This is a genomic window from Rhizobium phaseoli, from assembly GCF_003985125.1.
GTDB classification, from domain to species: Bacteria; Pseudomonadota; Alphaproteobacteria; order Rhizobiales; family Rhizobiaceae; genus Rhizobium; species Rhizobium phaseoli.
In genome coordinates this window covers 56408-171750 of record NZ_ML133574.1, presented here as the reverse complement: position 1 = coordinate 171750, position 115343 = coordinate 56408, and the positions used below count along the sequence as shown (strand labels likewise).

General features: G+C 61.2%; 103 protein-coding genes, 7 tRNA genes, 2 pseudogenes and 1 riboswitch (2 of these 113 running past the window's edge). Of the genes and pseudogenes, 40 read left to right on the top strand and 72 right to left on the bottom strand.

The window, feature by feature from the left end; translation table 11 throughout:
* The 14 genes from rpoC to EFD56_RS18460 all read right to left on the bottom strand — a co-directional run.
* On the bottom strand, positions 1-1487 hold the start of the coding sequence (gene rpoC, locus EFD56_RS18520) for a DNA-directed RNA polymerase subunit beta' (protein WP_012483479.1). The gene continues 2722 nt to the left of window position 1, outside the view; only the first 1487 of its 4209 coding nucleotides appear in the window; it begins with the start codon at positions 1485-1487; its stop codon lies off the left edge, out of view.
* 188 nt (positions 1488-1675) lie between these two features.
* The gene (rpoB, locus tag EFD56_RS18515; protein ID WP_004669077.1) at positions 1676-5815 is read right to left on the bottom strand and encodes a DNA-directed RNA polymerase subunit beta; all 4140 of its coding nucleotides are present in this window, start codon (positions 5813-5815) and stop codon (positions 1676-1678) included.
* A 261-nt stretch (positions 5816-6076) separates the two neighbouring features.
* On the bottom strand, positions 6077-6460 hold the full coding sequence (gene rplL / locus EFD56_RS18510; protein WP_004669074.1) for a 50S ribosomal protein L7/L12: 384 nt from the start codon (positions 6458-6460) through the stop codon (positions 6077-6079).
* A 58-nt stretch (positions 6461-6518) separates the two neighbouring features.
* Positions 6519-7037, bottom strand: coding sequence for a 50S ribosomal protein L10 (gene rplJ, locus EFD56_RS18505; protein ID WP_037113092.1), 519 nt, complete (start codon positions 7035-7037; stop codon positions 6519-6521).
* 328 nt (positions 7038-7365) lie between these two features.
* On the bottom strand, positions 7366-8067 hold the full coding sequence (gene rplA / locus EFD56_RS18500) for a 50S ribosomal protein L1 (RefSeq protein WP_004669072.1): 702 nt from the start codon (positions 8065-8067) through the stop codon (positions 7366-7368).
* Positions 8068-8071: 4 nt separating this feature from the next.
* Positions 8072-8503, bottom strand: a complete 432-nt coding sequence (rplK, locus tag EFD56_RS18495) for a 50S ribosomal protein L11 (protein WP_004669070.1) — start codon at positions 8501-8503, stop codon at positions 8072-8074.
* A 177-nt stretch (positions 8504-8680) separates the two neighbouring features.
* Complete coding sequence (nusG, locus tag EFD56_RS18490) at positions 8681-9211, bottom strand: transcription termination/antitermination protein NusG (RefSeq protein WP_004669067.1); 531 nt, start codon at positions 9209-9211, stop codon at positions 8681-8683.
* A 17-nt stretch (positions 9212-9228) separates the two neighbouring features.
* Positions 9229-9429 (bottom strand): preprotein translocase subunit SecE, encoded by a 201-nt coding sequence (gene secE, locus EFD56_RS18485; protein ID WP_003573826.1) that lies wholly within the window; start codon positions 9427-9429, stop codon positions 9229-9231.
* 195 nt (positions 9430-9624) lie between these two features.
* A tRNA-Trp gene (locus tag EFD56_RS18480) sits at positions 9625-9700 on the bottom strand.
* Between the two features lie 168 nt (positions 9701-9868).
* The gene (locus tag EFD56_RS18475; RefSeq protein WP_085742260.1) at positions 9869-10762 is read right to left on the bottom strand and encodes an NAD-dependent epimerase/dehydratase family protein; all 894 of its coding nucleotides are present in this window, start codon (positions 10760-10762) and stop codon (positions 9869-9871) included.
* A gap of 167 nt (positions 10763-10929) precedes the next feature.
* Positions 10930-11064 carry a hypothetical protein gene (locus EFD56_RS33470; protein ID WP_004669062.1) on the bottom strand — a complete coding sequence of 45 codons (135 nt, stop codon included), beginning with the start codon at positions 11062-11064 and terminating at the stop codon, positions 10930-10932.
* 205 nt (positions 11065-11269) lie between these two features.
* A complete protein-coding gene (gene tuf / locus EFD56_RS18470) occupies positions 11270-12445 on the bottom strand; it encodes an elongation factor Tu (RefSeq protein ID WP_004669088.1) in 1176 nt (391 codons plus the stop codon).
* Between the two features lie 339 nt (positions 12446-12784).
* Positions 12785-12858, bottom strand: a tRNA-Gly gene (locus EFD56_RS18465).
* 24 nt (positions 12859-12882) lie between these two features.
* Positions 12883-12967 (bottom strand) — tRNA-Tyr (locus tag EFD56_RS18460).
* Between the two features lie 201 nt (positions 12968-13168).
* On the opposite strand from EFD56_RS18460, the gene rlmB reads away from it, so the two are divergent.
* The 4 genes from rlmB to EFD56_RS32670 all read left to right on the top strand — a co-directional run bounded on the left by rlmB (position 13169) and on the right by EFD56_RS32670 (position 15339).
* Positions 13169-14059 (top strand): 23S rRNA (guanosine(2251)-2'-O)-methyltransferase RlmB, encoded by an 891-nt coding sequence (gene rlmB / locus EFD56_RS18455; RefSeq protein WP_085742259.1) that lies wholly within the window; start codon positions 13169-13171, stop codon positions 14057-14059.
* Positions 14060-14106: 47 nt separating this feature from the next.
* The gene (locus EFD56_RS18450) at positions 14107-14808 is read left to right on the top strand and encodes an AprI/Inh family metalloprotease inhibitor (RefSeq protein ID WP_085742258.1); all 702 of its coding nucleotides are present in this window, start codon (positions 14107-14109) and stop codon (positions 14806-14808) included.
* Between the two features lie 171 nt (positions 14809-14979).
* Positions 14980-15138 carry a hypothetical protein gene (locus tag EFD56_RS32675; protein ID WP_004674903.1) on the top strand — a complete coding sequence of 53 codons (159 nt, stop codon included), beginning with the start codon at positions 14980-14982 and terminating at the stop codon, positions 15136-15138.
* Between the two features lie 63 nt (positions 15139-15201).
* A complete protein-coding gene (locus EFD56_RS32670; protein WP_004674901.1) occupies positions 15202-15339 on the top strand; it encodes a hypothetical protein in 138 nt (45 codons plus the stop codon).
* Between the two features lie 31 nt (positions 15340-15370).
* On the opposite strand, the gene EFD56_RS18445 is transcribed toward EFD56_RS32670, so the two are convergent.
* Positions 15371-15721, bottom strand: a complete 351-nt coding sequence (locus tag EFD56_RS18445) for a hypothetical protein (RefSeq protein WP_010005536.1) — start codon at positions 15719-15721, stop codon at positions 15371-15373.
* Positions 15722-15832: 111 nt separating this feature from the next.
* Positions 15833-15908 (bottom strand) — tRNA-Thr (locus tag EFD56_RS18440).
* 156 nt (positions 15909-16064) lie between these two features.
* On the opposite strand from EFD56_RS18440, the gene EFD56_RS18435 reads away from it, so the two are divergent.
* Genes EFD56_RS18435 through EFD56_RS18425 form a run of 3 tightly spaced genes read left to right on the top strand, consistent with a single transcriptional unit; the run spans position 16065 to position 18398 of the window.
* Entirely contained in the window at positions 16065-16838 is a 774-nt protein-coding gene (locus EFD56_RS18435; RefSeq protein ID WP_004674871.1) for an NAD kinase, read from the top strand.
* 4 nt (positions 16839-16842) lie between these two features.
* Positions 16843-17346 (top strand): hypothetical protein, encoded by a 504-nt coding sequence (locus tag EFD56_RS18430; protein ID WP_004674868.1) that lies wholly within the window; start codon positions 16843-16845, stop codon positions 17344-17346.
* A gap of 32 nt (positions 17347-17378) precedes the next feature.
* Complete coding sequence (locus tag EFD56_RS18425) at positions 17379-18398, top strand: alpha/beta hydrolase family protein (RefSeq protein ID WP_085742257.1); 1020 nt, start codon at positions 17379-17381, stop codon at positions 18396-18398.
* Positions 18399-18453: 55 nt separating this feature from the next.
* On the opposite strand, the gene prfB is transcribed toward EFD56_RS18425, so the two are convergent.
* From prfB to EFD56_RS18410, 3 genes are all read right to left on the bottom strand, one after another.
* A protein-coding gene (gene prfB, locus EFD56_RS18420; RefSeq protein ID WP_164736841.1) for a peptide chain release factor 2 occupies positions 18454-19585 on the bottom strand; the annotation gives its coding sequence in 2 pieces (ribosomal slippage) (positions 18454-19515 and positions 19517-19585; 1131 coding nt in all).
* Between the two features lie 100 nt (positions 19586-19685).
* The gene (locus tag EFD56_RS18415) at positions 19686-22145 is read right to left on the bottom strand and encodes a penicillin-binding protein 1A (protein WP_085742256.1); all 2460 of its coding nucleotides are present in this window, start codon (positions 22143-22145) and stop codon (positions 19686-19688) included.
* 402 nt (positions 22146-22547) lie between these two features.
* Positions 22548-23822 (bottom strand): N-acetylmuramoyl-L-alanine amidase, encoded by a 1275-nt coding sequence (locus EFD56_RS18410; RefSeq protein ID WP_085742255.1) that lies wholly within the window; start codon positions 23820-23822, stop codon positions 22548-22550.
* Positions 23823-24444: 622 nt separating this feature from the next.
* On the opposite strand from EFD56_RS18410, the pseudogene EFD56_RS18405 reads away from it, so the two are divergent.
* From EFD56_RS18405 to vapC, 3 genes and pseudogenes are all read left to right on the top strand, one after another.
* Positions 24445-27320: pseudogene (locus tag EFD56_RS18405) on the top strand (Rne/Rng family ribonuclease).
* Between the two features lie 102 nt (positions 27321-27422).
* A complete protein-coding gene (locus EFD56_RS18400) occupies positions 27423-27632 on the top strand; it encodes a type II toxin-antitoxin system VapB family antitoxin (protein ID WP_064817947.1) in 210 nt (69 codons plus the stop codon).
* Positions 27629-28018 (top strand): type II toxin-antitoxin system VapC family toxin, encoded by a 390-nt coding sequence (vapC, locus tag EFD56_RS18395; RefSeq protein ID WP_064817946.1) that lies wholly within the window; start codon positions 27629-27631, stop codon positions 28016-28018. The genes EFD56_RS18400 and vapC overlap by 4 nt, the downstream gene beginning before the upstream one ends.
* A gap of 30 nt (positions 28019-28048) precedes the next feature.
* Here the strand turns inward: vapC and EFD56_RS18390 are convergent, their stop codons facing one another.
* On the bottom strand, positions 28049-29707 hold the full coding sequence (locus EFD56_RS18390; RefSeq protein ID WP_126905950.1) for an acyl-CoA dehydrogenase family protein: 1659 nt from the start codon (positions 29705-29707) through the stop codon (positions 28049-28051).
* Positions 29708-29885: 178 nt separating this feature from the next.
* Between EFD56_RS18390 and EFD56_RS18385 the strand changes: the two genes are divergently transcribed.
* The 9 genes from EFD56_RS18385 to rpmG all read left to right on the top strand — a co-directional run bounded on the left by EFD56_RS18385 (position 29886) and on the right by rpmG (position 41424).
* The gene (locus tag EFD56_RS18385; protein ID WP_004676639.1) at positions 29886-30842 is read left to right on the top strand and encodes an aspartate carbamoyltransferase catalytic subunit; all 957 of its coding nucleotides are present in this window, start codon (positions 29886-29888) and stop codon (positions 30840-30842) included.
* A complete protein-coding gene (locus tag EFD56_RS18380; RefSeq protein ID WP_064827372.1) occupies positions 30839-32128 on the top strand; it encodes a dihydroorotase in 1290 nt (429 codons plus the stop codon). The genes EFD56_RS18385 and EFD56_RS18380 overlap by 4 nt, the downstream gene beginning before the upstream one ends.
* Before the next feature lie 45 nt (positions 32129-32173).
* Positions 32174-32794: a glycerol-3-phosphate 1-O-acyltransferase PlsY gene (gene plsY / locus EFD56_RS18375; protein WP_037117526.1), complete on the top strand. Its 621-nt coding sequence runs from the start codon at positions 32174-32176 to the stop codon at positions 32792-32794.
* The gene (gene dprA, locus EFD56_RS18370) at positions 32794-33936 is read left to right on the top strand and encodes a DNA-processing protein DprA (RefSeq protein ID WP_085742252.1); all 1143 of its coding nucleotides are present in this window, start codon (positions 32794-32796) and stop codon (positions 33934-33936) included. The genes plsY and dprA overlap by 1 nt, the downstream gene beginning before the upstream one ends.
* A 250-nt stretch (positions 33937-34186) precedes the next feature.
* Positions 34187-36841 (top strand): type I DNA topoisomerase, encoded by a 2655-nt coding sequence (gene topA, locus EFD56_RS18365; protein WP_126905949.1) that lies wholly within the window; start codon positions 34187-34189, stop codon positions 36839-36841.
* 1 nt (position 36842) lies between these two features.
* Positions 36843-39215, top strand: coding sequence for a ribonuclease R (gene rnr / locus EFD56_RS18360; RefSeq protein WP_085742250.1), 2373 nt, complete (start codon positions 36843-36845; stop codon positions 39213-39215).
* Between the two features lie 64 nt (positions 39216-39279).
* A complete protein-coding gene (locus EFD56_RS18355; protein ID WP_126905948.1) occupies positions 39280-39732 on the top strand; it encodes a DUF983 domain-containing protein in 453 nt (150 codons plus the stop codon).
* A 246-nt stretch (positions 39733-39978) separates the two neighbouring features.
* Positions 39979-41163 (top strand): MFS transporter, encoded by a 1185-nt coding sequence (locus tag EFD56_RS18350; protein WP_004668458.1) that lies wholly within the window; start codon positions 39979-39981, stop codon positions 41161-41163.
* Positions 41164-41256: 93 nt separating this feature from the next.
* Positions 41257-41424, top strand: a complete 168-nt coding sequence (gene rpmG, locus EFD56_RS18345; protein WP_003587245.1) for a 50S ribosomal protein L33 — start codon at positions 41257-41259, stop codon at positions 41422-41424.
* A 749-nt stretch (positions 41425-42173) separates the two neighbouring features.
* Here rpmG and EFD56_RS18340 read toward each other — a convergent pair.
* Positions 42174-43547, bottom strand: a complete 1374-nt coding sequence (locus EFD56_RS18340; RefSeq protein ID WP_085742248.1) for a PleD family two-component system response regulator — start codon at positions 43545-43547, stop codon at positions 42174-42176.
* An 18-nt stretch (positions 43548-43565) separates the two neighbouring features.
* Positions 43566-43937, bottom strand: a complete 372-nt coding sequence (locus tag EFD56_RS18335; RefSeq protein WP_003547430.1) for a response regulator — start codon at positions 43935-43937, stop codon at positions 43566-43568.
* A 133-nt stretch (positions 43938-44070) separates the two neighbouring features.
* On the opposite strand from EFD56_RS18335, the gene EFD56_RS18330 reads away from it, so the two are divergent.
* Positions 44071-44379 carry a DUF3572 domain-containing protein gene (locus EFD56_RS18330; RefSeq protein WP_126905947.1) on the top strand — a complete coding sequence of 103 codons (309 nt, stop codon included), beginning with the start codon at positions 44071-44073 and terminating at the stop codon, positions 44377-44379.
* On the top strand, positions 44376-45050 hold the full coding sequence (locus EFD56_RS18325; RefSeq protein WP_085742247.1) for a hypothetical protein: 675 nt from the start codon (positions 44376-44378) through the stop codon (positions 45048-45050). The genes EFD56_RS18330 and EFD56_RS18325 overlap by 4 nt, the downstream gene beginning before the upstream one ends.
* Here EFD56_RS18325 and EFD56_RS18320 read toward each other — a convergent pair.
* Positions 45025-45612 carry a GNAT family N-acetyltransferase gene (locus EFD56_RS18320; RefSeq protein WP_085742246.1) on the bottom strand — a complete coding sequence of 196 codons (588 nt, stop codon included), beginning with the start codon at positions 45610-45612 and terminating at the stop codon, positions 45025-45027. The genes EFD56_RS18325 and EFD56_RS18320 overlap by 26 nt on opposite strands.
* Positions 45613-45688: 76 nt before the next feature.
* Between EFD56_RS18320 and EFD56_RS18315 the strand changes: the two genes are divergently transcribed.
* Both EFD56_RS18315 and EFD56_RS18310 read left to right on the top strand, forming a co-directional pair.
* Positions 45689-46981: a DNA polymerase IV gene (locus EFD56_RS18315; protein ID WP_126905946.1), complete on the top strand. Its 1293-nt coding sequence runs from the start codon at positions 45689-45691 to the stop codon at positions 46979-46981.
* A 96-nt stretch (positions 46982-47077) separates the two neighbouring features.
* Complete coding sequence (locus EFD56_RS18310; RefSeq protein WP_085742244.1) at positions 47078-48334, top strand: L,D-transpeptidase family protein; 1257 nt, start codon at positions 47078-47080, stop codon at positions 48332-48334.
* Between the two features lie 129 nt (positions 48335-48463).
* Here the strand turns inward: EFD56_RS18310 and dnaE are convergent, their stop codons facing one another.
* Positions 48464-51961: a DNA polymerase III subunit alpha gene (gene dnaE / locus EFD56_RS18305; RefSeq protein WP_126905945.1), complete on the bottom strand. Its 3498-nt coding sequence runs from the start codon at positions 51959-51961 to the stop codon at positions 48464-48466.
* A gap of 486 nt (positions 51962-52447) precedes the next feature.
* Between dnaE and EFD56_RS18300 the strand changes: the two genes are divergently transcribed.
* Positions 52448-52912, top strand: coding sequence for a DUF5680 domain-containing protein (locus tag EFD56_RS18300; protein WP_085742242.1), 465 nt, complete (start codon positions 52448-52450; stop codon positions 52910-52912).
* Between the two features lie 94 nt (positions 52913-53006).
* On the opposite strand, the gene EFD56_RS18295 is transcribed toward EFD56_RS18300, so the two are convergent.
* The 25 genes from EFD56_RS18295 to EFD56_RS18175 all read right to left on the bottom strand — a co-directional run bounded on the left by EFD56_RS18295 (position 53007) and on the right by EFD56_RS18175 (position 76931).
* Positions 53007-53690 (bottom strand): ABC transporter ATP-binding protein, encoded by a 684-nt coding sequence (locus tag EFD56_RS18295; RefSeq protein ID WP_004668408.1) that lies wholly within the window; start codon positions 53688-53690, stop codon positions 53007-53009.
* Positions 53691-53704: 14 nt separating this feature from the next.
* Positions 53705-55009 carry a lipoprotein-releasing ABC transporter permease subunit gene (locus EFD56_RS18290; RefSeq protein ID WP_037138121.1) on the bottom strand — a complete coding sequence of 435 codons (1305 nt, stop codon included), beginning with the start codon at positions 55007-55009 and terminating at the stop codon, positions 53705-53707.
* 15 nt (positions 55010-55024) lie between these two features.
* The gene (gene proS / locus EFD56_RS18285) at positions 55025-56347 is read right to left on the bottom strand and encodes a proline--tRNA ligase (RefSeq protein WP_085742241.1); all 1323 of its coding nucleotides are present in this window, start codon (positions 56345-56347) and stop codon (positions 55025-55027) included.
* A 590-nt stretch (positions 56348-56937) separates the two neighbouring features.
* Complete coding sequence (locus tag EFD56_RS18280) at positions 56938-57213, bottom strand: DUF1467 family protein (RefSeq protein ID WP_029531512.1); 276 nt, start codon at positions 57211-57213, stop codon at positions 56938-56940.
* A 159-nt stretch (positions 57214-57372) separates the two neighbouring features.
* Positions 57373-57777, bottom strand: a complete 405-nt coding sequence (gene mce, locus EFD56_RS18275) for a methylmalonyl-CoA epimerase (RefSeq protein WP_085742240.1) — start codon at positions 57775-57777, stop codon at positions 57373-57375.
* Positions 57778-57779: 2 nt separating this feature from the next.
* Positions 57780-59450, bottom strand: coding sequence for a ribonuclease J (locus EFD56_RS18270; RefSeq protein WP_085742239.1), 1671 nt, complete (start codon positions 59448-59450; stop codon positions 57780-57782).
* Positions 59451-59467: 17 nt separating this feature from the next.
* Complete coding sequence (locus EFD56_RS18265; RefSeq protein ID WP_085742238.1) at positions 59468-60232, bottom strand: biotin--[acetyl-CoA-carboxylase] ligase; 765 nt, start codon at positions 60230-60232, stop codon at positions 59468-59470.
* On the bottom strand, positions 60232-61677 hold the full coding sequence (gene nuoN / locus EFD56_RS18260; RefSeq protein ID WP_085742237.1) for an NADH-quinone oxidoreductase subunit NuoN: 1446 nt from the start codon (positions 61675-61677) through the stop codon (positions 60232-60234). The genes EFD56_RS18265 and nuoN overlap by 1 nt, the downstream gene beginning before the upstream one ends.
* Before the next feature lie 18 nt (positions 61678-61695).
* Positions 61696-63207, bottom strand: a complete 1512-nt coding sequence (locus tag EFD56_RS18255; RefSeq protein WP_126905944.1) for an NADH-quinone oxidoreductase subunit M — start codon at positions 63205-63207, stop codon at positions 61696-61698.
* Positions 63207-65207, bottom strand: coding sequence for an NADH-quinone oxidoreductase subunit L (nuoL, locus tag EFD56_RS18250; protein ID WP_085742235.1), 2001 nt, complete (start codon positions 65205-65207; stop codon positions 63207-63209). The genes EFD56_RS18255 and nuoL overlap by 1 nt, the downstream gene beginning before the upstream one ends.
* Before the next feature lie 7 nt (positions 65208-65214).
* Entirely contained in the window at positions 65215-65523 is a 309-nt protein-coding gene (gene nuoK / locus EFD56_RS18245; protein WP_003587269.1) for an NADH-quinone oxidoreductase subunit NuoK, read from the bottom strand.
* Positions 65524-65546: 23 nt separating this feature from the next.
* The gene (locus EFD56_RS18240; RefSeq protein ID WP_037118533.1) at positions 65547-66161 is read right to left on the bottom strand and encodes an NADH-quinone oxidoreductase subunit J; all 615 of its coding nucleotides are present in this window, start codon (positions 66159-66161) and stop codon (positions 65547-65549) included.
* A gap of 141 nt (positions 66162-66302) precedes the next feature.
* Positions 66303-66794, bottom strand: coding sequence for an NADH-quinone oxidoreductase subunit NuoI (nuoI, locus tag EFD56_RS18235; RefSeq protein ID WP_004680064.1), 492 nt, complete (start codon positions 66792-66794; stop codon positions 66303-66305).
* A gap of 40 nt (positions 66795-66834) precedes the next feature.
* Complete coding sequence (nuoH, locus tag EFD56_RS18230) at positions 66835-67878, bottom strand: NADH-quinone oxidoreductase subunit NuoH (RefSeq protein ID WP_085742233.1); 1044 nt, start codon at positions 67876-67878, stop codon at positions 66835-66837.
* Positions 67879-67890: 12 nt separating this feature from the next.
* Positions 67891-69972, bottom strand: a complete 2082-nt coding sequence (gene nuoG / locus EFD56_RS18225; RefSeq protein ID WP_126905943.1) for an NADH-quinone oxidoreductase subunit NuoG — start codon at positions 69970-69972, stop codon at positions 67891-67893.
* 223 nt (positions 69973-70195) lie between these two features.
* Positions 70196-70897 carry an NADH-quinone oxidoreductase subunit E gene (locus EFD56_RS18220; RefSeq protein ID WP_085742231.1) on the bottom strand — a complete coding sequence of 234 codons (702 nt, stop codon included), beginning with the start codon at positions 70895-70897 and terminating at the stop codon, positions 70196-70198.
* Between the two features lie 2 nt (positions 70898-70899).
* The gene (gene nuoF / locus EFD56_RS18215; RefSeq protein ID WP_126905942.1) at positions 70900-72204 is read right to left on the bottom strand and encodes an NADH-quinone oxidoreductase subunit NuoF; all 1305 of its coding nucleotides are present in this window, start codon (positions 72202-72204) and stop codon (positions 70900-70902) included.
* Positions 72205-72214: 10 nt separating this feature from the next.
* The gene (locus EFD56_RS18210; protein ID WP_126905941.1) at positions 72215-73372 is read right to left on the bottom strand and encodes an NADH-quinone oxidoreductase subunit E; all 1158 of its coding nucleotides are present in this window, start codon (positions 73370-73372) and stop codon (positions 72215-72217) included.
* 16 nt (positions 73373-73388) lie between these two features.
* On the bottom strand, positions 73389-73661 hold the full coding sequence (locus EFD56_RS18205) for a hypothetical protein (RefSeq protein ID WP_004680054.1): 273 nt from the start codon (positions 73659-73661) through the stop codon (positions 73389-73391).
* Complete coding sequence (locus EFD56_RS18200; RefSeq protein WP_126905940.1) at positions 73661-74851, bottom strand: NADH-quinone oxidoreductase subunit D; 1191 nt, start codon at positions 74849-74851, stop codon at positions 73661-73663. Before EFD56_RS18200 ends, EFD56_RS18205 begins: the two co-directional genes overlap by 1 nt.
* 66 nt (positions 74852-74917) lie before the next feature.
* A complete protein-coding gene (locus EFD56_RS18195) occupies positions 74918-75520 on the bottom strand; it encodes an NADH-quinone oxidoreductase subunit C (protein ID WP_126905939.1) in 603 nt (200 codons plus the stop codon).
* An 18-nt stretch (positions 75521-75538) separates the two neighbouring features.
* Positions 75539-76123, bottom strand: coding sequence for a NuoB/complex I 20 kDa subunit family protein (locus EFD56_RS18190; RefSeq protein ID WP_126905938.1), 585 nt, complete (start codon positions 76121-76123; stop codon positions 75539-75541).
* On the bottom strand, positions 76114-76479 hold the full coding sequence (locus tag EFD56_RS18185) for an NADH-quinone oxidoreductase subunit A (protein WP_008521906.1): 366 nt from the start codon (positions 76477-76479) through the stop codon (positions 76114-76116). Before EFD56_RS18185 ends, EFD56_RS18190 begins: the two co-directional genes overlap by 10 nt.
* A gap of 247 nt (positions 76480-76726) precedes the next feature.
* Positions 76727-76803, bottom strand: a tRNA-Asp gene (locus EFD56_RS18180).
* A gap of 51 nt (positions 76804-76854) precedes the next feature.
* Positions 76855-76931 (bottom strand) — tRNA-Asp (locus EFD56_RS18175).
* Positions 76932-77345: 414 nt separating this feature from the next.
* On the opposite strand from EFD56_RS18175, the gene EFD56_RS18170 reads away from it, so the two are divergent.
* Both EFD56_RS18170 and EFD56_RS18165 read left to right on the top strand, forming a co-directional pair.
* A tRNA-Val gene (locus EFD56_RS18170) sits at positions 77346-77421 on the top strand.
* Between the two features lie 288 nt (positions 77422-77709).
* Complete coding sequence (locus EFD56_RS18165; RefSeq protein WP_080956129.1) at positions 77710-77922, top strand: hypothetical protein; 213 nt, start codon at positions 77710-77712, stop codon at positions 77920-77922.
* Between the two features lie 60 nt (positions 77923-77982).
* Here EFD56_RS18165 and EFD56_RS18160 read toward each other — a convergent pair whose 3' ends face one another.
* Entirely contained in the window at positions 77983-78531 is a 549-nt protein-coding gene (locus EFD56_RS18160) for a glutathione peroxidase (RefSeq protein WP_126905937.1), read from the bottom strand.
* Positions 78532-78661: 130 nt separating this feature from the next.
* Positions 78662-79021 carry a hypothetical protein gene (locus EFD56_RS18155; RefSeq protein ID WP_126905936.1) on the bottom strand — a complete coding sequence of 120 codons (360 nt, stop codon included), beginning with the start codon at positions 79019-79021 and terminating at the stop codon, positions 78662-78664.
* 165 nt (positions 79022-79186) lie between these two features.
* Here EFD56_RS18155 and EFD56_RS18150 point away from each other — a divergent pair, with 165 nt between their 5' ends.
* Positions 79187-79792 carry a class I SAM-dependent methyltransferase gene (locus EFD56_RS18150; RefSeq protein WP_126905935.1) on the top strand — a complete coding sequence of 202 codons (606 nt, stop codon included), beginning with the start codon at positions 79187-79189 and terminating at the stop codon, positions 79790-79792.
* Positions 79793-79812: 20 nt separating this feature from the next.
* On the opposite strand, the gene EFD56_RS18145 is transcribed toward EFD56_RS18150, so the two are convergent.
* Positions 79813-80235, bottom strand: coding sequence for a (R)-mandelonitrile lyase (locus EFD56_RS18145; protein WP_184331275.1), 423 nt, complete (start codon positions 80233-80235; stop codon positions 79813-79815).
* A 124-nt stretch (positions 80236-80359) separates the two neighbouring features.
* Here EFD56_RS18145 and EFD56_RS18140 point away from each other — a divergent pair, with 124 nt between their 5' ends.
* Positions 80360-81346, top strand: coding sequence for an aldo/keto reductase (locus EFD56_RS18140; RefSeq protein ID WP_126905933.1), 987 nt, complete (start codon positions 80360-80362; stop codon positions 81344-81346).
* A 437-nt stretch (positions 81347-81783) separates the two neighbouring features.
* Here the strand turns inward: EFD56_RS18140 and EFD56_RS18135 are convergent, their stop codons facing one another.
* The 6 genes and pseudogenes from EFD56_RS18135 to clpP form a co-directional block, all read right to left on the bottom strand.
* The gene (locus EFD56_RS18135; RefSeq protein WP_126905932.1) at positions 81784-83982 is read right to left on the bottom strand and encodes an esterase-like activity of phytase family protein; all 2199 of its coding nucleotides are present in this window, start codon (positions 83980-83982) and stop codon (positions 81784-81786) included.
* 98 nt (positions 83983-84080) lie between these two features.
* Positions 84081-84989, bottom strand: a pseudogene (locus tag EFD56_RS18130) (DMT family transporter).
* Positions 84990-85071: 82 nt separating this feature from the next.
* Positions 85072-85223, bottom strand: a riboswitch (FMN riboswitch).
* Positions 85224-85346: 123 nt separating this feature from the next.
* The gene (gene hupB / locus EFD56_RS18125; protein ID WP_003547346.1) at positions 85347-85622 is read right to left on the bottom strand and encodes a DNA-binding protein HupB; all 276 of its coding nucleotides are present in this window, start codon (positions 85620-85622) and stop codon (positions 85347-85349) included.
* 206 nt (positions 85623-85828) lie between these two features.
* Positions 85829-88246, bottom strand: coding sequence for an endopeptidase La (lon, locus tag EFD56_RS18120; RefSeq protein WP_126905931.1), 2418 nt, complete (start codon positions 88244-88246; stop codon positions 85829-85831).
* A gap of 398 nt (positions 88247-88644) precedes the next feature.
* A complete protein-coding gene (clpX, locus tag EFD56_RS18115; RefSeq protein WP_004680013.1) occupies positions 88645-89922 on the bottom strand; it encodes an ATP-dependent Clp protease ATP-binding subunit ClpX in 1278 nt (425 codons plus the stop codon).
* 300 nt (positions 89923-90222) lie between these two features.
* A complete protein-coding gene (gene clpP, locus EFD56_RS18110) occupies positions 90223-90852 on the bottom strand; it encodes an ATP-dependent Clp endopeptidase proteolytic subunit ClpP (RefSeq protein ID WP_003573944.1) in 630 nt (209 codons plus the stop codon).
* Positions 90853-91251: 399 nt separating this feature from the next.
* Between clpP and EFD56_RS18105 the strand changes: the two genes are divergently transcribed.
* Positions 91252-92505, top strand: a complete 1254-nt coding sequence (locus EFD56_RS18105; protein ID WP_126905930.1) for a sensor domain-containing diguanylate cyclase — start codon at positions 91252-91254, stop codon at positions 92503-92505.
* Between the two features lie 145 nt (positions 92506-92650).
* Positions 92651-93895, top strand: coding sequence for a cytochrome P450 (locus tag EFD56_RS18100; protein ID WP_126905929.1), 1245 nt, complete (start codon positions 92651-92653; stop codon positions 93893-93895).
* Positions 93896-94074: 179 nt separating this feature from the next.
* Here the strand turns inward: EFD56_RS18100 and EFD56_RS18095 are convergent, their stop codons facing one another.
* From EFD56_RS18095 to EFD56_RS32665, 5 genes are all read right to left on the bottom strand, one after another.
* Complete coding sequence (locus EFD56_RS18095) at positions 94075-96204, bottom strand: bifunctional diguanylate cyclase/phosphodiesterase (RefSeq protein WP_064842623.1); 2130 nt, start codon at positions 96202-96204, stop codon at positions 94075-94077.
* A 286-nt stretch (positions 96205-96490) separates the two neighbouring features.
* The gene (locus tag EFD56_RS18090) at positions 96491-96841 is read right to left on the bottom strand and encodes a cupin domain-containing protein (protein WP_004680003.1); all 351 of its coding nucleotides are present in this window, start codon (positions 96839-96841) and stop codon (positions 96491-96493) included.
* Positions 96842-97157: 316 nt separating this feature from the next.
* Positions 97158-98228, bottom strand: a complete 1071-nt coding sequence (locus EFD56_RS18085) for an acyltransferase family protein (RefSeq protein ID WP_064834530.1) — start codon at positions 98226-98228, stop codon at positions 97158-97160.
* 187 nt (positions 98229-98415) lie between these two features.
* Complete coding sequence (locus tag EFD56_RS18080; RefSeq protein ID WP_126905928.1) at positions 98416-100155, bottom strand: adenylate/guanylate cyclase domain-containing protein; 1740 nt, start codon at positions 100153-100155, stop codon at positions 98416-98418.
* Between the two features lie 97 nt (positions 100156-100252).
* Entirely contained in the window at positions 100253-100423 is a 171-nt protein-coding gene (locus EFD56_RS32665) for a hypothetical protein (protein WP_164736840.1), read from the bottom strand.
* A gap of 142 nt (positions 100424-100565) precedes the next feature.
* Between EFD56_RS32665 and EFD56_RS18075 the strand changes: the two genes are divergently transcribed.
* Positions 100566-101180, top strand: a complete 615-nt coding sequence (locus tag EFD56_RS18075) for a L,D-transpeptidase (protein ID WP_037138087.1) — start codon at positions 100566-100568, stop codon at positions 101178-101180.
* A gap of 1051 nt (positions 101181-102231) precedes the next feature.
* Positions 102232-102492 (top strand): BON domain-containing protein, encoded by a 261-nt coding sequence (locus tag EFD56_RS18065; protein WP_010007559.1) that lies wholly within the window; start codon positions 102232-102234, stop codon positions 102490-102492.
* 642 nt (positions 102493-103134) lie between these two features.
* On the opposite strand, the gene EFD56_RS18055 is transcribed toward EFD56_RS18065, so the two are convergent.
* The 4 genes from EFD56_RS18055 to EFD56_RS18040 all read right to left on the bottom strand — a co-directional run bounded on the left by EFD56_RS18055 (position 103135) and on the right by EFD56_RS18040 (position 105314).
* Positions 103135-103416 carry a DUF982 domain-containing protein gene (locus tag EFD56_RS18055; protein ID WP_126905927.1) on the bottom strand — a complete coding sequence of 94 codons (282 nt, stop codon included), beginning with the start codon at positions 103414-103416 and terminating at the stop codon, positions 103135-103137.
* A gap of 265 nt (positions 103417-103681) precedes the next feature.
* On the bottom strand, positions 103682-104509 hold the full coding sequence (locus tag EFD56_RS18050; protein WP_126905926.1) for a DUF1236 domain-containing protein: 828 nt from the start codon (positions 104507-104509) through the stop codon (positions 103682-103684).
* 99 nt (positions 104510-104608) lie between these two features.
* A complete protein-coding gene (locus EFD56_RS18045) occupies positions 104609-104908 on the bottom strand; it encodes a DUF1236 domain-containing protein (protein ID WP_010003415.1) in 300 nt (99 codons plus the stop codon).
* A 139-nt stretch (positions 104909-105047) separates the two neighbouring features.
* Positions 105048-105314, bottom strand: a complete 267-nt coding sequence (locus tag EFD56_RS18040) for a BON domain-containing protein (RefSeq protein WP_010023377.1) — start codon at positions 105312-105314, stop codon at positions 105048-105050.
* A gap of 362 nt (positions 105315-105676) precedes the next feature.
* Between EFD56_RS18040 and EFD56_RS18035 the strand changes: the two genes are divergently transcribed.
* Entirely contained in the window at positions 105677-105913 is a 237-nt protein-coding gene (locus tag EFD56_RS18035) for an SOS response-associated peptidase family protein (RefSeq protein ID WP_245440606.1), read from the top strand.
* Positions 105914-106253: 340 nt separating this feature from the next.
* Here the strand turns inward: EFD56_RS18035 and EFD56_RS18030 are convergent, their stop codons facing one another.
* Together EFD56_RS18030 and EFD56_RS18025 are read right to left on the bottom strand one after the other, a co-directional pair.
* The gene (locus tag EFD56_RS18030) at positions 106254-107537 is read right to left on the bottom strand and encodes an O-acetylhomoserine aminocarboxypropyltransferase (protein WP_064817917.1); all 1284 of its coding nucleotides are present in this window, start codon (positions 107535-107537) and stop codon (positions 106254-106256) included.
* Positions 107538-107685: 148 nt separating this feature from the next.
* Positions 107686-108114 carry a CoA-binding protein gene (locus EFD56_RS18025; protein WP_126905925.1) on the bottom strand — a complete coding sequence of 143 codons (429 nt, stop codon included), beginning with the start codon at positions 108112-108114 and terminating at the stop codon, positions 107686-107688.
* Between the two features lie 119 nt (positions 108115-108233).
* Between EFD56_RS18025 and EFD56_RS18020 the strand changes: the two genes are divergently transcribed.
* Together EFD56_RS18020 and EFD56_RS18015 are read left to right on the top strand one after the other, a co-directional pair.
* Complete coding sequence (locus EFD56_RS18020) at positions 108234-108557, top strand: hypothetical protein (RefSeq protein ID WP_029531516.1); 324 nt, start codon at positions 108234-108236, stop codon at positions 108555-108557.
* Positions 108558-109026: 469 nt separating this feature from the next.
* The gene (locus EFD56_RS18015) at positions 109027-109863 is read left to right on the top strand and encodes an EamA family transporter (protein WP_012483403.1); all 837 of its coding nucleotides are present in this window, start codon (positions 109027-109029) and stop codon (positions 109861-109863) included.
* On the opposite strand, the gene EFD56_RS18010 is transcribed toward EFD56_RS18015, so the two are convergent.
* Entirely contained in the window at positions 109864-110691 is an 828-nt protein-coding gene (locus EFD56_RS18010; RefSeq protein WP_126905924.1) for an enoyl-CoA hydratase, read from the bottom strand.
* Positions 110692-110785: 94 nt separating this feature from the next.
* Entirely contained in the window at positions 110786-111016 is a 231-nt protein-coding gene (locus EFD56_RS18005) for a DUF1127 domain-containing protein (protein ID WP_126905923.1), read from the bottom strand.
* 92 nt (positions 111017-111108) lie between these two features.
* On the opposite strand from EFD56_RS18005, the gene EFD56_RS18000 reads away from it, so the two are divergent.
* Positions 111109-111987, top strand: a complete 879-nt coding sequence (locus EFD56_RS18000; protein ID WP_097602609.1) for a LysR family transcriptional regulator — start codon at positions 111109-111111, stop codon at positions 111985-111987.
* A gap of 27 nt (positions 111988-112014) precedes the next feature.
* Here the strand turns inward: EFD56_RS18000 and EFD56_RS17995 are convergent, their stop codons facing one another.
* Positions 112015-112224, bottom strand: a complete 210-nt coding sequence (locus EFD56_RS17995) for a hypothetical protein (protein ID WP_126905922.1) — start codon at positions 112222-112224, stop codon at positions 112015-112017.
* A gap of 79 nt (positions 112225-112303) precedes the next feature.
* Here EFD56_RS17995 and rplM point away from each other — a divergent pair, with 79 nt between their 5' ends.
* The 4 genes from rplM to argC form a co-directional block, all read left to right on the top strand.
* Positions 112304-112768, top strand: a complete 465-nt coding sequence (gene rplM / locus EFD56_RS17990; RefSeq protein WP_008521951.1) for a 50S ribosomal protein L13 — start codon at positions 112304-112306, stop codon at positions 112766-112768.
* Positions 112769-112770: 2 nt separating this feature from the next.
* Positions 112771-113238, top strand: coding sequence for a 30S ribosomal protein S9 (rpsI, locus tag EFD56_RS17985; RefSeq protein ID WP_009998001.1), 468 nt, complete (start codon positions 112771-112773; stop codon positions 113236-113238).
* 200 nt (positions 113239-113438) lie between these two features.
* Positions 113439-114401, top strand: coding sequence for an agmatinase (gene speB, locus EFD56_RS17980; protein WP_126905921.1), 963 nt, complete (start codon positions 113439-113441; stop codon positions 114399-114401).
* 58 nt (positions 114402-114459) lie between these two features.
* Positions 114460-115343: the 5' portion of an N-acetyl-gamma-glutamyl-phosphate reductase gene (gene argC / locus EFD56_RS17975; protein WP_037118496.1), read on the top strand. The gene runs 49 nt beyond the window's last position; only the first 884 of its 933 coding nucleotides appear in the window; it begins with the start codon at positions 114460-114462; its stop codon lies off the right edge, out of view.

Sequence of the window (115343 nt, the reverse complement as noted above, 5' to 3'; positions counted from 1 at the left end):
GCCGGATGCAGGATGTTGTTGGTCGACATCATCAGCACGCGGGCTTCGAGCTGGGCTTCGAGCGACAGCGGCACGTGAACGGCCATCTGGTCACCGTCGAAGTCGGCATTGAAGGCCGTGCAGACGAGCGGGTGCAGCTGGATCGCCTTGCCTTCGACCAGGGTGGGTTCGAAGGCCTGGATGCCCAGGCGGTGCAGCGTCGGCGCACGGTTCAGGAGAACCGGATGCTCGCGGATGACCTCGTCGAGGATATCCCAGACTTCAGGCTTTTCCTTCTCGACCAGCTTCTTGGCCTGCTTGACGGTCGAGGAGTAACCCTTGGCGTCGAGACGGGCATAGATGAACGGCTTGAACAGTTCGAGCGCCATCTTCTTCGGCAGGCCGCACTGATGCAGCTTCAGTTCCGGACCAGTGACGATGACCGAACGGCCGGAATAGTCGACGCGCTTGCCGAGCAGGTTCTGGCGGAAGCGGCCCTGCTTGCCCTTCAGCATGTCGGAGAGCGACTTCAGCGGACGCTTGTTGGCGCCGGTGATGACGCGGCCGCGGCGGCCGTTGTCGAACAGCGCGTCAACCGATTCCTGCAGCATGCGCTTTTCGTTGCGGATGATGATGCCCGGGGCGCGAAGCTCGATCAGGCGCTTCAGACGGTTGTTACGGTTGATAACGCGACGATAGAGATCGTTCAGGTCCGAGGTCGCGAAACGACCACCATCCAGCGGAACGAGCGGACGCAGATCCGGCGGAATGACCGGGACGACCTTCATGATCATCCATTCCGGACGGTTGCCCGACTCCATGAAGTTCTCGACGATCTTCAGGCGCTTCATGAGCTTCTTCTGTTTGAGATCCGACGTGGTGTCGGCAAGCTCGGAGCGCAGGTCGCCAGCGATCTTTTCGAGGTTCATCGAGGCCAGCATCTCGTAGATCGCCTCGGCGCCGATCATCGCGGTGAACTGGTCTTCGCCGTATTCATCGACGGCGAGCATGTACTCTTCTTCCGAGAGAAGCTGGTGCTCCTTCAGAGCGGTCAGGCCCGGCTCGGTGACGATGTAGTTTTCGAAATAGAGGACGCGCTCGACATCCTTCAGCGTCATGTCGAGCAGCGTCGAAATGCGTGACGGAAGCGACTTCAGGAACCAGATATGGGCAACGGGAGCGGCGAGCTCGATATGGCCCATGCGCTCACGGCGAACGCGCGACAGCGTGACTTCGACGCCGCACTTTTCGCAGATGATGCCCTTGTACTTCATGCGCTTGTACTTGCCGCACAGGCATTCGTAGTCTTTGATCGGCCCGAAGATGCGCGCGCAGAACAGACCGTCGCGTTCCGGCTTGAACGTGCGGTAGTTGATGGTTTCCGGCTTCTTGATCTCACCGTACGACCAGGAGAGGATCTTCTCCGGAGACGCGATCGAAATCCGAATGGAATCGAAATTCTGTGCAGGCACCTGCGGATTGAAAAGATTCATGACCTCTTGGTTCATGCCTGTCTCCTTCATGGGCTAAAGCGCCCTCAAAATGCGATGGTCAGCGGCAATTTCCCGGGAGCCGCCTCCCTCGCTTAAACGAGAATAACCGCAAGATGCGGCGAAACTTCCCTTCCGGGCCGACATGGATGCGGCGTCCGGCGGGACCGGCGTGCGCCGCATGGCAGCGCACGCCCTATCAATGGTTACTCGGCCGCGTCGGGCAACTGGGTTGCCTGCGCCTCGTCAAGCTTGGTGTTCTCAAGCTCGACGCTGAGGCCCAGCGAGCGCATTTCCTTGACGAGAACGTTGAAGCTTTCCGGAATACCGGCTTCGAACGTATCATCTCCGCGGACAATGGCTTCGTAGACCTTGGTACGGCCGGCGACGTCGTCCGACTTCACCGTCAGCATTTCCTGCAGCGTGTAGGCCGCGCCGTAAGCTTCCAGCGCCCAGACTTCCATTTCGCCGAAGCGCTGACCGCCGAACTGCGCCTTGCCGCCCAGCGGCTGCTGGGTAACGAGCGAGTAAGGACCGATCGAACGGGCATGGATCTTGTCGTCGACCAGGTGGTTGAGCTTCAGCATGTAGATGTAGCCCACCGTGACCTGGCGGTCGAACTGCTCGCCGGTACGGCCGTCATAGAGCGTCGACTGGCCGGTGTCCTTGAGACCCGCCAGACGCAGCATGTCGTTGACGTCGCCTTCGTTGGCACCGTCGAAAACAGGCGTTGCAATCGAAACGCCGCGCTTCCACTGGTCGGCAAGACGCAGAACCGACTCATCGTCGAATTCGTGGACCTGCTCGGCCTTCGGACCGGCACCGACGACATCGCCGATGGTCTTGCGCAGCGGCTCGATATTGCCGTTCGCCTTGTAGGCTTCGATCAATTCGCCGATCTGGCGACCCATGCCGGCACAAGCCCAGCCCAGGTGCGTTTCGAGGATCTGGCCGACGTTCATGCGCGAAGGCACGCCGAGCGGGTTCAGAACGACGTCGACATGCGTGCCGTCTTCAAGGAACGGCATGTCCTCGACAGGCACAATGCGCGAGACCACGCCCTTGTTCCCGTGACGGCCGGCCATTTTGTCGCCCGGCTGGATCTTGCGCTTCACGGCGACGAAGACCTTGACCATTTTCATGACGCCCGGAGGCATTTCATCGCCGCGCTGGACCTTCTCGACCTTGTCCATGAAGCGCTGCTCAAGGCGCGACTTGGATTCGTCGTACTGGCCGCGGAGCGCTTCGAGTTCGCTCTGGACCTTCTCGTCCTCGACCGCGAACATCCACCACTGCGAGCGGGGATATTCGGAGACGACGGCGTTCGAAAGCTCGGTGCCCTTCTTGAAGCCCTTCGGGCCGGCAATCGAGACCTGGCCGCGCAGCATATCGATCAGACGGCCGTAGACGTTACGGTCGAGGATCGCCTGCTCGTCGTCGCGGTCCTTGGCAAGACGCTCGATCTCTTCGCGCTCGATCGCCATCGCACGCTCGTCCTTCTCGACGCCATGGCGATTGAAGACGCGAACTTCGACGATCGTGCCGTAGGTGCCGGGCGGCATGCGCATGGAGGTGTCGCGCACGTCGGAGGCCTTTTCGCCGAAGATGGCGCGCAGAAGCTTTTCTTCCGGCGTCATCGGGCTTTCGCCCTTCGGAGTGATCTTGCCGACGAGGATATCGCCCGGCTGAACTTCGGCGCCGATATAGACGATGCCGGCTTCGTCGAGGTTCTTCAGCGCTTCTTCCGAAACGTTCGGAATATCGCGGGTGATTTCCTCAGGACCGAGCTTGGTGTCGCGCGCCATCACTTCGAATTCTTCGATGTGGATGGAGGTGAACACGTCGTCGGCAACAATCCGCTCGGAGAGCAGGATCGAGTCTTCGTAGTTGTAGCCGTTCCAGGGCATGAACGCGACGAGCGCGTTGCGGCCGAGCGCCAGGTCGCCGAGATCGGTCGACGGGCCGTCGGCGAGAATGTCGCCGCGGTTGACGACGTCACCGACGGTGACCAGCGGGCGCTGGTTGACACAGGTGTTCTGGTTCGAACGCTGGAACTTCTGCAGGCGGTAGATATCGACGCCGGACTTGCCGGCTTCGAGGTCTTCCGTGGCGCGGATAACGATACGGGTCGCGTCGACCTGGTCGACCACGCCGCCGCGGCGGGCGCCGATGGCAGCACCCGAGTCACGGGCGACGACCGGCTCCATGCCGGTGCCGACGAACGGTGCTTCGGCGCGCAGCAGCGGCACGGCCTGACGCTGCATGTTCGAGCCCATGAGGGCGCGGTTGGCGTCGTCGTTTTCCAGGAACGGGATGAGCGCGGCTGCGACCGAAACGACCTGCTTCGGCGAAACGTCCATCAGGTTCATGCTGTCGCGGGGCGCCAGCATAACTTCGCCGGCATGACGGCAGACGACGAATTCGTCGACGAAGGAACCATCAGGGTTCATCTCGGCGTTGGCCTGAGCGACGTAATACTTCGCCTCTTCCATGGCGGAGAGGTAGAGCACGTCGTTCGTCACCTTGCCGTCGACGATGCGACGGTACGGGCTTTCGATGAAGCCATACTTGTTGACGCGGGCAAAGGTCGCAAGCGAGTTGATCAGACCGATGTTCGGGCCTTCCGGCGTTTCGATCGGGCAGATGCGGCCGTAATGGGTCGGATGCACGTCGCGGACTTCGAAGCCGGCGCGCTCGCGGGTCAGACCGCCCGGGCCAAGAGCCGAAAGGCGGCGCTTGTGGGTGATTTCCGAGAGCGGGTTGACCTGGTCCATGAACTGCGAGAGCTGCGAGGAACCGAAGAATTCGCGCACGGCTGCGGCAGCCGGCTTGGCGTTGATCAGATCCTGCGGCATGACCGTATCGATCTCGATCGAGGACATGCGTTCCTTGATCGCGCGCTCCATGCGCAGCAGGCCGAGACGGTACTGGTTCTCCATCAGCTCGCCGACCGAGCGGACGCGGCGGTTGCCGAGGTTGTCGATGTCGTCGATCTCGCCCTTGCCGTCGCGCAGTTCGACCAGCATCTTCACCACGGCAAGGATGTCGTCCTTGCGCAGGATGCGGACGGTGTCTTCGACGGTCAGGTCGAGACGCATGTTCATCTTGACGCGGCCGACGGCGGAGAGGTCGTAACGCTCCGCGTCGAAGAACAGCGAGTTGAACATGGCTTCGGCCGATTCCATGGTCGGCGGTTCACCCGGACGCATGACGCGGTAGATGTCGAACAGAGCGTCCTGACGGTTCTCGTTCTTGTCGGCCGACAGCGTGTTGCGGATATAGGCGCCGACATTGATGTGGTCGATGCCGAGAACCGGGATCTCGTCGAAACCGTTCGACAGAATGATGCCAAGCGTCTTCTCGTCGATTTCGTCGCCGGCTTCGAGGTAGATTTCACCGGTCGAGTAGTTGACAATATCTTCGGCAAGGTAGTTGCCGTAGAGATCGTCGTCGCCGGCCTTCAGGGCCTTCAGGCCCTTATCGGAAAGCTGACGCAGCAGACGCGGGGTCAGCTTCTTGCCGGCTTCCACGACGACTTCGCCGGTATCGGCGTCGACCATCTCGGTGATCGCCTTGGCACCCTTCAGCGTTTCCGGCTTGAAGGGAATGCGCCAGCCTTCGCCGTCGCGCTTGTAGAGCGACTTCGTGTAGAAGGTGTCGAGGATTTCCTCGCCGTCCATTCCGAGCGCCATCAGCAGGGACGTCACCGGAATCTTGCGGCGGCGGTCGATACGGGCATAGACGATGTCCTTGGCGTCGAATTCGATATCGAGCCAGGAGCCGCGATAGGGAATGACGCGGGCAGCAAAGAGCAGCTTGCCGGACGAATGGCTCTTGCCCTTGTCATGGTCGAAGAAGACGCCCGGCGAACGGTGCATCTGGGAGACGATGACGCGCTCGGTGCCGTTGACAATGAACGTGCCGTTGTTGGTCATGAGCGGCATGTCGCCCATGTAGACGGATTGTTCCTTGATGTCCTTGATCGACTTGGCGCCGGTATCCTCGTCGATATCGAACACGATGAGGCGCAGCGTCACCTTCAGCGGCGCGGCATAGGTCAGGTCGCGCTGGCGGCATTCGTCGACGTCGAACTTCGGCGGCTCGAACTCGTAGGACACGAATTCCAGCATCGAGGCGCCGGAGAAATCGGTGATGGGAAAAACCGACTTGAAGACGGCCTGAAGACCCTCGTCGGGCCGGCCGCCTTTCGGCTCTTCCACCATCAGAAACTGGTCGTAGGACGCCTTCTGGACCTCGATGAGGTTCGGCATTTCTGCGACTTCGGGGATCTTACCAAAAAACTTGCGTACGCGCCTGCGACCGTTGAACGAAAGGGTCTGAGCCATCGTCGCTCCTTCAAAATCTTGCACCCGGGCCTGCAACGGACGGGAACCGATGGCCAGTCGACCCCGTCAATCAATGGGTAGTTCAATCTCGTCCGACTCCCGAAAACGCCCAGCTCGGATTGCTGTGCTGCCCTCGGTGCGAGACTATCCTTTTGAAGAACCCATTACCCAAAAGCCGTTTTGACGCGGCTTTTGGGTAATTCGTTCAGAAAAACGGCAAATGGGAGGCAGCAAATGCCACCTCCCAAAAGCAGTTCAAGCTTACTTGACGTCGGCCTTGGCGCCAGCGTCTTCGAGCTTCTTCTTGATGTCAGCGGCTTCAGCCTTGGAAACGCCTTCCTTGACAGCCTTCGGAGCGCCTTCGACGAGGTCCTTGGCTTCCTTGAGGCCGAGGCCGGTGATGGCGCGGACTTCCTTGATGACGTTGATCTTGTTGGCGCCGGCATCCGTGAGGATGACGTCGAACTCGGTCTTTTCTTCCTCAGCCGGAGCAGCAGCGCCGCCAGCACCACCAGCAACGGCAGCAACAGCTACCGGAGCAGCAGCGGAAACGCCCCACTTTTCTTCGAGGAGCTTCGACAGTTCTGCAGCTTCCAGAACGGTCAGCGAGGAGAGGTCTTCAACGATCTTTGCGAGATCAGCCATTTTACTAGTTCCTTTTGTTCGGTTCGAACCGGTTGATTATAAACAGCGAAAAACCGCCTTAAGCGGCTTCGTCCTTCTTGGCGTAGGCCGCAAACACGCGAGCAAGCTGGCTTGCCGGTGCTGCAACAACCCCAGCGATGCGGGTAGCCGGCGTCTGGATCATGCCCAGCAGCTTCGCACGCAGCTCGTCGAGCGAAGGCAGGGTCGCAAGCGACTTGACTGCTTCGGCGTTGAGCGTGGTTGTTCCCATGGCGCCGCCGAGGACCACGATCTTGTCGTTGGTCTTGGCGAAATCCATGACGACCTTCGGAGCGGTGATCGGATCGTTGCTGTATGCAATCAGCGTCTGACCCTTGAAGAGATTCGACATCCCTTCCGCTTCCGTACCCTGAAGGGCAATTTTGGCCAGGCGGTTCTTCGCGACTTTGACGGTACCGCCAGCTGCACGCATCTTCGAACGAAAATCGTTCATCTGCGCGACTGTGGCACCAGCATAGTGGGCCACGACAACTGAGCCCGAAGCCTTGAAGACTTCGTTCAGTTCCGTGACGAATTCGCGTTTTTCCGCTCTTTCCACTGCCTATCTCCAGTTGGCGGGACCGAAACCGGGCCCGCCGGGTTGCCTTTTGCCTCCCGGGATCATGCGAGATCCCAAGCGACGCTTGAGGATCCTGTCCCCCCGCGCTTCCGCGCCAATAAAGGCTAAGAAGGCACAAGGCATCCAAGGCTCGAACCGAGTTTCTAGAAGCGAACTTCAGGAATTCGGGTCTTACCCGTCTCATGCAGGCAACGTGATTAAGGGAAAACCACCTGCAATCTCGGACAGGATTCCGGATTTCTCCGGAATATTCCGGCCCCTTGCGAGGCCGGAAATTCAGTGACCGGACCGAGGTCCGGCAATCAACTTATGCAGTCGGTGCTGCGGTGACCGAGCCGACTTCGATCTTGACGCCCGGGCCCATGGTCGAGGAAATCGCCACGCGCTTGACGTAGTTGCCCTTGGCGCCAGCCGGCTTCGCCTTGATGACGGCGTCGGCGAAGGCGCGGATGTTTTCTTCCAGAGCCTTGGCGTCGAAGGAGGCCTTGCCGATGCCGGCATGGACGATACCAGCCTTCTCGACGCGGAACTCGACAGCGCCGCCCTTGGAAGCCTTGACGGCTCCGGCGACGTCCATGGTGACGGTGCCGACCTTCGGGTTCGGCATCATGCCGCGCGGGCCGAGAACCTTACCGAGACGGCCGACGAGCGGCATCATGTCGGGGGTGGCGATGCAGCGATCGAATTCGATCTTGCCGCCCTGGACGATTTCAACGAGGTCTTCGGCGCCGACAACATCGGCACCGGCAGCCTTGGCTTCGTCAGCCTTGGCGCCACGAGCGAAGACTGCGACGCGAACCGTACGGCCCGTGCCGTTCGGCAGATTGACGACGCCGCGAACCATCTGGTCCGCATGACGCGGGTCAACACCGAGATTCATCGAGACTTCGATGGTTTCGTCGAACTTGGCGACAGCCCGTTCCTTGACCATGCCGATGGCCTGGGTCAGAGCGTAGAGCTTGGTCGGATCAACACCTTCGTTGATTTTGCGAGTGCGCTTGCCTGCCATGGTCTTAACCCACCACTTCCAGGCCCATGGCGCGGGCAGAGCCCTCGATCATCGCCATTGCACCTTCGATATCTGCTGCGTTCAGGTCCTTCATCTTGGCTTCGGCGATCGTCTTGATCTGAGCCTTGGTGAGGGTACCGGCCTTCGGACCCTTGCCCGGGGTCTTGGAACCGGACGTGATCTTTGCTTCCTTCTTCAGCCAGTAGCTGACCGGCGGCTGCTTCATCGCGAAGGTGAAGGACTTGTCCTGGTAATAGGTGATGACGACCGGAATCGGCATGCCCTTTTCCATTTCCTGCGTGGCGGCATTGAACGCCTTGCAGAATTCCATGATGTTAATGCCACGCTGACCAAGCGCCGGACCAATCGGCGGGGACGGGTTTGCCGATCCTGCCTTGACCTGAAGCTTGAGCTGGCCTGCAACTTTCTTAGCCATATCTCTCTGCCTTTCATGAACGACCAGTCGCCCGGTCCGTGATGCCGGATCGCTCCGGCGGCTGCGGTTGCGTGGTGCGGATCATTAGGGTCCGGCTAAGACCCCTCACCTTCCACGCGGATGCGGACAAGGTCCGCGGGAAACAGGCCACAAGAGCCAGCTTCCAATCTCTTGCAATCAGACCTTCTCGACCTGAGCGTATTCCAGTTCGACCGGCGTTGCGCGGCCGAAGATCGACACCTCAACCTTCAGGCGCGAACGTTCTTCGTCCACATCCTGAACCGTGCCGTTGAACGAAGCGAACGGACCGTCGGAAACGCGGACCTGTTCACCGATCTCGAAGGTGATCGACGCCTTCGGCCGCTCGACGCCTTCCTGGACCTGACCGAGAATACGCTCGGCTTCATAATCCGGAATCGGAACGGGCTTATTGTCGGAGCCGAGGAAGCCGGTGACCTTCGGCGTATTCTTGATCAGGTGGTAGGCCTCATCCGTCAGATTGGCGCGGACAAGGACATAACCCGGGAAGAACTTGCGCTCACTGTCGACCTTGCGGCCGCGACGCACTTCCACCACCTTTTCGGTCGGCACGAGGATCTTTTCGAACAGGTGCTCAAGCCCCTTCTGGCGAGCCTTGTTCTCGATGTCCTCAGCCACCTTCTTTTCAAAATTGGAATACGCGTGGACGATGTACCAACGTGCCGCCATTTTCATCTCCACCCGTATCAGTTGCCGGTATTGAGCACGAAGCTCAGAACCCAGCCGATCAGCTGGTCAGCAGCAAAGAAAAACAGCGCGGCGAAAACCACCATCACCAGCACCATAACCGTCGAGATCATCGTCTCGCGGCGCGACGGCCATGTAACTTTAGACGTCTCGGAGCGAACCTGCTGCAGAAACGCAAACGGATTGGATTTGGATGCCATCGATTGCCCACGCAATTACGGCGCGTAAAGCTGAAACTATCAGCCCCACGCACCGCGTGTCTGTTGAACCCTAAATAAACACCGATTTCCGAATACACAAGAGGGAAACCGAAGTTTAACGAAATAAGTTACCACCGATCAATCCCCCGACCGGAATGCCGCGAGCATGGCCGCGCTGTCCGTTTTTAGGGAAGATGGCAGGGGCAGAGGGGCTCGAACCCCCGACCTGCGGTTTTGGAGACCGCCGCTCTACCAACTGAGCTATACCCCTTCATGCCTCTCCTTCAGCGCGTGGGCCAAGGCCCGCAAATCGCTGCCGAAATGCATGGCGCTCCCTTTAAGACGGCAGCGGCGGATTGGCAAGCACGATTTTCGATTTTCAAAGCAGTTCTGCTCATTTGCGGGCAACGGGGCTTTCCATCGTACAGCCTGCAAACGTTCAGACCTTCACATATTTCCGCCAGTCGTGCTCTTCCTTGAAGCCCAGCACTTCGCGAATCTTTCGGTTGGAAAGCAGCCCCTCATATTCGCCGATTTCGCGGGTGAAGGGCACGTTCGGGTAGAATCGCTTCGCCAACTCCTTCGACGGCGTATTGGCCGAAACCGTGTCGTTGGCAGCATTGAAGACCTGATAGCCGAGACCGTCCTTCTCGATGCAGAGATGGCAGATCTGGCCGAGGTCACGGGCGTCGATATAACTCCAGGCGATTCGCTTGCGCGTCTCGGGATTGGCGAAGTAGGTCGGGAACCTCTCATATTCGTGCGGTTCGATGACGTTGCCGATACGCAGCGCATAGATGTCGAAGCCCGAACGCTCGGCAAAGGCGCGCGCGGTCTTTTCGTTGACCACCTTGGAAAGGCCGTAGGAATCCATCGGATTGACGTCGTAATCCTCTTCCAGCGGGAACTGGTGAAAATCGCGATGGCCTTCGGCGAAGCAGACGCCGTAGGTGGTCTCGCTCGAAGCGACGATGATCTTGCGGATGCCGAGCTTCACCGCCGCCTCGATGACGTTGTAGGTGCCCATCGTGTTGATGCGAAAGGTCTCGTTGTCGGGCTTGATCAGGATGCGGGGGATGGCGGCGAAATGCACGACCGCATCGAAGGACTGAACGCCCCTGTCCGCATCGAGATCGGGAAAATCGCGATGCATCGACAAGGCGTTGAAGACCTGACCGCTGTCGGTGATATCGGCGATGAGATTGGTGACGCCGGGGCTGTCCAAGGGCACGAGATCGAGGTTGTGCACTTCGTAACCGGCATCGACAAGCCATGGCACGGCATGACGACCCGCCTTGCCCGAACCACCCGTGAACAGGATCCGCTTTTTCATGGAATATCCTCCGCGTCTTGAGATCGGAGGCATAGTTAGACGCTTCCGCGCGAAGAGCAAGCGAGCGTCCTGCGAGAGTCTCACCCCCGCGTCATCAGGTCGCCTGCGTCAGGCGCCTGATCATCCTTTCCAATCACCGCCGAATCTGGCGATGATTTGCAGGGCCGTCACTTGACGACGCTGACCTCATCGACCTGCACGCCGGCCGATTGAACAACCTCTTGCGGGATCGCAGCGATGAAAAACATCGTGAAAACATACATTGCGAATATGGTCGCAACAAATGTGGCCTTTGGAATCATGCGGACTCTCCTCTCTACAAGGAGGAGTCTGAACTAAAATGGGCCAATCACAAACCGGTTTCTGAACGTGAGATGAACAAAATACTGTGACGGGCCTGTTTAACGATATTTTTACAACACCTGTTAATCCGTCGGTCAGCCATCAAAACGAAAACACCCCGCTGTCGCCAGCGGGGTTTTTCCGGAATTGCAGGTAATCCCAGGATTACTCGACGATCGAGGCGACGATGCCGGCGCCGACGGTGCGGCCGCCTTCGCGGATGGCGAAGCGCAGCTTTTCTTCCATCGCGATCGGAACGATCAGCTCGACGGCAACCGTGACGTTGTCGCCCGGCATGACCATCTCCGTGCCTTCCGGCAGCGTGACGATGCCGGTCACGTCCGTCGTGCGGAAGTAGAACTGCGGACGGTAGTTGGTGAAGAACGGCGTATGACGGCCGCCCTCTTCCTTCGTCAGGATGTAGGCTTCAGCCATGAACTTCTTGTGCGGCTTGACCGAACCCGGCTTGCACAGGATCTGGCCACGCTCGACGCCGTCACGGTTCACACCGCGAACCAGCGCGCCGATGTTGTCGCCGGCCTGGCCCTGGTCGAGCAGCTTGCGGAACATTTCAACGCCGGTCACCGTCGTCTTCGAGGTCGGGCGGATGCCGACGATCTCGACTTCTTCGCCAACCTTGACGATGCCACGCTCGACGCGGCCGGTCACGACAGTGCCGCGGCCGGAGATCGAGAACACGTCTTCGATCGGCATCAGGAACGGCTGGTCGATCGGACGCTCAGGCGTCGGGATGTAGGAGTCGACCGCGGCCATCAGCTCGCGGATCGCGTCTTCGCCGATCTTCTTGTCAGAATCTTCAAGAGCGGCAAGCGCCGAACCCTTGACAACAGGAATGTCGTCGCCCGGGAAGTCGTAGGACGACAGCAGTTCGCGCACTTCGAGCTCGACCAGCTCGAGCAGTTCGGCGTCGTCGACCTGGTCGACCTTGTTGAGGAACACGACGATCGCCGGAACGCCAACCTGGCGGGCCAGCAGGATGTGTTCGCGCGTCTGCGGCATCGGGCCGTCAGCAGCCGAGCACACCAGGATCGCGCCGTCCATCTGGGCAGCACCGGTGATCATGTTCTTGACGTAGTCGGCATGGCCGGGGCAGTCGACGTGCGCGTAGTGGCGGTTCGGCGTCTCGTATTCGACGTGCGCCGTCGAGATCGTGATGCCGCGCGCCTTCTCTTCCGGAGCCGCGTCGATCTGGTCGTACGCCTTGAACTCACCGAAGTACTTCGTGATCGCTGCCGTCAGAGACGTCTTGCCGTGGTCAACGTGGCCGATCGTGCCAATGTTGACGTGCGGCTTGTTGCGCTCAAACTTACTCTTTGCCATTTGAATGCTTCCTGTGAACGAAATGGTGGCCCCGGCGAACCGGTTTAGTGCCGCCGTTTAAGGCTTTCGGCGAAATTGCGCAAGACTTAATTGCAGACGCCATTCTTGGCGTGACAGCGCATATGGGAGACAATTCGCCGCCTGCAAGGCGATTCGCCGCAGCCCTTTCAAAAATCACTGGAATCTTAGAGAAAAATCGGACGGATTCATCGAGGATGAGCCGCAGTCGGCGGCATCGACACCCTCGCCTACGGCAATCGCGGCAGGCTTCCAGCCGAGACTGGAACATGGCTCACCACGATCGTGGCTGCGATCGTATCAACTGGCTGTACGGGAGACTGGAGCGGGTAGCGGGAATCGAACCCGCGTATTCAGCTTGGAAGGCTGCTGCTCTACCATTGAGCTATACCCGCGGGGTGGTCCGATCCGATGACGAATGGTGGAGAGAGTTGGATTTGAACCAACGTAGGCTGAGCCAACGGATTTACAGTCCGTCCCCTTTAACCACTCGGGCATCTCTCCAGTTTTCGTCCGGATCGTTAGACCAAGTTCGTCAGACTTCGAAGCGTTGCCGCCCGTCGTCTGCGCCGCGTATATGACCGGAGCATTTCCGTCTGTCAACACGATGACAACGGAAAAAACACGAAAAATTTCATTCGCCGCCGAAAGCCGGCATATGAAAGAAAGCCTATGCGGCAGCCAACGCCGTAGCTATAAAGCCGCATGAGCAAAGACAAGAAATCCGGCGGCAAGGCCGCAGCAGACCCATCCGCCAAGGATACGCATTACGCCAATCTCAGACGCGCGCACCGGGACGCCAAGCGGGAACGCGGTGAGATTCCGACACCTCAGCCGCAGAAGCGCAAGCGTGGGGCCGAGGATTGGAAGCCGCCGGCGCTGGCGCCCGACCAGGTCTATCTCTACGGCCTGCATACGGTACGCGCAGCGCTCGACAATCCCGAGCGCAAGAAGATCAAACTCTCCGTGACGCAGAACGCGCTCGCGCGGCTCGAAATCGACGTCGAGGCGCTCGATATCCCCTTCGAGATCGTCGCGCCGCACGAGATCGACAAGGTGCTCGGCCCCGAGGCGATCCATCAGGGGGTCATGCTGGAGACGCGGCCGCTGCCGGTGCGCCGGCTCGAAGCGCTGAAGGACAGCCCTCTCCTGCTGGTGCTCGACCAGGTGACCGATCCGCACAATGTCGGCGCGATCATGCGCTCTGCGGTCGCCTTCAATGCCGGGGCGGTGATCACCACCCAGAGACATAGTCCGACCGAGTCGGGCGTGCTTGCCAAATCCGCCTCCGGCGCGCTGGAACTGATCCCTTATATACAGATCACCAATCTCGCCGATGCGCTCGGCGAATTGCACAAGCTCGGTTTCTCCACCATCGGCCTTGATTCGGAAGGGCCGGCGCCGCTCGAAGGCACATTTTCGGGCGACAAGCTGGCACTGGTACTCGGCTCGGAAGGCAAGGGGCTTCGGCAGAAAACACGGGAGACCGTGACGGCGCTTGCCCGCCTCGACATGCCGGGCGCGATCAAATCACTGAACGTTTCGAACGCCGCGGCGATCGCGCTTTATGCGGCGCGGCTTTACTTAAGGGCATAGGCTTGACTTAAAGGCCGGCTTACGGGCCGCGGCAAAGGGGGATTGCCATGACTGGTTTCATGCTTCGGCTCACAATTCCAGCAGCCGTGCTGCTGGCCTGCGGTCCGGCTGCGGCGCAGGACATCGATCTCGATATTCTGAGGGCGCAAGCCGGAACCTATCTGGTCGCGCCCGAAAACGGAGGCGCCGGATGCCGGCTGACGCTCGAAACTGATCTTGCGATCGGCGGCTATTCGCTCTCGGGCCAAGACAGCTGTTCCAAGCCGCTGCCGGCGCTTGCCGAAGCCGCTGCCTGGAATTTCGACGGCAATGGCGGCCTCATCCTGATCGATCCAACGCGCAAAGTCATCGCCCGTTTCGTCGAGAACGAGGGCTCGCCGATGAAGACGGAAGACGAAACGCCGCTCCTGCTGGTCTCGGCTCCCGACGGAATCGATCGCCTGCCGACCTTCAGCAGCCTTGCCGGGAAATGGGTGATGCAAAGACCGGACGGCGAAAAACTCTGCAGCCTGACACTCGAAGGCACTGCGAATGCGGAAGGCAGTGCGCCGTTGTCACCGTCCGGAGACTGCGCCGCCAATGTCGCCCGACTGAAACTCGCCATCTGGCATATCGACGGTCTCGGTCTGACACTGATGAGTCATGACGGTGCGTCGCTCGGCTTCCAGATGCGCGCCGACGGCAATTTCGACAAGTCCCGGGAAGAAGGCGGCAAGCCGCTTTCACTCGTGCGCAGCGACGCGCTTTAGCTCTTTGTTTTATGCATGTCGTTGTATCCCGGAACTGCTGCACACTTCCGGGCGACATGCATTAGGTCAGAAGAAATCCACTTTTGCCTTGGAATGACCTTCTGGAGCACTATGATCGGGCGGCGATCGATCGTAGCGACCGGTCACAAGCAAGAAGGAGCGATCCCCATCATGGCCATTCGACCGCTGATTTTCGGTGTGCTGTTCATCGCGGCCTTTGTGGGAATCATCCTCAGCATTATCTGGGTGGACACCTCCCATCCCGTCCACCAGCCCGATCCTCTGTCGCCGACGGCGCCCGGCCCCGCGACGCCGGGACCGGTGCAATAGCTCGAGAGGAACGCGGACGGCGATTGCGCGTTAATCCCCAACCGAATGAGGATTTGAACGCTCATGCGCATAATGATCGCCGTCGTCGCCTTCATGGTCGCCTCCGTGCTCAGCATCGCGATGATGTCGCCCTCCGGCGCCGGCCAGACCGGCAATGGCGACAGGATCGAGGCCAGCGTCAACGAACCGGTCGCTCATTGAGCTGACGGTCCTGAGCGATTCGCAACTGCGCTCAGCCGCGATAAAGCCAGAAGGGAATATCGCGATCGCGATAGCGCCACTCGCGGCGTTCCTGCCACCGCTCGGCACGCCACCGCCGCCAGCGGCGGTCATCATCGCGCCAGTCGGAGCGGCGCCAATCGCGCCCATCGCGCCAGCCACGGTCGCCACGCCAGTCACGGTCGGCCCGCCAGTCACCGTCATCACGCCAACGATCGCCTCGCCAGCTGTCGTGAATTTGGACGATATCTCCCTGCGCCATCATCGCCGGCCGTTCGGCCGGCATGGCGGATGCAGGTGCGACGGCGGCGAAAGCCGCACCGGCGGCAATGGTTGCGGTGAGAATAATGTGTGCGAGCTTCATGGCTGCGTCCTCATTGATGATGAGGAGACAATGCCCCGGAGCGGCTGAACTGCCGCTGAAGCAGCCCTTCAGGCAGCGTTCATCCAGGGATAGCGTGTCGGAAAATAGGGATGGTGCCCCCGGCAGGGTTCGAACCCGCGACCCCCTGATTACAAATCAGGTGCTCTACCAACTGAGCTACAAGGGCAACAGCTGCCCAACTAACAGATTCTGCGATCCTGTAAAGGAAAATCCGATGCCTGTGGACCGTCCGGTTTGGCGCCAAAACGCCGAGCCGTGCAAAACGGCCTTGTCGCAACGGCCTTTTATCCTTTAGCTAGAGCAGCTTCACAAAGGGCATTGCATGGGCCGTTCATTTCAGACGCTTTCGTTTATCGCCTCGCCGTCGATGGAGGCGCTCGCCGCGCGCGAAGAGCTGATTCGCATTTATGGCGACGTGCCGCAGGACAAGGCCGACGTTATCGTCGCGCTCGGCGGCGACGGGTTCATGCTGCAGACGCTGCACAGCACCATGAACTCCGGCAAGCTGGTCTACGGGATGAATCGCGGCTCGGTCGGTTTCCTGATGAACGATTACAGCACGGAGCGGCTTCAGGAACGCATCTGCGTCGCGGTCGAAAACGCCTTCCGGCCGCTGAAGATGACGACGGCCAATGCCGACGGCACCAATTCAACGGCTCTTGCCATCAATGAGGTCTATCTGTTCCGCCAGTCTTATCAGGCCGCCAATCTCAGGGTGGTGGTCGACGGGCACGTACGCCTGGAAGAGCTGATCTGCGACGGACTGATGGTGGCCACCCCTGCCGGATCGACGGCCTATAATCTTTCCGCCCATGGCCCGATCCTGCCGCTCGAGGCGCCGCTGCTCGCCATGACGCCGGTCAGCGCTTTCAGGCCGCGGCGCTGGAGGGGGGCGCTGCTTCCGAACAAGGTGACGGTCGATATCGACGTGCTCGAGCCGGTGAAGCGGCCGGTGAATGCGGTGGCCGACAATACCGAGGTCAAGTCGGTGCTGCATGTCCGCATCGCCCAGTCGGAGCATATGACGGCACGCATCCTCTCCGATCCCGACCGCTCCTGGTCCGACCGTATTCTCGCCGAGCAGTTCAAGGATTGAGACGATGGCAATGCGCCTGACATTGACGACCATGATTGTCCTCGTCGGATGCTCGGCCGCGATCGCCGCGCCGGCGCAGGACGCCATCCTGCCGGCTTCGGTGATTTTCGCGACCAGCACCGGCTACTGGGAGAACGACGGCAACGCCGCTGATATCGAGCGGGCGCCCACCGCTGCCGAGAGCGTTTCCGCCCCGCAGGGAAAGCGCCATGGTTATTATAAGCTTTTTGCCGTGCGTCAGCCGGATCGGACCTCGAAGGTCTATCTTCAGCAGGTTGCCCAGACGGAGACCGGCCCGGCGATCGCCTCGACCGTCGAGCTGCAGGAGATCAGCGATCTGAAGCCCTACGTGACCGATATACGCCCGGAGAATTCGAGCGGCATCAGCAAGCAGCCCGGCCTCTTCGCCACCATCTATCTGAAGACCGACCCGGCGGCCGAGCCGGATGGCTGGACGGTGCTGATCGACGAATTCGGTGACATCACCATCGAGAAGGCGACCAATTGAACGGCGCCACGCTGTTTGCACAGGCTTAGAAGATGAAACTCGGCTTTCGCGACGGCGTTCTTTACGACGACCAAAGATCGGACTGGGAGGCATCCGGCCCCAGGCCCGTCAGTTGGTCTCTATGGTATCCGGCTGCCGACGACGCGCTAGTAAGCGCCATTCAGGAACGAAGCTGGTTTCGCAAGGCGGCGGTCGCCCGCGACGCGCCGATTCGGCCGGCAAGTAGGCCTTATCCCCTCGTCTTGCTGTCGCACGGCACCGGCGGATCCGCGGCCGGGCTGGAATGGCTGGCGCGGCGCCTGGTCGAGCGCGGATTTGTTGCGCTCGGCGTCAACCATCACGGCAATACCGGCATCGAGCCCTATCGGGCCGAAGGCTTTGCCTGTCTCTGGGAACGGGCGCCGGACCTAAGCCTGATGCTCGACCGCAGTCGCGACTGGCTCGGCGATCTCGCCGGCCGGATCGATACAGCCCGTGCGTTTGCGGCCGGATTCTCGGCCGGAGCCTATAGCGTCATGCTGCTTCTCGGCGCCGTCGCCCAGTTCTCGCAGTTCGAACCGTCAAGGCTGAGGCCGGGTGGGCCGCGCGGCCCAAGGGAATTTCCTGGCCTTGCCGATCATATCCCCTCGTTGCTGCGCGGGAGCGATGTGTTTCGCCAGTCATGGTCCCGCATGTCGCGATCCTATCGAGACGACAGGATCAAGGCCGCGCTCCTCTGCGCACCGGGTCGCTCCATCTTCGGTTTCAGCGAGGAAAGTCTGAGATCGGTCGCGGCGCCCGCTCTTATCCTGGTCGGCGATGCCGACAGAGCGGCACCAGCCGAGGAATGTTCTGCATGGCTGCATGAGCGGCTGGCGCGCAGCGCGCTGAAAATCCTCGGCGGCGGCCTCGGGCATTATGTCTTCGTGCCGGAGGGCACGGGATTGGGCTTTGCCTTTGCGGCCGAGCTCTTCACCGATCCCCCTGACATCCAGCGCGCAGCCATTCATGACGAGACCGCCGATCTGTCGGCAGCGCTGTTTCGGGACGGCGACATTCGCGCCATCGCCTGAACGAAGAAAGCCCCGTCTCCGGGGCCCTCTCGTCATTCGATCTTACAGCTGCCTGTCAGTCGACGTCCTCGACGACCGCGTCGGCGGCGCCGCTGATGCGGTGGGCAAGGGCTGCTTCCATGAACTCGTTCAGATCGCCGTCGAGCACGTCATCAGGGGCGGTGCTGGCGACGCCGGTGCGCAGGTCTTTGACCAGCTGGTAGGGCTGCAGCACGTAGGAGCGGATCTGGTGACCCCAGCCGATATCCGTCTTAGAAGCGGCTTCGGCGTTCGCAGCCTCTTCGCGCTTCTTCAACTCGGCTTCGTACATGCGGGCACGCAGCATTTCCCAGGCCTTGGCGCGGTTCTTGTGCTGCGAACGTTCCTGCTGGCAGGCAACGACGATGCCGGTCGGTATATGGGTGATGCGCACGGCCGAGTCCGTCGTGTTGACGTGCTGACCGCCGGCGCCCGACGAGCGATAGGTGTCGATGCGGCAATCGCTTTCATTGATCTCGATGTTGATCGAGTCGTCGACAACAGGATAGACCCAGATCGACGAGAAGGACGTATGGCGCCGCGCATTGCTGTCGTAAGGCGAGATGCGCACCAGACGATGCACGCCCGATTCCGTCTTCAGCCAGCCATAGGCGTTGTGTCCCTTGACGAGCAGGGTTGCGGACTTGATGCCCGCCTCTTCGCCGTCGTGAACTTCGAGAAGCTCGACCTTGAAGCGCTGGCGTTCCGCCCAGCGGGTGTACATGCGCAACAGCATGTTCGCCCAATCCTGGCTTTCGGTGCCGCCCGCGCCGGAATGAACTTCGAGATAGGTGTCGTTACCGTCGGCCTCGCCGGAGAGCATCGCTTCCACCTGGCGACGCGCGGCCTCGGCCTTCAAGGCCTTCAAGGCGTCCTCGGCCTCTTTGACGACGCCTCCATCGCCTTCTTCCTCGCCGAGTTCGATCAGCTCGACATTGTCTTTCAGCTGCTGTTCGAGCTGCCGGACACCGTTGATGCCGTCATCGAGCTGCTGGCGCTCGCGCATCAGCTTCTGCGCTTCGGCGGCGTCATTCCAGAGGTTTGGATCCTCTGCCTTGTTGTTCAACCAGTCCAGTCGTCTTATCGCCTGGTCCCAGTCAAAGATGCCTCCTCAGCAGGGTGATAGCCTGCTTGGTTTCATCGACCACGTTTTCGATTTCGGCTCGCATTTTCCCGCTTCTCTGTCTCGGTCTTTCAAGTGCTGGTGACATAGAGACGCCCGCCGCCGATGTAAAGGCCTGCGGCGGGCGCTCGAAATTCAGTCGACGGTCAGAAGAGACCAGGCGTGCCGGTCTGCACGGCCTGGTTGGCCTGCGGCGAGGTCTTCAGGATCTCCTCCGGCGCCATGGTGCTGTCCATGCCGATGACGGACAAGCTGTCGGCCGGGCCGGTGCCGGGCTTGAAGGCCTCGATGATGGTGTTCGGATCGCCGTCGACGGCGGCCATGCCGGTCTTGCGGTCGATCGGGATCAGGTTCATGCCCTGTGGAATGACGAACTTCGATTCCGGCATGTCCTTGACGGCGGCCTGCATGAACTCATTGAAGATCGGAGCGGAAAGGCCGCCACCCGTGCCGCCGCGGCCGAGCGGGGCCGGCGTATCGAAGCCCATATAGAGGCCGGCGACCAGATCCGGCGTGAAACCGACGAACCAGGCATCCTTCTCGTCATTGGTCGTGCCGGTCTTGCCGGCGACGTCGCGACCACCGAGATCGATCTTGCCGGCGGCAGTGCCGCGCTGGATGACGCCCTGCATCATCGACGTGATCTGGTAGGCGGTCATTGGATCGAGAACGGTTTCGCGGTTATCGACGACATTCGGCTCTTCCTGGTTCTGCCAGTCGCCGGCATTGCAGCCCTCGCACAGGCGCTCCTCATGCTTGAAGATCGTCTTGCCGTAGCGGTCCTGGATACGGTCGATCAGGGTCGGCTTGATCTGCTTGCCGCCATTGGCGATGACCGAATAGGCCGAGACCATGCGCAGCACCGTCGTATCGCCGGCGCCGAGCGACATCGACAGCACCGGCAGCATGTGATCGTAGATGCCGAAGCGTTCGGCATATTCGGCAACGATGTTCATGCCGAGATCGTTGGCCAGGCGCACCGTCATCAGGTTGCGCGAATGCTCAATGCCCGAGCGCAGCGTAGACGGGCCGCCGACTTCGCCGCCGTAATTCTCCGGCTTCCAGACCTGGCCGCCCGAGACGATCTCGATCGGCGCGTCCATAATGACGGAGGCAGGCGTATAGCCATTGTCCATCGCCGCTGCATAGACGAAGGGCTTGAAGGAGGAGCCCGGCTGGCGCATCGCCTGGGTGGCGCGGTTGAACTCGGACTGTGAATAGGAGAAGCCCCCGACCATGGCGAGCACACGGCCGGTCTTCGGATCCATGGCGACCAGTCCGCCCTGTACCTTCGGCGGCTGGCGCAGGCGATAGGAGGTCGACGACTCGTCGCCGAGTTTCTCGACATAGACGACGTCGCCCGGGCTCAAGACGCCGGCCGGCGATTTTGCGGTCTTGCGCGAGCCGTCCGCCGAGCGGTAGGCCCACTGCATGCTCTTGGCGTCTATCGTGCCGCGTTGGCGGTCGGTCGCGACCTTGCCGCTGCCGTCCTTGGCCGGCTGCAGGCCGATGTCGACATTGCTATCCGATGCGGCGAGCACGACGGCGAGGCGCCATTCCGGCACGTCGGACAGCGCGGGAATATCGGCAAGCGCCTTGCCCCAGTCGCCGCTTGCATCGATCTGCTTGAGGGGTCCATGGAAACCGCGGCGCTCGTCATAGGTGACGAGGCCATCCTGCAGCGCCTTGCGGGCAGCAAGCTGCATCTGCGGATCGAGCGAGGTCCGCACCGAAAGGCCGCCCTCATAGAGCACCTTCTCGCCATATTGGTCGATCAGCTGGCGGCGCACGGCTTCGGCGAAATAGTCGGAAGCGAAGAGCGAAGGACCCGTGCTGCGGGCGGTAACGCCGAGCGGCTGCTTCTTGGCTTCGGCACCGTCGCTCTGGCTGACATAGCCGTTCTCGACCATGCGGTCGATCACCCAGTTGCGGCGCTCGAGCGCAGCCTCCGGATGGCGGAAGGGATGATAATTGGCCGGACCTTTCGGCAGCGATGCCAGATAGGCGGCTTCGGCAACGGTCAGTTCGGTGACGGATTTGTTGAAATAGGTGAGCGCGGCACCGGCGATGCCGTAGGAATTAAGGCCGAAAAAAATCTCGTTCAGGTAGAGCTCGAGAATCTTGTCCTTGCTGTAGGCCTGCTCGATGCGGAAGGAGAGAATTGCTTCCTTGATCTTGCGGTCGATCGTCTGATCCGAGCTCAAAAGGAAGTTCTTGGCCACCTGCTGGGTGATTGTGGAGGCGCCGACCGGGCGGCGGCCGGAACCGAAATTTTGCAGATTGACGAGGATTGCCCGGCCGAGACCGGTCAGGTCGACGCCCGGATGGTTGTAGAAATTCTTGTCTTCGGCCGACAGAAAAGCGGCCTTGACGCGGTCGGGAATGGCCTGGATCGGTAGGAAGAGGCGCTTTTCCTTGGCATATTCAGCCATCAGAGCGCCGTTGCCGGCATGCACGCGGGTCGTTACCGGCGGCGCGTAGCTGTTCAGAACGGCGTAGTCCGGAAGATCCTTCGCGACATTGGCGAGATAGATGGCAATACCCGCCGCCGCGACCAGAAAAAGGACGCAGGCCATTCCGAAGAAATATCCAAGAAGTCTAACCATATTTTCAGCTACCGGTCTCTTCGATCGTCAATCGGCGCAGACGCAACGATTGCACAGATCAAGGCAATTTGCACGTTGCGCGCGGCTTACTCCATGAGCGCTACCGCTACAAGCCGATTCCGCGCGGCAGGCGGTGAAACATAAGCCGGAGTAACGGCGTGAATGTGAGCAAAATAGGGCCCTTCCCGCCGCATTCACCGCTGCGGCCCCCGTTTCATCGGGACTGTCACATCCAAGCAACGCCCCTGCCCGCCGCCAATCCGCAGCGCGTCCTGCGAAATTGATTCAAGCGGCATGCTCAACTCTTTGTTTTTATGGCTATCGACCTTCCCCCACCCTGACAGGGCCGCACGTCGCTCAGAGACGCATGGGATACTGTAACACTTTGAACGGCTGCACGCATCAACCGCCATTTGCAACGACGCCGCTGCGATACCGCTTGACGGCGTCGGTCAGCAGATCGGCCATCCTGCCGCGCCAGCTCTCATCGAGCAGCAGTTTCTCGTCCTCGGCGTTCGAGAGAAATCCAAGCTCGAGCAGGATCGACGGCACGTCGGGGGCCTGCAGCACGCGGAAGCCGGCATGGCGGTGCGGATTGTTGATGGTCCCGACCTGATCCTTGAAGGAATTCAGCACGCTCTCGGCCAGCGAGATCGAGAAGGCCTGCGTCTCGCGCCGTGTCAGGTCGAGCAGGATGTCGGCGACCTCGGGAGGCTCGGCGACCGTTTCCTTGCCGGCGATCTGGTCGGACAGGTTCTCGCGTTCGGCAAGGTCGGCGGCGAGCTTGTCGGAGGCCTTGTCCGAGATCGTATAGACGGTCGCGCCGCGGATATCCTTCTGCTTCAGCGTGTCGGCATGCATCGAAATAAACAGGCCGGCATGGTTCTGGCGGGCAATCAGCACGCGCTGGGAGAGCGACAGGAACTCATCATCGTTGCGCGTCAGGAACGCCTTGATGCCGGGCTCCTTGTTCAGCCGGTCGGCCAGAGCCTTGGCGAAGGCGAGCGTCACCTGCTTTTCCTCGGTCTTGGTATCGACGCCGATCGCGCCGGTATCAATGCCGCCATGGCCGGCGTCCACGGCGATGACGAAATCCCCGGGGGCGGTTTTCGCAGGTGCGGGAATGGCGCTCGTCGTCTGGGCCGCGGCGTCCCGATCGTTCCAGGCCCGGTCGCCCCATGATTGCGTCTTGACCAGCTCGGCAAAGGCCTGCTTGTCGATCATCTCGGCCTCAAGCACCAGCCGATGCCCCTTGCCGACCTCGTCCGCCTGTACCTTGGCGAGGGAAAGCTTCGCCGGCCTTGTCGCGGTCAGCACGATGCGGGCGCTCTCCTCGTCCATCTTGCCGTAGCGGATGTCCCTGAAGAGGCCGCGGGCGGCCAGATCCTTGCCCGGAAAGCCGAAGGCGGTCGCCGGCAGGTCGACGACGATGCGCTCAGGATTGGCGATATAGTGAACGGAGAACCGCGGTTCGCGGTCGAAATCGATGACAATGCGTGTTCTGGCATCATCGCCGATGATGCGCGCGCCATAGGCAAGCAGCGGATCCCTCGTCTCGGCCGAACCCGCGACGTCAGGCAGAAGACAGCCGGCGACAAGCATCGCTGTCATGACCCGCCTTACGAATGTCGATCGCCGCGTTGCGGACTGCGCCGTGATCCGAGCCCTCTTAAACAATAACCGCCACATCCTATCTATAGCGCGATGGCCCCACATGGCCGGAGCGGACGCCCCAGTGCGAAACGCCTTTGCCGCCCGCCGAATCGCAATCGCTTGTCCCCAGCTTCTATGTGTTCCGAAATCCATCAATATTATGGCACATTTGGCTTTTCCCTTGCTATTGTGACAGAGAAAACATACAACGCATTTTAGGGTAGAAGTGTTGACGGGATAGAGTCGCCGCAAGGGCTGCCAGCCAGATCTGGACCTGGCGCCACATCGGTCATCGTCCGCCGTCTCATGCGCTTCAACTCGAGAACTGGATCCTGATTTTCCGGCTTCTGGCCGGAACTTCATTGGTGGATCAGCCACCACGCTCTCAGGGAGCAACCTCATCGGACCCGAAAAGGGTCTTCGTATTTGTCGATCACGCTTGGTTGTTGATGGTTTCGCAGCAGGTTTTATCTGAAGTGTACAGGCCCCGGACCGAAACGGTTCCGGCTGCGGTCTGGCTGCTGCTCTCCTCTTCGCGCCAGGCGCGACTTTCATTATCCGGCGCGGCCACGGTGGACCGCATTCTTTCTGTTTCTACAGCAGTCGGGAATGCGCTCTCGCGGCCACGCCGAGGAGCACAGCTTACATGGCAGACAAAATGCTTATCGATGCGTCTCACGAGGAAGAGACGCGCGTCGTTGTCGTTCGCGGAAACCGCATAGAAGAATTTGACTTCGAGTCGCAGCACAAGAAGCAGATCCGCGGCAACATCTATCTCGCAAAGGTAACGAGGGTCGAGCCCTCGCTGCAGGCCGCCTTCGTCGATTACGGCGGCAACCGGCACGGCTTCCTGGCCTTCGCCGAAATTCACCCCGATTATTACCAGATACCGCTCGCCGACCGTCAGGCGCTGCTTCGGGCCGAGGCCGAAGAGCATCGCCGCGACGAAGACGTCGAGCATGTCGAAACCGCACCGATGGTCGACCTTTCGACCCAGGACCAGCCGGATGTCGGCATCGTGCCTGCGGAAGTACCGGCACCGGTTGCCGTAGCCGACGAGCCTGCGCCCGCCGCAGAGGCCGCGCCCGCGACCGCAGAGGAAGCGCCGGCCAAGAAGGCACGGCCACGCCGCAGCCGCAAGAAGGTCACCGAAGCGGCTGTCGAAACGACCGCGACCGAGGACGCGGTTCCCACGGATGTCGAAGCCGAAGGCGCTTCGAGCGTCGACAACGAGGATGACGGCTCGACCGGCGGCGCAATGGCCGCGATGGTGGAAACCGACTCGATCTCCGAGGACATCGACACCAGCAAGCGTCGTCACGATGACGATGATGACGATGACGATCACGGCGAAGAGGAAGTCATCGAATCCGTCGGCGCCGAAGACGCGATGGAAGAAGTGCCGGACCGCGTGCAGCGCAAGCCGCGCAAGCAGTACCGCATCCAGGAAGTCATCAAGCGTCGGCAGATCCTGCTGGTGCAGGTCGCCAAGGAAGAGCGCGGCAACAAGGGCGCGGCGCTGACCACCTATCTGTCGCTCGCCGGCCGCTATTCCGTGCTGATGCCGAATACGGCGCGCGGCGGCGGCATTTCCCGCAAGATCACCAACCCTGCCGACCGCAAGCGCCTGAAGGAAATCGCGCGCATGCTCGAAGTGCCGCAGGGCATGGGCGTCATCCTGCGCACCGCCGGCGCCAACCGCACCAAGGTCGAGGTCAAGCGCGACTTCGAATATCTGATGCGCCTGTGGGAGAACGTGCGCACGCTGACGCTCGCCTCCACCGCGCCCTGCCTCGTCTATGAGGAAGGTTCGCTGATCAAGCGTTCGATCCGCGACCTCTATAACAAGGATATCGGCGAGATCATCGTTGCCGGCGAAGACGGCTATCGTGAAGCCAAAGACTTCATGAAGATGCTGATGCCGAGCCATGCCAAGGTGGTCCAGCCCTATCGCGACATCCACCCGATCTTCTCGCGTTCGGGCATCGAAGCCCAGCTCGACCGCATGCTGCAGCCGCAGGTGACGCTGCGCTCCGGCGGCTATCTGATCATGAACCAGACGGAAGCGCTGGTTTCGATCGACGTCAACTCCGGCCGCTCGACGCGCGAACACTCGATCGAGGACACGGCGCTGCAGACGAACCTCGAAGCGGCGGAAGAAATCGCCCGTCAGCTTCGCCTGCGCGACCTCGCCGGCCTGATTGTCATCGACTTCATCGACATGGAAGAAAAGCGCAACAACCGCGCCGTCGAGAAGAAGCTGAAGGAATGCCTGAAGAACGACCGCGCCCGCATCCAGGTCGGCCGGATCTCGCATTTCGGCCTGCTTGAAATGTCGCGCCAGCGTATCCGCGCTTCGGTGCTCGAATCGACCACGCAGGTCTGCTCGCATTGCGCCGGCACCGGCCACGTCCGTTCCCAGTCCTCCGTCGCGCTGCATGTCCTGCGCGGCATCGAAGAGTATCTGCTCAAGAACACGACGCACAATATCACCGTGCGCACTACCCCCGACATCGCCCTCTACCTGCTCAATCACAAGCGCCAGACGATCGTCGATTACGAGAGCCGCTTCGGCGTGGCGATCGTCATCGATGCGGACAGCTCGGTTGGCGCGCAGCATTTCGCCATTGATCGCGGCGAGGCCGTGGAAAATCCGGTCAAGATCGAAACGCTCTTCAACTTCGCAGCCATTCCCGAAGATGAGGATGACGACATCATCATCGAGGCGGACGAGGACGAAGACGAGGAACTCGAGGAAAAGCCGGCTGCTGCCGAACGCGCCGCCACGGCACGCTCGGAAGGCGAAGGTGACGGCAATCGCAAGCGCAAGCGCCGCAGGCGCCGCCGCGGCCGCAACGGCAATGCCGAACAGCCTGTATCGGCTGCGGGCGAAGCCGGCGATGAGGATGAGGAAGGCGACGACGAAGGCGGCGAAGGCGATGAAACCACCGCCGCTGCGCCCGAGGCCCGTGCCGAGGGCGACGACTCGCAGCGCCGCAAGCGCGCCGTCGTCGCGGCAAGCGTGGCGGTCGCCGCAACCGCGCTGAGGACGGCTCCGAACTGACGGCTGGCGAAGCCGGCGAAGACAGCGGCAGCGATGAGGATGAAGGCGACGATGTCTCGAATGACGTCGCTCCTGCCGAAGCTGCAATCGTCGAGACGGTTGCCGAACAGGCCGGCGAAGACCAGGCCGCAGCCGCCGTCGAAGGCGCTGCCGTCGTCACCGAGGACGTGAAGCCCGCCCGTGGTCGCGGCCGCCGCAAAGCCGCCGCATCGCCGGTCGAGGCCCCTGTGGCCGAAGCGGAGGCAGCACCCGCCGCCGAAGTCGAGCCGGAGGTGGCCGAAGCCTCCGCCGACCTTCAAACGCCCGCCCAGGAAGAGGCAAAGCCGGTTCGCGCCAACCGCGAATCCACTATCACCTCATCCGAGCCCACGGTGAAATCCACCCGCAGCGAAAATGGCGAAAGCGATGACGGCAAGCCGAAGAAGGCCGGCTGGTGGCAGCGTCGCGGCTTCTTCTGAACGCTGATTTTCGGACGTAAATGACAGATGGCGTCAGCATCGATCTTGAACCTCATGACAGCGATGTGTATGTTTTAAGAGACTTATACACATGAGGTGAAAATGCGAACGAATATAGATATCGATGATGCGTTACTCGACGCAGCAATGACCGCCACCGGATTGACGACGAAAAAAGCCACCATCGAACAGGCCCTGCGAAACCTTGTCGACAGGCACCGCCGGAAAAACGCGATAGCAAATCTCTCAGGAATCGGCTGGGAAGGGGATCTGGACGAGATGCGTCGCGGTCGTCCGGACGATAATCAGTGATCGTCGTCGACAGTTCGGTCTGGATCGCGCATCTACGCGGGATAGAAAGTGAGGCCAGACGACGTCTGCAGAATATCGAGGATCCGCTCGAGATTCTTGTTGGTGACGTTATCCTTTTGGAAGTGCTTCAGGGCGCGCGCAACGAACGCCATGCAGCCACCATCGAAGCGAGCTTGCGCCAATTCACTCTCCGCCCGATGCTTGACGACAAACTCGCTGTTAGGGCAGCTCGCAACTACCGTCTGTTACGGGAACGCGGCATCACAGTGCGCAAGACCATCGACCTGATCATCGGCACATTCTGCATTCAGGAAGGCTATTCGCTCTTACACGATGATCGGGATTTCGATCCGATGGCCGAGTATCTCGGCCTCAGGATCGCCTGAACACGATATTAGGCAGTCCCCCGCCTGCCGTCAGGCCGCCGGCGGATAGAGAAGATCGACGATGTAGCTGGCGTCGAAGCGGGAATCGAGCATGCCGTAGGTGGAGCGCCAGCCGCCGGCAAGCCGTGTCTCGATGAAGGCATCGGCAATGCGCCCTGCCCCCAGCCGATAAAGTTCGGCAGCACCGGCCGCAAGCGCCAGCTGCTCGACGAGCAGGCGCGCCGCGCCCTCGTCCTGTTCGCAGAGCGCGATTGCGGCGCGCAGCACGTCGATCGTCTTCTTGCCGGCCGGGCCGAGATCGCGTGCCAAGCCGGCAAAGACCGTCTCGAACAGGTCCTTGCCGCGGTTGAGCACACGCAGCACGTCGAGCGCCATGACGTTGCCGGAGCCTTCCCAGATCGCGTTGACGGGAGCCTCACGATAGTGGCGGGCGATCGGACGTTCCTCGATGTAGCCATTGCCGCCGATGCATTCCATCGCTTCATAGATCAAGGCGGGCGCGATCTTGCAGCACCAGTATTTGGCGACCGGTGTCATGACGCGGGCATAGGCCGCCTCCTCGGCATTGCCACGCGCCTTGTCGAAGGCATCGGCAAGGCGGAAGGACAGTGCGGTGGCGGCGGCAACGTCGAGCGCCATATCTGCAAGCACACGCGTCATGATCGGCTGGTTGACCAGCATCTTGCCGAAAACGCTGCGGCCACGCGTGTGGTGCACGGCCTCGGCGAGCGAGGCACGCATGATGCCCGACGAGGCCAGCGCGCAATCGAGACGGGTCAGCGTCACCATGTCGAGGATGGTGCGGATGCCGGCATCGGAGCCGCCGAGCAGGAATCCGAACGTGTCTGAGAATTCCACCTCGCAAGAGGCATTGGAGCGATTGCCGACCTTATCCTTCAGCCGCTGGAACTGCAGGCCGTTGGCCGAACCGTCTTCGAGAAGACGCGGCACGAGGAAGCAGCCCATGCCCTCCTTGGTCTGCGCCAGCATGATGAAGGCATCGCTCATCGGCGCGGACATGAACCATTTGTGGCCGGAGAGCCGATAGATGCCTTCGCTGACCTTTTCGGCAGCGCTTCGATTGGCCCTGACATCGGTGCCGCCCTGCTTTTCCGTCATGCCCATGCCGATGGTCACAGCGGATTTCTGCATGGCGGGGCGGTTGGACGAATCATATTTGCGCGAGAGGATCTTCGGCGCCCAGTCCTTCTGCACCGCGGGCGAAGCAGAGAGAGCCGCGACGGAGGCGCTGGTCATGGTCAGCGGGCAGAGATGGCCGGATTCCAGCTGCGCCGTCAGGTAAAACCGCGCGGCGCGGACCTTGTGGCCCGCATCCTTGGCCTCGGTATCGGCCTGTGGATCCCAGACCGACGAATGCAGGCCGACCGACATGGAGCGGCGCATCAGCGCGTGCCAGGCCGGATGGAATTCGACGACGTCGAGGCGCTCGCCGCGCAGGCCGTGGGTGCGCAGTTGCGGCGTACCCTGGTTGGCCATGCGCGCCAGTTCCTGCGCCTCCGGCGAGGTGACGTAGCGGCCCATGTTTTCCAGATCCTCGCGGATGCCGCGCGGCAGGGCCGCCGTCAGATCGACGATCAGCGGGTCGGATCGATAGGCATTAATGCCGGACCACAGGCTCGGCTGGTTGAGTTCTGCGAGTTTGTCGTCAGTCCGGTTGGCGGAGGTCATTATTCGCTTCTAGTGCAAGAACCCGGCAAGGGAAACCGGAAGTTATGATTCGCGTCCCTCTGCTCTATCGGAATTTAGGCGAAAATGCATGGGGACATAAGCCTTTGCCCACAGCGCATGCTTGCCCCGGCGGGCGGCACTCTTTATAGACCCGCCAGAGACAATAAGAGGCAGGGTCATGGTCTTTTTCCCCCACCGCCACCTCATCGGCATCAAGGGCCTCACCGAGCAGGATATCACCTATCTTCTCGACAAGGCCGACGAGGCCGTCAAGATCAGCCGCCAGAGAGAAAAGAAGACGTCGACGCTGCGCGGGCTGACGCAGATCAACCTCTTCTTCGAGGCATCGACCCGCACGCAGGCCTCCTTCGAGCTTGCCGGCAAGCGGCTCGGCGCCGACGTCATGAACATGTCGGTCGGAAACTCCTCGGTGAAGAAGGGCGAAACGCTGATCGATACGGCGATGACGCTGAATGCGATGCGCCCGGATGTGCTGGTGATCCGCCATTCGAGCGCTGGAGCGGCCGCCCTGCTCGCGCAGAAGGTCTCCTGCTCGGTCGTTAATGCCGGCGACGGCCAGCACGAACATCCGACCCAGGCGCTGCTCGACGCGCTGACGATCCGCCGCGCCAAGGGCAAGCTCTCGCGCATCATCGTGGCGATCTGCGGCGACGTGCTGCATTCGCGCGTGGCGCGCTCCAATATCCTGCTGCTCAACGCCATGGGGGCGCGGGTGCGCGTCGTCGCGCCTGCCACCCTGCTGCCCTCCGGTATCGCCGAGATGGGCGTCGAGGTCTTCCATTCGATGAAGGAAGGGTTGAAGGACGCGGACGTGGTGATGATGCTGCGGCTGCAGCGCGAGCGCATGTCGGGCGCCTTCGTGCCCTCGGTGCGCGAATATTATCACTTCTACGGACTCGACGCCGAAACGCTGAAAGCGGCGAAGGAGGATGCGCTGGTCATGCATCCCGGCCCGATGAACCGCGGCGTCGAGATCGCCTCCGAGGTCGCAGACGGCCCGCAGAGCGTGATCGCCGAACAGGTGGAAATGGGGGTCGCGGTGCGCATGGCCGTCATGGAGACGCTGCTCGTCTCGCAGAACCAGGGTCCCCGAACCGACGGAATGAAGGCATGAGCAACCCGATCGTCCTCAAGAACGTCCGCATCGTCGATCCCTCGCGCAATCTCGACGAGGTGGGCACGATCATCGCCGAAAACGGCGTCATTCTTGCCGCCGGCAGCGCAGCGCAGAACCAGGGCGCGCCGGACGGCGCCGTCGTGCGCGACTGCGCCGGTCTCGTGGCCACACCCGGCCTCGTCGACGCGCGCGTCCATATCGGCGAACCCGGCGGCGAACATCGGGAGACGATCGCCTCGGCAAGCCGGGCAGCGGCGGCCGGCGGCGTCACCTCGATCATCGTTATGCCGGACACCGACCCCGTCATCGACGACATCGCCCTTGTCGAATTCGTCAAGAAAACGGCGCGCGATACGGCCTCCGTCAACGTCTATCCGGCCGCCGCCAATACCAAGGGTCTTGCCGGCGAGGAGATGACCGAGATCGGCCTGTTGATGCAGGCGGGCGCCGTCGCCTTCACAGATGCCCATTCCAGCGTCCACGACACGCAGGTGCTGCGCCGGATCATGACCTATGCACGTGAATTCGGCGCCGTCATCAGCTGCGAAACACGCGACAAATATCTCGGCGCTAACGGCGTCATGCATGAGGGGCTTTTCGCCAGCTGGCTCGGGCTCTCCGGCATTCCGAGAGAAGCCGAGCTCATCCCGCTCGAACGCGATCTCAGGATCGCAGCGCTGACGCGGGGACGCTATCACGCCGCGATGATTTCCGTGCCGCAATCGGTGGAGGCGATCGAGCTTGCCCGCAGCCGCGGCGCCAAGGTGACCTCGGGAATCTCGATCAACAATCTGGCGCTCAACGAGAACGACATCGGCGAATACCGCACTTTCTTCAAGCTCTATCCGCCACTGCGCCCGGAGGACGACCGGGTGGCCATGGTCGACGCGCTTGCGCGCGGCGCCATCGACATCATCGTCTCCGCGCATGACCCGCAGGACGTCGATACGAAGCGCCTGCCCTTCGGCGAGGCGGCGGATGGCGCGGTCGGCCTCGAAACCATGCTGGCGGCGGCCCTCAGGCTTCACCATGGCGGCCAGGTCAGCCTGATGCGTCTGATCGACGCCATGTCCACCCGCCCGGCTGAGATTTTCGGCCTGGCTGCCGGCACGCTGAAGCCGGGAGCCCCAGCCGATATCACGCTGATCGATCTCGATGAGCCTTGGCTTGTCGCCAAAGACATGCTTCTCTCCCGCTCGAAGAACACGCCGTTCGAGGATGCGCGCTTCAGCGGGCGGGCGGTCGCGACATACGTCTCGGGAAAGCTTGTCCACGCACTTTAGGACCGGCTGGACTGAGGACAGGCCATCGGAGGGCCGAGGGGGCATATGTTATCCAATCTCATGTCATGGCAGATCACGCTGCCGATCGCACTTGCCGCCGCCGTCATCGGCTATCTCTTCGGCTCCATTCCTTTCGGCCTCATTCTGACGCGCGCGGCCGGCCTCGGCGATGTGCGCAGCATCGGCTCCGGCAATATCGGCGCCACCAATGTGCTCAGAACCGGAAACCGGAAGCTTGCGGCAGCGACGCTGCTGCTCGATGCGCTGAAGGCATCGGCCGCGGCCTGGATCGTCGGTTATTTCCTCGGACAGGAAGCGGCGATCATCGCCGGCTTCTTCGCCTTCATCGGCCATCTCTTCCCGGTCTGGATCGGCTTCAAGGGTGGCAAAGGCGTCGCCACCTATATCGGCACCCTTCTCGGTGTCGCCCCGATTATGGTCGTGCTCTTCGCCGCCGTCTGGCTGGCGGTCGCCTTCACCACCCGCTACTCCTCGCTGTCGGCGCTCGTCGCCATGCTTGTCATCCCGGTCGCCCTGCTGATCCTTGGCAATGAAAAGGTTGCGGCCGTCATGGCGATCATGACTGTCATCTCCTACTGGAAGCACAAGGCCAATATCTCCCGGCTGATGGGCGGAACGGAAACCAAGATCGGGGCGAAGGGATAATGGACGCGCCGCGCGCGGGACCAAAAGGCACGGTGCTGAGCGAAAGGCAGAGGATTGCCTGGCTGCGCCTGATCCGTTCCGACAATGTCGGCCCTGCGACCTTTCGCGATCTCATCAATCATTTCGGTTCGGCCGAAGCCGCGCTCGCGGCGCTGCCTGAGCTTTCGGCGCGCGGCGGCGCGACGCGGGCAATCCGCATTGCCAGCGAGATCGAGGCGCATCGGGAACTGGAGGCGGCGCATCGTTTCGGCGCCCGCTTCGTCGGCATCGGCGAGCCGGATTATCCGCAGGCGCTCAAACAGATCGACGGCGCGCCGCCGCTGCTGGCCGTCAAAGGTGCGCTTGCCGCCGCCAAGCGGCCGGCTGTCGGCATCGTCGGTTCGCGCAACGCCTCGATCGCCGGCGCCAAATTCGCGGCGATGGTGGCGCGCGACTGCGGCCGGGCGGGTTATTCGGTGGTTTCCGGCCTGGCGCGCGGCATCGACACGGCAGCCCACCGGGCAAGCCTCGAGACCGGCACGATCGCGGCCCTTGCCGGCGGCCTCGACAGGCCCTACCCGCCGGAAAATCTCGGCCTCATCGAGGAGATCGCCGGCGGCAACGGCCTGGCGGTGAGCGAAATGCCCTTCGGCTGGGAGCCCCGCGCCCGCGATTTTCCGCGCCGGAACCGGCTGATAGCCGGCATCGCGCTCGGTCTCGTGGTCGTCGAAGCGGCGACGCGCTCGGGCTCACTGATCACCGCACGCCTTGCCGGCGAGTTCGGCCGCCTGGTGTTTGCCGTGCCCGGCTCGCCGCTCGATCCGCGCTGTCATGGCACCAACGGCCTGCTGAAGGATGGCGCTTCGATCGTTACCGAACCTGCCGATGTTATCGAGGCGCTGGCGCCGCTGGCGCAATTCGAGCTGTTCCCCTCGTCGATGGCCGAGGAACCACCGCGTGGCGGCGGGGCAATGACGATGCCGCCCGGCGATACGGATCGCAACCGCATCATCGATGCGCTCGGGCCGACGCCGGTCGAGATCGACGATATTATCCGCCACACCGGCCTTTCGGCATCGGCCGTCTATCTCATTCTTCTGGAACTCGACATATCAGGCCGGCTGCACCGGCATCAGGGCGGCCTCGTTTCGCTTTCCGACTGAGCTTTGCGCGATATAAGAGAGCCGCTGCGGGAACTGCAGGAGCCGCGTGTCGAATTCCACGGGCGCGCCATTTTAAAATTGTATTCAGCGCACGATCTTCCCTCGATTGCACCGTACACAAGAACTAAAATTGTAGCAAACCCCTTGACCGCAGCGATTTCCCTGTCCATGTCGGAGGGCCAGTATCCAAGTTGCGCTGCGTGTTGCGCTGGCTTCCACGCCGGCGCGGTGTCTTTTTTAGAGAATCATCATGAATGTTGTAGTGGTGGAATCGCCTGCCAAGGCCAAGACGATCAACAAGTATCTGGGTTCGGGATACAAAGTGCTCGCCTCCTTCGGCCATGTGCGCGATCTGCCTGCCAAGGATGGCTCGGTCCTCCCCGATCAGGATTTCGAAATGCTCTGGGAGGTCGACGGGGCCTCGGCCAAGCGGATGAAGGATATTGCCGACGCGGTGAAATCCTCCGATGGCCTGTTTCTGGCGACCGACCCGGATCGTGAAGGCGAAGCGATTTCCTGGCACGTTCTCGACATGCTGAACAAGAAGCGGGTGCTGAACGGCAAATCCGTCAAGCGCGTCGTCTTCAACGCGATCACCAAGAAGGCGGTGCTCGATGCGATGGCCGATCCGCGCGACATCGACGTGCCGCTGGTCGACGCTTATCTGGCGCGCCGCGCGCTCGACTATCTCGTCGGCTTCAATCTTTCGCCGGTCCTGTGGCGCAAGCTGCCCGGCGCGCGTTCGGCCGGACGGGTGCAGTCGGTGGCGCTTCGTCTGGTCTGCGACCGTGAATCCGAGATCGAGCGCTTCATTTCGGAGGAATATTGGAACCTCTCGGCGCTCCTGAAGACGCCGCGCGGCGACGAGTTCGAGGCAAGACTGGTTTCGGCGAACGGCAAACGGCTGCCGCCGCGCGCCATCGGCAATGGCGAGGATGCCGGCCGCCTGAAAGCATTGCTCGAAGGCGCAAGCTATATCGTCGACACGGTCGAGGCGAAGCCGGTCAAGCGCAATCCGGGACCGCCGTTTACCACCTCGACCTTGCAGCAGGCCGCCTCCTCCAATCTCGGCTTCTCGGCGTCACGTACCATGCAGATCGCCCAGAAGCTCTATGAAGGCGTCGATATCGGCGGCGAGACGGTCGGTCTCATCACCTATATGCGAACCGACGGCGTGCAGATGGCGCCCGAGGCGATCGATGCGGCCCGGCGCGCCATCCTCGATCAGTTCGGCGAACGCTATCTCCCCGAAAAGGCGCGCTTCTATTCGACCAAGGCGAAAAACGCCCAGGAGGCGCACGAGGCGATTCGTCCGACGGACTTCTACCGCTCGCCCGATCGTCTGCGCAAATTCCTCGACGCCGATCAGATCCGGCTCTACGAGCTGATCTGGAAGCGCGGCATCGCCAGCCAGATGGCGTCGGCCGAGATCGAACGCACGACAGCCGAAATCACCGCCGACAACAAAGGCGAGAAGGCTGGCCTGCGCGCCGTCGGCTCGGTCATCCGCTTCGACGGCTTCATCGCCGCCTATACCGACCAGAAGGAAGACGGCGAGCAGAGCGACGATGGCGACGAGGATGGCCGCCTGCCGGAGATCAATGCGCGCGAAACGCTCGCCAAGCATAAGATCAACTCGACACAGCATTTCACCGAACCGCCGCCGCGTTATTCGGAAGCCTCGCTGATCAAGAAGATGGAAGAACTGGGCATCGGCCGGCCTTCCACCTATGCCGCAACGCTCGCGACGCTACGCGACCGTGACTATGTGACGATCGACAAACGCAAGCTGATCCCGCAGGCCAAGGGCCGGCTGGTGACCGCCTTCCTCGAGAGCTTCTTCACCAAATATGTCGAATACGACTTCACGGCCGACCTGGAGGAAAAGCTCGACCGGATTTCGGCCGGCGAGTTGAACTGGAAGCAGGTGCTGCGCGATTTCTGGAAGGATTTCTTCGCCCAGATCGAAGATACCAAGGAATTGCGCGTCACCAACGTGCTCGATTCGCTGAACGAGGCGCTGGCGCCGCTGGTCTTCCCGAAGCGCGAAGATGGCAGCGACCCCAGGATCTGCCAGGTCTGCGGCGCAGGCAACCTGTCGCTGAAGCTCGGCAAATACGGCGCCTTCGTCGGCTGCTCGAACTATCCGGAATGCAACTACACCCGTCAGCTTTCCTCCGAAAACGGCGGAGAAACGGAAGGGGGCGCGCTCAACGAGCCGAAGAACCTCGGCACCGATCCGACAACCGGCGAAGAGTTGACGCTGCGTTCGGGCCGCTTCGGCCCCTATATCCAGCGCGGCGACGGCAAGGAGGCCAAACGCGCGTCGCTGCCGAAAGGCTGGAAGCCGGAGGACATCGATTACGAAAAGGCGATGGCGCTGATTTCGTTGCCGCGCGATATCGGAAAACATCCCGAAACCGGCAAGATGATTTCCTCGGGCATCGGCCGTTACGGTCCGTTCCTGCTGCATGACGGTTCCTATGCCAATCTGGAAACCGTCGAGGACGTGTTCTCGGTCGGCCTCAACCGCGCCGTTACCGTCATCGCCGAAAAGGCGAACAAGGCGCCGGGCCGCGGTGCCCGCGGCACGCCGGCGGCGCTGAAGACGCTCGGCGATCATCCCGACGGCGGCGCCATCACCGTTCGTGACGGCAAATACGGTCCCTATGTCAACTGGGGCAAGGTCAACGCGACCCTGCCGAAGGGCAAGGATCCGCAGGCGATCACCATCGAGGAAGCGCTGGCGCTGATCACCGAGAAGGCCGGCAAGGCGCCCTCCGGAAAGCCGGCCAAGGCGAAAGCCAAACCGAAGGCAGCTGCGGCTGAAGCGAAGACCACCAAGACGGCCGCGAAGCCGAAGGCAACGAAGGCGAAAACGCCGGCGAAAGCGAAAAAGGGTTGAAGTGAGCAGGACACCGCGCGAAAGAACGAACCTCACGGGCAAACGCCCGGGCAAGATCGGCCGCGCCGGCAAGGATGCTCCCGCCGTCGAGCCGCTGAACATCGTCCACGGCGCGCTGCCTTCGCGCGAGGTGATCCTGCGCTTCATCGCCGATCATCCGCAGAAGGCCTCGAAGCGTGAGCTCGCCAAGGCTTTCGGGCTGAAGGGCGACAGCCGCGTCGAGCTCAAGCATCTGCTGCAGGAGCTCGAACAGGAGGGCATGCTGCAGAAGAGCCGCAAGTCGCTCATCCGCCCCGGCGCGCTTCCGCCCGTTACCGTGCTCGATATCACCACCCGCGACAAGGACGGCGAGTTGATCGGCCGGCCGGCGGAATGGCCGGAAGATCAGGGCGTGGCCCCGGCCGTCGCTATCCGCCAGCAATCGCCGGCAGGCCGCCAGGGCAAGAGCAAGGCACCGGTTGCCGGCCTCGGCGACCGTATCCTGGCAAAAATCTTCCCGGCCGTCGATCGCGGCGGGCCGGCCTATACGGCGCGGATCATCAAGGTGATCGACAGGCGCCGCGGCGCCTCGATGGGGGTTTTCCGCACCGCGCCCGGCGGCGGCGGCCGGCTGCTGCCGATCGAGCGGCGCGGCGAGGAGATGGTGATCGATCCCGACTTCACCGGCGGCGCTGCGGATGGCGACCTGGTTGAGATCGAAATCGCCCGGCTCGGCCGCTTCGGCCTGCCGCGCGCCAAGGTTCTGTCCGTTGTCGGCTCGGTCGGCTCGGAAAAGGCGATCTCGATGATCGCCATCCATGCCCATGGCATCCCGCATGTCTTTCCGCCGGCCGTCATGGCCGAGGCGGAGGCGGCAAAACCGGCGACGATGTCGCATCGTGAGGACTGGCGCGACCTGCCGTTGATCACCATCGATCCGGCCGACGCCAAGGATCATGACGACGCTGTCTATGCCGAGCTCGACCCCTCCCCCGACAATCCCGGCGGCGTCATCGTCACCGTCGCGATCGCCGACGTCTCCTGGTATGTCCGACCCAATTCACCCCTCGACCGCGAAGCGCTGAAACGCGGCAACTCCGTCTATTTTCCGGATCGGGTCGTGCCGATGCTGCCGGAGCGCATCTCCAATGATCTCTGCTCGCTGAAGGAAGGCGTCGACCGCCCGGCGCTCGCCGTGCGCATGAGCTTCTCCAGTGAAGGCCGCAAGATCGGCCATACCTTTCATCGCATCATGATGAAGAGCGCCGCCAAGCTTTCCTACCAGCAGGCGCAGGCGGCGATCGACGGCAATCCCGACGACAAGACCGGACCGATGCTGGAGCCGATCCTGAAGCCGCTCTGGCACGCCTATGAGGTGATGAAACGCGGCCGCGACCGGCGTCAGCCGTTGGAACTCGACATGCCGGAGCGCAAGATCCTGCTGAAGCCCGACGGCACGGTCGATCGTGTCTTCGTGCCGCCGCGGCTCGATGCGCATAAGCTGATCGAGGAAATGATGATCCAGGCGAACGTCGCCGCCGCCGAGACGCTGGAAAAGAAGCGCCAGGTCTTGGTCTACCGCATCCACGACGGCCCGACGCTTGCCAAGCAGGAAGTGCTGCGCGAGTTCCTGGCGACCCTCGGTATATCGCTTGCCAAAGGCGGCAATATGCGCGCCAACAGCTTCAACGGCATTCTGGCCAAGGCGGAAGGCACGGCGCACCAGACCATGGTCAACGAAATGGTGCTGCGCTCGCAGAGCCAGGCGATCTACAGTCCGGAGAATATCGGCCATTTCGGCCTCAACCTGATGAAGTACGCCCACTTCACCTCGCCGATTCGCCGCTACGCCGATCTCATCGTGCATCGCGCGCTCGTCGGCTCGCTCGGCTTCGGCGAAGGCGGCATCACGCCTGATGAAGAAGCCGCTCTCGACGATATCGCCGCCGAGATTTCGACCTTCGAGCGCCGGGCGATGGCGGCCGAGCGCGAGACCATCGACCGGCTGATCGCCCATCACCTGAGCACCCGCGTCGGCGAGGAATTTGCCGGCCGTGTCTCGGGGGTGACGAAATCCGGGCTTTTTATCGCGCTGCCGGACTATGGAGCCGATGGTTTCATTCCTATATCGACGCTCGGCAGCGACTATTTCATCTATGACGAGGCGCATCAGGCGCTCTCCGGTGAACGCACGGGGCTCGGCTATCGCCTCGGCGACAGCGTCACCGTGAAGCTTGCCGAAGCAATTCCGCTTGCCGGCGCGCTGCGTTTCGAAATGCTGAGCGAGGGGCGCGAGATGCCGACGGCGGTGCGCTCCTTCCACAAGGCCGGCCGCCGCGACAGAGGCCAGGTCCGCAAGAAACCCGGTACTAGGCCGCCGCGCGGGCGGCGTTAGCGCACCTCACGGCATCAAGCCTGATTCAGGAGCCCCGCGCTTTGGGGCTGAAAAGGAACATGCGATGGGCACACAAACCGATCCCACGGTCCGCTATGGGGACACGCCCGCGGTCGAACGCCCGCTCCGGCGCTCGATCCTGCGCGGGCTGATGAACCGCTGTCCGGCCTGCGGCGATGGCAAGCTCTTTCGCGCTTTCCTGAAACCGGTCGATCATTGCGCCGCCTGCGGCGAGGCGATGCACCATCACCGCTCGGACGACCAGCCGCCCTATATCGTCATCCTCGTCCTCGGCCACGTCCTCGTCGGCGGTTACATGCTGACCGACATGACCTTCGTTCTGCCGGTATGGGTTCATCTCGCCATCTGGGCGCCGATCACCGTCATCACCGCGCTTGCCTCGATCCAGCCGATCAAAGGCGGCGTCATCGGCCTGCAATGGGCGCTGCGCATGCACGGTTTCGGCGGGGAGAGCGACGGCCCTGATGATTACGACCTTCCCCGACGGCCGGATTGAACGCCTTCACCTTCCAGACATATTTAACGTGTAGTGGCTGCCCTCCACCGACACGCGGGCGTCGTCGATCCTCAACGACTTGACATGGTAAGCTTTTCTTGTCTGAACAGGCTTTACATTCCGCAGGCGGTCACTCACATCGGAAATACTGCGAAACGCTGCTCGTCACCGGGATTTGGCACGTCCGTGTCTTTCTATGCGAAGCGACCGGCCGATTCGCTCGCGAAGCTTTCTAAGGATGGATAAATGTCTCAGCCGAGAAACGGCACACCGGGCGATGTCGAAGAAATCCATTGGCCTTCTCTGGTGGCAGCCATCTCGTCGATATCAGCCGTCGGTATCGCAATCGGCCTCGGACTTCCGCTGCTCAGCATCATCCTTGAAAAACGCGGCATTTCATCCACGCTGATCGGGCTCAATACGGCGATGGCGGGCATTGCGGCGATGGCCGCCGCGCCTGTTACCACCAAGCTCGCCCATAAATATGGTGTTGCGCCGACAATGCTCTGGGCTGTGCTGATCTCGGCGCTGAGCGCACTCGGCTTCTATTATGCCGAGGATTTCTGGATGTGGTTTCCGCTGCGTTTCGCCTTCCATGGCGCAACGACGACGCTGTTCATCCTCTCCGAATTCTGGATCAATGCCGCCTCGCCGCCATCCAAGCGCGGCTTCGTTCTCGGCATTTATGCGACCGTGCTTTCTCTGGGCTTTGCCGCCGGGCCGCTGCTCTTTTCGCTGCTTGGCAGCGACGGCATCTTGCCTTTCCTGGTTGGCGCCGGCGCCATCCTGCTTGCCGCCATTCCGATCTTCATCGCCCGCTACGAGAGCCCGATCCTGGAAGAAAAGCCGGAGCTGCATTTCATGCGCTACGTTTTCCTGGTTCCGACGGCGACGGCGGCCGTCTTCATCTTCGGCGCCGTGGAAGCCGGCGGACTGTCGCTTTTCCCGATCTTTGCCGTGCGCGCCCATTTTACCGAATCGCAGGCCGCTCTTCTGCTCACCATGATGGGCGTCGGCAACGTCATTTTTCAGATCCCGCTCGGCCTGCTTTCCGACCGCATCCCCGACAAGCGGCCGCTTCTAGCCGGCATGGCACTGATGGGCTTCGTCGGCTCGATGATGCTGCCGGTGCTGGTCGACAACTGGCTGCTGATGGCCGGGCTCCTGCTGTTCTGGGGCGGCTGCGTCTCCGGCCTCTATACGGTCGGCCTTGCCCATCTCGGCTCGCGTCTGACCGGTTCCGATCTGGCGGCGGCCAATGCCGCCTTCGTCTTCTGTTATGCGATGGGAACCGTGGCCGGGCCGCAGGCGATCGGCGCAGCGATCGATGTCGCCGGAAATAACGGTTTTGCCTGGGCGATTGCCGCCTTCTTCGGCTTCTACGCCCTACTTTCCGGCATCAGATTAATGTTCATTCGAAAACGGACTTGACTTTTCGGGCGGGATTCGTAGTTTCGCGCCAGAATTTGCCGTGGAGCCTCATCCGGCTTCCACGGCTTTCATTTTCTTAAAGGCAGGACGACCATGGCCAAGGCTACAACAATCAAGATCAAGCTGCTGTCGACAGCCGACACCGGTTTCTTCTACGTCACGACGAAGAACAGCCGTACGATGACGGACAAGATGACGAAGACGAAGTATGACCCGATTGCTAAGAAGCATGTCGAGTTCAAGGAAACCAAGATCAAGTAATCACTTGGCCTCAGGATTTCAAAAAAGCGCGCGCCCTCGGGTTGCGCGTTTTTTATTGCCCGGAACGATGGTGTTTTGACAATGTTAGCGCAAACAAGAAACGCCGCCCTTCCATCTTCGGGAAGTGACGGCGTTTTCCTGAAAGGGGGTCGGCCAGCATGCAAAACGGCACGAGGAACCGTTATGACTTGCCTACCAGCCGACCGACCCCACGACCCAGGAGATGCGGCGGACCTGAGCATCATGGGGTATCGGACAGCTCCTCTACGGGAGCACTTCTGTTATGAGCCGATAATTTGCGCAGAAATGAAAGAAAATCAACAAATTCTTAATGATGAATTTTGTGAGCTTGATTCTATGGTTAAAAGTCCAGTTTTGACACACACAAAGATTTGACGCCTGTGCTTGCCTCCAAAGCCTAGTACCAAAAGCCCAGAAGAAATTCGACACTATAACTTAATAACTTAAGCCGCCCCTCCCCTTACGTGAGGTGACGTCGCCGCCCTCTATTTGACCCTCTTGTCAGCAGACATTCCTTTATAGTCCCCATTTCATTCCGAGCGCCGCCCGGCATTCCAGAAACTGTCGCACGCCACCATTATCCACAGCAACGCCTAGAGTCCATTTTTGGGCTATCGGGTTGCAAAATTTTCGGCGCGCGTCGCAGGGGCGAAGGTTACAAATCGGTAATAATTCGCTTACGGCAGTGGAAAACTCGCAAATGGCCGTAAAGCACGCCGCGTGATTCGTCAGGCGGCCGCGGCAACCACGCGATTGCGACCGGTATTCTTGGCCTCGTAGAGCGCAAGATCGGCCTGCTTCATCAGCTGGTCCGGTGTCAGTACCGTGCCCATCCGTGAGGCGATGCCGAAGGAAGCGGTGACATTGAGCGCTTGTCCGGCGTGCTTCAGCATGAAGGGGGCGCTCTCGACCGCGGCGCGCAAGCGCTCGGCGACAGCCGCGGCCACTTCCGGCGACGTGTCCGGCATGGCAACGACGAACTCCTCCCCGCCGTAGCGGCAGGCGAGATCGGCGCCGCGGATGGTCGAACGAACGCGGTTTGCGAATTCGCGCAGCACTTCGTCACCACCGTCATGGCCGTAGGTGTCGTTCACCTGCTTGAAACGGTCGATATCGGTGATCAGCACCGACAGCGGACGGCCCCGCGCCATCGAGCGATTGAAGAGCACGTTCAGGTGATTGTCGAGATAACGCCTGTTGTAAAGTCCGGTCAGCGGGTCGGTCACGGCAAGCTCGATCGTCTGCTTGACGCTGGCGCGCAGACGATCGTTGTAGCGCTTGCGACGGATCTGCGTCAGGCTGCGGGCAACCAGCTCGTTCGGGTCGACCGGACGGACGATATAATCGTTGACGCCGAGATCGAGCGCGCGCACGACCATCTCGTCAGCCCCCTGCTCGGTGATGATCAGGATCGGCAGGAAGCGTGTGCGCTCCAGCGATCGCAATTGCGAGCAGAGGCGAAGCGGATCGTAGTCGTCGAAATTGGCGTTGACGATAACGAGGTCGAAGGCGTGTTCGGCGGCTTCGAAGAGGGCTGCCTGCGGATCGGACAGGGCAAGCACATCGGCGACGGGCTTCAGCGCCCTGACGATGCGTTCCTGCGAATTGGCGCGGCCATCGACCAGCAACACCTGGCCGGCTTCGTCTGCGCGGCCCTCGCCTGTCCGCATGAGATCGCCCATGCCCATCGTATGGGCGGTGTCGGCGCGGATGCGCAGCTCATCGCTCAAAGTTTTCAGCCGCAGCAGGCTCTTTACCCGTGAGATCAGCTGCAGATCATTGACCGGTTTGGTGAGGAAATCGTCGGCGCCGGCCTTCAGGCCACGCACGCGGTCGGCCGGCTGGTCGAGCGCCGTGACCATGACGACGGGGATATGGGCGGTCTTCTGGCTGGCCTTCAGCCGCTCGCAGACCTCGAAACCATCGATACCGGGCATCATGATGTCGAGCAGGATCAGATCGACCTGGTTGCGCTCGCAGATTGCCAGCGCCTCGTGGCCGTCGGCGGCGGTCATCACGTCGAAATACTCCGCGAGCAGCCGCGCTTCAAGCAGCTTCACGTTGGCCGGAATATCGTCAACCACCAGTATTCGCGCAGTCATAAGCGTCTTTCCGATGCGTCAGGCATCGCCCAGATAGGTCTTGATCGTCTCGATGAATTTCGGAACCGAGATCGGCTTGGAAACATAGGCCTCGCAGCCGCCCTGGCGGATCCGCTCCTCGTCGCCCTTCATCGCGAAAGCCGTGACGGCGATGACGGGAATCACATGCAGCTCGTCGTCTTCCTTCAGCCATTTGGTGACTTCCAGGCCGGAGACTTCGGGGAGCTGGATATCCATGAGGATGAGGTCGGGGCGATGCTTGCGCGCCAAATCGAGCGCCTCCATGCCGTTTCTCGTCTGGATCGTGGTATAGCCGGACGCCTCGATGAGGTCGCGAAAGAGCTTCATGTTGAGCTCGTTATCTTCTACAATCATCACCTGTTTGGGCATGACAAGCTGTCCCTACGTCCGTTCGCGCAGCGGTTCGTCCCATGAGAAAGGCACATGCGGATGAAGAGCTCCGTGAAACCGATAGCGCACGCTAGCGGTATTTGGTTGAAGAAAAGGTAACTTACCCCTCGAAATGCAAAGCAACTTCAAGACTTCGAAACAACTGGCGGCCGACCCGCACGAGACGGCGATCGCCGTGCTCGGCTGGCTTGCCGACGATCCCGACATGTTCGGCCGCTTCCTGGCGCTCACCGGCGTGGCGCCCGGCCAGGTGCGCGACGCCGTCAACGATCCGGGCTTCCTCGCCGGCATGATGGATTTCCTGATGAACCACGAGCCGACGGCGATGGCCTTCTGCACGGCGAGCGGTCTCAGTCCGGAGACGGTGACCGCCGCCTGGCGGCATTTCTCCTCGCCGGGTCTCGATTCCGGAGAATACTGAGCGTGACCGAGCTCGATATTTCGCATATCCGACTCGGCGAGCGGCCGCTGATCGTCTGTGACGTCGACGATGTCGTGCTGCGGTTCATCGATCCTTTCCAGCTCTTTCTTCAAAGCCTGGGCCATGAATTCCTGCCGCGATCGTTCCGGCTGCACGGCAACATCGTTTCGACAGCGGACGGTACGGAGATCGAGAGCCAACAGGTCAGCCGGCTGATCGAAGACTTTTTCGAAGCGCAGGAACTGTGGCAGACGCCAGTCGACCACGTCGTCGAAACGCTCGACCGGCTTTCGCAGGAGGCCGATATCCTGTTCCTGACGGCGATGCCGCCACGGTTCCGGGATCAGCGCCGCCGCCTGCTGGACAGTGCCGGGCTGCTCTTTCCTCTGCTTGCCAGCGAGCAGCCCAAGGGGCCGATCGTCCACGCGCTGCATGCCAGCCGCTCCTTTCCCGTCGCCTTCATAGATGATATGGCGCACAATCTGCATTCCGTCAGGGACCATGTGGCCGATTGCCTGCTCATTCACCTGATGCCGGAATCATCGGTCCATCGTTTCGCGCCGGCAGCGGCCGACGACATCACCCGCGCCATCGACTGGGCGCATGCGGCCGAGCTGATCGAGGCGCATTTCCTTGGCGGCTCGTTCAGCCGCGCAATTCCAGCCGCATGAGCGGCCGTCCGTCCTTGCGCCTTGCCACAGTCTCGAACCCGGCCGCGTCAAAGATCGCCGTCGAGCCGATGCAGAGCGTCACCGATTTCGACTGCTTCACGTGGTCAATCGGACAGGCTTCGATGAGCCGTGCGCCCTGGCGCCTGGCATGATCGATCGCCCCGGCGAGCAGCCGGTGGCTCATTCTCTTGCCGCGCAGCCTGGGCAGCAGGAAGAAGCAGCTGACGGCCCAGATCGACGGATCCTGCGCATCGCCCTCTTCCAGCGGCCGCGACACAGTGCGCGGCGAATTGAACTGCGGCACGTCGTGGCGCGGCCCGACCTGCACCCAGGCGACCGGCTCGCCACCGGCATAACAGAGGATGCCCGGCGGCGGCCCTGCCTCGATCCGCTCCTGCATATGCGCCTTGCGCTCGTCGGCCGCCATTTTCGTCCTCACTGCATGCGGCAGCCGCAGCGCCACACACCAGCAATTGTAGAAAGCGCCCTGCGGCCCGAACAGGGTTTCGAAGTCGCCCAAGCGTTCCGCCGTCACCGGCTCGAAACGAAGATCGTTATCCAAAGGCAAAGCTCCCAGCCTCTCTTGAGACTCGTCAGCTTAAGGCGTAGTGTCGCGACGTTCAACCTTTGTTCTCACCATGACGCCCGCGCCTGACAAGACACCCGGCTTCTGTCGCGACTGCCTTGCCGAGCAGAAGGGCGAGGCGCGCCGTTGCGTATCCTGCGGCAGTCCGCGTCTGGTGCGCCATCGCGAGCTCTATGCGCTGACGCTTGCGCATATCGATTGCGACGCCTTCTACGCGGCTGTCGAGAAGCGCGACAATCCCGACCTTGCCGACAAGCCCGTGATCATCGGCGGCGGCAAACGCGGCGTCGTCTCCACGGCCTGCTACATCGCCCGCATCCACGGCGTGCGCTCGGCGATGCCGATGTTCAAGGCGCTGGAGGCATGCCCACAGGCCGTCGTCATCCGTCCTGATATGGAGAAATATGTCCGGGTCGGGCGCCAGGTGCGGGCGCTGATGCAGGATCTGACGCCGCTGGTGCAGCCGCTGTCGATCGACGAGGCCTTTCTGGAACTTGGCGGCACCGAGCGGCTGCATCACGACCCGCCGGCGCGCACGCTCGCCAAATTCGCCCGCCGGGTCGAAACGGAGATCGGCATCACCGTCTCGGTCGGTCTTTCCTACTGCAAATTCCTCGCCAAGGTCGCCTCCGACCTGCAGAAGCCGCGCGGCTTTTCCGTCATCGGCCGCGAAGAAGCGGTCGAATTCCTGGCGCCGCGTCCCGTCACCACGATCTGGGGTGTCGGCAAGGTCCTTGCCGCGACGCTGGAGGCGGATGGCATCCGCACCATCAGCCAGTTGCAGCAGATGGAGGAGAACGACCTGATGCGCCGCTACGGCAGCATCGGCCAGCGGCTCGCCCGCCTGTCGCGCGGCATCGACGACCGCGAGGTGCATCTCAACGATGCCGCCAAGAGCGTCTCGGCCGAGACGACCTTCTTCGACGACATCTCGCGCTACGACGATCTGGTGCCGATCCTGCGCAATCTTTCCGAAAAGGTCTCCTGGCGCCTGAAGAAAGGCGACATCGCCGGCCACACGGTCGTGCTGAAGATGAAGAGCGCCGACTTCAAGACGCGCACCCGCAACCGCAAGCTCGAGGACCCGACCCAGCTGGCCGACAGGATCTTCCGCATCGGGCTCAAGCTGCTCGAAAAGGAGACAGACGGCACGAAATTCCGCCTGATCGGAATCGGCGTCACCGATCTCGGCGATGCCGCACGCGCCGATCCACCCGATCTGATCGACCGGCAGTCAGGCCGGCGGGCGGCGGCCGAAGCGGCGATGGACAAGCTGCGCGACAAGTTCGGCAAGAACACGGTCGAGACCGGCTACACCTTCGGCAGCAGCAGGCGCGATCAATAAAGCGTGAGCCTGGGCTGCCATTCATTCAGCCTATAAAATCTTCCTTAAACTTCGTCCCATAATGTGCCGGACCAGTATTGCGTATGGTTGGTTATCATGGTCTCGCGTTTCGTCTTCGGCCTCGGCTTGCTGTCGGCCACCGCACTCGTGCACCCTGCTTTTGCCGCGGATGTGCGCACGCTGCAGATCTTCGTTTCGAAGAACAAGCAGTCGCTTGCGGTCTATGACGGCACCGAGGTCGTGGCGACCTCGAAGGTCTCGACCGGCAAGGACGGGCACACGACGCCGAGCGGCATTTTCTCGGTGCTCGAAAAGCAGAAATACCACGAATCCAATCTCTATTCGGCCGCCCCGATGCCCTTCATGCAAAGACTGACCTGGTCTGGCATCGCCCTGCATGAATCGAATTCCGTGCCGCGTTATCCGGCCTCGCACGGCTGCGTGCGCATGCCCGGCGCCTTTGCGAAAATGCTCTATGGGATGACCGAGCCGGGCATCCCCGTCATCATCAGCGACGGCGAGCTGGTGCCGCAGCCGATCGACCATCCGACCCTCTTCCACCCGGATGCGCCGGCGGCAATGCCGCTGCTTTCGGATGTCGAATTGCGGCCCTCCATGCCCGACAATCCCGCGGCGCCGGTGCAGGTGGCGATGAACGATACCGCCGCCATGCCGATGCCGATGGTGCAGCCGCTTGCAACGCGTGAAGCCGAGCCGCCGTCAGAGCCGATCAGCATGCTCATCACGCGCCGCACGCTGCGCGAGACGGTGATCGACATCCAGATCCTGCTCAACGCACTCGGCTTTTCCGCCGGAGATCCGGACGGATTGCTCGGCCCGTCGACCGTTGAGGCGATCAGGGCTTTCAAGACGCTACGGCCGGCGGAATTTGCCGGCGACAAAAGCCTGGTCTCCGATACATTGCTCAAAGCGCTCTATGCCGCAGCCGGCAAAGGCGAACCTCCGAACGGCGTCATCATGGTGCGAAAGGCGTTCAAGCCGGTGTTCGAGGCGCCGGTGACGATCGCCGATCCGGGGCTGGCGCTCGGCACGCATTTCTTCACCCTGCACGCGGTCGACGAAACGGCCGGCACGGCGGACTGGCTCGGCATTACGCTCGAAAACAATCTCTCTCGCGAGACGATGAAGCGGCTCGGGATCAGCAATCAGGAAAGCTCGATCGTCACCGGCAAGCCGATCGCCCATTCGCTGAGCCGGATTACCATCCCCGACGAGACCCGCCGCAAAATCGACGCGCTGATCGCGCCCGGCTCGACGCTGACGATCTCCGATACCGGCCTCGGCCGGGAGACCGGCGAAGGCACGGATTTCATCACCATTACCCGCGGCTGACGGCCATCAGCCCAGGTGTGGTGTATCACCCTGGGTGAGGTCCATAACTCTCGGTGAGGTGCATTACCCCCCGGCGATCCACATCGCCTCCGGGGCGATCGGTTTCACCCCGGGCGTTCGGCTTCGCCATTAAACCAGCTCGACGTCGACGACGCCGGGGGCAGCGCGTAGAGCGGCGGCGATCTCCGGGGTGATGCGGTATTTCTCCGGCAGCGCCACTTCGACCTCGCGCTTGCCTTCTTCCTTGATGACGATGAAGGAAACCAGGCCGTCGCCCTTGGCGTTCAGGTGGCCGGCGACCATTTTCAGCGGCCCGGAATCGCGGACATAGACGCGCAGCGCCTTCTGCATCTGCAGCGACTTTTCCTCCAGCGACTGGATCGTCTGGATGCGCAGACCGATGCCCTCGGGCCGCTCCTCGCCGGTCGCGGTCAGCAGGAAGGATTTTCCGGACTCCAGCATGTCGCGGTATTGGTTGAGCATTTCCGAAAACAGCACGGCCTCGAACTGGCCGGACGAATCCGAAAAGACGATGATGCCCATCTTGTTGCCGGTGCGGGTCTTGCGCTCCTGCTTGGAGATGACAGTGCCGGCAAGACGCGCATTGGACGCCCCCTGTTTGATCGCTGCGGAAAACTCGGCAAAGGTCTGCACCCGCATCTTCTGCAAGATGTTGCTGTAGGAATCGAGCGGGTGAGCCGTGAGATAGAAGCCCAGCACCTGAAATTCCTTGAGCAGCCGCTCCGAGGCAAGCCAGGGCGAAAACGGCGGCAGGGCAATCTTTTCAGGCCCCGAGGTCAGGGTGCTGCCGAAAATATCCGACTGGCCGCTCAGCTTGTTTTCCTGCGCCCGCTGGGCATAGCCGAGGATGCGGTCGAGCCCGGCGGAAAGCTGGGCGCGGTCGGTGCCGAAGCAATCGAAGGCGCCGGCATAGATCAGGCTTTCCAGCACGCGGCGGTTCACCTGGCGCGGATCGATGCGCAGGCAGAAATCCTCGATACCGGCGAACGGCGTATCGCCGCGCACCTCGACGATATGGTCGACGGCGGATTCGCCGACGCCCTTGAGAGCGGCCAGCGCATAATAGATGCGGTTGTCGCCGGTCTCGAACTGGCGGAAGGAGGTCTGCACCGACGGGGCGATCACCTCGATGCCGAGGCGCTTGGCGTCCTGGCGGAAGTCGTTGACCTTTTCCGTGTTGGACATGTCGAGCGTCATCGAGGCGGCGAGGAATTCCACCGGATAATGCGCCTTCATATAGGCCGTCTGGTAGGAGACGATGGCATAGGCGGCGGCATGCGACTTGTTGAAGCCGTAATTGGCGAACTTCGCCAGCAGTTCGAAGATATTGTCGGCTTGCGGCTTCGATACGCCGTTCTTGACGGCGCCATCGACGAAGCGTTCGCGCTGCTGGTCCATCTCCGCCTTAATCTTCTTACCCATGGCGCGGCGCAAAAGATCGGCTTCTCCGAGCGAATATCCGGACAGGACCTGGGCGATCTGCATCACCTGTTCCTGATAGACGATGACGCCTTGGGTTTCCTTGAGCAGGTGGTCGATCATCGGATGGATCGATTCCAGCTCTTCGTCACCGTGCTTGCGGGCATTGTAGGTCGGGATGTTCTCCATCGGGCCCGGACGATAGAGCGCCACCAGCGCGATGATGTCCTCGATGCAGTCCGGCTTCATGCCGATCAGCGCCTTGCGCATGCCGGCACTTTCCACCTGGAACACGCCGACCGTCTCACCGCGTGACAGCATCTCGTAGGTCTTCTTGTCGTCCAGGGGAATGGCCGCCAGGTCGACACTGATGCCGCGCTTGGCGACGAAATCGACGGCGACCTTCAGCACGGTCAGCGTCTTCAGGCCGAGGAAGTCGAATTTGACGAGGCCCGCCTGCTCCACCCATTTCATGTTGAACTGAGTGACCGGCATGTCCGAGCGCGGATCGCGATACATCGGCACCAGCTTGGACAGCGGACGGTCACCGATGACGATACCGGCGGCATGGGTCGAGGCATGGCGGTAAAGCCCCTCGATCTTCTGGGCGATATCGAGCAGGCGCGCGACCACCGGCTCCTTGGCCGCTTCCTCCTGCAGCTTCGGCTCCTCCTCGATCGCCTTGGAGAGCGGCGTCGGATTGGCCGGATTGTTCGGCACAAGTTTGCAGATCTTGTCGACCTGGCCGTAGGGCATTTCCAGTACGCGGCCGACGTCGCGGAGTGCTGCGCGCGCCTGCAGCGAACCGAAGGTGATGATCTGGGCCACCTGTTCGCGGCCGTATTTGGCCTGGACGTAACGGATCACCTCTTCGCGGCGGTCCTGGCAGAAGTCGATGTCGAAGTCCGGCATCGAGACGCGTTCCGGATTGAGGAAGCGCTCGAACAGCAGTGAAAACCGCAAGGGATCGACGTCGGTGATCGTCAGCGCATAGGCGACCAGCGAACCGGCGCCCGAACCACGGCCGGGACCAACCGGAATGTCATGCTGCTTGGCCCATTTGATGAAGTCGGCAACGATCAGGAAGTAGCCGGGAAAGCGCATGCGTTCGATCACGCTGAGCTCGAATTCGAGCCGCTCGCGATAATCCTTTTCCTCGTAACCTGGCGACATGCCGAGGGTCGAAAGCCGCATGTCCAGCCCTTCGACCGCCTGGCGGCGCAATTCACCCGCCTCGGCGCGTTCGGCCTCCTCGGCGTCGTCGGTCGCACCCGTGAAGCGCGGCAGGATCGGTTTCCGCGTCTTCAGCACGAAGGAGCAGCGCCTGGCGATCTCGATCGTGTTCTCCAGCGCTTCCGGCAGGTCGGCGAAGAGCTTGGCCATCTCGGCGCGGCTCTTCAGATAATGATCCGGCGTCAGACGAAAGCGGCTGTCGTCGGAGACGATGGCATTATGAGCAACCGCCATCAGCGCATCATGGGCGTCGTAATCGTCGCGTGTCGGAAAGAAAGCCTCGTTGGTGGCGACCAGCGGCAGGTCGTGGGCATAAGCGAGCCCGACGATCTTCTGCTCGTGCCGCTTGTCGTAGGTGCCATGACGCTGCAGTTCGACATAGAGCCGGTCGCCGAAGAGACGCTTCAGCATCAGCAGCCGCGCTTCGGCTTGGGCGGTATGGCCCTCCCTGATCGCCGCGTCGACCGGCCCTGTCAGGGCGCCGGTCAAGGCGATCAGCCCTTCCGTGCCAGCCTCCTCCAGCCAGGAGGCCCTGATATGAATGGCCTGGTTGCTGTCGCCGCCGAGATAGGCGCGGCTGACGAGATCGACCAGCCTTTCGTAACCGGCCTCCGTTGCGGCGAGAAGGACGATCGACGGCAGCTTGACCAACGCCTGCTGGCCGCCGCGTTTTTCGGTCTCCAGCCCATCTTCCATGTCGATCGAGACCTGGCAGCCAATGATCGGCTGCAGCCCGTCGTCCATTGCCTTCTGCGAGAATTCGAGGGCGACGAACAGATTGTTGGTGTCGGTGATGGCGATGGCCGGCTGATTGTCGCCGGCCGCCTTATAGAGAATCTTCTTCAGCGGCAGCGCGCCTTCGAGAAGCGAATAGGCGGAATGGACCCTCAGGTGAATGAAGCCCGGCGTGCCGCCGATCGCCTCACCCGTCGAACCCTTTACCGTATCCGCCATGACATGCCTTCCCAATCACCGAATGAATCGGACGCATTGTCGGCATGGAGGGCAATGATGTCCAGAAGAAGTCCCGCGTCCGAACCACATGATGACCATGCAGTCCCCTGAAAACTTTAGATGGCGATGACGATGAGTGAGAAGCTGGCAACGAACATTGCGATGGAGGTGAATGCTGCGATATCACGGATCATGTCAGTCATCTGGCTCTCCTTTACTCGTTATGTTTTCAATTTGTTCCATCTATGTTCCGATGTCAACAGGAATCTTTTCTCTCTGCTTGCGTTTGAAAAACAACCCTGCGATGCAACGATTCGGTGAAGGCTTCGGCGACGGGCTTGGGGGTGCCGAGCCGCGGCCTCGAAAACCCGTCATGCCGCAAAGAACGTGGAGACGTTCCGCCATGACAAAGGCTCAACGCATTTGTTCTGTTTATGTTCCGATCGTTCTGCTATATCCCTGCTGACGAGTCAGGAGGAGGATCCTATGCCCGAGACTGCGATGCTGAACGAATTCGTCGTCGAAGCCAAAGCTGCCAGTTATGTCGGCGGCGGCGTGCCGCGTCCGCCCTGCCGGCTGGGGTCTCACGATATCGGCTATGAGCGCGGCGACTGGCGCTATCTCGACAGCTATTTCGGCGGCACCGACTTTGCCGGACAGGAAGTGGTGTGGTTTGCCGACGAGCCGATCTGGGCGATGAATTATTTCGGCTGGGTCATTGCGCCCGATCTCATTGATGCCAGCGCAGCGGGCACAGTGATCAAGGCGGCGCTTTCTGCCATGTATCGGCAGGATCGGTTTCTCGGCGGAATGGAATTCGACCATCCGTTCGGTCGTTATATCGATCGCAGCGAAGGCGGCTGCGAACGGTTCAGCGGTCACGAATGCATCCTGGTCGACGGGCGAAAGGCTTACGCGCTCGACTATCGCGGTGGCCTGATCATCCCCTGACGGAGCCGGAAGCGGGTCGATTCCAACCCGTCGATTGATGGGTCCGCTCTTTGTCTTTATCCGGCAACCGCTGCGCACATCCGGGCGACATGCATCAGAAATCGACGACCTTGCCGTCCGAAATCGTTACGCGCCGATCCATGCGGCCGGCGAGTTCGTGGTTGTGGGTGGCGATAAGGGCGGCGAGGCCGGACTGGCGCACCAACGCCTCCAGCGCGTCAAAGACGTAGCTTGCGGTGTCTGGATCGAGATTGCCGGTCGGCTCGTCGGCCAGAAGCAGGGTCGGCGCATTGGCGACGGCGCGGGCGATCGCAACGCGCTGCTGCTCGCCGCCGGATAGTTCGGCCGGACGATGCGAGCCGCGATGGCCGATGCGCATGTAATCGAGAAGCTGGCCGGCTCGCTCGCTGGCCTCCTTCCAGGACAGCCCGGCGATCAGCTGCGGCATCATGATATTCTCAAGGGCGGAAAATTCCGGCAGCAGGTGGTGGAACTGGTAGACGAAGCCGATTTCGCGGCGACGGATCGCCGTCCGCTTGCCGTCGGGAAGGCCGTCACAGGCATGGCCGTTGATCGTGACTTCCCCGCCATCGGGATGCTCAAGCAGGCCGGCGACATGCAGCAGCGTCGATTTGCCGGTGCCGGAGGGGGCGACAAGGGCCACGATCTCGCCTTTCGACAGCGAGAAATCCGCGCCTTTCAGGATCGAGAGCAGCGTATCGCCCTGCCCGTAATGGCGCTCGACGCCGGTAAGCTTGAGAACGACGTTGCGTTTCATGAAGGCGGCATTCCTTATTCGTAGCGCAGGGCCTGCACCGGATCGAGCCTGGAGGCGCGCCAGGCCGGGAAGATGGTCGCGATGAAGGAGAGCGTCAGTGCCATGACGACGATCGAGATCGTTTCGCTGAGATCCATCTCCGCCGGCAGCTGGCTGAGGAAATAGACCTGCGGATTGAAGATTATTTCACCCGAGATCCACGAGAAAAACTGACGGATGGATTCGATGTTGACGCAGACGAGCACGCCGAGCAGCACGCCGGCAATGGTGCCGACGATACCGATGGCCGCCCCGGTCATGAAGAAGATGCGCATGATCGCGCCGGCACTGGCGCCCATGGTGCGCAGGATGGCGATATCGCTGCCCTTGTCCTTCACCAGCATGATGAGGCCGGAGATGATGTTCAGCGCCGCCACCAGCACGATCAGCGTCAGGATCATGAACATGACGTTGCGCTCGACCTGCAGCGCCGAAAAGAAGGTCTGGTTGCGCTGGCGCCAGTCGGTCAGGTTGATCTGGCGGCCTGCCGCCTCCTCGACCTTGGATCTCAGCGCGTCGATATCGTCGGGGTGATCGACGAAGAGCTCGATCGACTGCACCAGTCCCTCGGCATTGAAAAAGAGCTGCGATTCCTCCAGCGGCATGAAGATGATCGAGGAATCATATTCCGACATGCCGATCTCGAAGAGGCCGGAAATCTTGTAGGACTTGACGCGTGGGCTGACGCCCATCGGCGTAATGTCACCGTCCGGCGACGTCAGGGTGATGAGGTCGCCGACGCTCAGGCCGAGCTGGGTGGCCATGCCGGTACCGATCAGCACGCCCTGGCCGGAGGCAAAACCGACCATGTCGCCGGATTTGATGTTGCCGGAGATCGTCTTGAGCTTGGTCAGGTCCTCGGCGCGGGCGCCGCGCACCAGCGCGCCGGTGCTACCGCCGGCCTGGGCGGAGGCGAGCACCTGGCCTTCCACCAAAGGCAGCGCCATCTTCACTCCCGGTACGGCAGCCAGCCGGCTGGTAAGGTCGGTATAATCGGTGAACGGGCCATCGGACGGCTGGACGATCATATGGCCGTTGATGCCGAGGATGCGCGAGACGAGCTCGGTCCGGAAGCCGTTCATGACCGCCATGACGATGATCAGCGTCGCAACGCCGAGCATGATGCCGACGAAGGAGAATCCGGCGATGACCGAGATGAAGGCTTCCTTGCGCCGGGCGCGCAGATAGCGCCAGGCGACGAGACGTTCGAAGGTGGAAAATGGCTTGCCAGCCGGACCCAAACCGGATGTTGAACTCCGGTCCACTGCTGCCTCTGCCATTTCGCCTCCGTTTCCTTAAGCCACGAACCTGTTGATCGCCGCTTCGATGGTCATCGTTTCGCGGGCGCCGGTCTTGCGGTCCTTCACTTCGACCTCGCCGTTGGCGACCGCGCGCGGGCCGGCGATGATCTGGACGGGTACGCCGATCAGATCGGCGGTCGCGAATTTCGTGCCGGCCCGGTCGTCGGTATCGTCGTAGAGCACGTCCTTGCCGGCCTTGGTCAGCGCCGCATAGATCAGCTCGCAAGTATCGTCGCAGGCCTGATCGCCCGCCTTCATGTTGATCACCACGACATCGAAGGGCGCGACCGAGGCCGGCCAGATGATTCCGTTGTCGTCATGCGATGCTTCGATGATGGCGGGAACAAGGCGTGTCGGGCCGATACCGTAAGAACCCATGTGGACGAAGTGTTCCTTGCCATCGGGCCCCTGCACTTTCGCGCCCATCGGCTCGGAATATTTCGTGCCGAAATAGAAGATATGGCCGACCTCGATGCCGCGCGCCGAAAGACGCTCGCCTTCCGGAACGACGTTGAAAGCCGCCTCGTCGTGCATTTCCGAAGTCGCCGCATAGAGCGAGGTCCACTTGTCGAAGATCGCCTTCAGGCCCTCGACGCTGTCGAAATCGGTGTTCTCACCGGGAATATCGAAGCCAACGAAGTCCTTATGGCAGAACACCTCGGATTCGCCGGTATCGGCGAGGATGATGAATTCATGGCTGAGATTGCCGCCGATCGGGCCGGTGTCGGCGCGCATCGGAATGGCGCGCAGGCCGAGCCGATCGAAGGTTCTGAGATAGGCGGCGAACATCTTGTTATAGGAATGCTCCGCCCCTTCGCGCGTCAGATCGAAGGAATAGGCATCCTTCATCATGAATTCGCGCGAGCGCATGGTGCCAAAGCGCGGACGGATCTCGTCGCGGAACTTCAACTGGATGTGATAGAGATTGAGTGGCAGGTCCTTGTAGGACTTGACCGAGGAACGGAAGATATCCGTCACCATCTCCTCATTGGTGGGGCCATAGAGCATCGGCCGTTCCTGACGGTCCTTGATGCGCAGCATCTCCTTGCCGTAGGCGTCGTAACGGCCGCTTTCCTGCCAGAGTTCGGCCGATTGCAGGGTCGGCATCGAAAGCTCGATGGCGCCGGCGCGGTTCTGCTCCTCGCGGATAATGGCGTTGACCTTGTCGAGCACGCGTTTGCCGAGCGGCAGCCAGGAATAGATGCCCTGCGACTGCTGGCGGATCATGCCGGCGCGCAGCATCAACCGGTGGGAGACGATTTCCGCCTCCTTGGGGTTTTCCTTGAGGATGGGCATGAAATAACGGGACAGACGCATGGCGGATTCCGAAGCAGTTGAGATCCCGCGGAGCACGGAATCGAAGGTATATTGTGAATGTGGGAGCGTTCATAGCCGCTTCGCGGCGGGAAGGAAACCCGCAACTGCTGTCGCCTGCCTCCCGGATACGCATGTTCCCGCCCGCAAAATGAAAGGGCATGAAAAAGCGCGTGTTTATAAGGACTTGAACGAAAATCTTGTCAACAGAAATATTTTGCTAGAGTGTAGCAAAAATGCAAAAAAAGCTAATGACAAAGCCCAATGTTTGAGCTAGCTTTAGCTCACAAAACAGGCAGGAAGCTAAATTCTTGCCGAATTCGCGGTCAAGTCTTGGGAGGATCAGATCTTAGGCGCGCTCGTCGCAGCCCCGGCAACGGTTACAGATCACGCGATACTTAAAACAAGGCTTTTAGCCTTGTTTTTTTTTGGCTTTTCGGCTTCCCATCCCATTCACGATCCGGCTGGCTTGCGTAACGGAAACCTCTCATTCCGTTGGGCGAGCTCTTTGCCGCAACAGCATGACGCCGGTATGACGAAGCTGATTTCCCATTGAATTTTACATCTGCCCAAAGTTTGAGCAAAAGCTACCATCAATAGAAGCTAGGCCCGAGTTGTGGAAGGGCGTCGAAGCCCCAGCCGAAATAGGTGTCGCAGACATACCAGAGGCCATAAATCAGAGCCGAGATCAGCGTCGTCAGCGAAAAGACGAAGGCGGCGCGAAAGCGGGTGGGCGCGCTTGGAACGGTGCCCAGCACGATATCGTCGTCTTCCGCCTGGGTGCGCAGGCCGATTGGCAGAACAGCAAAAAGCGTCATCCACCAGATGATGAAGTAGACGGCGAATCCCTGAAGGAAGGTCTGAAGCATTATGGTTCCCAGTGACATCCTGCCGACAGAACGCGACCGCTCTGTCGTTTCGAGTAGGCGTTCTTATACGGCGGAATGGCGGCCAACTCAAAGCGAACGATACATTTCGCCGTCCTCGGGTCACTCTGCCGCAGCGAGACCCGTCGATTGACGTTGAACTCAGGCCTGTTCGAGTTCGATGAGGGTGCCGAAGAAATCCTTGGGGTGCAGAAAGAGCACCGGCTTGCCATGTGCGCCGGTCTTCGGCTGACCGTCGCCCAGCACCCGCGCCCCCGCCTCGATCAGACGGTCCCGGGCGCCGACGATATCGTCCACCTCATAGCAGATATGGTGCATGCCGCCGGACGGGTTCTTGTCGAGGAAGGCTGCGATCGGCGAGGCTTCCCCAAGCGGTTCCAGCAGTTCGACCTTGGTGTTCGGCAATTCGACAAAGACCACGGTGACGCCGTGTTCCCGCAGCGTCTGCGGCTGCGACACGGCAGCGCCCAGCGTGTCGCGATAGGCGGCCGCCGCCGACGTCAGGTCGGGGACGGCGATGGCGATATGGTTTACCCGGCCGAGCATGATCAGACCTTGGTGACGAAGGCGGTAACGACGGGCTTCTTGCCCCAGCTCTGGTTGGCAGCGGCGCGGATGGCGCGGCGAACGGCCTCCTGCAGCATGTCCAGATCCTTGCGGCGGGCCCGCGGAATGCTTTCGATGGCGCTGATCGCCGCGTCGAAGAGCGTATCCTCCATCTCATCGCCCTCCTCGTCATAAACAGGCAGGCCGATCGAGACGAGATCGGGATCGCCTACGATATCATAACGCGCGTCGAGCACGATGCTGACAGCGACATGGCCGACATAGGAGAGTTTCTTGCGCTCGCCGATCCCCATCTCGTCGAAATCGCCGATCAGCATGCCGTCCTTGTAGATACGGCCGTGCGGCGCTTCGCCGATCACCTCGACCGGACCGGGCGCCAGCCGCAGGATATCGCCGTTGCGCACCCGCGGGACGATCGAAATGCCGGATTGCTCGGCAAGCTCCTTGTGCGCCGTCAGATGCGTCGCCTCGCCATGCACCGGCACGACGATCTTCGGCCGCGTCCACTCGTACATGCGCTGCAACTCGTTGCGGCGCGGATGGCCGGAAACATGGACGAGCGCCTCGGTATCGGTGATGATGTGCACGCCCTGCTCGACGAGGCCGTTCTTGATGTCCTGGATCGCCTTCTCGTTGCCGGGAATGGCACGCGAGGAAAAGACGACGATATCGCCTGCCGCAAAGGCTACATTGCGCATTTCGTCGCGGGAGAGTTTGGCAAGGGCTGCCCGCGCTTCGCCCTGGCTGCCGGTCAGGATGACGACGACCTTGTCGCGCGGGATATAGCCGTATTCCTCCTCGGAGATGAAGGGCTTCACGCCCTCCATCAGGCCGATATCCTGAGCGACGTCGACGACCCGCTTCAGCGAACTGCCGAGCAGTAGCACTTCGCGGCCGGCCGCCTCGGCAGCCTCGGCGACGGTGCGGATGCGGCCGACATTCGACGAGAAGGTGGTGATCGCCACCCGGCCTTCAGCATCTTCGATGATCTTGCGCAGGCTTTCCGAGACATCCTTTTCGGAGGGCGAAACACCGTCGCGCAGCGCATTGGTGGAATCGCACATCAGGGCCAGCACGCCCTCGTCGCCGAGCTGACGGAACCGCGTCTCATCGGTCAGGGGGCCGAGCGAGGGCTCGTGGTCGATCTTCCAGTCACCGGTGTGGATCACGTTGCCGGCCGGCGTGCGGATCATCAGCGACATCGGCTCGGGGATCGAATGGTTGACGGCCACACCTTCGATGCTGAAGGGGCCGACATTGATCGTGTCGCCTGCCTTGAACGGCGTCACCGGCACTTCGCCGATCCTCGCCTTCTCGAAATTGCGCTTGGCTTCGAGCAGACCTGACGTAAAGGCCGAGGCGAAGACCGGCACGTTGAGACCGGGCCAGAGATCGGCAAGCGCGCCATAATGGTCTTCATGGGCATGGGTGATGATGATCGCCTTGAGGTTCTTGCGTTCATTGGCAAGGAAGCGGATGTCCGGCAGGACGAGGTCGACGCCCGGCAGATCCGGGCCGGGAAAGGTGACGCCGCAATCGACCATGATCCACTGGCGATGCTCGGGCGGGCCGTAGCCGTAAAGAGCGAGATTCATGCCGATCTCGCCAACGCCGCCCAGAGGCAGGAATACCAATTCGTCCTGTTTCGCCATAATTTTCGTTTTTTCCGCTATCCAAAAAACACATCACCTGCGGCAATGGGCATGATCCTGCCAGCGCCGATATCGAGCATCAACAAGCCATTATCATCAATTCCGGCGAATTGGCCGGAAATCGATCGGTCCGGTAAATTCACGGTGATCTTTTCGCCGATGCCACAGGCAATGGTGCGCCAGCGCCCCGTGATCTCGGCAATGCCGCGGCCCTGGTCCCATTGATCGAGCACATCCGCCATCGCCGCGAAGAGATGGGCGAAGAGCTCCTCCGGCGAAGCCGCGCTGGCATGCTGACGCAGACAGGTGACGGGATAGAGCGGATTGTCCGGCATGACCGAGACATTGATGCCGATGCCGACGATCAGCGCATAACGGCCGTCCGGCAACCGTTCGCCCTCGACGAGGATGCCGCAGGTCTTCTTTCGACCGATGAGAATATCGTTCGGCCATTTGACCTCGAGCGATTCGGCGCCCGGCGGCAGCACCTGGCGGATCGCCTGGTGCACGGCGACGGCAACCGCCAGCGGCAGCGAGCCGAGGCGCTCCATCGGCGCCGGGTCGATCAACAGAAGGGAAGCGTAGAGATTGCCGCGTTCGGACACCCAGAGGCGACCACGGCGGCCGCGGCCGCCGGTCTGCCTCTCGGCCGTCACCCAGAGATTTCCGGGATCCCCCGCCCGCGCCCGGGCGAGGCATTCGCTATTGGTGGACGATGTTTCCGACAGCGCCTCGTGCCTGAAATCGCCGAGCGATATCCGGCGCCGTCTGTCGGAAACCATTAAAACAGCGTCGCGGCGGCAAGCTCTGCCGCGCCGCCGATCGGCCCGCCGATCAGCACATAGGCGGTGACGAAGAGACCGGAGAGACCGAAGACCAGGCGCAGGGCGCCGGAAACCCGGGCGAATTCGCCGGTCGCCTCATCGAACCACATCAGCTTGATGACGCGCAGGTAATAATAGGCGCCGACGACCGAGGCGAGAACGCCGATGATGGCCAGCGCATAAAGCTTGGCTTCGATCGCCGCGACGAAGACGAAATACTTGGCGAAGAAACCGGCGAGCGGCGGAATGCCGGCAAGCGAGAACATCAGCGCCGTCAGCACCACGGCCATGAACGGGTTGGTCGTGGAAAGACCGGCGAGATCATAGACGTCTTCGACGACGGTGCCGTCCTTGCGGCGCATCGACATGATGATCGCAAAGCTGCCAAGCGTCATGACCATGTAGATGACCATGTAAAGCATGACGCCGGAAACACCGGTCTGGTTGCCAGCAGCCAGGCCGACCAGCGCGTAGCCCATGTGGCCGATCGAGGAATAGGCCATCAGCCGTTTGATGTTCTTCTGGCCGATCGCCGCAAACGAGCCGAGCAGCATCGAAGCGATCGAGATGAAGACGACGACCTGCTGCCAGTCGGCGAGAACCGGCTGGAAGGCGGTGATGACGATGCGGGTCATCATCGCCATGGCGGCGACCTTGGGGGCTGCGGCCAGGAAGGCGGTGACCGGCGTCGGCGCGCCTTCATAGACGTCGGGGGTCCACATGTGGAAGGGAACGGCGGAGATCTTGAAGGCAATGCCGGCGAGGATGAACACCAGGCCGAAGACGAGGCCGAGCGACCGTGCGCCCTCGACCGACAGCGCCTGGGCGATTTCGGCGAAATGGGTATGGCCGGTGAAGCCATAGACCAGCGACATGCCGTAGAGCAGCATGCCGGAGGAAAGCGCGCCGAGGACGAAATATTTCAGGCCGGCTTCGGTCGACTTCAGGCTGTCGCGGTTGATTGCGGCGACGACATAGAGCGCCAGCGACTGCAGTTCCAGCGCCAGATAGAGCGAGATCAAGTCGTTGGCCGAGATCATCAGCAGGATGCCGAGGGTCGCGAGCACCAGCAGAACCGGGAACTCGAACTTGTCGAGCTGGTTTTCGCGGGCGTGGCCCATCGTCATGAACAGGGCGACCAGCGAGCCGATGAGCGCCACCAGCTTCATGAAGCGGGAGAAGCCGTCGGCCATGTAGACGCCGCCATAGGCAAGGCCTTCGGCCGGCACGAAGAGCAGCCACAGGCCGGAAGCCAGCAGCAGCACGATGGCGAGGCCGGTGACGACGAGGCCCGACCGCTCGCCTGAGAAGACGCCGACCATCAACAGGACCAGGGCGCCGACCGCGAGGATCAGCTCCGGCACGGAAAGATGCAGACTGAGGAGGATTGTTTCAGCGGTCATGTCCGATAAGTCCCGTCATCAATTCATAGACAGCGCAATATTCTGCGCTGCGTGCACGGCGGCCGTGTAGTTGTTGACCAGCAGATCCACCGAGGCGGCCGTGGCATCGAAGACCGGAGCCGGGTAAACGCCGAAGAAGATGGTCAGAGCGACCAGCGGGTAGAGGATCAGCTGTTCGCGCGGCGAAAGATCGAGCAGCGCCTTCAGCTTTTCCTTCTCCAGCGCGCCGAAGATCACCCGGCGATAGAGCCAGAGCGCATAGGCGGCCGAGAGAATGACGCCGGTGGCGGCAAAGAGTGCGACCCAGGTGTTGACCCGGAAGACGCCGATCAGCGTCAGGAACTCGCCGATGAAGCCCGAGGTACCGGGAAGCCCGACATTGGCCATGGTGAAGACCATCATGGCTACGGCATATTTCGGCATGTTGTTGACGAGACCGCCATAGGCATTGATCTCGCGGGTATGGGTACGGTCATAGACAACGCCGACACAGAGGAAGAGCGCGCCCGAGACGATGCCGTGCGACAGCATCTGGAAGATCGAACCCTGAACGCCCTGCATGTTGGCGGCGAAGATGCCCATGGTCACATAGCCCATGTGCGCCACCGAGGAATAGGCGATCAGCTTCTTGATATCGTCCTGCATCATCGCCACCAGCGAGGTGTAGATGATGGCGATGACCGACAGCGCGAAGACCAACGGCGCGAAATAATCGGACGCCACCGGGAACATGCCGAGCGAGAAGCGGATGAGACCGTAGCCGCCGAGCTTCAGCAGGACGCCGGCCAGGATCACCGAACCTGCTGTCGGCGCTTGAACGTGCGCATCCGGAAGCCAGGTATGAACCGGCCACATCGGCATCTTCACCGCAAAGGAGGCGAAGAAGGCAAGCCAGAGCCAGGTCTGGAGCGCCGGCGGGAACTTGTAGGCGAGCAGCGCGGTAATGTCCGTTGTGCCGGCCTGCCAGTACATTGCCATGATGGCGAGCAGCATCAGCACCGAGCCGAGCAGCGTATAGAGGAAGAACTTGTAGCTCGCATAGACGCGGTCCTTGCCACCCCAGACGCCGATGATCAGGTACATCGGAATGAGGCCCGCCTCGAAGAAGACGTAGAAGAGCACGATATCGAGCGAGACGAAGACGCCGATCATCATCGTTTCCAGGATGAGGAAGGCGATCATGTATTCCTTCAGGCGCTTCTCGATCGAGAGCCAGCTCGCCAGCACGCAGAAGGGCATGAGGAAGGTCGACAGGATGACGAACAGCATCGAGATGCCGTCAACGCCGACGTGGTAACCGATGCCGGTCCCGAGCCAGTCAAACTTCTGTTCCATCTGGAAGCCCGGATTGGCATTGTCGAAGCCGATCCAGATGACGAGCGAGACGATGAAGGTGAAGACGGTGGTGATCAGCGAGATTCCCAGCACGTTCTTGCGGCCGCTCTCGCTCTCGCCGTTCATCAGCAGCAGGAGCACCACGCCGGCGAGCGGCAGGAAGGTGACCGTTGAAAGAATAGGCCAATCGGTCATCAGAAGGAACTCCCGAGCATCATCCAGGTAACGAGCGCCGCAATGCCGATCAGCATGGCGAAGGCATAGTGATAGAGGTAACCGGTCTGCAGGCGGACGACGCGGTCGGTGACGGCGACGACGCGGGCGGCGACGCCGTTCGGGCCGTAGGTGTCGATGACGCCGACATCACCCTTCTTCCATAGGAAGCGGCCAAGCGCCCTGGCCGTGCGGACGAAGAGGAAGTCGTAGAGTTCGTCGAAGTACCACTTGTTCAAGAGGAAGTGGTAGAGCACCCGGTGCTGCTTGGCGAGGACGCGCGGCGTCTGCGGCGAACGGATATACATGTACCAGGCGGTGACGAAACCGAGCACCATGGCGATGAAGGGGCTCAGGCCCACGAGCGCCGGCACGTGGTGGAACTGTTCAACGAGTTCATTCTCGGCGCCGGTAAAGAGCGCGCCCTTCCAGAACTCGGCATATTCCTCACCGTAGAACCGACCTTCGAAGATCACGCCAGCAAACATCGCGCCAAACGCAAGAAGATAGAGCGGCACCAGCATGACCTGCGGCGATTCGTGGACGTGATGCATGACCTCATGCGAAGCGCGTGGCTTGCCGAAGAAGGTCATGAAGATCAGGCGCCAGGAATAGAAGCTGGTGAAGAGCGCAGCGATGACCAGCAGCGAGAAGGCAAAGCCTGCGACCGGCGAATGCGATGCATAGGTCGCCTCGATGATCACGTCCTTGGAGAAGAAGCCGGCAAAGCCGATCGGCGTGAAGGGAATGCCGACGCCGGTGATCGCCAGCGTGCCGATGATCATCATCCAGAACGTCACCTGGATGTGCGGCCGCAGGCCACCCATGTAGCGCATGTCCTGCTCGCCATCGACGGCGTGGATGACCGATCCGGCGCAGAGGAAGAGCAGCGCCTTGAAGAAGGCATGCGTGAACAGGTGGAAGATTGCCGCGCCATAGGCCCCTACCCCGAGCGCCACGAACATGTAGCCGAGCTGCGAGCAGGTGGAATAGGCGATGACGCGCTTGATGTCGTTCTGCACCAGGCCGACGGTCGCCGCGAAGAAGGCGGTGATCGCGCCGATCACGGTGACGACGGTCAGTGCATCCGGCGACAGTTCGAACAGCGGCGACATGCGGGCGACGAGAAAGACGCCGGCGGTGACCATGGTGGCGGCATGGATGAGGGCCGAGACCGGGGTCGGGCCTTCCATGGCATCCGGCAGCCAGGTGTGCAGCAGGAACTGCGCCGACTTGCCCATCGCGCCCATGAAGAGCAGCAGGCAGACGCCGGTCAGCGCATGCGCCTTGTCGAGCTGCATGCCGAAGAGGTTGAGGATCACTTCTCCCGCCTCGCCGCCGCCTTCATGCGGAGCGAAATTCGAGGCATTGGCGAAGATCGTGTCGAGATTGATCGCGCCGAACAGCACGAAGACACCGGCAATACCGAGCACGAAACCGAAGTCGCCGACGCGGTTGACGATGAAGGCCTTCATCGCCGCAGCCGTCGCCGACGGCTTCTTGAACCAGAAGCCGATCAGCAGATAGGAGGCCAGACCGACGCCTTCCCAACCGAAGAACATCTGCGCCAGGTTGTCGGCCGTCACCAGCATCAGCATGGCGAAGGTGAAGAGCGAGAGATAGGCAAAGAAGCGCGGGCGATGCGGATCGGTATGCATGTAACCGATCGAATAGACGTGAACCAGCATCGAGACCGTGTTGACGACGATCAGCATGACCGAGGTCAGCGTATCCACCCGCAGCGACCAGGAGACATCGATGCCGCCGGACTGAATCCAGCGCAGCACCTCGACCTTAATCGGGCCGCCTTCAGCGTGGCCCATGCCAACGGTGAAGAAGACGTACCAGGATAGGATGGCGGCGATGATCATCAGGCCGCTGGTGACATATTCTGAAGCTTTGGCGCCGATGGCGCGGCCGAACAGGCCGGCGACGATCGCACCGATCAAGGGAAGAAAGACGATAGCCTTATAGAGGAACATGAGCCACTCAGCCCTTCATCATATTGACGTCTTCGACCGCGATCGAGCCGCGGTTGCGGTAGAAGACAACGAGAATTGCAAGACCGATCGCCGCCTCGGCAGCCGCCACCGTCAGGATGAACAGCGCAAAGACCTGTCCGACGATGTCGTTCAGGAAGGAGGAGAAGGCGACCATGTTGATGTTGACGGCAAGCAGGATCAGTTCGACCGACATCAGGATGACGATGACGTTCTTGCGGTTCAGGAAGATGCCGAAGACGCCGAGCGTGAAGAGGATGGCGCTGACCGTCAGGTAGTGGGAAAGACCGATGACCATGTTCTTTGTTCCTTGACCTGCCTTTAGACGCCCTGCCCGGGCTTGACCGAAACCACCTCGACGGCGGTGGCGGGCGTGCGGGCAACCTGCCTGGGGATATTCTGCCGCTTGATGTTGGTGCGGTGCCGGAGCGTCAGCACGATCGCGCCGATCATCGCGACCAGCAGAACCAGACCGGCGATCTGGAAGAAGTAGACGTAATTGGTGTAGAGCACGTCGCCGAGGGCGGCCGTATTGGTGCGCTCCGTCAGCGCCGGGATCGGCATGGCGACGGTCTTGGCGATCTCAGGCGAGATGACGCTGCCGCCGATGACGACGATCAGCTCGGCTGCGAGAATGATCCCGATCAGCCCGCCGATCGGCGCATATTCGAGAACCCCTGCCCTCAATTCGGTGAAGTCGATATCGAGCATCATCACCACGAAGAGGAAGAGGACGGCGACGGCGCCGACATAGACGACCAGCAGGATCATCGCCAGGAATTCGGCGCCGAGCAGCAGGAAAAGGCCGGCCGCGTTGAAGAACACCAGGATCAGGAACAGAACCGAGTGAACCGGGTTCTTCGCCCAGATGACCATGAACGCCGACGCCACCGCGACAAAGGCGAAAAGATAGAAAAATAGAGCCTGCAGACCCATGTTGGTGCCTTTTTCATCTTCCCCCGGGCAGCCGGGAGTTTTTCTGCCCGATAGAGCCTTGCGCGGCTGACCGGCAAAGCTCCTGTGCATATTGACCGCGACCGGAGCAGCGAAGCTCCCTTGCGGCATGTCTAAACCCAATCAGCGGTACGGCGAGTCGATCGCGATATTGCGGGCGATTTCGCGCTCCCACCGGTCTCCGTTATCGAGAAGGCGCGCCTTGTCGAAATAGAGCTCTTCGCGGGTTTCCGTCGCAAATTCGAAATTCGGACCCTCGACGATCGCGTCAACAGGGCAGGCTTCCTGGCAGAAGCCGCAATAGATGCACTTCACCATGTCGATGTCGTAGCGCACGGTGCGGCGCGTGCCGTCGTTGCGGCGCGGACCAGCCTCGATTGTGATGGCCTGGGCAGGACAGATCGCCTCGCAGAGTTTGCAGGCAATGCAGCGTTCCTCGCCGTTCGGATAGCGGCGCAACGCATGCTCGCCGCGGAAACGCGGAGAGACCGGGCCCTTCTCGAAGGGGTAATTGATGGTCGCCTTCTGGCGGAAGAAATAGCGCATCGACAGAAAGAACGCGCCAAAGAATTCCTTGAGGAACAGCGAGTTGATGGAGCTGGACAAGCTTGCCATCTTCAACCTCCAATTTTGCCGGAAACGAGAACGGGCGTCATCAAGCCCATCCCATCAGTTTCAGCACGAATGCAACGATGATGACCATGGCGAGCGACAGCGGCAGGAAGACCTTCCAGCCGAGACGCATGAGCTGGTCGTAGCGGTAGCGCGGCACGAAGGCCTTGACCATCGCGAACATGAAGAACACCAGGCAAGCCTTCAGGGTGAACCAGATGATGCCGGGAACCCAGTTGAGGATCCAGATATCGACCGGAGGCAGCCAGCCGCCCAGGAAGAGGATCGTCGTCAGCGCGCACATCAGGCAGACGGCCGCATATTCGCCGAGCATGAACATCATGTATGGCGAGGAGCCGTATTCGACCATGAAGCCGGCGACCAGTTCCGATTCGGCCTCCGGAAGGTCGAACGGCGGACGGTTGGTCTCGGCGAGCGCCGAAATGAAGAAGACGATGAACATCGGGAAAAGCGACAGCCAGTGCCAGTCGAGGAACGAGGCCGGCAGGCCGAGCATCGTGCCGAGGCCGGTGTGCTGTGCATTGACGATATCGGTCAGGTTCAGCGAACCGACGCAGAGCAGCACGGTGACGATGACGAAGCCGATCGAGACTTCGTAGGAGACCATCTGTGCCGCCGAGCGCAAGGCGCCCAGGAACGGATACTTCGAGTTCGAAGCCCAGCCGCCCATGATGATGCCGTAGACCTCGAGCGAGGAGATGGCGAAGATGTAGAGGATACCGACATTGATGTTGGCGATCACCCATCCGTCGGCGAGCGGCACCACCGCCCAGGTGGACAGCGCCAGCAGCACCGTCACCAGCGGGGCAAGCAGGAAGACCGCCTTGTTGGCGCCGGCCGGAATGATCGGCTCCTTGAAGACGAACTTCAGAAGGTCGGCGAAGGACTGGAACAGGCCGAAGGGACCGACGACGTTCGGGCCGCGGCGCAGCTGCACGGCCGCCCAGATCTTGCGGTCGGCGAGCAGCACATAGGCGATGAAAACGAGAAGGCAGACCAGAAGCAGCAGCGACTGACCGATCATGATGATTGCCGGCAAGGCATAGGTCGAAAAGAAAGAATCCATGGTCCCCTGCCCTTACTCTGCCGCGACTTTGAAGTTGTTGCGGGCCAATGCCGAGCACTCGGCCATGACAGCCGAGGCCCGCGCTATCGGGTTCGTCAAATAGAAGTCTTTGACCGGCGACGCAAACCCTGACTTGTTCATCTTGCCGGCTTTTTTCGCAACTGCGGCAATTTGGGCGCTATCGGTTTCGGCGATCTCGTCGATGGCGGCGAAATGCGGGAAAGCGGCGTAGAGCCGGCCACGCAGTTCGCTCAGCGAATCGAAGGGAAGCTTCTTGCCGAGCACGTCCGAAAGGGCGCGGATAATTGCCCAGTCCTCACGGGCATCACCCGGTGCAAAGCCGGCGCGGCTGCCCATCTGGACGCGGCCTTCGGTGTTGACCCAGGTGCCGGACTTTTCGGTATAGGCTGCGGCTGGCAGGATGACGTCAGCATGATGGGCGCCGTTATCACCATGCGAACCGATATAGACGGTCAGCCCCGCCTTCTTGGCGGTGAAGTCGAGTTCGTCGGCGCCGAGCAGGAAGAGCACGTCCATCGACGTTAGCATTTCAGCGGCGTTGACGCCCTTGGCACCCGGCACGAAACCGAGGTCGAGGCCGCCGACGCGCGAGGCCGCAGTATGAAGGACGGCAAAGCCGTTCCAGCCTTCGACGACCGCGCCGACCGAACCGGCAAGCTTGGCGGCGCTGGCAAGGACGCCGGCGCCGTCAGTGCGCGACAACGCACCCTGGCCGATGATGATCATCGGCTTGGCGGCATTCTTCAGGACGTCGGCAAAAGCGTGGGTGCCATCGACCAGATCCTTCAGCGTGTCGGGACCGGCGCCGAGATAATCATAGCTGTAACGCAGTTCGCCCGGCTCGCCGATGACGCCGATCGGAAACTTGCCGCGGCGCCAGCGCTTGCGGATGCGGGCATTGAGGATGGCCGCCTCGAAGCGCGGATTGGCGCCGATGATCAGCAGCGCGTCGGCCTGGTCGATGCCTGCAATGGTCGGGTTGAAAAGGTAGCTTGCGCGGCCGAGCGACGGATCGAGTGCCGTCCCATCCTGGCGACAGTCGAGGTTGTCCGATCCGAGCGACTTCACCAGTTCGGAGAGCGCATACATTTCCTCGACGGAGGCAAGATCGCCAGCGATCGCGCCAATCTTGTCGCCCGAGGTGGCCCCGACGGCAGCCTTGATGGCGCCGAAGGCCTCGGCCCAGCTCGCCGGCTGCAGGCGGCCGCCGCGCCGGACATAGGGCCGGTCGAGGCGCTGGGTCTTCAGGCCGTCCCAGATGAAGCGGCTCTTGTCGGAAATCCACTCCTCGTTGATCGCCTCGTTGACGCGCGGCAGGATGCGCATGACTTCGCGGCCGCGGGTATCGACGCGGATCGCCGAACCGACGGCATCCATGACGTCGATCGATTCGGTCTTGTTCAGTTCCCAGGGGCGCGCCGTGAAGGCGAAGGGCTTGGAGGTGAGCGCGCCGACCGGGCAAAGGTCGACGACGTTGCCCTGCAGTTCGGAGGTCATCGCCTGTTCGAGATAGGTGGTGATCTCGGCGTCTTCGCCGCGGCCGATCAGGCCGAGTTCGGAAATGCCGGCGACCTCGGTGGTGAAGCGAACGCAGCGCGTGCAGTGGATGCAGCGGTTCATCACCGTCTTGACGAGCGGGCCGATATACTTGTCCTCGACGGCACGCTTGTCTTCCTGGTAGCGCGAGGTATCGATGCCGAAGGCCATCGCCTGGTCCTGCAGGTCGCATTCGCCGCCCTGGTCGCAGATCGGGCAATCGAGCGGATGGTTGATCAGCAGGAATTCCATCACGCCTTCGCGGGCCTTCTTGACCATCGGCGTATTGGTGAAGACCTCGGGCAGTTCGCCGTTCGGGCCGCCGCGGATATCGCGCACGCTCATGGCGCAGGAAGCCTGCGGCTTCGGCGGGCCGCCCTTCACTTCGACAAGGCACATGCGGCAATTGCCGGCAACCGACAGCCGCTCATGGAAGCAGAAGCGCGGAACCTCGGCGCCGGCGTCTTCGCACGCCTGCAACAGCGTGAAATGATCCGGAACTTCGATCTCGTTGCCGTCAATCTTCAGTTTTGCCATCGTCGCTCAGTCCTGTTTCCCGTTTGCCTGAAGACGGCAAACAAACCTATTTTTGCAACAGTCTCATTGCCAAGCCGGATCTTTCGTCCTGCTGGCAGCTGATGTCGCCCAAATTCTCTATCGCGCGTTCCAGATCCGGAACCGCACCGGCATCTGCAGCGTGAGGCCCCCGCCCCTGCGCCGATCTGCCCTTCTTTCCGGCCGATTGATCCGGCCGGACATTTCATTTCCTTCTGCGGCCCCGCCCTGCCAGAATTTTCGCCTGGCCGGTCCAGTCGTCGCGGCCGATGCGGCCGTTGAAACCGAGCTCGGCCTCCAGCCGGGCGATGTCCTCGTCGCTCCAGCCGGCGATCTCGGCAAAGCTGCGAACGCCCTTGGCGTTCAGCACCTGCTCGAGCTTCGGGCCGATGCCGGCGATCAGCTTGAGATCATCGGCCTTTGCAGTCCGCGCCGCCGGTTTTGCTTTCACGACCGGTTTTGGCTGGCTTGCCGGCGCCGGCGCGCTTGCCTGGATCGGCGCACTGGCGGGCTTGACCACCGTCAGTCTCGGCCCGGCCTTCTTCTCGAAAACCGGCTTCTCCGCAACGGGCTTGGCGAAAGCCTTGACCGTCGGGCGGATATTTTCCGGCCGGATATCGACTTCCGGCGCCGGTTCCTCCGGCGGCGTGTCGTCGAGAGCGGCAGCAAGCTTGCCGGTGGTTTCCAGAGCGCTCTGGAAGGCTCCGAAAAAGGCGCCTGCCATCTGCGTCGAGAAGCCGAAACCGATCGCCGTTGCAGCAGCAAAGGCTGCGGCGGGATGCGCCATCAACGGATGCACCGGCATTGCCTGTGCGTTTTCCAGCATCTCGGCGGCAAGACGGCCGAAGCCGGCCGCGAAATCGGCAGTCTCTTCCTTCTTCCCACTCTTGGATGCCTTGTCCGTCATGATTATTCAGCCGCCTCCAGAACCGCGCCGTGGTCGAGCGCGCTGGCCGTATACTGGTCGATGCGCTTTTCGATCTCGGGGCGGAAGTTACGGATCAGACCCTGCACCGGCCATGCGGCGGCGTCGCCGAGCGCGCAGATGGTGTGGCCTTCGATCTGCTTGGTCACCTGGAACAGCATGTCGATTTCGCGCTTCTGGGCATTGCCCTTGGCCATGCGTTCCATCACCCGCCACATCCAGCCGGTGCCTTCGCGGCACGGCGTGCACTGGCCGCAGCTCTCGTGCTTGAAAAAGGCGGAGATGCGGGCGATCGCTTTGATGACGTCGGTGGACTTGTCCATGACGATCGCAGCGGCCGTTCCGAAAGATGAGCCGACGCCGCGCAGGCCGTCGAAATCCATCGGGCAATCAATGATGTCCTTGGCCGGAACGATCGGGCATGATGCGCCGCCCGGAATGACGGCGAGAAGATTGTCCCAGCCGCCGCGGATGCCGCCTGCATGGCGGTCTACCAGTTCGCGGAAGGTAATGCCCATTTCCTCTTCGACCGTGCACGGCTTGTTGACGTGGCCGGAGAGCATGAACAGCTTGGTGCCGACATTGTTCGGGCGGCCGATGGACGAGAACCAGCCGGCGCCGCGGCGCAGGATCGTCGGCGCCACAGCGATCGATTCGACGTTATTAACCGTCGTCGGGCAGCCGTAGAGACCCATATTGGCCGGGAACGGCGGCTTCAGGCGCGGCTGGCCCTTCTTGCCTTCGAGGCTTTCGAGCAGCGCGGTCTCCTCGCCGCAGATGTAGGCGCCGGCGCCGTGATGGACGTAGATGTCCATGTCCCAGCCGAGCTTGTTGTTCTTGCCGAGCAGGCCATAGTCATAACATTCGTCGATCGCCGCCTGCAGCGCCTCGCGCTCGCGGATATATTCGCCGCGCACATAGATGTAGGCGGCATTGGCGCCCATGGCGAAACTCGCGACGACGCAGCCTTCGACCAGCGTATGCGGATCGTGGCGCATGATGTCGCGGTCCTTGCAGGTGCCGGGCTCGGATTCGTCGGCATTGACGACGAGATAATGCGGGCGGCCGTCGCTTTCCTTCGGCATGAAGGACCATTTGAGACCGGTGGGGAAACCGGCGCCGCCGCGGCCGCGCAGGCCCGAAGCCTTCATCTCGTTGATGATCCAGTCACGGCCCTTTTCGAGGATCTGCTTGGTGCCGTCCCAGTGGCCGCGGCTCATCGCGCCCTTCAGGGACTTGTCCTTGAGGCCGTAGATATTGGTAAAGATGCGGTCTTTATCTTGTAACATGCTTCACCTCTTACCGCGGCTTCTTGCCGAAGACCTTGATATATTCCGCTTCGCCGCCCTTGGCGAGCGCCTTGGCCTGCTTGACCCAGTCGTCGCGCTCGATGCGGCCGCGGAAGTTCAGGTAGCCGTCGACCCATTCGCGTTCGGCCTTCTTCCAGCTTGCGACCTGCGCGAAGGTGAAGATGCCGATTTCGTTCAGCGTCGCCTCGATCTTCGGACCGACGCCGGAGATCATCTTCAGATCATCCGGGGCGGCGGGCTTTTCGATGCCGGCCGGGCGGTTCTTGTCGGTCAGGCTGGGCTTCGCCGCCGCGGCTTCGGCCTTGACGGCCGGGGCCGGCTCGGCAGCCGCGGTGCCGGAAACCGGCTGTTCCTGAGCTGCCTTGGCGTTCTTCGCCGCAGCCTTCGGCGCCGTTGCCGGCGTCTTCAGAGCCGCATTGGTCTCGGCATCGGTGCTCTTCGGGCGGGCGGCCTCGGAGGGCGGAACCGGAGCGGCGTCAACCGGAGCCGATACGCCTTCTGCATCAGCCTTCTTGGCGCGTGTCCTTGCCTTCGGCTCTTCCGTCGTCAGCGAGGTCGGGCCTCCTTCCGGCGCGGAGAATATGCGGTCGATCTGGGTGCCCGGCTTGATGCTCGCGCCATTGCCGGCGGCGAAGGTATCGATGATCTCTTCGAGACGCGCGGGCGTCAGATCCTCATAGGTGTCCTTGCCGATCATCACCATCGGGGCGTTGACGCAGGCGCCAAGACATTCGACCTCTTCCCACGACAGCGTGCCTTCGGCGTTGCGCTCGAAGGGATGGGCATGGATCTTGCTCTTGCAGACCGACATCAGCGCTTCCGAGCCGCGCAGCATGCAGGGCGTCGTGCCGCAGACCTGCACATGGGCGCGGGTGCCGACGGGATGCAGCTGGAACTGCGTATAGAAGGTCGCGACCTCGAGCACCCTTATATAGGCCATGTCGAGCATGTCGGCGATCTTTTCGATCGCCGCGCGCGTGACCCAGCCGTCCTGCTCCTGCGCCCGCATCAACAGCGGAATGACCGCCGACTGCTGGCGGCCGGCGGGGTATTTCTGGATCGTCTTGTCCGCCCAGACCGCATTTTCATCGCTGAAAGCGAATGCGGCAGGCTGAAATTGATCTTCGGCTAATCGACGAACGGACATTCTTCCTCACGCCTTGTCAGTTTAGGGTTCCACACCGCGAAGCGGTCAAAGACTGCATTTCGCAGGCATAGGCCGACTGGTCTTTCTGCATAAATACGACGAATTTGCTGCCATTCGGGATGGCAGCCTTGATCTGATAGCCCTTGGACAAAAGCTCGCCCATGGACGCTTGCGCCGCCGGCGGCGTCACTTCCTTGTGGCCCAACGGCGTGCCGAGGGTGTCGGCCTCCTGGGCCGAAACCCCGGATGCCGCAAGAAGGAGAGCGACGGCAAGCGGCAGACGCTGCATCAGCGGTCTACCTCGCCGAAGACGATGTCGAGCGAGCCGAGCACGGCTGCGACGTCGGCAAGCTGGTGGCCGCGGCATATAAAGTCCATCGCCTGCAGATGCGCGTAACCGGGGGCGCGGATCTTGCAGCGATACGGCTTGTTGGAGCCATCGGAGACGAGATAGACGCCGAATTCGCCCTTCGGCGCTTCGACGGCGGCGTACACTTCGCCGGCCGGCACGTGATAGCCTTCGGTATAAAGCTTGAAGTGGTGAATCAGCGCTTCCATCGAGCGCTTCATCTCGCCGCGCTTCGGCGGCACGACCTTGCCGTCGATCGACGAGAAAGGACCGGTCTTGGCATCAGACAGCAGGCGATTGACGCACTGCTTCATGATACGCACCGATTGGCGCATCTCGATCATGCGGATCAGGTAGCGGTCGTAGTTGTCGCCGTTCTTGCCGATTGGAATGTCGAATTCGAGATCGGAATAACATTCGTAAGGCTGGGCGCGACGCAGATCCCAGGCAGCGCCCGAACCGCGCACCATGACGCCAGAGAAGCCCCAGGCCCAGCAATCTTCCAGCGAGACGACGCCGATATCGACGTTGCGCTGCTTGAAGATGCGGTTGCCGGTCAACAGGTTGTCGATGTCGTCGAGCGCCTTGAGGAAAGGATCGCACCAGTCGCCGATATCCTGCACGAGCTTTTCCGGCAGGTCCTGGTGGACGCCGCCGGGACGAACGTAGGCGGCATGCATGCGCGAACCGCTGGCGCGTTCGTAGAACACCATCAGCTTTTCACGCTCCTCGAAGCCCCAGAGCGGCGGCGTCAGCGCGCCGACGTCCATGGCCTGCGTCGTGACGTTCAAGAGATGCGACAGGATGCGGCCGATTTCAGAATAAAGCACGCGGATCAGCTGGCCGCGGATCGGGATCTCGATGCCGAGCAGCCTTTCAACAGCCAGCGCATAGGCATGCTCCTGGTTCATCGGCGCGACGTAATCGAGACGATCGAAATAGGGCACCGCCTGAAGATAGGTTTTGGTCTCGATCAGCTTCTCGGTGCCGCGATGCAGCAGTCCGATATGCGGATCAACCCGCTCCACAATTTCGCCGTCAAGCTCCAGGACAAGACGAAGAACGCCGTGCGCCGCCGGATGCTGCGGTCCGAAATTGATGTTGAAGTTGCGGACGTTATGTTCGGTCATGGCGATGGGCTCGCGTTCTCAGATAACCAGTGAGTGGCAGGCACAAGCCCACCAGCCGCCTTGAATTTATTGCTTCGCTTTTTCATCGCCAGGGAGAACATATTCTGTTCCCTCCCAAGGCGACATGAAGTCGAAGTTGCGGAATTCCTGCTTCAGTTCTACCGGCTCGTAAACGACGCGCTTGGCCGCATCGTCGTAGCGGACTTCGACGAAACCAGTGGTCGGGAAGTCCTTGCGCAGCGGGTGACCTTCGAAACCGTAATCGGTCAGGATGCGGCGCAGATCAGGATGACCGGTGAAGAGCACGCCGTACATGTCCCAGGTCTCGCGCTCGAACCAGTCGGCGCCGGGATAAAGGCCGCAAGCCGACGGCACGGGCGTGTCTTCGTCGGTTGCGACCTTGACGCGGATGCGCAGGTTTCTCTTCGGCGACAGCAAGTGATAGACGACGTCGAAGCGCAGCTCGCGCTGTGGCCAGTCGACACCGCAAATATCGATCAGATTGACGAAACCGCATTTGGCGTCGTCACGCAGGAAGGTCAGAAGCGGGATCAGGTTTTCACCCGTCGCGGTCAGCGTCAGCTCGCCATACTTCAACTGCGATGCGGCGATCAGGTTGCCGCGCGCTTCGCCAAGGTAGGACGCAAGCTCAGTCAGGGCTTCACTCATATGCCTTGTCCTTAACCCTTAGCGTTCGATCGTGCCGGTGCGTCGGATCTTCTTCTGCAGCAGAAGCACGCCATAGAGCAGTGCTTCCGCCGTGGGGGGACAGCCCGGCACGTAGATATCGATCGGCACGACGCGGTCGCAGCCGCGCACCACGGAATAGGAATAGTGATAGTAGCCACCGCCATTGGCGCAGGAGCCCATCGAGATGACGTAGCGCGGCTCGGGCATCTGGTCGTAGACCTTGCGCAGAGCGGGCGCCATCTTGTTGGTCAGCGTGCCGGCGACGATCATCACGTCGGACTGGCGCGGCGAGGCGCGCGGCGCAAAGCCAAAGCGCTCGACGTCGTAACGCGGCATCGACAGCTGCATCATCTCGACGGCGCAGCAGGCAAGGCCGAAGGTCATCCACATCAGCGAGCCGGTGCGGGCCCAGTTGATCAACTCGTCGGTCGAGGTGACGAGGAAACCCTTGTCGGCGAGCTCGTTGTTGATCTCGCCGAAGAATGCGTCATTGCTGCCGATCGGATTGCCGGTCGAGGGATCAATGATCCCCTTCGGCTGCTGGGCGACGAGCGGCTGATTGCTCACAGGGGTCACTCCCATTCCAGGGCTCCCTTCTTCCATTCATAGATAAAGCCGATGGTCAGCACGAGGAGGAAGACCATCATGGACCAGAAGCCGAACCAGCCGATGGCGCCGAAGGAAACGGCCCAGGGGAAGAGGAAGGCGACTTCGAGGTCGAAGATGATGAAGAGGATCGACACGAGATAGAAGCGGATGTCGAACTTCATGCGGGCGTCGTCGAAAGCGTTGAAGCCGCATTCGTAAGCCGAGAGCTTTTCCGAATCGGGCGCTTTGAAAGCCACGGCGAACGGCGCAATGAGCAGCGCCAGGCCGATAACAAGCGCGATACCAATGAAGATAGCGATCGGAATATAGGAACTGAGCAGTTCAGTCATCATGTTCATCCTTGCTTGCCGGAGGCGCCAGGCGGCGCATTTGGGCAATTGCCCGGCAAGCGAACGTGCGTTGCAACAAGCCGTGGTTAGCGCAGCCGAAGCCCCGGCGCAAGACTTTTACAGAGGCAATTCGACGCGTCGCGCGCGGACATTATCAAGCAGATGCAACGATGTCGCGACAAATCCGCAGAAGCTGATTCAAGCTGCATGCCTGACCCCTGGAAACTGCATGGCTTTCGGAAGAGAATGGCGCGAGTGACGGGGCTCGAACCCGCGACCTCCGGCGTGACAGGCCGGCACTCTAACCGACTGAGCTACACCCGCGCATAGTGGACGGAAGAACCGGATAGCGGCGATTTGACGCCTCTTTTGAAATGGCGCGAGTGACGGGGCTCGAACCCGCGACCTCCGGCGTGACAGGCCGGCACTCTAACCGACTGAGCTACACCCGCACTTCATTTCAAGCAATCCGGATGCCTTCGCACCCTTACCAAAACGGCTGCCCGTTTCGATGAGCGGCTAACTACGGGGTTCGCCTTTTAGTGTCAAGCAGGTTTGGAGACAAAACCATGACAGTCGTTGAATTGTTTCGGCAAAGACCATGCGAGAAGAACGAAAAGCCGGCAATTCCGTTTGCCGCTGCGGCACGGACGCCCGATCGAAGCCGACGACACGGTCGAAGCCGACATGCCCGCCGCCTTCCCTTCCCCTTTATCCACAGCCCCGCCGCTCCCAATCGGCGCCGCGAAGAGAGGGACTGCCGCCAAAAAAATCAAAAAATCTTCACAAACACTCTTGCGGTTTTGCCGCGATCCGCATAGATCACGGCCACCAACGCGGCAGGCCGATCCGGCTTCGCAAGCGATGGGCGATTAGCTCAGTTGGTAGAGCGCCTCGTTTACACCGAGGATGTCGGGAGTTCGAGTCTCTCATCGCCCACCATTTTTTCTCCTATCAGCGTCAAGTACCTAAGCGATATCGCGGGCTCGCAAACCGACGCTCCGCGCTCCTTCGTACCCATGTGCGGATTCAGGAGACATTTCGGCGCAGAAAGGCGTGACGTCCGGCAGATTCTGATGCGCTCGCCGTCTGAGACCTCCACCAAAACGGACTACTCCGACTGCCGCGCCACCTCCGATTGGGCGAATGGATGGAGGGCGGCAAACGTGGGAATATTCGCCGCCCGGAAAGTCTCCGCGCTTGAAGGTTTCTCACGCCTGGAGGGGTGTCATGAGAACTCTCTGCTCCGTATTGACACTGTGCATCGCGATTGCCGTTGGCGCGCCAAGTCCCACCTATGTCAACCTGCCTGGCTATGCATTCAAGACGAAGCCGAACTGCCAGCGCCACAAACCAAAGACGCAATTTGACGCGAGGTGCGACTGGCCGAGATTGGGCTTCAAGGACTTTACGCCGCCGCTGGTGACCGTGCTTGGGATCTGAAGACGTTCAGCGCCATCGCAAATCATTGCCGGCCCGATTCGCCTGGCAGCCGGAGGGCATTCATCCCTTTGCCAGCTCCTTGTCCACGGCCGAAACCAGCCGCGAATCATCCGCCGTCACGTCAGGCGCGAATCGGGCGGCCACCTTGCCGTCGCGGCCGATCAGGAATTTTTCGAAGTTCCAGAGAACATCGTCCTCGTCACCGGCTGATATGCCGTGGGATTTCAGGCGCTCGCGCATCGGGCCGTCGCCGGTCGTCTCCACGCCGGATTTGGTCAGTTGCCGGTAAAGCGGGTGCTGGGCCTCGCCCTTGACCGAAATCTTCGAGAAGATCGGGAAGGTGACATCGTAGGTGCTGGTGCAGAAATCGAGGATCTCGGCGTCGGTGCCCGGCTCCTGGCCCTTGAAGTCGTTGGCGGGGAAAGCAGCGACGACGAAGCCGCGCTCACGCTTTTCGCCATAGAGTTTTTCAAGCCCCTCATATTGCGGCGTGAGCCCGCATTTCGAGGCGACGTTGACGATCAACAGCACCCTGCCCTTGTATTCGTTGAGCGCGGTTTCACGACCATCCACCGTCTTGACCGGGATATCCAGCACATTGCCCGTCACGGGAACCTCCAATTTCACAAGGATAATTCCGGCGAGCTTAGCGATATCGCCGCCAATGTCATCAGGGCAGAGATCAACTCGGCGTCAGCGGCCCCGGTGTCGCCCCTTCGGTAACACCGGGGGCAGCCGGTCAGGCGGGAGAGGTTTCCCTTACGTCATCGAGCAGGAAATGCACGACGAGATAATCCGTCTTGTAGTGGCGGCCGCTGTCCGAGACCGATTCGAGGCTGCCTCCATCCTTCGGATGCCAGGGATGGTAGTGCGGGTTGGTGGTGATGAGCGTGATGGCCCTGCCGGCGAACTGTCCCTCGCCCAGCCGGAAGCGCATCTCGGCGAGCGGCCAGATTCGCTCGTAATCTTCCATGGCGATGCGCGCTTTCAGCGCCTTCCGGTGCAACGGCGCTTCGCCGGCCTCGGCGGGTGATTCCAACATCACCTCCTCGGCTTCGTTGAGAACGGCGTTGAATTCTTCAGGCCACATGCGTCTCATGAAATCGCTCCTCCCGAGGCTTTTTCGTCAGTCCACAAATGAAACTTAGCGATTTGTCCGAAAGAAGCAAATTCCCGTCATGTGGTTGTCATCTAGGCCCGCTGCTCCTACGTTCCCCGCAGACCGCATCAGGGCCGTCAACCGCCCGCAATCCCGAGATCAGAGATGAAGACACGTGAAGAAAGGCAGGCGCTCAGGGCCAGCATGCCGCGCACGCCGCTCAGCGCCCACCACATGGAAAACGCCCGGCTGCTGCCGGATCGCGGCGAGCTGCTCTACCGGATTCCGAACGGCGGCATCGTCGTCGAAGTGGGAGCAGCCTTCGGCGAATATACCGCGGAGATCCTGGAAAAGAATCGCCCGGCGCAGCTCTATCTCATCGATCCCTGGTCGATGGACCGCTACAGCTCCGGCCTCGATTCGATCCACACCAAGTTCGCGGCCGAGATCGAGGCCGGCCGGCTGCATCTGATGCAGGGCACGTCGCTCGAAAAGCTCGCCGAGTTCGAGGATGATTTTCTCGATTGGGCCTATATCGATACCGACCATTCCTTCGAGCTCACCTGGCAGGAGCTCCTGCTCTGCGAAAAGAAGGTGAAGCGGACGGGGCGCATTGCCGGTCACGATTTTTGCACCGGCAATACGGTCAAGCCGATCGTCTATGGGGTCGTCGAGGCGGTCACGAAATTCTGCAAGGATTACGGCTGGCAATTCGAATTCCTGACGGTCGAATCACACGCGCATTTTTCCTATTGCCTGAAGCGGCTCTGATCCGTTTCGCGTGACGCGCCTTACGCCTCGCCGGCATATTGCGCGTCGCTGACCTTTTCCATCCAGTCGACATGCTTGCCGTCCACCGCCTCGTGAATGGCGATATGCGTCATCGCCGTATCGTGGCCGGCACCGTGCCAATGTTTTTCGCCCGGCGCGAACCAGACGGTGTCGCCGGCGCGGATCTCGCGGATTTCCTCGCCCCAGCTCTGGGCAAGGCCCCTGCCTGAGGTGACGATCAGCGTCTGGCCGAGCGGATGCGTATGCCAGGCCGTGCGGGCGCCGGGTTCGAAGGTGACGGAGGTCGCCCGCACCCGGGCCGGCGCCGGCGGCTCGATCAGCGGGTCCTGGCGGACGGCGCCGGTGAAATAATCGGCCGGCGGTTTCATCGAGGGGCGGGAGCCGGCGGGTTTGATCTCCATGATCTTTCCTTTTCCATCCATTGCGGTTGAAGCCTTGTAACCTGACGATATTTCATCGAGGCGACCGATCAAGCCAGGATCGGCAATTGCCGCATAGCCGCCCGGCTGATAGGCCAATATCTTTCATCACCTGGAGAATTTCGTCATGAAACACCATGCTTTCGGCCGCATGCCCTTCACCGTCACCAATGTCGGCTTCGGCGCCTGGCAGATCGGCGGCTCCTGGGGCGATATCAGCGAGGCGGACGGGCGCGCGGCGCTGAATGCCGCCCTCGATGCCGGCATGACCTTCATCGATACGGCTGACGTCTATGGCGACGGCCGCTCCGAAAGGATCATTGCCGACGTGCTGAAGGCGCGTGGCGGCGAACGTCCGATGGTCGCCACCAAGGCGGGCCGCCGGCTCAACCCGCACGTCGCCGACGGCTATACCAAGGCCAATCTCGAAGGATTCATCGACCGCAGCCTCCAGAACCTTTCCGTCGAAACCCTCGATCTCGTGCAGCTGCACTGCCCGCCGCGCGAAGTATTTTACCAGCCCGAGGTCTTCGATGGTCTCGACGCGCTGCAGAAGGCCGGCAAGATCAAAGGTTACGGCGTCAGCGTCGAAAAGGTCGAAGACGGGCTGAAGGCGATCGAATATCCCGGCGTCGTCAGCATCCAGATCATCTACAACATCTTCCGCCAGCGCCCCGACCACCTGTTCTTTGCCGAGGCACACCGCAAAAACGTGGCGGTCATCGCGCGTGTGCCGCTCGCAAGCGGCCTGCTCTCCGGCAAGATCACCCGCGAGACGCATTTTGCCAGCGACGACCACCGCAATTTCAACCGCCACGGCGAAGCCTTCGATGTCGGCGAAACCTTTGCCGGCGTGCCTTTCGAGGTCGGCCTGCAGGCGGTGGAAGAGGTGCGCAAGCTGGTGCCCGCCGGCGCCACCATGGCGGCCTTCGCGCTGTGCTGGATTCTGATGAGCGACGCCGTCACCGTCGTGATCCCCGGCGCCCGCAACGGCGAACAGGCGCGAGCCAACGCGGCCGCCGCCGATCTGGCGCCGCTTGCGGCCGATGTCATGGCGGCGACACGCGAGATCTACGCGCGGCTGATCGCGCCGCATGTGCATCAGCGCTGGTAAAGACGGAGCTGCTTCTTTCTGGGGGCTGTGGGAAGCATCGGTGAACCGCCCTTGTTGAAGGCAGCCCCTCTCCTTCATGCGCGGCCTTGAGCCGAGCATGGACCCGCACGCGTGAGAGGCCGCAGCATGGATCCTCGGCTCAAGGCCGAGGATGACGGAGTATGGTGAGGCGTCCATGCCAAACTCCAACTTCACTGCACCCGCAAGCTGTTGAAATTGCTACAGCATCTCGCCTCCTGCCCGTCGCGTCCCACCAATCTCCGTCATGCTCGGGCTTGACCCGAGCATCCATGCCGAAGCCCTCTGCTTTGCAAATGTTCTTCAGTCGGATGCCTTCGCCTTCCGGCTGCGAATGCGGACACCCCGTGGATCCTCTGCATCAAGAAAGAGACGCCGGGCTTTCGCCCGGCCTCTTTCTTTATCCCGTCTATCACAATTCAGTTCGTGGCGCTGAGATCAACCGGGAAGAACAGCGTTTCGCCGGAGGAATCGCTGACGCCGTCATTGTCGGTGACGGCGTAGGGTTTGCCTGAGGCGTCGAAGGTGAAGCCTTCGAGCTTGTCGAGCACGTAGCCGTTGGTCGCGCTCTTGAGTTCGCCGAGGAAGTCGTGGGCTTCGGTCTTCTTGACGACCGGCAGTTCGCCGCCGAGCTTGGCGGGCTTCAGCTCCGAGATCGCCACCTTGTAGAGCTTCTTCAGCTTGGCGGCATCGCCGACGAAGTTGTCGCGCTCGATGATGTAGACGCTGTCGCCCTGAGCCGAGATTTCCGACAGGCCGACCCAGCCGCTTTCCGTCTTGTCGAGGGGATAGCGAACGGCGCCCCATTCCTTCTTCTTCGGATTGTAGGAGACGAGCTTGACGAAGCCCTTCTCGTCGTCAGCCCACTCGCGCTGGACCGCCATCCAGAGCGTAGCGTCGTCGCCGGTGCCGATAATGGTGACACCTTCGAAACCGAAGCGAATTTCGTTGGCGGCGAATTCCCTAGGCAGGGCGATCTCGGCCTTGATGTCGCCCTTGGCGTTGACGTTATAGAGGGCGTGCGGGACGAGACGCTCGCTGTAGCCTTCCGAGGCCAGCCAGAAGGAACCGTCGGCGGCAACCGCGATGCCTTCGATGTCGAGCTTCTGGGCCGGGGCGCCATCACGCTTGACGACAAGAGCGTCGGTGATCACTGCCGGCTTCTTGCCGGCATCGATCGTATAGATCGTCGGCTGCGAGCCGAGAACGCTGTCGCTAACGGCATAGAGCATGCCCGGCTTGCCGGGAACGGCGGCGAGGCCGGAAAGGGCGGCGAAGGCGATCGGATTGCCATCCTTTTCGGCGGAGACGATCTGCGGATAGGTCTTCTCGCCTTCCGCACGCTCGTAGATCATCACATGCGAGCGCGCGCCGCCATCCTTGCCGAGGTCGAGCTCGTTGGCGGTGGCAAAGAGATTGCGCTCAGGAATAGCTACCCCGCCTTCCGGCGAAATGCCCGACGGCAGCAGTTGCACGAGCTCAGGATCGGCGCCGGTATCCTTGTAGACGCCGACGACCGAGGCGCGCTCGGCGAGCAGGAAGAAATATTGGTCGTCGCCGAACTTGGCGGCTTCGAGGCCTTCCGGCTCGACACCCTTCGATCCCGACCGGCTTTCCGGATAATGGCCGATATGGGCGACGGCGCGTTCGAAGGATGCACCCGATTCGTAGAGAAGCTTGCCCGTCTTGTCGAAGATGGTGAAGCCGCGTGAGCCGCCCTGGTAATCGCCTTCATTGGCAACGACGAGGCGGTTGTCGTCCAGCCACTTCACGGCGTCGGGCTCGCGCAGCACGCCCTTGGATTCGCCGGTAAATTTCAGCGCGCCGTCACGCTTGGTGTCGATGCCGGAAAGATCGACGCTGCCGGCAGAGAAATGCGTTTTTACCTGAGCCGAATTGGCGTCGATGATGACGATCTCGTTGTTTTCCTGCAGCGTCAGGGCGATCTCGTTCAGGCCGTTGAAGGCGACGAATTCCGGCTCCGGGTCCTCAGGGGCAACACCGGCGAGACCGGTCAGCGCCACGTGCTTGATGGTGCCGCAATCGACCGTGCCGTTCTTGACCTGAAAGACGACGAGATCGCCGGCTGGCATCTGCGGGATCTTGCCGTCATTGACCTCTTCGTCACGCTCGTTTTCGATGGCGATGGCGCCGAGTGTCTTGTCCTTGTTGAGAGCGATCGAATCCGGCTGCCCCCCGAGGTCGCAGGTGTTCTCGATCTTCTTCGTCGCCACGTCGACGATCGCCAGACGACCCGAGGGCTTCGCCTTGCTCTCGGAGGTGTTGACGGCGACGAGCGCCTTGCCGGCGCTCGAGGTGACCGATGTCGGCTCACCGTCCATCATGAGCGCGCCGCCTGATTTCGGCGCCTTGGCGTCGGTGATGTCGATGAAGCCGATCGCGCCGAGCGGGCCGTCGCTGTAGATCAGCGTCTTGCCGTCGTCGGTCGCGGTGATGATTTCGGCCGATGTCGGCGTGAGCTTGTCCTTGTCACCAGGCAGGTTCTGCGCGACCGCGAAAGAGGCGATGCGGTTGAAAACCGGTTCGGCCGCGGCCGGGAAGGCAACGGATGCGAGAAGCACGGCAGCAAGCGCTGCCTTGCGCGATGAAATTGTCATGACATCCCCCAAGTGTGTCGAACATTCGAAACAATGGATTTTCTGAGGGACCGGCATGACAGAGGCATGACAGAAGCGGCATTTTGTACCTGACAATTTCAGGCGAGTTTCCGCTCCTTGCGTATCTCGTTGCGCATGATGAAGAGCGAAGCGGAAAGGATGAGCGCCGCACCCAGCCAGAGGTAACCCGCCGGCGCATAGTCGAAGAACAGCCAGCCGGCGAGTACGTTGAGCGGCAGCTTCAGATCGTCGAACGGCTGCACATAGGCAGCGTCGGCGCTGGCATAGGCAAGGGTCAGCAGATATTGCGCCACAACCGTCAGGAGGCCTGCCAGAAGGAAGAGAGCAAGTGTCGCGCCCATCGGCACGGCAAAACCCGCCACAAGCGCCAGCCCGCCGTTGATCGGCGTCAGCAGCACCAGCAGCCAGACGGTGATCGTCTCCGGCTTCTCAATGCCGGTCAGGCTCTTGGTGATCAGTGAAGAGGCGCCCCAGAGTAGAGCCGAAAGCACCGGCAGCAATGCTGCCCAGGTGAAGCTGTCGGACCACGGCTGCAGGATGATCATCGCCCCGGCAAAGCCGACAGCGGTTGCCGCCCAGCGGGCGGCGCCGACACGTTCGCCGAGGAACAGGCGGGCGCCGAGGATGATGAAGAAGGGCGAGGTCATGACCAGCGCAATCGCCTGCCAGATCGGCACCGCGGCAAGGCCAGAAACCCATGCCTCGACGCCGAGCGCGGCAAAAACCACGCGCACGACATGCCGCCAGGGATAGTTGGTGCGCATCGATGAGAGGCCGGCCTTGCGCAGGAAGGGCAAGGAGAAAAGGAAGGCGAAGGCCTATTGCCAGAAGGCTGCCGAGGCCGGGGGAAAGGCGAGCTTCATCGTCAGCCACTGGGTGACGACGTTGAGGAGCGAAAAGGCCACGCCTCCAAGCACCATGAAGGTTGCGCCGGCAAGGGCGCGGGATTGGGAGACTGCAAGGGAATTCTGATTCATGTCTTTTATCCAGAATAGGGACCAACATAAATCAGGACGCATGAGGCGACGACACGCTGAGGCTGGCAGTCCCCTGCCCGCACGCGGCCATGCTCATTCTCTTTCATCCGGACTATACCGTCGGCTCCGGAGTCACACCGGATCTGCTGACCCCTCCCTAGCCAAGACTTGGGAAGGCGCTCGCGGGCTTGGGTCGGGACCCTTACCGCCGGTGGGGAGTTTCACCCCGCCCTGAGAACGGCTCTGTTCGTAAAACAAAGTTTGGCATGCGGCAAGCGGCGAAAAGAAAAGGGGCCCGGCAAAGCCGAACCCCTCTCAAAAACCCTGCACAGCCGGTCTCGTTTACGGCTGGCGGATAATCTCAAATCAGCCGTTGACGGCGTCCTTCAGGCCCTTGCCGGGCGTGAACTTCGGCACGTTGCGAGCCGGAATGTCGACTTCAGCGCCGGTGGACGGGTTGCGGCCCTTCGATGCGGCACGATGAGAAACGGTGAAGCTGCCGAACCCTGCGAGGCGGATGTCGCCCTTGTTCTTGAGTTCAGCCTGGACAACGTCGAAAACCGCGTCGACAGCGGAAGCCGCGTCAGACTTCGTCAGTCCTGCCTTTTCGGCCACTGCGGACACGAGTTCATTCTTGTTCATGTTTCCACCCCTTTCTAAATGGTATGAAACGACTCAAATGTAAGCTAGGCGCAGAATAGGTTTCATCAGGCCCGCCGGGAACCCAAAAGCCCTGCAAATCAAGGAAAAGCAAGCGTCTCCATGACGTTTTCACAAAAAAGGCTGGCGTTTCCGCCAGCCTTTTCGCGTCTTTTGCGCCAAATGGGCATAAATGTGGCAAGCGCCACTCAATGCGCTATGGTTGCGCCCGTGTCATCAAGGCCTTCGACCGATGTGATCACAGGCGTTTCCACCGTGCCGTCCCACTCGATCGGCTCGGGCCGGCGGATCAGCGCATGCTTGATCACCTCGCCCATGCGGGAGACCGGAATGATCTCCATGCTGTTCTTCACGTTGTCAGGAATCTCCGCCAGGTCCTTGGCGTTTTCCTCCGGAATCAGCACCTTCTTGATGCCGCCGCGAAGCGCTGCGAGCAGCTTTTCCTTGAGACCGCCGATCGGCAACACACGGCCGCGAAGGGTGATTTCACCGGTCATGGCCACGTGTTTGTTGACCGGAATGCCGGTCATGATCGAAACGATCGCGGTCGCCATGGCGACACCGGCCGAGGGGCCATCCTTCGGCGTCGCGCCTTCCGGCACGTGCACGTGGATGTCGTTCTTTTCGAACATCGGCGGCTCGATACCGAAATCGACGGCGCGCGAGCGGACATAGGAGGCCGCTGCCGAGATCGATTCCTTCATGACGTCCTTCAGATTGCCGGTGACCGTCATGCGGCCCTTGCCCGGCATCATCCCGCCTTCGATGGTCAGCAGTTCGCCGCCGACTTCCGTCCAGGCCAGGCCGGTGACGACGCCGACCTGATCCTCGCCCTCGGCTTCGCCGTGGCGGAAGCGCGGGACACCCAGGTAATCGGCGATGTTGGCGGCCGTAACGTGAACGGACTTCGTCTTGCCCTTGATGATCTCGGTCACCGCCTTGCGGGCGAGCTTCATCAATTCCCGTTCGAAGCTGCGGACACCGGCTTCACGGGTATACTGCTGGCTGATCGCCATCAGGGCGTCGTCGCTGACCGAGAATTCCTCCGGCTGCAACGCATGTTCCTTGATGGCCTTCGGCAGCAGGTGCCGCTTGGCGATCTCGCGCTTTTCATCCTCGGTGTAGCCGGCGATACGGATGATTTCCATGCGGTCCATGAGCGGCGCCGGAATGTTCAACGTGTTCGCCGTCGTGATGAACATCACGTCCGACAGGTCGTATTCGACTTCCAGGTAGTGGTCCATGAAGGTCGAGTTCTGCGCCGGATCGAGCACCTCGAGCAAGGCCGAAGACGGATCACCGCGATAGTCCTGGCCGAGCTTGTCGATCTCGTCGAGCAGGAAGAGCGGGTTGGACTTCTTGGCCTTCTTCATCGACTGGATGACCTTGCCGGGCATCGATCCGATATAGGTGCGGCGGTGACCGCGGATTTCGGCTTCGTCGCGAACGCCGCCGAGCGCCATGCGGACATACTCACGGCCGGTTGCCTTGGCGATCGACTGGGCGAGCGAGGTCTTGCCGACACCAGGAGGGCCGACGAGGCAGAGGATCGGCCCCTTGATCTTGGTGGCGCGGGCCTGCACGGCCAGATATTCGACGATGCGCTCCTTGACCTTGTCGAGACCGAAGTGATCGGCTTCGAGGATCTTTTCGGCATTGTTGAGATCGGCCTTGATCTTCGACTTCTTGCCCCACGGAATGCCGAGCAGCCAGTCCAGATAGTTGCGCACGACGGTGGCTTCCGCCGACATCGGGCTCATCTGACGCAGCTTCTTCAGCTCCGCATCGGCCTTTTCACGGGCCTCCTTGGACAGCTTGGTCTTGGCGATGCGCTCTTCCAGTTCGCTCATCTCGTCGCGGCCTTCCTCGCCGTCGCCGAGCTCCTTCTGGATCGCCTTCATCTGCTCATTGAGGTAGTATTCGCGCTGGGTCTTTTCCATCTGGCGCTTGACGCGCGAGCGGATGCGCTTTTCGACCTGCAGGACCGAGATCTCACCTTCCATGAAGCCGAGAGCCTTTTCGAGACGCTGTTTGACGCTGGTGGTTTCCAGCATCTCCTGCTTCTCGGTGATCTTGATCGACAGGTGCGATGCGACCGTATCGGCGAGCTTGGAATAGTCGTCGATCTGGCTGGCGGCGCCGACCACTTCGGGGGAAATCTTCTTGTTGAGCTTCACATAGCTCTCGAATTCGGAAACGACCGAGCGCGACAAGGCTTCCAGCTCGACCGGATCGTCGTGGGGCTCCTCGAGCACATGGCCGAGCGCCTCGTAGAAATCCTCGCGGCTGGTATAGGTGTCGATCTCGGCGCGCGCGCGCCCTTCGACGAGAACCTTGACGGTGCCGTCGGGCAGCTTCAGGAGCTGCAGCACATTGGCCACCGTGCCGACATTGTGAATCGCCGAAGGGTCCGGATCATCGTCGCTGGCGTTGATCTGCGTCACCAGCATGATCTGTTTGTCCGAGCCCATGACCTCTTCGAGCGCACGGATCGATTTTTCCCGTCCGACGAACAGCGGCACGATCATATGCGGGAACACCACGATGTCGCGCAAAGGTAAAACAGGGTAGGCAGTGCTGCTCGCTACAGACGTTTTCTTCGTCATTTTTTTGTCCTTTCCATCGTCCCGTTACCGGGCTCTCTGCACGGCCGCTTGGGACCGGCCGGCTCTCACTTGGCTCTACAAGTGGAGGTTCTGACTACGCTTTTCAAGCCACGCTAACGCCCGCGTTCCCCGGATGTGACAGCTTTATTACAACGGAACGCCAACACTATGAAGCCCGTGGCTGGACCGGCGCTTACCACTTCCGACCAGGCTAAAATACAACGCCAGCAACAGGCTTACGAGATCATCGCATCATTGCCAAGCATCACCCTTGCACAACATCGGCAAAGGCATATCCGGTCCCCACCGCAAATACTAACAGCCCCTCGCATGGTTTTTCAAATAGAAAGGGGCCTGCCAATGGCAAGCCCCCAAAAGAATCGTGCGAAAGTCCAAGGTCACGCCGACGCGTTGGCCTTTTCTTCCTGGCGATCGGCATAGATGTAAAGCGGACGGGCCGAACCGCGCACCACTTCCTCGGAGATGACGACCTCGCGCACGCCTTCCAGCGTCGGCAGTTCGAACATCGTGTCGAGCAGGATCTTCTCCATGATCGAGCGAAGACCGCGAGCGCCGGTCTTGCGCACGATCGCCTTGCGGGCGATTTCGCGCAGCGCGTCCTCGTGGAAGGTCAGTTCGACGTCTTCCATCTCGAACAGGCGCTGGTACTGCTTGATCAGCGCGTTCTTCGGCTCGGACAGGATCTGGATCAGCGCATCCTCGTCGAGATCCTCGAGCGTCGCCAGAACCGGCAGACGGCCGATGAATTCCGGGATGAGGCCGAACTTGACCAGATCTTCCGGCTCCAGTTCGCGCAGGACTTCGCCGACGCGGCGGTCGTCCTGGGCCTTGACGGTCGCACCGAAGCCGATCGAGGTCTTCTCGCCGCGGGCGGAGATGATCTTGTCGAGGCCGGCGAAAGCGCCGCCGCAGATGAACAGGATGTTCGTCGTATCGACCTGCAGGAATTCCTGCTGCGGGTGCTTGCGGCCGCCCTGCGGCGGGACGGAAGCGACCGTGCCTTCCATGATCTTCAGAAGCGCCTGCTGCACGCCCTCGCCCGAGACGTCGCGGGTGATCGACGGATTGTCGGACTTGCGCGAAATCTTGTCGACTTCGTCGATGTAGACGATGCCGCGCTGGGCGCGCTCGACATTGTAGTCAGCCGCCTGCAAGAGCTTGAGGATGATGTTTTCGACGTCCTCACCGACATAGCCGGCTTCGGTCAGCGTCGTCGCATCGGCCATGGTGAAGGGAACGTCGATAATGCGGGCAAGCGTCTGGGCAAGATAGGTCTTGCCGCAGCCGGTCGGGCCAACAAGCATGATGTTCGACTTCGCCAGCTCGACTTCGCCGTTCTTGGAGGCGTGCGCCAGGCGCTTGTAATGGTTGTGAACGGCGACCGACAGGATCTTCTTCGCCTGGCGCTGGCCGATGACATATTCGTCGAGGACCTTGATGATGTCCTGGGGCGTCGGAACGCCGTCGCGGGACTTGACCATCGAGGACTTGTTTTCCTCGCGGATGATGTCCATGCACAATTCGACGCATTCATCGCAGATGAAGACGGTCGGTCCGGCAATCAGTTTCCGGACTTCGTGCTGGCTCTTTCCGCAGAACGAACAATAGAGGGTATTCTTGCTGTCGCCGCCGTTGCTGCCGCTGACCTTGCTCATATCATTTTCCTTCCAGCACGCCGCATTTCAAGGCGAAATCGCGGTCCACTCTATCAGCTCCTGGCGGCACTCCGTTTCCGGAGCCTTTGCCGAGAAGGGCTTCAGGGGCTACGAACCGGTCCCAATCAACCATGTTCAGGTTCCGGCGGCAACGAATCCCCTTCGAATGCCAAATGCTATGTCATAAAAATTCAACATAGCATTAAAGTTACTATTAGCGTCTTCGCCGCCAGATGAAAGCCTTGTTCGATCACAAATGAGATAGAACTGTGGCGGCAAAAACACCATCCCAATTAATTACTAGGCCTGCTCGCCTTCCATCTCGAGGCGCGACGTCAGAACCTTGTCGATCACGCCCCAGCCCTGGGCCTCGTCCGCATCCATGAAATGGTCACGATCGAGGGTCTTTTCAACTTCCTCATAGGTGCGGCCGGTGTGCTTGACATAAACCTCGTTCAGGCGGCGCTTCATCTTGAGGATGTCGCGGGCGTGGCGCTCGATGTCCGAGGCCTGGCCCTGGAAGCCGCCCGAGGGCTGGTGCACCATGATGCGGGAATTCGGCGTGGCGAAGCGCATGTCCTTGTGGCCGGCGGCCAGCAGCAGCGATCCCATGGACGCGGCCTGGCCGATGCAGAGCGTCGAAACGGCCGGCTTGATGAACTGCATCGTATCGTAAATCGCCATGCCGGCGGTGACGACGCCACCGGGCGAATTGATGTAGAGGGCGATTTCCTTCTTCGGGTTTTCGGCCTCGAGGAAGAGCAGCTGGGCGCAGACGAGCGTCGCCATGTGATCCTCGACGGCGCCGGTCAGGAAGATGATGCGTTCCTTCAACAGGCGGGAATAGATGTCGTAGGAGCGTTCACCGCGGTTGGTCTGTTCCACGACCATCGGCACGAGGGCCATTGCGGTATCAACTGGGTTTCTCATGTGCGTCCTTTGTCAACGTCATGCCGGCGGCCGCCGGGAATCAAAGAAAATGCCATATCCCTACATAGAGTGTCCCTGCCCTCCTCTTCAAGACACGCATGAGGATAACGTTAAGAAGGCGGAGCAAGGCGGCCGAGCTTTTGGCGTGGGCAGCCTCTTTCTCGCAAATGCCTGATGACCGCGAGCCCCCGGCGGGATCTCCCCCGGCTTTTCTCGATGACAGGATGAAGGAAAGCTTACTCCATCCGGCAACGCTCACATACGTTTACCCAACGGAAAGCCTACCGTCAGATACCGGCTGGAATTCATGCCGCAATGCAACAGCATTAAGGAAGTGGCGAGCTTCCTCAGCAAGGATGCGGCCCAACAGACAAGGTCGACGGGCAAGGGGTTGCTGCCGTGTTCAATATCGCTACAGGTCTCGCCATCTGGTGTTCGGAGGCCATGACGCTCGCTCTGGTGTTGTTGGTCGCCTGGCGCCACAACGTCAGGAACGAAGCCTACCTCTATTGGGGCCTCGGCTTTCTTCTGACCGGCATCGGTTTTGCGATGATCGCGCTGCGCGGCCAGGTCCCCAGCCTGGTGTCCGTCGAGATCGGCAATGCCATCGCGCTGCTCGGCCAGAGCGCCTGGGTGGCGGGTTTTCTCGCGCTCGATCGCAAGAAGATCGAATGGTGGGCGCTGCTGCCGCCGGCAATCTGGCTGGCCGGGGTATTCCTGCCCTGGGTCAACACCGATTATTCAAACCGCGTCGTGCTCTACAATCTCGCTTCGGCGACCGGCGCCACCGCATTGGCGATGGCGGTCGCCGCCGGCGACATGCGCCGTGAGCGCACTCGCATCAAGCTGATGGGCGTGTTCGTCATGCAGGGCTGCCTGTGTTTCGGCTCGGCGCTGACGATGGCAGTGACGCTGCCAAGCGATATCGATGCGACCAATCTCGGCGGCGTCTCGGCCCTGGCAAGCGCCTTTCTGCTCACCATCGCCTTCGCGCTCACCTGCCGGCTGGTCATGGAACGCTCCGAACGGCATCTGCGTACAATGACGCTGACCGATTCCCTGACCGGCGTGCTCAACCGCCGCGGCCTGCTCGGCTATTTCGAGCCCAGCCAGGAGAGAGCCCATGGCGAACAGCGGCAGGTCGCGGTGATCCTTTTCGACCTCGACCATTTCAAGCGCGTCAACGACCGCTTCGGCCACCAGGCCGGCGACGCGGTGCTCATCGCCTTTGCGCGCATGGCCCGGCAGTATATTCCTGGCAACATCTTCGGCCGCATGGGCGGCGAGGAATTCGCCGCCTTTGCCGCCGTCGCGGACCAGATGGAAGCCGAGGCGATCGCCGAAGCGATCCGCACCGAATTCTGCCGCCTTCCCGTCGCCACCGGCGAAGCGATCGTTCCGGTCACGGTCAGCATCGGCATTGCGCTCGCCTCCTCGATCGATGCCAATATCGACAAGCTGATTTCGGCCGCCGACCGGGCGCTCTATGCCGCCAAGGCTGCCGGCCGCAACTGCACGGTCACCTTCGGCGAAACGGAATCGGCGGCCCCGGCGCCGGCCACGCCCAGCGCCACTGCCGGCGAACTCGTGCCGACGGTCGATGATCAGGTCGAGGCGCTGCGGCGCATGGGCACGCTGTCGCGGGCCGGCTAGCCGCAGCATGAAAACCGAATCAATCCCCGCGCTTAGACTCCGATCTTAAAGTCGTCGGCGCCTCCGGTCGGGCATGCCCTGTTTCCTGCCGGCTCTCCTCACCCGCATCTTTTCGAGGCCCAGCAAATCCGCTAAGCCTCGGGGCATGACGATACCGCCCTTTCTCTCGATCGACCCAGCGCTCCGCCATGTCTCGCTGGACGCTCGCAACCCCGCCTTCTACGGCAATCCGAATGCCGTCTATGCCGCCCTTCATGCTCATTGTCCGACATTCTACTGGACCGAGCAGAAACAGTGGTTCTTCACCGGCTACGACCATGTGAACGCGCTGCTGCGCGACCGCCGCTTCGGCCGGCAGATCCTGCATATCGCCAGCCGCGAGGAGCTTGGCCTTGCCGAGCCGATGCCGCATCTTGAGAGTTTCGATCTCTCCGAACGCTACTCCCTGCTCGAACTCGAACCGCCGGAGCACACGCGGCTGCGCACCCTCGTCAACCGTGCCTTCGTTTCCCGCCATGTCGAGAAGATGAAGCCGGAGCTTGCCGAACTCGCCAACCGGCTGATCGACGGCTTCGCCGATAAGCGCGAGGTCGAGCTGCTCTCCGCCTTTGCCGATATCATCCCGGTGACGATGATCGCCCGCATGATCGGCATCCCCGAAGAGATGGGGCCGCAGTTGCTCGCCTGGTCGCATGCCTATGTCCGCATGTACATGTTCGGGCGCACGCGCGAGCAGGAGGATGAGGCCGAACGGGCGGCGAAGGAATTCTCCGATTACGTCAGGACCGTCATCGCCGAACGCCGCGCCGAGCCGCGCGACGATCTGCTCACCCACATGATCCATACCGAGCACAAGGGTCAGTATCTCACCGAGGAAGAGCTGATCTCGACGACGATCGTGCTGCTCAACGCTGGCCATGAGGCGACCGTGCACCAGATCGGCAATTCCGTGCGCACCATCCTCGGCAGCGGCGCAGATCCGGTGGAACTCTTCCGCGACGAGGCAACGACGGAGCGTACGGTCGAGGAGACGCTACGCATCTGCGCGCCGGTCCACATCTTCCAGCGTTGGGCGCTGGAACCGGCCGAAATCGATGGCGTCTCCTTCAAGCGCGGCGACAAGGTGAGCCTCATCCTCGCCGCCGCCAATCTCGACCCGGCGAAGTTCACCGATCCCCTCGCCTTCCGGCCCGACCGCAACGAGGCGACGAACCTCTCCTTCGGCGCCGGCATCCATTTCTGCATCGGCGCACCGCTGGCGCGGCTGGAGCTCAACGTCGTGTTGCCGATCCTGTTCGAGCGGCTTGCCGGTCTCAGACTGGCGAAGACGCCTGACGTCAAGGACGTCTACCATTTCCACGGGTTGGAGCGGCTGGATCTGCAGTGGTGATACCGAGGCCTGACCTTCGGCGACTGAAGGATCTGTGCGGCGTGCCGGCTAGCGGGTCAGCCAGGTGACCCGTGCTTCTGAAGCATGATGCCGAAAAGTGTGAGCGGTTTTCGGACGACACCATGCTCCCATTCTCTGATTTAGAACAGGATTCAGATCCAGGCCGAGCCGACCTGAAATTAGGCGGCCGCTTCTTCCTGCAGCTTGCCGGCAATGTCGTGCGCCGACATGGGTTTTCCGATCAGATAGCCTTGAAGCTGATCGCAGCCCGCATCCCGCAGGATCGCCGCCTGGCGGGAAGTCTCGATCCCTTCGGCGGTGACCGGGATCTGCAGGGCGGTCGCCAGAGAGATGGTCGCCCGAAGGACATCGGCGCCCTTTGCGCCTTCGTCGAGCGCCGAGACGAGCGAGCGGTCTATTTTCATGCGATCAAAGCCGAACTGCCGCAATGCCCCGATGCTCGCGTAACCGCAGCCGAAGTCGTCGAGCGCGAATTTGATGCCGACGCGCTTGAGCTGGTCGATCGAGCGCCGTGCCTGATCCGGATTTGTCATCAGGACGCCTTCGGTGATCTCCAACGTCAGACGCTTCGGGTCGAAATCGAGCTCCTGCAGGACCGAGATCACTTCGGCCGCAAATTCCGGATTGCACAGCTGCACCGGCGAGACATTCACCGACAGAGCCAGATCGGGCCAGGTCTTGGCATGTGCGATCGATGTTCTCAGCATATGAACGCCGAGCGCGTCGATGAGACCGCATCTCTCGGCAAGGGGGATGAAGACCTCCGGACTGACATTGCCTGCGGGTGTTCGCCAGCGCGCCAGGGCTTCAAGCCCCGTCACCATGCCGGTCGAGGCAGAGACGAGAGGCTGGAAGACGGCTTCGATCGCGCCGGTGCCGATGGCAGTCTTCAGCAGAGCCTCGAGCTCGGCGACCTGCTGGCGCTCCCGGTCCAGCTCGGGGTCATATTCGATCGCCTGGCCTCTGCCGTTTGCCTTGGCGCGATAAAGCGCCATGTCGGCTCTGCGCAGCAGTTCCAAGGGCTCGATGTCTCCGTCGCGCGTGGCAGCTCCGATGCTTGCGCCGACTTCGATTGTCCGCCCATCGATTTTAAAGGGCTCGGCAAACAGTGCCAGAATAGCCCTCTCCATCTCTTCGCAGGTGGCGGGGCCAACATGCACCAGTGCGAATTCGTCGCCCCCCAGCCGGGCGGCGGCGACGACTTCCGGATGGCAGGCCATCAGCGCCTTCGAAACCAGGCGGATCAGATCGTCGCCGACCGCATGTCCCCAGGCGTCGTTGACGGCCTTGAAGCCATCAAGGTCGACGAGATAAAGCCGCGGCGGTGAAGAGGCTGTATCATCCAGTTCTTCGAGCAGACTGAGCAGCCCCTGTCTGTTCAACAGGCCGCTCAGACTATCGTGACCCGCTTCGTAAAGCGCTGCCTGCGCCAGCTGGCGCAAACGCCGCGCTTCGGACGCGCCGACCATCAGGACTGCGACAAGGAACAGCGCCAGGATGACGATCGCGGCCGCGACGTAAGGTGTAACCTGGTGAAATACAGTGCTTCCGGGCGCTTTGCTTGGCCAGACAAGATAGCCGATGACCGCCCCTTTCATATCGGTGATCGGCGTATTCAGGAAATCGGCCCTAGGCGCCGCCTCGAGGCGCAGGCCCTCGAGCTCATGTTCGTTCGAGAGCGTGTCCAGGACCTCCTGGGTAAACTCCTTGTAGAAGCTCAGCGTGCTGAATTTTTCAGTGTCTGCGGCATCGTCGTAAGGTTGGATTGCCTGCGATGCGAGCAGCGCGATGCCTTTTTCCGTTTTGATGAAATTCACCAAAGGCGTGCGCGCCGGATCGGCCGCCACCTTGGCCTGCCGATAAAAGGCTTCGCCGAAGAAGACGCCCGGCTGGAAAGGCTTGCCTTTCGCATAGGCGGAAACGATTGAAGTCCGGTCCGGGCCGATCACGACGGCTCCATCATAAAGGGCATAGTCCTCGCTGGTCTTCCCCCAATTCTCATAGGCCCAATCGGTGGCGCCCGGAGTGGAGACCGCACGGAAAGCATCGTCCCATACGGCATTGTCCGTCGTTGTTGCGCCGAGCCGGGCGACAAAGGCTGCGATTGCAGCGCGCGCAGCGCGGCTCGCCCGGGCATCGTCAATCTGGTTCGCCGACCGGGTCATCGTTGTCACGACATGGGCCATGAGGCCTGTGAGAACGAGGGCTACCAGAAGGAAGCACACCGTTGTCGCAATGATGGAAGAGGTTTGAGTGCGAACGTGCCTACTCGCAGGATTCGACGACATGCAAATTCCGGAAAGATCGATTGCAAGACCATGTCTGGGGGACCGCAGGAGACATCATGTCCGCAATGCGCTGCGGATAAGGTGTAGCATGTGACGATATAGATATCTTTAACGAGATAGATCAAAAGCCTTCTATCTGGGAAGGAGACGCGGCCATCTCAGCGGAAACGGACGGCAATCGCCACAAACCGGGACAGGCCCAAAGCGCGTCGCAATGCTTCAGATTCTGTCGTCGCGCTTTAAGTTTTTGGCTTTGCGCAGGTCACAGTCGATCTGCAGCCACTGCTCAAACCTTGATCACATAGTCCTTGCGAGTCGTTTCAACGACTTCCCAGGTTCCCTTGAAGCCGGGTTTCAAGATCATTCGGTCGCCCGCCTTCAGATGAACCGGCTCACCGCCGTCTTCCGTGACGATCGAATGGCCGGACAGAAGGCTGAAATATTCCCATTCCTCGTAAACGATCCGCCACTTGCCGGGCGTCGCCTCCCAGATGCCGGAATAGAGGCCGCCTTCGGCCTCCTCGAGGTTCCAGGTGCGGAACTGCGGGTTGCCTGAGATAATCCGATCGGGTTCGGGGGCGCCGAACTCGGGGGCGATGCCATCGATGCCGAAGGTGATGAAATTGCTCACAGTCATCCTGAATCTCTTCGATTTCAGCGCTCTTCGCAGCCTACCCTTGCTCAGCTCCAGGGCTTTCGCAGCATAGCTATATTCAACTTTTCAACCAAGAGACGCTCGTGAACTTCGACCAATTTGGCCTCCCCTGCTGGAATCAGGCTGGCGACATCAGATGACGGTCGCGATCGTTGCGATGGCCGCGCCTATCGCGGCTGGTCGATTGGATATCGTGTGGAGGGCATGGCGTAGGAGCGCCCGACGATTGCCCGAGGGATGGTTGTTTTGCCGGAACCAGACGCTTCAATCAAAATAGCCGGGAGCATGGGACCATCGCTTACGGACTGATAGGCTGTCGCTGGAGGAATGAGGCTCGCTTCAACCGCAGCGCACGCTTTTCCAGCAGATGCCATGAAAGCCAACCGAACAACAACGATGTCGGCAGGGAAAGGGCGAACACTGTCCACGGCGTGCTGTACTGGCCGAGGGCATGGTTCACCACCTGCTCCACCGGCCAGCCATAGAGATAGGTGCCGTAGGAGACGTCGCCCACGCGCTCGAGAGTCGGCAGGCGTATGGTCGGCGACGTCGCGATGCAGACAAGCGGAACGGCGAACAACATGGGTCCATAGAGGTATTTGGGCCAAAAGACGTAGAAGAGCACACCGAGCGCCACGAAAATCAACGCCAGGACAATATTTGGCCGCCACTTTTCCATCACGAACCAGAGAAGCGACCCGCCGAAGAAATAGGGAGCGATAAAAGTGAAATCCGTTATCAACTTTCTGTCTGGCCACGGATCGTCGAAGAAAAGCGCCCAGGTCACGCCCACGGCGAGGGTAATTGCCACGAACGGCGCTCGCAGAATCCCGATGGCCATTAATCCCGCAAGGATCAGGTAGCAGAAGATTTCCTGGCTGATCGTCCAAAGTGAGCCGTTGATGAAGGTGGCGAGCCAGGAGATTGCAGGATCATAGAACTGCACATTCGGCAGTTCCATGCCATAGTTCGGATTGAGCACCGAATACACTGTCGTCCTCAGGTGGAACGACGAGAGCAAGTAACCACTGATCCCCAACGGGCTGAACAAGGGGCCTAAAACGTAGACGCTGAGCAGCGTGCAGACTACCAGCGCCGGATATATCCTCAGCGCCCGCCGCCAGAGAAAAGCACCGACGCTGCCGAACTGCGCACTCTGCGTCACGAGGAAGCCGCTCGTGATGAAAAACACATAGACCCCGAATTTACCAAGATTGTTGCCCTCGCCGAGCAGGCGCATGAAGGGTTCGTTCGCCGAGGTCTTTTCCGAGATAAGGAAGGCATGCGAGAAGATAACCATGGAGGCAGCAATGAGCCTGACCATGTTGAAGTTCGGGTAAAATGGCTTGCTGACTCCGGGCTCCTGCATGCGAGCCTCCGCTCCGTTAAATTTAACAGTTCATTAAGGTGGGTTTTGAGGCGACACAACGCTTTGCTGCCTAAAACCGGATAAAGTCAGGAGCAAGGTTCCCGAGGGGGCACGGTTTTTATCAATGGCGTTCTCGTAACTGATCTACTTATCGCCTATGAAAGGTCGAAAATCTGAAGGCCGGATTCTACCGCAAGCCAGCCATGCGATAGCCTTCGACAAAGCGCTGGACCGTCTCCATGTCGCGAGCGGGTTGTGCAGCGGCCCAGTGAGCAATCGTGAAATTCGGTGTCTTCGCCATGAAAAGAGCCGCCTCGCGTATTGCCTCGTCTTTTCGGCCGAGCTGGGCGAGGCTGGCAGCTAGTATTCGGCGCGAGGCGCTGCGGTAGGTAGCCTCCATACGCAATGTCTTTACGGCCTCCACGTATCGGCCAGCTGCGTAATAGGCCAGTCCAAGCTCCCAATAATACCAGCCTGGTGGGCGCGGGTTCAGCCGGAGTGCCCGGGAAATGGTGTCTATCGCTTCCAATGGCTGGCCAGCATACACTGCGAGTTCCGACGACATGACGAGGGCATCCGTGTTGTTCGGCTCAAGCCTGAAGGCCGCCTCAAACTCCGTGTCGGACGCTGGCCACGACTTTTCGTAAGCGAGCAAATACCCAAGGACCCAACGCGCCGCGGCATCGCTCCCATCCAATTGCACCGCCCGGCGGGCCAGCTCCAACGCCCGGGACCGGTTCTCGTCTGAGGGCTCGATGCTGTGAGCCCATAGCTGCCAGTGCACGAAAGCGAGCCAGCGGGAAGCCTCCGAATACTCCGGTTCGATTAGGATCGCCCGCTCCAACAGTATTTGGGCTTCCCGAATGGCCTCCGGGAAGCTTGTGAAGGATGAGATCAAGCTGCGTCCTCGGACGCAGATGTCGTAAGCCTCCAGGCTCTTCGGACGTTTTCGCGGCGGCAGCTCAACCAATTGTCCAACGAGCGCCTCGACGATCTTGCCGATGACCTCGTCCTGAACGCTGAAGATGTCTTCGAGACTTCGGTCGAAGCGCTCGGCCCAGAGATGACCACCGCCAACCGCATCGATGAGCTGGACGTTGATGCGCATTCGGCCTGCTGTCCGCCGGGCGCTGCCTTCAAGGATGTAGCGGACGCCCAGGTCGCGTGCGATCACGCGGACGTCGATTGATTTTCCCTTGTAGGCGAAGGTCGAGTGGCGGGCGATGACGAACAAGCCGGCATTTCTCGAAAGGTCGGTAATCAGGTCTTCCGTCAACCCGTCCGCAAACGCTTCCTGTTCGGCTTCGCCACTCATATTGGTGAACGGCAACACGGCAATGGAGGGCTTGGCAGGCAGGGGCAGCGTGGCTGGTTTTTCGTCGCAAACCGTGGCCCAGGTTTCAAACAGCGGGCGATAGACATGAACCGGTTCAGCGATGTTCTTCAAGGACTTCGGCCCAAGATCGTCGAAGCTGAGCGCAAGCTTGCGATTGACTTGATCTCGGATGGCCGCCGCCACATAGATCGCTCCCGGCTCGGCGAGACTTTGGAGCCGAGCGGCGATGTTGACGCCGTCGCCATAGAGATCACTGCCGTCTATGACGACATCGCCGAGATTGATCCCGATGCGCAACACGATCCGCCGCGCCTCCGGCAGGGCAGTGTTTGCATCCGCCATCTTCCGCTGCAACTCGATCGCTGCTGACAGGGCGTTGACTGCACTTGCGAACTCCAGGAGAACCCCGTCTCCCATCACTTTGACGACACGGCCGCCATGCGCCCGCACGATAGGCTGGAGAATGGTCGCTCGGCGCTCCTTCAGCGTCGCGAGCGTCGTAACCTCGTCCTCCTCCAACAAACGCGAATAACCAACGACGTCCGCGACGACGATTGCAGCAAGACGGCGCTTGACGCGTTCTTCGGCCATTTGGGCAATTACCCGAGGAAGTGGCAACGGGCTTATGATATTTGCGCCTTAGATCGAAGTCCATTGGGCCGCTTCCGATATGGAGAAACAAACGCTGTCAGCTGGTGTGGCTTTGGACGGAGGCCCGCACCGCCTCGACAGCACTGCCGAACTCGGCGATGTCGCGGCAGACCCGAAACGCGCCGAGCGTCCGCTCTTCATCAGCCCCCATGAGGTGACTAAAGCCGGCCACGTCGGCCGAAAGAATGGTGGTTAGGCGACGCCCCATCGCTCACTCCGCCTGTTTGGAGGCAAGAGTATCAGGTCAAAGTCGCCGGCGCATCCGCAGCGATCCCGAACGGGTCGGTCCGCCATGATGACGCCATAGAGTTGGGACCAATAGTGCTTTTATAACAACCGAGTGGCGAAGAATGAGATTGCTGGTTCTCCTTGCTGCGGCCCTCTTCCTGACAGTGGCGCATGCCCAAGCCCAAGTTTACGCGCCGTATGATGGATACGATGAATACGACGGCGGCTATGGGTATGATGACCCTTACAGCCCGTATCCCCCACCTCCCTACTACGAGCCAGAACCTGGTTATCGGGAACCTTCGCAAGAACGACGGGAGCCATCGACGCGAATTGGAAGGGGAGCCATCGTCATCGCGACGCGTGAGCACACCCTTATCTACACAACAGCAAGCGGAGAGCAGTTCGCCTACCCCATTGCCGTCGGTCGCGAAGGCAAACAATGGTACGGATCAACCCGAGTGGTATCCAAGCGAATGCATCCCGAATGGCGGCCAACGGCGAGCATGCGGCAGAAGAACCCGAGGCTTCCAGCGGTCGTGAAGGCTGGCCCTGCAAATCCGCTTGGAACCCGCGCAATTTACCTGGCCGACGGGCTGCTGCGCATACACGGAACCAATGACCCTTCCTCAATCGGAACCAACGCTTCGAGCGGTTGTTTTCGAATGTATCGCGAGGACGTCGAGGAACTTTACGATATGGTCCAGCCGGGAACCCAGGTGATCGTCCAGCGGTGATCCCTAAATATCTACCCATCGAAATGCTTGTGATTCCGCTCGTTGCCAACACCGGTTGATCGTGTTCTTCTAGGGTAATCCGAGGTTCACCATCTCACCAAATTATGCCTCAAGTAACGCACTGCGCCAGTTGATTTCAAAGGGATTTCAGGCTGATGTGGAGCATTCAATCTCTGGCTTCAGTCATGCAGCGCTACGACATACAAGCACTCGAAAACGGAATGTGGTCGGTCATCGATCATCAGACCGGCAGGCTGCTCGTCGATCGGGAGGGGTCGAGCGAAAGAACGAGGTTGGAGGCCCAGGCCTTGGCCGACTTCCGCAACGGAATGTTGGTTCCTCCCGCAAGGCAGCGGACTTCCTCACGGCTCCAGAAGATGCGTCGCGCCTGGGAACGGCTATCTGGGAAGCGTAACCCGTCTGTGTAGTCCTTGCCGTCCGCATACCCGTCTGAGCGACAACCCGATCGTTGGGCGATCTCTGCTGGCCAAATCGCCGACAAACCTTAGTTCGCAGGCGACGACCTCAGCCTGACGTCGACACGGCACCCATTCTCCGATGGATGCCTGATCACGTCGCCCTCGAATTGCGCCGGCATCTGCTCAACGACTTTCCCGCCGTCCCCGAGGTCGGGGGACACCCCGAACCCCTGTCTTCCACGATGAGGAGGGAGGTAGTGCCCCTCCGTCACTACGGTTCCCGTCCTCTCACTCAGGAGACTTATATCGCCCCGGAACGCAGGATGCTTCCGGGAAAGGAAGGCTCAGAAGGAGACCGATAACATACACCAACTGCGCCTTCCTTCCATCGTCCATCAGGGTTGGACACCCGACGCTAGGCCAGTCGGTGGGCGCGTGATAGCCCGGACTTAGGTCCCGTGCGCTTTCGTACCAAAGAGCGTCAGTTGCAGACCCACTTTCGCGATCACTACGCGCGCTGCAGAGCGTGCCGTTCCCCGTGCTGACGCCGATCCATCGCTAGGACCTAAGTCCCGGCGCCCGAACCAAATTGACGTCCCGCTGTTTCCCTCACATCACGAAGGAGGACTGCCATGAGTTTCGAGCCGGAAAGCCTCGCCCACGATCAGCTTGCGAGCGTGCAGGCGGCGGTGTCCATGGAACCAGAACTGGAAAGCTCGTCGATCTCTGTGAGTATGGTCGGCAGAAGCGTGTTGCTGGAGGGCTATGTGGCGGACTACGGTGATCGGGAGAAAGCGACGGCGATCGCCGCGTTGATCGCAGGCCCGGAAAACGTGAACGACAGAATGCGAGACCGAGATGAGATGGCATATACTTCGCCTACTCGGGAGTAATCGTTCCTGTCCGTTTTTCGATCCGGGACGTCGTGGACTTTCAATGAAGGGTGATAGCTCGCTCCGGCACCGCGATCTCTTCCGCGACAAGGCCATTGAGCGCGAGAGCCACCTCATCGAGAGATCAGACGAGACAACAATTTGGCGCGCATTTAGAATTCTGGGCATGGCCTTGTCCTTTTATGCGAAGGTAACAGACATGACACGCCAGTTCCCACCATTGAGCTGGGCGGCGATTCTCAGGCGTTGAACTCAATCGACACGAAAGCGCAGCACCCTCAGTCCTCGGCCTCTTGTGGCGATGTGTCTGAGTCCAATTTTCCACGCGCTCCGTCTACGAGCGGCCTCAGTTGATGAAGTTCATGGACGCCCTGCTGGTATAGCTCGATGATGATGGCGGCCACACGCTCGGCTTCGTCAGAGGGAGACGGGACGTTGTTCGCAAAGCAGAATTCTTCAAGCATTACCTGGCACTTTGATAAGTCTTCCGATGTCAGCGGCTGGTCATGCCGGTGATAGCTCATCGCTCTTTCTCTCATTCTTCACCATCCGTGTCGTGCCCTGAGATGGTTCCGGGTCTGTCGCGGTCCAAGAGTAGCTGTCAGCTGGTGATCCACGCGCGGACCAGGCCGAGCTATCATATCAGTGAGCAATCGCGATAACGGGAATCCCCGCTTCCTCCGCAGCGCGAATGAGTGCGTCGCGAGCCGCCTTGGCCGGGATATTGCCGTGAATGGCATCAAGGCACGCTTTCACGGCAGCCATGTACTCCTCTCCATCGTCTGTCGGCCAGGCGACAATGAGGACTTCGGCAACCTCGCGGAGTGATCGGATCAGCCTGGGTTTCTCTCGGCCGCCAACTACAAGCGTCAGGGGAGCGAAATCCTTGCCGCCGCGCCAATTGATTACACCGACCCTTTGCATGTCCCTTACCTCGCGGGAAACGTCCCACCTGAGCTGCCAAGCTCGGCCGCTTCCCTCAAACCGCGCGAAATCGAAGATGCGGAGCGACTTGACGATGCCTTGTGGATGCTATGCGCAGAGCAGGTTTTAGTGAACAGACCTACCAACGTTTTCCCTCGATCAGTGGCTTCTGTATTCGGCAGCCAGACCGTTTTTGCTCATGAGAGATCATTGACGCCTCCTGCGTCCCGGCGGCGAAAGAGAGACACCGCCGGGGAACAGCCGGTTATACCTCGATAATGTAGACAATCGTCAGCGCATCGGGATCGACAATGACGATCCGACCATCCGCAAGGATGAAGAATCGGTAGCCTTCGTATTGCGGGACGATCTTCACAACGCGCGGGGGGAGCCGTTCAAGGCGGACCTTCTTCGGTATTTTCGTTCCGACAGAAACCGTGAAATCGACTTCCTTCACCGGAGCAACATGAACTTTCTTCACCACCGTTCGAATTTCGGTCTGCTGCTCGACTGAGATGTTGACGTTGGTTTCGGAAGAACCCTTGCTGGTCGTGGACGCGTTCTGATCGGTTGACTGCTTCGATGCATCACCGCTTTGCGTGGTGCTGCCACTGCTCGCTCCCTCAGCCGGCTTGGCATTCTGCGTGCTGCTCTTCGAGCCTGTGGTGGCCGAGCCACTGGTGTCCGTAGTGCCAGACTTGGTGGTGGCTTTCTGTTCTGTAGTCGTGCTCCCGCTGGCGTCTGTCGAACCTGGCTTGGTTTCTGTCGAAGACTTCCCGGACGCGCTTCCGCTCGTCGACGTGTTGTCGTTCGAAGGTTGCTGGGCGCTCTTTTGCGTGTCGGAACCTTGACCTGCTTTCTGCTGCGATGACTGACCCTTGCCCTGCGGGCAGGCTCCCGAAGCGTCTGGCGTACAGTCGGTGCCGGTGCCCTTGCCGCTGGCACTAGAGCCGGACTGTGTGTCAGACTGCGACCCGGACTGGGTCTGGCCGCTCTTCTGCGTGTCCTGCTGGGCTGCGGCTGGCAGCGCTGCGAGCGGCGACACGCCGAGCGAGAGCGCCGCGGCCAGAATGGCGAGATGGCTGCTTTTCATGATCGATCTCCGAGATTTGGACACGCGATGCAATCCGCATTCTCGTGCGGTGCATGCGTGCCCTTGTTGTTGGAAGGGGCGGCTCGAGCCGCCAGTCGGTCACTTGACGACCTGGATCACCTTCCGCGTGGAAGGCTCCACGATCACACGCTCATCGTTGACGATCGCGTATGCATATGTCGGGTCATCGGGAATTGGCGTCACGACCACCGTTTCCGGCAGCGGCTGCCCGACGACAACCTTCTCCTTCACCACGACGCGTTCAGTCGGGGCGGGAGCCTTTTGGACAAAGGTCACCACCTTCTCCGGCGGTGTCGCAATGACTGTCGTAGACTGCGCAAAGGCGGATGCCGATGCCGCCAGGATGCCGGCGGCAATTCCTATTGCTTTGATTTTCATGTTTTCTTCCTCCTTGCTGCGGTAGGCCCGCTCAAGGCCGAACCGGGAAAGGGAGGAAGTGTTCCCGGGTGGGACTTCGTGCCGGGCTTGGCCCGACCTTGGTCCCTGGTCCTATTGAGCGCCGGGCACACTGACATCATTAGGGCGGTGGGAAGCGGCTCAACATTCTGTCCTGGACATTTTCCCAGCCTACGATCGTCGCTGCAATCGCGATGATTTTGTCGCGATCCGCGGCCTTTGTTATGTAGCCTTCGAGCAGAACGACGGGACCGAGCATTCTGATTTCGACGGCGCTGCTGTCAACGTCCGGATCGGCGGCAAGAGTTGCCGAGATGGTCGCGATAGTCGCCGCCGTGCTGTGGCCTTCCGGACAGTGCTCCCCATGATTGTTGGGGCCAAACTTCATTTTCTTGTTCCTGTTCCGCCCTGCCCCTCCCATGGACCTCATATTGCCTCAAAAACAATATGTGCAGCGGCCGTAAGGTTGCCAGCCCGACTTAGGTCCCCCGTCTGGGCGACCATAATCTGTGGCGAATGCCTGAATGACCACAGGGGAGATTGGAAAATGCTGAAGACCGCTATGTATTGACGTGGCGCACCGGCAGCCAGATCGGCCGCCCAGGAATATGTACAAGATTCGAATGTGCCGTCGCGTCTACATCAATCGTTCGTTTGAAGAGCTGGCCGAAAGTTTTAGCTTAGCTAAGCGGGGGTAACGTCGACGATCTGGGCGACCGACTCCCGAGATACAACGGTGCCCCCGCAGAGGTGTACCATGTCATCATTCAAAACGCTGAGCGCCAGCGGGATCGTCCAAAGCCTGCCATCGCCATTGCTCGTTGGGGCTTCATTCCGTCATGGATGGACCGGCCGCGTCGCCAGCCGTTCGTCCACGCTCGGACTGAAGATATAGCTTCGAATGAGCTATGCCAGGACGCTTACCAATCGCGCCGCTACCTCATCCCGGTAAGCGGTTTCTTCCAATGGCTGGAGTTGACGGGCTGACAGCCCGAGCAGCCGGGATTTCCCTCTTGGCGAATTGCGCCGAGGCGGGATAAGGAGCGCGAGGGCGGCATGGGCTCGACCAAGCACTTGGTTTCGAAACAGGGGGAATTCCCTCGCCTCCTGGCCACGCCGCGACCGACATTCCCACTCGTAATGACTGCACCTCGCCGCTGATGAGGAGCACATGGCGGAGAGCGACCGATGTCAGCGTGAGGTCTGATAGGACGCAAACGACCTCTCACGGCATTTCCGCGCTCAGAGCCAACGGTAAACGCTGCCGCTATAATTGCACTCCGACAAAGGTAGTCTGCGAACTCCAAACGTTTGCTGCGAAGGAGAGTCAGATCTTCGAGAGCGCCTGTTCGAGATCGGCGATGATGTCCTTGACGTCCTCGATGCCGACCGAAAGGCGCACGACGTCTGGGTCGGCGCCGGCGGCGGTCTTCTGTTCGTCGCTCAGTTGCCGGTGCGTCGTCGAGGCGGGGTGGATGACGAGCGAGCGGGTGTCGCCGATATTGGCAAGATGGGAGAAGAGCTCGAGGCCTTCGACCAGCGTCTTGCCCGCCTCGTAACCACCCTTGACGCCGAAGGTGAAGACAGAGCCTGCGCCTTTCGGCGAATAGCGCTGCTGCAGGGCGTGGTTCGGGTCGTCGTCGAGGCCGGCATAATTCACCCAGGCGATCTTGCTGTGCGCCTTCAGCCATCGCGCCACGGCGATCGCGTTGTCGCTGTGACGCTGCATCCTCAGCGGCAGCGTTTCGATGCCGGTCAGGATCAGGAAGGCGTTGAAGGGAGCGATCGCCGGTCCGAGGTCGCGCAGTCCGAGCACGCGGGCAGCGATGGCAAAGGCGAAATTGCCGAAGGTCGCGTGCAGGACCATGCCGTTATATTCCGGCCGCGGGCTCGACAGCATCGGGTAATTGCCGGATTTCGACCAATCGAAGGTGCCGCCGTCGACGATGAGGCCGCCCATGGAATTGCCGTGGCCGCCGAGGAATTTCGTCAGCGAATGCACGACGATGTCGGCGCCATGTTCGATCGGGCGGATGAGATAGGGGGTGGCCATCGTGTTGTCGACGATCAGCGGCAGGCCGTTGCGATGCGCGACCTCGGCGATCGCCGCGATATCGACAAAGGTGCCGCCGGGATTGGCGAGGCTTTCGATGAAGATGCCGCGCGTCTTCTCGTCGATCTGGCTTTCGAAGCTTGCCGGATCGGCGGAATCAGCCCAGCGCACCTGCCAGCCGAAATTCTCGAAGGCATGGCCGAACTGGTTGATCGAGCCGCCGTAAAGCCTGCGGGCAGCGATGAAATTCTCGCCGGGGCGCATGATGGTGTGGAAGACAATCATCTGCGCCGCATGGCCGGAGGCGACGGCAAGGGCCGCCGTGCCGCCTTCGAGCGCTGCGACGCGCTCCTCCAGCACGGCCTGCGTCGGGTTCATGATGCGGGTGTAGATATTGCCGAAGGCCTGCAGGCCGAAGAGTGCGGCAGCATGATCGGAATCGTTGAAGACGTAAGCGGTCGTCTGGTAGATCGGCGTTACCCGCGCGCCGGTTGCCGGGTCGGGCTGCGCACCGGCATGGATCGCCAACGTGTTGAATCCCGGATCATTCTTGGCCATGTCGTCCTCCAGCTGTTGTTGACGGGCGGGATCATAGCCTCTCCGGGACGAAAGTTAATCGTGATCCGTTTCAACCCACGGGCGTTCGGTGGAAAATCCGTCTCTGCAGGGGGCGCGCAGCGCAAGCAATGAGACCGGGCAATGAAGATCAGGCAATGAGCCGGGGATATTCGATCGCCGGGCAGCGGTTCATCACTACCTTGATGCCGGCGGCCTCCGCCTTTGCCGCAGCCGCCTCGTCGCGGACGCCCAGCTGCGCCCAGATGACCTTTGGTAACGGTCTCAGCGCTAAGGCCTCCTCGACGACGCCGCCCAGATATTCGGCAGCGCGAAAGACGTCGACCATGTCGATCGGCACAGGAATGTCGGCGAGCCGGGCATAGACAGTGCGGCCATGGATCTGTTTACCCGCCTGCCCCGGGTTGACCGGAATGACCTCATAGCCGCGCGACAGCAAATAGCCCATGACGCCGTTGCTCGGCCGCGCGGGATTGGGCGAAGCGCCGGTCAGGGCGATGGTCTTCACCGAATGCAGGATGCCGGAGAGAAAATCATCCGTGTAGCTGTCGTGATTCATGTCCGCTTCTCCACTTGCGAAAGTCTTTCGCCACGGCGCGCGCGATTTTTGCTTTGGCGTGAAACCAGATGCGCGCCTTTCCCGTATATATGAATCGGATACTTTCTGAGGATGATTCGATGAAAAAAATCGCTCTTGCCCTCATGCTCGTGCTCGTCGCATCGCCGGCGCTGGCAATCTCGCGCTACAATCCCCTCACCATGAGCTGTGCCAGCGTGCGCGCCGCCATCCACAATCAGGGCGCCGTGATCTTCCGCTATCAATCTCCCCGCGGTCTGCCCCTTTATGATCGTTACGTCCGCAACAGCCATTATTGCGACGCGACCGACTATGCGGAGTGGACGCATATCCCCTCGAAAGATGATCCCCGCTGCCCCGTTCTGAACTGTCAGAACATAGACAACCTTGACGGGATGCTGTTCATTCCACAGTATCAGCTCTGAGGTTTTTTGCCGCCGTAACTGCGGCAGGCGCCCTACCCCCTTCGCGCTTGCGAATGTTGGCAGGCTCAATCCCGCGCTGCGATTTTTCAGATAGTTTGCAATCAAAAGCTTTATTTTTGTCGTATGTCAAAGTTATAGAATAATATCTGTATTTCAGCAACATAGAATAATCCCCTCGAAAACCTTCCAGGTACTTTCTCCTTTAGTTCTCTGTATATTCGCTATATGTTCCGTCGTTCATTAGCAGCATCTCATAGTTGAGAAGATCGCGTGGATTGAACGCATATCGCGCGCACGTAAAAATTGTCGGATACACCCGCCATTGTTTGGATATTGAAAGGGTGATATTGCAGACGGCAAGGCATCCGCGACCATGGCATTGCATTTCGTGCAAATCGCAGTTGTCTTTCCAGAAGTTTGCCCCGTCGGGGCGAAGCGCCTGTCCTCCCCCGCTGTCCCGGATCTGTCATTGCCACTCGACGTCATCCTGCTCGTTTTGTTCGGCGCATTGCTGCATGCAACATGGAACGCGATCGTCAAAGCGGGAAGCGACAAATCCCTTGATGCAGCGCTGATTTCGGCCGGCGGCGCGGTATCGGCCTTGCCTTTTCTGGCATTTCTGCCATTGCCGCAAAGCGCGGCCTGGCCGTTTATCGGCGCTTCGGCCATCCTGCAATTCGTCTATTTCCAGCTGGTTGCTGCCGCCTACCGGGCCGGCGATATCGGCCTGGTCTATCCGCTGATGCGTGGTTGCGCGCCATTGCTGGTCGCCGCGACAAGCGGTTTCGTCCTCAGGGAAAACCTTTCCGGCGCCGCGCTCGCCGGCATCATGACGATCTCAGCCGGCGTTCTGACACTCGCTCTGGAGGCGCGTCGCGGCAGCGGCCGTGCCGTCGTGCTGTCCATTGCCAATGCCTTCGTCATCGCCAGCTACACGTATGTCGACGGCATCGGCGCGCGCCTTTCAGGCAACCCAATTTCCTATACGTTGTGGATGTCGCTGCTGCCGCCCATCCTGTTGTTTGCCTGGGCGGCGTCCCGGCGCGGCAGCGCGGCCGTGTTGCGCCACGTTCGCCGCAACTGGTGGCGCGGCCTTATCGGCGGCGCGGGTTCGATTGCATCTTACGGACTGGCGCTCTGGGCGATGACGAAGGCCCCGGTCGCGACCGTCGCCGCATTGCGGGAAACCGCGATCGTCTTCGCGCTGGTGATCTCGGTCGTCGTGTTCAAGGAAAAAGCCGGAATCTGGCGCTACGCCGCCGGCGTCGTCATCGCCGCCGGCGTGCTGGTTCTGAAGCTGGCGTGATCATTCGCCTTTCCATTCCGGCTTGCGCTTGCCGAGAAAGGCGCCGATGCCCTCCTGCGCATCCCGCGTCAGCATGCTCTCCACCATCACCTTGGAGGCATAGTCATAGGCCGCCTCCACCGGCAGGTCGAGTTGGCGATAGAAGGCCTCCTTGCCGATCTTCAGCGTCAATGGCGATTTGCCGGCAATCACCGCCGCATATTTGGCAACGACCTGCGCCAGATACTGCTTCGGCACGATGCGGTTGACGAGACCGAAGTCCTTGGCGGTCGAAGCATCGATGGTCTCGCCGGTCAAAAGCATCTCCATCGCCTGCTTGCGATGGGCGGCACGGGTTACCGCCACCATCGGCGTCGAACAGAACAGGCCGATATTGACGCCCGGCGTGCAGAACGTCGACGTGTCCGTGCAGATCGCCAGATCACAGGAGGCAACAAGTTGACAGCCGGCAGCGGTTGCAAGCCCGTCGATCTCGGCGATAACAGGTTTCGGCAGATGGGTGATCTTCAGCATCAGATCGGCGCAGAGCCGGAAACTTTTCTCGAAGAACGCAGCGCCCTGGTCTTCGTCGACACGATGGGCGGTGAGTTCCTTGAGGTCATGGCCGGCGGAAAAGACGGAGCCGGTCGAGGCGATGACGACGACGCGCACATCCGCGTCCGATCCCGCCTTCTCGAGCTCGGCCATTAACGCTTGCAGAAGCGCGATCGAAAGTGCGTTGGCCGGCGGGTCGTTGAGCACAAGCCGCAGCACGCCATCGCGCAGCGAACGGAGCAACAACCCGTCCGCCCTGTCCGCGTCCTTTCGAAAGGATACGATTTCGGCCATGATGCTGCTCCCTGCGCTTGATTTTCCACACAGCTGTTCTGCCACAAGGCGCCGCCAATTTCGAGCAGGATCCGCCCTCTCCGCCACGGCGTGATTAGGACCAGAACCACGATTTCGCTATCTCGGCCGTCGCCTGTGCACGGGTCAGACCGATATCGCGAAGCTCGTCATCGGTGAGTTCCGACAGTTTGCGGCGGCTGCGCCGCTTTTCGAGCCAACACTCGATGGCCGCCGGCAGCCGCCGGCCCAGGCGCACCACCTCGCGAAGTTTCGAGCGAAGCGCGTTGGGCGGTGTCGCCAATCTCTCGCCGAGTTCCAGGGTCATCTCTTTATCCTTTCTCAACGGGGAAAAGATGCCCTGGAACGAACTGCGAAAGAAGCTTATGGATATTATCATATGCATAAGGATTTCTTTGGATGCCGCTGAATCTCGATCAGCTCGCGAGCTTCGTCAACGTCGCCGATCTCGGAAGCTTTACGGCCGCCGCCGATAAGGAGGGCGTGACGCAACCGGCTGTGAGCCTGCAGGTCAAAAGTCTCGAACAGCGGCTCGGCGTCCGGCTAATCGAGCGTGTCGGACGGCGGGCGCAGCCGACGGCGGCAGGCCTCGACCTGCTTTCGCACGCAAGGCGTCTGCTTCAGCAAGCGGCCGCTGCGGAAGAAGCGATGCTGCCACACAGAGATGGCGCCAGCGGCCGCGTGCGCATCGGCAGCGGCGGCACCGCCTCGATCCACCTGCTCCCGCGCGCCATCGCCGCCGCCAGGAATTCCATGCCCGGCCTCGAAATCACCGTCCATATCGGCAATGCCGACGATATTCTGCGCGATCTGGAGGCCAACAGTCTCGACATCGCCGTCGTCGCTCTGCCGGCCTCGGGTCGAAACTTCGAGATCGAACCGTTCTACGAGGAGGAATTGCTGGCGGTCGCACCCGTCGGCAGCCTCGTGCCCGAGGGCGGACCGGACGCTGCCTTCATGCGCGACAGGACGCTGCTACTTTATGAAGGAGGCAATACCAGGCGGGCAATCGACGCTTGGCTGGCCGCCCCCGATATCAGGACCCGTCCCGCGATGGAGTTCGGCAGCGTCGAGGCGATCAAGGAACTGGTGGCCGTGGGGCTCGGCTGGTCGATCCTGCCGGGGCTTGCGCTAAAGCGCGACCACGCCGGCCTCGTGACGACATCTTCGTTGAAACCAAAGCTCACGCGCCGCCTCGGCATGGTTCTGCGCCGGGACAAACATCTGACACGCGGCCTTCGGGAAGTGATGAAATGCCTGCGGGAGTTCAAGGGTTAGGAGCGCTCGCAACCGTGGCTCGGCGTGTCAAATCCAAGTCGTCGGCAGCGTCAAAACCAAAGCATGGCGATCCTGCGAGCCGAGGAAATTTGAGGTGCCATAATACCTCACAGATAAGCCGCTGTTTTTATTTCCGTTTTTTTCAGATCGTCTAAAATGTCGATATTGACCCGATGTCACATTCCCTTTATACACCGCGCCAGAACGCAGCCTTCCGGGCTGCTTTCTTTTTGGCATGTCTTGCGCCTGCCAATCCAAGCAACAAGAAACGCCCTTTTAAGCCTTCGGGCAAGGGTCCCAAAAGAGAGTATTCACTATGGCTACCTTCTCCCAGAAGCCTGCAGAGGTGGAGAAGAAGTGGGTGATCATCGACGCCGAAGGGCTGGTCGTTGGCCGTCTCGCTTCCATCATCGCTATGCGCCTGCGCGGCAAGCACAAGGCGACCTTCACCCCCCATGTTGACGACGGCGACAACGTCATCGTCATCAACGCCGACAAGGTCGTTTTCACCGGCAAGAAGTATTCCGACAAGGTTTACTACTGGCACACCGGTTACGCCGGCGGCATCAAGGAGCGCACCGCGCGCCAGATCATCGAAGGCCGCTTTCCGGAGCGCGTCCTCGAAAAGGCCGTCGAACGCATGGTTCCGCGTGGCCCGCTCGGCCGTCGCCAAATGAAGAACCTGCGCGTCTACGCCGGCGCCAACCATCCCCATGAAGCCCAGCAGCCGGTCGCCCTCGACGTTGCCGCGCTCAACAAAAAGAACGTAAGGAGCGCCTGATCATGGCTGACCTCTCCTCCCTGAAGGATCTCGGCACGGCTTCCGAAGCTGCTGCTCCGGCGCACGTCCGCAAAGTCGATTCGCTCGGCCGCTCCTACGCGACCGGCAAGCGCAAGAACGCCGTCGCCCGCGTCTGGGTCAAGCCGGGCTCCGGCAAGATCATCGTCAACGGCAAGGAATTCGCGGACTATTTCGCCCGCCCGGTGCTGCAGATGATCCTGCGCCAGCCGATCGTCGCGGCTGCCCGTGACGGCCAGTTCGACATCGTCGCAACCGTTGCCGGCGGCGGCCTCTCCGGCCAGGCCGGTGCCGTTCGCCACGGCCTGTCCAAGGCGCTCACCTACTTCGAGCCGGGCCTGCGCTCGGTGCTGAAGAAGGGTGGCTTCCTGACCCGCGACAGCCGCGTCGTCGAACGCAAGAAGTACGGCAAGGCAAAGGCCCGCCGCTCCTTCCAGTTCTCCAAGCGTTAATCGCTTCGGACAGACGGAATTTACGAAGGCCGGGGAAACCCGGCCTTTTTGTTGTGCGTGGTCGGCCGGCATCTCCTTCCACGCCGGCATCGCCGCATGCTTTTGCCGCCACCTCCATTTCGATCGCTTGAAATTCGCCGTCCGGTCGCCTACCCGTTGTCGACGCCTTGACCTTTCACGACCGAAAAAGGAGTCCCCTCTTGGCGAACAAGACCATCGATCACGCTTTCACGGCGACCAGCCTCACCTCTGCCGCCAGCGATCCGACCTTTGCCGGCGCGCTCTCCTTCATGCGCCGCCGCTTCACCAAGGAACTTTCCGGCGTCGATGTCGCCGTCTGGGGCATTCCCTTCGACGCCGCGACGTCGAACCGGCCGGGCACGCGCTTCGGCCCACAGGCAATCCGTCGCGCCTCGGCGATCTTCGACAATGATGCGCAATATCCCTTCAACCGCGAATTGTTCGCCGACATGGCGGTGGTCGACTACGGCGATTGCCTGCTCGATTACGGCAATCACCAGGATACGCCGGGCGCCATCGAACGCCAGGCGAAGGTGATCCTCGACAGCGGCGCTTTTCTGCTGACGCTCGGCGGCGATCATTACGTCACCTGGCCGCTGCTGAAAGCCCATGCGGCAAAACATGGGCCGCTGGCGCTCGTGCAGTTCGACGCGCATCAGGACACCTGGTTCGACGAAGAGCGGCGCATCGACCATGGCTCCTTCGTCGCGCGGGCCACCCGCGAAGGCATCATCGACCCGGATCGCTCGATCCAGATCGGCATCCGCACCCATGCGCCGGAGGATTGCGGCATCAATATTCTCTATGGCCATCAGGTCGAGGATATGAGTGCCGGCGACATCGCTTCGGCGATCATCTCCCACACGCGCGGCGCGCCGGCCTATCTCACCTTTGATATCGATTGCCTCGATCCGGCCTTTGCGCCCGGCACCGGCACCCCGGTCGCCGGCGGACCGTCGAGCGCCAAGATCCTTTCGGTGCTGCAGCGCCTGCATCAGCTCGATATTCGCGGCGCCGATATCGTCGAGGTTTCGCCGCCTTACGACCACGCCGACATCACCGCCATTGCCGGGGCAACGGTGGCGATGTATATGCTGGGACTTCATGCGGAGCGACGCGCCATCGCCGTGTCACAAGGCTGACTTATTATCCCAAAATGAATCCGTAAACCTTCTGAACCCATTGAAAGCGCAGGTTAACATGGCACCGAAAATCTTCATCGACGGCGAACACGGCACGACGGGTCTGCAGATCCGCACGCGCATGGGCGGCCGCCGCGATGTCGAACTTCTGTCCATTCCCGAGGCCGAGCGGCGCAACGCCGCCATGCGCGAGGACATGCTGAACAGCGCCGATATCGCCATTCTCTGCCTGCCCGACGATGCATCGAAGGAAGCGGTTCAGATGGTCTCGGCCAACAACAATGTGCGCGTCATCGACACGTCGACCGCCTTCCGTGTCAATCCCGGCTGGGCCTACGGCTTTGCCGAAATGGACGGCGCGCAGGCCGACAAGATCAAGGCCGCACGTTTCGTCGCCAACCCCGGCTGCTATCCGACAGGCGCAATCGGCCTGATCCGGCCGCTGCGTGCCGCCGGCATTCTGCCGGACGGCTACCCGGTCACGGTCAATGCGGTTTCCGGCTATACCGGCGGCGGCAAGCAGATGATCGCCCAGATGGAAAATCCGGATCACCCGGATGCGATCACCGCGCCGCACTTCCTCTATGGTCTTCCCCTCACCCACAAGCACGTGCCCGAAATGACCGTGCACGGCCTGCTCGACCGCGCACCGATCTTCTCGCCATCGGTCGGCAAGTTCGCGCAGGGCATGATCGTGCAGGTGCCGCTGCATCTCGATGATCTCGCCGAGGGCACGACGATGGAAAGCATTCATGCCGCACTCGCCGCCCATTATGCCGGCCAGGACATCGTGACCGTCGTGCCGCTTGCCGACAGCAAGGCGCTTGCGCGCGTCAATGCCGTCGAACTCGAAGGCAAGGACACGATGAAGCTCTTCGTCTTCGGCACACCGGGCGGTTCCCAGGTCAATCTGGTGGCGCTGCTCGACAATCTCGGCAAGGG

Bases quoted from the DNA above. Each gene is read 5' to 3' on its own strand.
- plsY (WP_037117526.1), top strand. From the start codon at position 32,174: ATGTTATCCAATCTCATGTCATGGCAGATCACGCTGCCGATCGCACTT.
- rpmG (WP_003587245.1), top strand. From the start codon at position 41,257: ATGGCCAAGGCTACAACAATCAAGATCAAGCTGCTGTCGACAGCCGAC.
- EFD56_RS18000 (WP_097602609.1), top strand. From the start codon at position 111,109: ATGCCGCTGAATCTCGATCAGCTCGCGAGCTTCGTCAACGTCGCCGAT.
- rplL (WP_004669074.1), bottom strand. From the start codon at position 6,460: ATGGCTGATCTCGCAAAGATCGTTGAAGACCTCTCCTCGCTGACCGTT.
- EFD56_RS18020 (WP_029531516.1), top strand. From the start codon at position 108,234: ATGAAAAAAATCGCTCTTGCCCTCATGCTCGTGCTCGTCGCATCGCCG.
- EFD56_RS32665 (WP_164736840.1), bottom strand. From the start codon at position 100,423: ATGGGGCGTCGCCTAACCACCATTCTTTCGGCCGACGTGGCCGGCTTT.
- EFD56_RS18270 (WP_085742239.1), bottom strand. From the start codon at position 59,450: ATGGCGAAACAGGACGAATTGGTATTCCTGCCTCTGGGCGGCGTTGGC.
- EFD56_RS18155 (WP_126905936.1), bottom strand. From the start codon at position 79,021: ATGAGACGCATGTGGCCTGAAGAATTCAACGCCGTTCTCAACGAAGCC.
- EFD56_RS18450 (WP_085742258.1), top strand. From the start codon at position 14,107: ATGACTGGTTTCATGCTTCGGCTCACAATTCCAGCAGCCGTGCTGCTG.
- EFD56_RS18080 (WP_126905928.1), bottom strand. From the start codon at position 100,155: ATGGCCGAAGAACGCGTCAAGCGCCGTCTTGCTGCAATCGTCGTCGCG.
- dnaE (WP_126905945.1), bottom strand. From the start codon at position 51,961: ATGGCGGATACGGTAAAGGGTTCGACGGGTGAGGCGATCGGCGGCACG.
- EFD56_RS18190 (WP_126905938.1), bottom strand. From the start codon at position 76,123: ATGGGAGTGACCCCTGTGAGCAATCAGCCGCTCGTCGCCCAGCAGCCG.
- lon (WP_126905931.1), bottom strand. From the start codon at position 88,246: ATGACGAAGAAAACGTCTGTAGCGAGCAGCACTGCCTACCCTGTTTTA.
- EFD56_RS18085 (WP_064834530.1), bottom strand. From the start codon at position 98,228: ATGCAGGAGCCCGGAGTCAGCAAGCCATTTTACCCGAACTTCAACATG.
- EFD56_RS18445 (WP_010005536.1), bottom strand. From the start codon at position 15,721: ATGAAGCTCGCACACATTATTCTCACCGCAACCATTGCCGCCGGTGCG.
- nuoI (WP_004680064.1), bottom strand. From the start codon at position 66,794: ATGGCAAGCTTGTCCAGCTCCATCAACTCGCTGTTCCTCAAGGAATTC.
- EFD56_RS18290 (WP_037138121.1), bottom strand. From the start codon at position 55,009: ATGGCAGAGGCAGCAGTGGACCGGAGTTCAACATCCGGTTTGGGTCCG.
- EFD56_RS18350 (WP_004668458.1), top strand. From the start codon at position 39,979: ATGTCTCAGCCGAGAAACGGCACACCGGGCGATGTCGAAGAAATCCAT.
- rpoB (WP_004669077.1), bottom strand. From the start codon at position 5,815: ATGGCTCAGACCCTTTCGTTCAACGGTCGCAGGCGCGTACGCAAGTTT.
- EFD56_RS18195 (WP_126905939.1), bottom strand. From the start codon at position 75,520: ATGAGTGAAGCCCTGACTGAGCTTGCGTCCTACCTTGGCGAAGCGCGC.
- EFD56_RS18095 (WP_064842623.1), bottom strand. From the start codon at position 96,204: ATGTCGTCGAATCCTGCGAGTAGGCACGTTCGCACTCAAACCTCTTCC.
- EFD56_RS18205 (WP_004680054.1), bottom strand. From the start codon at position 73,661: ATGCAGCGTCTGCCGCTTGCCGTCGCTCTCCTTCTTGCGGCATCCGGG.
- EFD56_RS18415 (WP_085742256.1), bottom strand. From the start codon at position 22,145: ATGGTTAGACTTCTTGGATATTTCTTCGGAATGGCCTGCGTCCTTTTT.
- EFD56_RS18135 (WP_126905932.1), bottom strand. From the start codon at position 83,982: ATGACAATTTCATCGCGCAAGGCAGCGCTTGCTGCCGTGCTTCTCGCA.
- EFD56_RS18240 (WP_037118533.1), bottom strand. From the start codon at position 66,161: ATGGGTCTGCAGGCTCTATTTTTCTATCTTTTCGCCTTTGTCGCGGTG.
- EFD56_RS18475 (WP_085742260.1), bottom strand. From the start codon at position 10,762: ATGAAAAAGCGGATCCTGTTCACGGGTGGTTCGGGCAAGGCGGGTCGT.
- mce (WP_085742240.1), bottom strand. From the start codon at position 57,777: ATGCTCGGCCGGGTAAACCATATCGCCATCGCCGTCCCCGACCTGACG.
- EFD56_RS18330 (WP_126905947.1), top strand. From the start codon at position 44,071: ATGCAAAGCAACTTCAAGACTTCGAAACAACTGGCGGCCGACCCGCAC.
- EFD56_RS18005 (WP_126905923.1), bottom strand. From the start codon at position 111,016: ATGACCCTGGAACTCGGCGAGAGATTGGCGACACCGCCCAACGCGCTT.
- EFD56_RS18430 (WP_004674868.1), top strand. From the start codon at position 16,843: ATGGCAATGCGCCTGACATTGACGACCATGATTGTCCTCGTCGGATGC.
- EFD56_RS18265 (WP_085742238.1), bottom strand. From the start codon at position 60,232: ATGGTTTCCGACAGACGGCGCCGGATATCGCTCGGCGATTTCAGGCAC.
- EFD56_RS18030 (WP_064817917.1), bottom strand. From the start codon at position 107,537: ATGGCCAAGAATGATCCGGGATTCAACACGTTGGCGATCCATGCCGGT.
- proS (WP_085742241.1), bottom strand. From the start codon at position 56,347: ATGCGTCTGTCCCGTTATTTCATGCCCATCCTCAAGGAAAACCCCAAG.
- EFD56_RS18200 (WP_126905940.1), bottom strand. From the start codon at position 74,851: ATGACCGAACATAACGTCCGCAACTTCAACATCAATTTCGGACCGCAG.
- EFD56_RS32675 (WP_004674903.1), top strand. From the start codon at position 14,980: ATGGCCATTCGACCGCTGATTTTCGGTGTGCTGTTCATCGCGGCCTTT.
- nuoG (WP_126905943.1), bottom strand. From the start codon at position 69,972: ATGGCAAAACTGAAGATTGACGGCAACGAGATCGAAGTTCCGGATCAT.
- EFD56_RS18145 (WP_184331275.1), bottom strand. From the start codon at position 80,235: ATGGATGGAAAAGGAAAGATCATGGAGATCAAACCCGCCGGCTCCCGC.
- rplM (WP_008521951.1), top strand. From the start codon at position 112,304: ATGGCTACCTTCTCCCAGAAGCCTGCAGAGGTGGAGAAGAAGTGGGTG.
- EFD56_RS18380 (WP_064827372.1), top strand. From the start codon at position 30,839: ATGAGCAACCCGATCGTCCTCAAGAACGTCCGCATCGTCGATCCCTCG.
- nuoK (WP_003587269.1), bottom strand. From the start codon at position 65,523: ATGGTCATCGGTCTTTCCCACTACCTGACGGTCAGCGCCATCCTCTTC.
- nuoL (WP_085742235.1), bottom strand. From the start codon at position 65,207: ATGTTCCTCTATAAGGCTATCGTCTTTCTTCCCTTGATCGGTGCGATC.
- EFD56_RS18055 (WP_126905927.1), bottom strand. From the start codon at position 103,416: ATGCAAAGGGTCGGTGTAATCAATTGGCGCGGCGGCAAGGATTTCGCT.
- EFD56_RS18310 (WP_085742244.1), top strand. From the start codon at position 47,078: ATGGTCTCGCGTTTCGTCTTCGGCCTCGGCTTGCTGTCGGCCACCGCA.
- nuoN (WP_085742237.1), bottom strand. From the start codon at position 61,677: ATGACCGCTGAAACAATCCTCCTCAGTCTGCATCTTTCCGTGCCGGAG.
- EFD56_RS18355 (WP_126905948.1), top strand. From the start codon at position 39,280: ATGGGCACACAAACCGATCCCACGGTCCGCTATGGGGACACGCCCGCG.
- clpP (WP_003573944.1), bottom strand. From the start codon at position 90,852: ATGAGAAACCCAGTTGATACCGCAATGGCCCTCGTGCCGATGGTCGTG.
- hupB (WP_003547346.1), bottom strand. From the start codon at position 85,622: ATGAACAAGAATGAACTCGTGTCCGCAGTGGCCGAAAAGGCAGGACTG.
- EFD56_RS18050 (WP_126905926.1), bottom strand. From the start codon at position 104,509: ATGAAAAGCAGCCATCTCGCCATTCTGGCCGCGGCGCTCTCGCTCGGC.
- EFD56_RS18255 (WP_126905944.1), bottom strand. From the start codon at position 63,207: ATGACCGATTGGCCTATTCTTTCAACGGTCACCTTCCTGCCGCTCGCC.
- EFD56_RS18295 (WP_004668408.1), bottom strand. From the start codon at position 53,690: ATGAAACGCAACGTCGTTCTCAAGCTTACCGGCGTCGAGCGCCATTAC.
- EFD56_RS18185 (WP_008521906.1), bottom strand. From the start codon at position 76,479: ATGACTGAACTGCTCAGTTCCTATATTCCGATCGCTATCTTCATTGGT.
- secE (WP_003573826.1), bottom strand. From the start codon at position 9,429: ATGGCATCCAAATCCAATCCGTTTGCGTTTCTGCAGCAGGTTCGCTCC.
- EFD56_RS18090 (WP_004680003.1), bottom strand. From the start codon at position 96,841: ATGACTGTGAGCAATTTCATCACCTTCGGCATCGATGGCATCGCCCCC.
- EFD56_RS17995 (WP_126905922.1), bottom strand. From the start codon at position 112,224: ATGCCAAAAAGAAAGCAGCCCGGAAGGCTGCGTTCTGGCGCGGTGTAT.
- rplA (WP_004669072.1), bottom strand. From the start codon at position 8,067: ATGGCAGGCAAGCGCACTCGCAAAATCAACGAAGGTGTTGATCCGACC.
- topA (WP_126905949.1), top strand. From the start codon at position 34,187: ATGAATGTTGTAGTGGTGGAATCGCCTGCCAAGGCCAAGACGATCAAC.
- EFD56_RS18300 (WP_085742242.1), top strand. From the start codon at position 52,448: ATGCCCGAGACTGCGATGCTGAACGAATTCGTCGTCGAAGCCAAAGCT.
- rpsI (WP_009998001.1), top strand. From the start codon at position 112,771: ATGGCTGACCTCTCCTCCCTGAAGGATCTCGGCACGGCTTCCGAAGCT.
- EFD56_RS32670 (WP_004674901.1), top strand. From the start codon at position 15,202: ATGCGCATAATGATCGCCGTCGTCGCCTTCATGGTCGCCTCCGTGCTC.
- nuoH (WP_085742233.1), bottom strand. From the start codon at position 67,878: ATGGATTCTTTCTTTTCGACCTATGCCTTGCCGGCAATCATCATGATC.
- EFD56_RS18165 (WP_080956129.1), top strand. From the start codon at position 77,710: ATGAGAACTCTCTGCTCCGTATTGACACTGTGCATCGCGATTGCCGTT.
- EFD56_RS18075 (WP_037138087.1), top strand. From the start codon at position 100,566: ATGAGATTGCTGGTTCTCCTTGCTGCGGCCCTCTTCCTGACAGTGGCG.
- rlmB (WP_085742259.1), top strand. From the start codon at position 13,169: ATGAGCAAAGACAAGAAATCCGGCGGCAAGGCCGCAGCAGACCCATCC.
- clpX (WP_004680013.1), bottom strand. From the start codon at position 89,922: ATGAGCAAGGTCAGCGGCAGCAACGGCGGCGACAGCAAGAATACCCTC.
- EFD56_RS18280 (WP_029531512.1), bottom strand. From the start codon at position 57,213: ATGCTTCAGACCTTCCTTCAGGGATTCGCCGTCTACTTCATCATCTGG.
- EFD56_RS18435 (WP_004674871.1), top strand. From the start codon at position 16,065: ATGGGCCGTTCATTTCAGACGCTTTCGTTTATCGCCTCGCCGTCGATG.
- EFD56_RS18210 (WP_126905941.1), bottom strand. From the start codon at position 73,372: ATGTCCGTTCGTCGATTAGCCGAAGATCAATTTCAGCCTGCCGCATTC.
- EFD56_RS18025 (WP_126905925.1), bottom strand. From the start codon at position 108,114: ATGAATCACGACAGCTACACGGATGATTTTCTCTCCGGCATCCTGCAT.
- EFD56_RS33470 (WP_004669062.1), bottom strand. From the start codon at position 11,064: ATGATTCCAAAGGCCACATTTGTTGCGACCATATTCGCAATGTATGTT.
- EFD56_RS18100 (WP_126905929.1), top strand. From the start codon at position 92,651: ATGACGATACCGCCCTTTCTCTCGATCGACCCAGCGCTCCGCCATGTC.
- EFD56_RS18065 (WP_010007559.1), top strand. From the start codon at position 102,232: ATGAGTTTCGAGCCGGAAAGCCTCGCCCACGATCAGCTTGCGAGCGTG.
- dprA (WP_085742252.1), top strand. From the start codon at position 32,794: ATGGACGCGCCGCGCGCGGGACCAAAAGGCACGGTGCTGAGCGAAAGG.
- EFD56_RS18140 (WP_126905933.1), top strand. From the start codon at position 80,360: ATGAAACACCATGCTTTCGGCCGCATGCCCTTCACCGTCACCAATGTC.
- nuoF (WP_126905942.1), bottom strand. From the start codon at position 72,204: ATGTTACAAGATAAAGACCGCATCTTTACCAATATCTACGGCCTCAAG.
- EFD56_RS18385 (WP_004676639.1), top strand. From the start codon at position 29,886: ATGGTCTTTTTCCCCCACCGCCACCTCATCGGCATCAAGGGCCTCACC.
- EFD56_RS18425 (WP_085742257.1), top strand. From the start codon at position 17,379: ATGAAACTCGGCTTTCGCGACGGCGTTCTTTACGACGACCAAAGATCG.
- EFD56_RS18045 (WP_010003415.1), bottom strand. From the start codon at position 104,908: ATGAAAATCAAAGCAATAGGAATTGCCGCCGGCATCCTGGCGGCATCG.
- EFD56_RS18400 (WP_064817947.1), top strand. From the start codon at position 27,423: ATGCGAACGAATATAGATATCGATGATGCGTTACTCGACGCAGCAATG.
- nusG (WP_004669067.1), bottom strand. From the start codon at position 9,211: ATGGCGGCACGTTGGTACATCGTCCACGCGTATTCCAATTTTGAAAAG.
- EFD56_RS18315 (WP_126905946.1), top strand. From the start codon at position 45,689: ATGACGCCCGCGCCTGACAAGACACCCGGCTTCTGTCGCGACTGCCTT.
- tuf (WP_004669088.1), bottom strand. From the start codon at position 12,445: ATGGCAAAGAGTAAGTTTGAGCGCAACAAGCCGCACGTCAACATTGGC.
- EFD56_RS18335 (WP_003547430.1), bottom strand. From the start codon at position 43,937: ATGCCCAAACAGGTGATGATTGTAGAAGATAACGAGCTCAACATGAAG.
- EFD56_RS18220 (WP_085742231.1), bottom strand. From the start codon at position 70,897: ATGACGGACAAGGCATCCAAGAGTGGGAAGAAGGAAGAGACTGCCGAT.
- EFD56_RS18150 (WP_126905935.1), top strand. From the start codon at position 79,187: ATGAAGACACGTGAAGAAAGGCAGGCGCTCAGGGCCAGCATGCCGCGC.
- rplK (WP_004669070.1), bottom strand. From the start codon at position 8,503: ATGGCTAAGAAAGTTGCAGGCCAGCTCAAGCTTCAGGTCAAGGCAGGA.
- EFD56_RS18390 (WP_126905950.1), bottom strand. From the start codon at position 29,707: ATGACCTCCGCCAACCGGACTGACGACAAACTCGCAGAACTCAACCAG.
- EFD56_RS18010 (WP_126905924.1), bottom strand. From the start codon at position 110,691: ATGGCCGAAATCGTATCCTTTCGAAAGGACGCGGACAGGGCGGACGGG.
- EFD56_RS18340 (WP_085742248.1), bottom strand. From the start codon at position 43,547: ATGACTGCGCGAATACTGGTGGTTGACGATATTCCGGCCAACGTGAAG.
- EFD56_RS18040 (WP_010023377.1), bottom strand. From the start codon at position 105,314: ATGAAGTTTGGCCCCAACAATCATGGGGAGCACTGTCCGGAAGGCCAC.